The following is a 112,865-nucleotide window of genomic DNA, read 5'->3' as shown; positions in this document are numbered from 1 at the left end:
GGGCTCTTAGCTCAGTTGGTTCAGAGCATCTGGTTTACACCCAGAGGGTCGGGGGTTCGAATCCCTCAGGGCCCACAAAATCTCTCAATGTATTGGGAGATTTTTTTGTTTAAAAACATTCGGGATATTCTTACCTTTGTGATCTTACAGCCATAAATTCACTTTTTTGAAGGAACTCCATCTTATATCATTCAATTATCCATATCCTCCCTCCTACGGCGGTATTATTGATGTTTATTATAAGATTAAAGCATTGGCCGGATTAGGCATAAAGATACACCTCCACTGTTTTGTTGATGATATTCCGGAAATTATTGATCAAGAGATAGAAAGCATTACAGAAAATGTTTTCTTTTACAAAAAGAAGAAAAATCCCTTCCATTATCTTTCGGCGGCACCCTTTGCGGCGGCAATAAGAACTTCTGATGCTCTTTTTGAAAATCTTATGAGGATAGAGGCTCCAGTATTGTTTGAAGGGCTGCAAACCACTCAAATTATCCATAGATTAAAAAGTAAAGGTTACAAATTCTACCTGAGGTTCCACAATAATGAATCTGAGTATTACAAAGGACTCTCCTCTTCAGAAAAAAATATTTTTAAAAAGATCATTTACAGAATAGAATCTTTAAAATTTGTTGATTATCAGAAAAAGCTTTTAAAGGAATTTGAAAGTGTATTCTGCCTTTCCGGGAAAGAATTTAATGAAGTAAATTCATATTCAAAAAACGCCCGTCTTATTCATATTTTTCATGGCAACGAATCTGTAAAGCAATTGAACGGAAAGGGTGATTATTTTCTTTTTCATGGTGACTTGAGTATATCTGACAACAAAAAGGCATTGGAAGAAACCATCAGGATGTTTAAAGCCCTTCCTCAGCACAGGCTTGTAGTAGCATCCGACCGCGCCAGTGATGATGTGAGAAAGAAAATCAATACCATTGGAAATATAAGCATTGTCCCAATCGAAACAAGTGAGAATCTTCGTCACCTTTTTGAAAACGCCCATGCTAACGTTCTTCTCTCCTATCAGAATTCCGGTACGAAGGTGAAATTGTTTAATGCATTATACAACAGTAGATTCGTTATTATCAATCAGAATATTACAGATGATCCTGCCCTGATGAGCTTATGCCGTTTGGGTGCTACTTCGGATGAAATCCGCCAACGGATTATTGAAACAGCAGCTGAAGATTATAACGAAAATGAAATCAGAAGTAAGGTTCTGGAAAAGAACTATTCTGATGATGTTAAGGCCGCAGAAATGAGTAAAATAATTTTTAAGAATTGACTGCCTCTACTATTTTCTGGATGTTAAGCTCTTCAAGACAGGCCCAGTCGCCACGGTAACATTCTTTATCTCCAAACACAGAACAGGGTCTGCAGGTAAGATCTTTTACCTGGACCACATCATTTTCGCTCTGTCCGAAGCCTAAAAATCCCGCATACGGGTGTGTCGCACCCCAAACGGAAATACATCTCGTTCCCATAAGGCTGGCAAGATGCATATTGGCGGAATCCATGGAAATCATCAGCTCCAGTTCAGAAATTTTCTTAAGCTCTTCTGAAAGACTTAGTTTCCCTGAAAGACTTTTGGTATTCGGAATTTCACTTTCCCATTTTTCAAGGGTTTCCGTTTCTTTTTTGCCACCGCCAAAGAAATATATGGTCTGCTTTTTTGAAAGGATTTTTGCCAGTTCGTATGATTTTTCCAAAGGAAGCATTTTTCCCCTGTGCTGTGCAAAAGGAGCCAAACCAATTCCTGACTTTTGTACCGATGCCGGTCTAAGCTTATGGGAAAGCTCTACTTTAAATCCCATCGCGCGGAAAACATCTGCATAACGCTCGACGGTCTTTTTTAGCTGAACTTTATTTAAATTCCATACATCTGTAAGCTCTTCTTTTTCTTCTTTTCCTTTGTTTATTTTAAAAACTTTAAATCCTTTTCTTCTGTAGATCCTATCAAGAATTTTGGTTCTTATCACATCATGAAGATTGCCTATAAAGTCAGGATTGAATTCTTTAATGAGCTCATTGGCCAGCCTTCTTAATCCAAAGATGCCTTTATAGTCATCAAGGTTAATTCCTTTAAATGTAACATTCGGAATATCAGTAAATAAGCTTTCAAAATTTTTTCTGGAAACCATGATAATTTCTACGTCAGGATTCTGTTCCAGAAACTCCCGGAATACCGGCGCCGTCATCGCGACATCGCCAAAAGCAGAAAAACGATATGCTAGAATTCTGGTCACTGCTACGATTTTAGCTGATAAGCAACTGCGTAAAATTTGATCTGCTTGGTCATCGCCATTAGTCCATTTGCTCTGGACGGCGAGAGAAATTCCTGAAGCCCGATCTCTGAAATGAATTCAAAATCAGAATCTAAAATTTCCTGAGTGGTATGCCCGCTATAAATGCTTACCAAAAGAGAAACAATTCCTTTCGGAAGAATTCCGTCGGAGTCTGCATCGAAAAAAAGCTTACCATCTTTAAATTCAGCATCAATCCATACCTTACTCTGGCATCCTTTGATTAGATTATCATCCGTTTTGCGGTCTTCGGGAAGTCCTTTTAATTCTTTTCCGAGATCAATAATATACTCGTACTTTTGCTCCCAGTCATCAAGAAACGCAAACTCTTCAATGATTTCCTGCTGTTTTTCTTTAATGGTCATTTTATTTAACAAATTTTTAATGCAAAGATACCATTTTTTATAAAGATTATTTATTCTGACGCTTTTTCAAAAACTTTCAACAGTTTTATTTCTTCATTTTCCCAGCAGAATACCTTAGAAGCCTTTTCAAGTTCATCCTGATAGCTTTCCCTTCCGTTATCAAGGATTTTCTGTACTGCAGCAGCAATATTTTCAGGCTGGTGGTCTTTAATAATTTCTCCCACATCAAACTGATTTTTGATATTCTGCATTTCGGGAAGGTTAGATAATACCAATGGAACACGGGATTGAATACAGTCTAAAACTTTATTCGGAAGAGAGTAAAAGTAGCTTTCACCCCCATTTTCTTCGATACTCATGCCTACATCAGCTGTTACTGTTATTTTTCTCAGATCTTCCGGTTTTAATTTTCCTAAAAACTGAACTTTATGATCAAGCTTTTCTCTACTAACCAGAGCTTGGTATTCTTTTTTTCTCGGGCCGTCCCCTGCTATTTTAAAAACAACACCGTTAAGATGATGCATCGCCAGAATCGCTTTATCGATACCCCGAAAAGGATTAATGGATCCCTGGTATAAAAATATTTTAGGATTATTTTCAGGAATTTCCATTGTAAAATCCTGCCGTCTGGGTGCATTTTGAATGACCACAGGGTCGGCACCATACTTTTTTTGGAACCATTTTGCATAGCTTCCGCTGGCCGTAATCATAAATTTAAGCTTGGGAATGACTTTCTTTTCCAGATATCTCCAGATTTTTTGTGACATTTTGCCCTGAATTGCAGGCATTTCTGAAAAAATTTCATGGCTATCAAAAACCAATGGGATATTTAATTTTTTAGCAATAAGATAATTTGACAGCAGTGCGTCAACGTCGTTGGCATAAAGAATTGTATTATGATCTGATTTTTTCTTTAGCTGATGATACAGTTTCCAGTTAAATTCGAAATAAGCCGTTTTTAAACTTGTGGAAGATAAATGTATCCTTGAAAACGGATAAGGCCGCTCCATTTGTTCTGCCCCATTCCAGTCATTCCCAATCAGTTCCATCTGGTAACCGTTCTCATGTAAAGTCCTGCATACTTTTTCTATTCGCTGATCTGTATACAGACTACTGAAAGCAGAGATAATTATCTTTTTTTTCATTACTTTTTGTTTCCGGCCAGTAAATGATAAACCTGAATAAAGCAGATCAGTCCATTGGGGATAATAACCGGCCAGAGCATTCCATTGAAGATACCATAAATGACAAAGCAGATACAGCCTATCATGTTGACTATTCTGATTTTTCTTACATCTTTTAATATAAAACTCAATACTATAAAAATGGATGCAGAATAACCAATATATGTAGTAATTTCAGGATTCATGGGGAATTTTTAAAGGATAACAAACTTAATCATTTTCAATAAGATAATAAAATTTTTTCTGCCATAAAGTCATTAATTGATTTTTGGTAAAATATTTGTAATTTAGATAATGAATAAATGGCACCGCTGCCATTATTCTAATGAGATATATTATGGATTATAAGTTTTCACAAGGTTTGAGCCAAGTGTTCAAACAAAGCAAGAGCGAAGCGAAAAGGCTCAAAAGTGAATTTCTTAATACAGAACATCTACTTTTAGGTATTATAAAAACAGAAAACTCTGCAAAAGAAATCCTTCAAAACCTTAATGCGGATTTAACACAAATCAGAAGAAAAATTGAAACTCTAAATACAGCAAGTCTTAATCCTATTTCTGAGGAGGTTACTAATATTTCTTTCACTAAGATGGCAGATCATGCGATCAAACGTGCTGAGCTGGAATGCAGACAATATAAAAGCAATGAAATTAATACCGTTCATCTGCTTTTAGGCATTCTTTACAAATATGAGGACCCTACTTCGAATATCCTGGGAGCTTACGACATCGATTATGAAGGAGTTTCAAGAGAATACCAGACTATGCTTAAAAATTCCGGACAGGCACCACAAATGAGTGCTTATGACGATGATGATGACCGAGAGGAATTTGAGCAAATGAGAAAGCCTTCGGGAAATTTAGGCTCTGCAAAAAGTAAAACCCCTACATTGGATAACTTTGGTAGAGACTTAACTTCTTTGGCTAGAGATGGAAAATTAGACCCGGTAATCGGTCGTGAAAAAGAAATTGAGCGTGTTTCTCAGATCTTATCGCGTAGAAAGAAAAACAATCCGCTTCTTATCGGGGAGCCGGGTGTTGGTAAATCTGCGATTGCGGAAGGGTTAGCTTTAAGAATTCAACAGAAAAAGGTTTCCAGGGTTCTTTACGGAAAACGTGTCATCACTTTGGATCTGGCAAGTTTAGTGGCTGGAACAAAATACCGTGGCCAGTTTGAAGAAAGAATGAAGGCGATCATGACCGAATTAGAAAAAAACAGAGATGTCATCCTATTTATTGATGAGCTTCACACTATTGTTGGTGCAGGAAGCTCTACAGGAAGTTTAGATGCATCGAATATGTTTAAACCAGCTTTGGCAAGAGGTGAAATTCAATGCATCGGGGCTACAACTTTGGATGAGTACCGTCAGTATATTGAGAAAGACGGGGCCTTGGAAAGAAGATTCCAGAAGGTAATGGTAGAGCCTACTTCCATTGACGAAACCATTCAGATCCTGAATCAGATTAAAGATAAATATGAAGAGCACCATAATGTAGTATATACTCCGGAGGCTATTTTGGCGTGTGTCAATTTGACATCACGATATATTACAGACCGTTTCTTACCGGACAAGGCTATTGATGCCATGGATGAAGCAGGTTCACGTGTTTATATTAAAAACATGAAAGTTCCGACCGAAATCATTGATTTTGAAAAGAAAATCGAGGATATTAAAGAAATGAAGCAGAAAGCAGTTAAGGCTCAGGATTATCTTGAGGCCAGAAAGCTTAAAGATGAAGAGGAACGTCTTCAGATGGAACTGAATGCGGCTCAGGAGAAGTGGGATAAGGATGTAAAAGAGAAAAAAGAAACCGTAACGGAAGAAAATGTAGCCGAAGTGGTTTCTATGATGAGTGGTGTTCCGGTAACGAAAGTCGGCAAAAATGAGCTTGATAAATTAGCTCAGATGGATGAGAAACTGAACGGAAAAGTGATTGGTCAGGAAGACGCTGTGAAGAAAGTTGTGAAAGCAATTCAAAGAAACAGAGCCGGGCTTAAAGATCCGAACCGTCCTATCGGTACTTTTATTTTCCTTGGTACCACCGGGGTTGGTAAAACCGAGCTTGCCAAAGTAATGGCAAGAGAGCTTTTCGAGTCTGATGAATCTCTGATCCGAATTGACATGAGTGAGTACATGGAAAAATTTGCAGTTTCAAGATTGGTTGGTGCGCCTCCGGGATACGTTGGATATGAAGAAGGCGGACAATTAACGGAAGCAGTAAGAAGAAAACCTTATGCTGTGGTTCTTCTGGATGAGATTGAAAAAGCTCACCCGGATGTATTCAATATCCTGTTGCAGATTCTGGACGAAGGTCATGTTACAGATAGTTTGGGAAGAAAAATCGATTTTAGAAATACAATCATTATCCTTACTTCAAATATCGGAACAAGAGATCTTAAAGATTTCGGAGATGGTGTAGGATTCGGAACTTCAGCTAAAAAAACAAGTACAGATTCAAGAGCAAGAAGTACGATTGAAAATGCGCTTAAGAAAGCATTTGCTCCGGAATTCTTAAATAGAATTGATGATATTGTGATCTTCAACTCTCTTGTACAGGATGATATTAAACGAATTATCGATATCGAGCTTAATAAATTATATGGCAGACTTGAAAAATTAGGCTATAAAGTTGAGTTAACTGAAGAAGCGAAAGACTTTATCTCTGAAAAAGGATGGGATAAAGACTTTGGAGCAAGACCATTGAAACGTGCCATCCAGAAATATATTGAAGATTTATTGGCAGAAATGCTGGTAAACAAGCAATTATCTGAAGGTGAAACGGTGATCCTGGATCTTAATGATACAAAAGATGCATTAATCGGGAAAGCTCCTAAAGCAAAAAAGACAACTGAAAAGTCTTCTTAATCTTAATAGAAGTAATGTAGTTATATTGAAAAGCACCGGATTTTTCCGGTGCTTTTCGTTTTTATATCTTTTGGCTAAAGCCTTTTCATATATGTGTAAAAATTAAGCAGGCTAAAGTCCTTTTCTATTAATAATTTTGGTGATGCTCTCTTTTTTTAACCACAGATTTCACGGATTTTCACAGATATTTTCGAAAGTATTACTTTAATAATATCAACAAATAAAGTACTTAAAGAGCATACATTTTGATAGCCATTAGGCATGATCTGTGAAAATCCGTGAAATCTGTGGTTAGAAAATGTTATGAAAAACAATTCTTATAAAAACAAAGATTAGAGCCCTACTACAAACCCAATACTTGGGACAAGACCGCTAGAGAAAACACTCGAATTCTCTTTCCACAGTACATTATACATTACCCCGAGCTGCATAAAAGAATTCCCGCCTATTCTCTGCATATAACCACCACCCAGATACAGGGCAGTTTCCTGTTCGTTCACTTTATAATCATAAAACTTATCTTTATAGTTGATGAAGTACTGCTGAAGATTGGCTCCTACATAAAAGGACCTGGCAAAATAATAATTGGCAAAAGGACCTACCCCAAACATCGTAGATTTGTAATAATCGGAGGTTTGCCATGAAACACTTCCTACCACTCCAGCCTCAAGATCATCGGTAAGCCTGTATCCCACTCTGGGAGAAGCCTGAAGATAAAATGAGCTGTTGCTTCCAAAACCTAGCCCTATTCCTCCACCGAAAGTCCAGCGGTTGGTTTCTGCGACAGGTGCGCTGGTGGTAATCTGGGAAAATACCGATCCTGAAATCATCAGCATTATGGGAATAATAATTTTTTTCATATTAATATCGTTTTTATCAATGTTTAAAATTATGGTTTTTTTGCGAATTTTTTTAATTGTATTTTTGCCGGGTCAAACTAAGGACTCCCGTTAAGAGTTCCGTAAAATTGAAATAAAATGAAAGTAGTCGTAGGATTATCTGGAGGTGTAGACTCCAGTGTTACAGCATATTTGCTGCAGCAGCAAGGTCATGAAGTTGTGGCTTTGTTTATGAGAAACTGGAATGATGCTTCGGTAACGCTGGAGGATGAATGTCCGTGGATTGAAGACAGTAATGACGCCCTGATGGTCGCTCAGAAATTAGGAATTCCTTTCCAGGTCATCGATATGAGCGAGCTTTACAAAGAGCGAATCGTAGATTATATGTTCGATGAATACCAGAAAGGAAGAACTCCGAATCCGGATGTTCTGTGCAACAGAGAAGTAAAATTTGATGTTTTTATGAAGACGGCTATGTCTTTGGGTGCCGATAAGGTGGCAACAGGACATTATGCTCAGGTGAATTCCACTTTTGATGAAAATGGAAAGGAAATCTTCCATCTTTTAGCCGGAAAAGATAATAATAAAGACCAGTCTTATTTCCTGTGCCAGCTAAGCCAGGATCAGCTATCAAAAGCGTTGTTCCCTATCGGAGAGCTCACAAAGCCGGAAGTAAGGGAAATTGCCAAAGAAATCGGGCTTGTAACTGCCGACAAAAAGGACTCTCAGGGATTATGCTTTATCGGAAAGGTAAGCCTTCCCCAGTTTTTACAGCAGCAGCTGGTTCCCAAAGAAGGAGAAATTGTAGAAATTTTCAAAGATTCACCTTTATTTTCAGTGGAAAAACCTGAATTTTCTTCAAAAGAAGAAGAACTGGAATTTTTGTCCAGAAAAATCGATTATAAAAAATCCGACGGAAAAGTGATCGGAAAGCATCAAGGTGCTCAATTTTTCACGATTGGACAAAGCAAAGGGCTTGGTATCGGCGGACATAAAGAAAGCTGTTTTATCCTTTCCAGAGACATGGAAAACAATATTATTTTTGTGGGCGAAGGCCACAGTTCTCCGGGACTGCACAAAAAAGCATTAAAAATTGACAATTCGGAGATGCATTGGGTTCGTGAGGATATGAAGCTTGGAAATGGAGAATCTATGGAAGTAATGGCAAGATTCAGATACAGGCAATCGCTACAGAAAGCCATTTTGTATCAGTTTGAAAATGCAGCTTATATCGAATTTGAAGAACCTCAGTCAGCGATTGCAGAGGGACAGTTTGCAGCCTGGTATATTGGTGAGGAGCTGATTGGAAGCGGTGTGATTGCATAACGAAAAGTTTTTTGAAAATTTTCTGTAACGAATTTTGAGTTGTTAGACTTACTCAGTAAATAACAATAAAAAATATCATTATGAAAACGACTTCAAAAATCCAGTATGCTTTTGTGAATCAAATTTTAATCGCTGTTGTAGGTGCTGTTTTTGGTTTTAATCTTTATCAGGCTATTGTACATCAGGAAACTACCAGTATTGCGTTAACGCTTATTTTTGCTATAGTAACTTCGGTTATAGTCCGCAGATATAACAACGCAGCGGGAAAGGAGAAACAGAAAAATTAAATCATCTTAATTGATATCAATAAAACCCCGAAGCATTTTGTTTTGGGGTTATTTTTTGTCTTTCCCAAGCTTGATCAGCCAAATACACCTCGATCTAAAGCAAATAATCTTCAACAAAATAGTAAGTTATTTTACGTTCCACATCATTCATCGTAAAATTGATTTCTTTTTCAAAATTATCTCCGTAGAAATTCATAAAAAGGAGTTCTCTTGTTTTTAAACTGGAGATTACATTATATTTTGTCCTGAAAAAAACATCATAAGAATAGATCAGCTGGCTGGAATCCAGTTTCGTATCGGTAGAAAAATCACTTAATCTTAGATGTATCATTCCTGAAAAAGGTTTCGTTTCAAGAATACGAAGGACTTTCATAAACGGAATATTGATGTTTTCAGAATCTTTAGCTCTGTATTTTTCAATTGTTTTGAGAAAATTATCTTTTAAAGAGGATTCCACGTCTATTTTCAGGTCGATTTTTATTTCTGTTTTCCCGCCTGCGGTATTGAAAATCCGGATGATAAAATCTTCGGATCCTTTCCCCTGAATAATTTCAACGTCTGCCACATCAAATGATTTTTCTTCTGCATATTTTCCATACCTCGGATATAAAATCATGTTTTTTACGAGCATAAATAAAACGGCAACGCTTACGAAGGATACTCCACCAATAGGAATAAACGTCGCCATAAAATAGAGAAAAGAGCCCAAAGTCTCTTTTTCATCATCCAAAAACGGATTATAATCAAACAGGATTATTTTGATTCCCAATACAAAAAGGAGTACGGTCAGGATAATAAACAAAATCGGTTCCCATCCTACGGCATGCCCCTGCTTCTGCAAAGGAATATTTTTGTATAATATGTTTTTCTCAACTTCCGTGAATTTTCTGGTCATGATATTGTTTTTAAATCTGCTTATGTTTGTTATTGGATGATAAACCTGGCTGACACAGCAAGATAATTCCTTCGACAATCAATATCATAACAAGATATCCGACCGGTTTTCCTATGATTAATCCTTTTATCAGTTTTACAATGCCCAGCAAAAGAATTAGAATCATAAAGTAAAGTGTTGTCTTTGAGCTGTTTTCTTTAAAAGATTTCAGAATCATTACTGAAGCATAAAAACCCAGCACAAGCATTAAATAAAACTTCAGAAATTCAGGACCTTTTATTGAGATCGGATTACAGGTCTGCTGTGTAAGAATAACCCAGATCATGCTTATCATTACCGGGACTGAGTAGAACAGTATTCTTTTCATAGCTATTATTTTTTATCCGCCGCATCCGCCACAACCTCCTCCGCATCCGCCGCCACAACCGCCACCGCCTCCACAACTGGAGCCGCCGCTGCAGCCTGAACTTCCATCGGAATTGCTGCTGACATTTTTATCCTGCTCTTTATTGATATTTCCTCCGAAAATCCATGAAATAAACCCCATGAAAACGAAGAAGCCAATGATCCATGAAATAGTGACGATCACCCCTGCAAAAATACCTCCGGAGCAGGAATACACCGGAAATAAGAGGCAGCCCAACGTAAGGAGTTTAAGTCCCTTTTTCCAGAACGTCTTCTGATCATTTTTCTTTATCTGACCTGTCCAGATATCTTCCGGTGCTTCCTGCTGAAAGATTTCCTTATAATGATGCAAAGTGTCATGATGCCAGTTCTGGTGTTTTTTTTTCTCAGAAATTCCTCCTTTAGAAGGATGATGATGAAGTTTTTTCTTTAAAATATTCGGGCAGAAATCTTCCCAATAATTCTGGGTATAAATCAGGTGCATATGCCATACCTTATCTACCGTTTCGCTTGGAGAAGCTCCATTGGGAAGGATACAGCAGAGATAAACAAATTTTTTATACTCCTGAATGGCTTTTTGGGTAAAGTCTAAGGTCCATCGTTCTTCTTTGGCCAGTTTTTTCGAAAATGGGAAATCAGCATCCGAAGCATCTAATGAAAAACTCTGGATCCTGTTCCAAAGGGTTTCGTCTTTTAATAAGATTGTTGTTTCCATTGTGTTAACTTTTGTTTTTCTACTCAAATATCATTTGATTTTAGAATATAAAAGTCTTTCAAAAAACTTATTCTGACGTATAAAAATCTTATATTAGTCTTATAATTTGAAACTTATTTAAAACGGTATTATTTTAAAGAGTGAACTGATGAAAAAAGAAGATATTCTGCATCTTGAAAAATTAATGAATTTTTTAAGCCTTCATTTTTTAAAGAAGAATCATTGGGAAGATGTGACGAAAACCGAATGGTCGTACATCAGTTCGGAACTTAATGACCTCATCATCAGTGATCATTCTGAAAAAGAAATCAAAAAAGAACCTGATCTCCTAGGCTCCAACTACCTCTATGAACATTTGATTATCAACAAATTAAAGAAATACCAGCAAAACAACAATGCAGTTCTGAGCAGGCCAAACCTTAGTAAATTAAGTCAAATTGTTACCGTTTTAGGCTATTCCAATTATATTGATTTCATTAATTCCAACACGGAGGCATTCAATTTCAATGATCTCAGGATCGATATGAATAATGTAAATCAGAATACGGCTCTTTTAGATCGCCTGGTTGGCTGCTGGTATTCTTACAACAGAAACCTTCCTGAAAATCCTCTTCAGGCCCGGGAAGAGCGGATTTGGCGTTCTGCGATGGAGATCTACAAGTCTGAAACCACGGGCGAATATTTCATCGAAAGAAGCGGCGGAGATCACCATAAGTATTTCGGAAAAGTAACGGCCTACTCCGATTATGTATTCATCATCATGAACAGCAATACATTCATCCGCCAGCGACACTTTATATCAAGGATAAAAGATATCAAGGAAAAGCTCAAAAATCCAGAATATAAGCTCCATGAGGTTCATTTTATAAGTACATGTATCAGTTTTAATCAAGAGCCTATAGCCCTGTTTGAGATATTTCAGAAAGCAGACAGAAAGACTTTCATTTCCGATTCCATCAGCTTTCCAATTGACAGTGATGAGATCCCCGAATCTATTATAAAACAGCTTGAAGATACTGAATCTAACAGGATAGATTACAGGTAGTTGCAGTGCGTTTGAGAGTTTGAGGGTTTTAGTGTAAGGAGAGTTCAGGTTTTCAGTTCAAAGTTTAAGGGATTGGGGTTGGGTTTAAAGTTAAAATACCCAGTCCTAGCCTTAACCTTACTCTCAATCTGAAATCTAGTGTCTGAAATCTAACTTCTAATCAGTCTACCTCACCAGCCATTCCTTAAAATCCTTCACCCTGTCCCGGCTGACCGTGATTTCTTCCTGTGGCTGAAACTCCATGTCAACTTTGTAATACGGGGATGTATGAATATTTTTTATATAGTCTGAGTTGATGATAAACTGTCTATTAACACGGAAAAATTTCTTTTCATCCAGAATATCTTCCAGCTCATCCAATGTGAAATCTGAAGGATAAGCACGTTCTTCAGTCTGAAGGTAAACGATTTTATTTTCACTGAAAAAGCAGCTTATTTCCTGAGTCTGAACTATTTTCAGATTATATCCTATTTTCACCAATATCCTTGAAAGGGTAGATTTCTCTTTCCTGATCAACTGTTTGATATCCTCAGAACCGGTTGTATTGCTGGCCGGAATAAATGATTTAAACTTCTCTACAGCTCCTGAAAGATCTTCTTCCAGAATAGGCTTTAAAAGATAGTCAATGCTGTTCAGTTTAAATGCCTTCAAAGTATACTGATCAAAAGCCGTCGTATAAATGATAAATGCTTTTGTAGGCATTTTTTCAAAAATATCGAAAGACAAGCCGTCACCAAGAACAATATCTGAAAAAATAAGCTGCGGATGTTCATTTTCAGAAAACCAGGCAACTCCCTCTTCTACCGATTCTATTTTGCCAACGATCTCTATTTCAGGAAAATTACCCAGCATTCTTTCCAGTTTCCGCGAAGCCGGTTTTTCGTCTTCAATAATGACAGTCTTAATCATTGAGCTATAGTTTTTAGTTTAAATCGGGAATAAAATTAGAGAAAAAAATGCACAGCTTAAAAGTGTATGCTCTTTTTGTTTTTCTTCAGCTCTTTTTCCATGATATCTCTTTCCCATTCATCGTCTAAAAGGAAGAGCTTTACAGCTTTTACTGTTAAGATAATTCCCCAGATCAACAGAATAACAGATCCGTCGAATAAAGAAAAATCGAATTTTCCATTTTCAAAAACGTCATTAAAAAATATAATTCCAGCTACTATTCCAAACCAAAGAAGGCTTTTATAAAACTTTTTCAATTGAGTAACTCTTTCGTATGCGTTATCGTAATTCATGATCGTTAAAAATATGTGGTTAAATTATAATGTTTTTATGTTTTTCGCGTCCTGCTCCATCAATTCTCTGATCTTTTTTTCTTCCCATTCTTTCCCTATTCCAAAAACATTCACAGCATGAGCTGTAATTCCGATTCCCCATCCCAGCATTGGCCAATAGAACCATAAATGATCCGGAGATGTAAGCAAATTCAACGCAATAAGGAAAGGAATAACCAGACAGTATGAGGTAAGATTTCCGTAGAATCCTTTCAGTTCTTTTACTCTTTTTTCTGCTTTTTTGTAAGCCAGTGTTTCTTTTGTGTATCCTAATGTTTCCATAATTTTTATTTTAAAAGTAATTTGTTTTTTGTTGAATCAAAGGTAGCTCAGAAACAGAGCTCCAATCAATTTTATATGACTGAGTCGTAGGATTTGCTTTCTGAATCGTAAAAAGATTGGTTGGACTGTAAATTTTGTTTCTTTGGATGTAAACCTTTCTTCTTTTCTTCCACACATTCCACAGATATTGCAGATGATTATGTTTAAAATAAAAAGGGAAATCAGTAAATAAAAGGAATGAGCTTTTTGGTCTCCTTCCGGTATTCCAAATATTCTTCTCCGAACTGTTCTACAAGAGCTTCTTCTTCAATTTTTATACGGTAAGCAAAAGCAATAAATGGTGGCAGAAAAGCCAGGAGTAAAGAAACCCAATTGTTAAGATAAATACCTAACCCTAAAGAAGTTAACAAAGAGAATGCATACGACGGATACCTCAAGTATTTGTAAAAACCCTCTTTCTTTATCTTATGGTCTTGTTTTATTGTAACATCTACCGTAAAATATTTCCCTAAAGATCTGATGATTATAAACCTAAAAACAATTCCGATCAGAATACAAGCTTCACCCGCATATAAGATCCAGGCACCTCCCGTCATTGGGAATTTTGTCATATAAGATACTGCTACTGAAGCTGCAATGGAAAACGGAATAGCCATCCATAAAATATTCAGGGTGGACTTATCTTTGTCTTTCTTGTCTTCTTTGCCGGATTTCAGCATATTTTTATAGAGGATCTCTGTAAGAAACCAGGCAACCATTGAGATTGTGAACAAAACTTGGAGTAAATGCATATTTTTAAATTAAGATTAAAAAATAAGTTTAAAACTTCATTTACAGAACTCTTTCAGTTCTTCTTTTTCTCCATCAGCTTCCGGATTTTCTTTTCCTCCCAATTTTTAACGAAGCTTATATTGGGTAAAAAGGTGATAATAGCATGAGCCACCAGTCCAATTCCCCAAAAAGTCGCCGTAAAGAAGTTTTTGAACTGGAAATAACTCTCTCCGTGTTCTAAATGCTTAATATTATACACTACGATCATAGCATTTACTGCGATATACGAGAATAAATGTCCATAAAATCCCCTTAATCTTTCAACCTGCCTTTTAGCCTGCTGATACCGGATATCATTTTCATCGTACGTTTCCATTATTTCTATTTTTTTGCTTATCCATAATCTCCCGGATTTTCTTTTCTTTCCAGGATTCTCCGACTCCAAACACCCGAAATGCGTGAGAAACGATACCAATTCCCCACCCCAGCATGGGAAAATAAAACCAAAGGTTTTTCGGTGAAGTCATAAGGTTGATAATCACTAAGAACGGAATCACAGTACAATAGGAAATTAAATTGGCATAAAAGCTTTTGAGTTCTTTTACCCGTTTTCTGGCCTTCTCATAAGATCCGTTCTCATCTTCCGCTTTTACACTGATTGTATTTGGTTTATTGGACAGTATCGGAACTTTTACTTTAAAATAATCTTCTGACTTTTCAATGAAAACGTTCCTTTTGGTAAGCAGTGCATACCGCTGAACGATATTCGCTAACCCGATTCCGGCACTTTCTTTCATCTGCTCTCTTGCTTGGAGATTATTTTCTATGCATAAGGTATCATTATCCGAAAATATTTTAATGACCAAAGGTTTTGAAGAGGTCGCAAAATTGTGTTTGATGCAGTTTTCCAGCAAAAGCTGAAGTGAAAGCGGAACAACATATCTTCTGTAATCTTCTTTTTTAACATCAAAAATAAAATCTACGCTGTTTTCAAATCTTGTTTTTAAAAGATCGCAGTAGGTTTTTGCAAATTCGATCTCGTCTTCTACCGTTACCAGTTCTTTGTCTTTCTGTTCCAGCACATAGCGGTAAATCTTTGACATTGAGGCCGTAAACTTTTGTGCCTGAGCCGGATTTTCATCGATCAGGGAACTCAGAACATTTAAAGAATTAAAAAGAAAATGTGGGTCCAGCTGGTTTTTCAGGCTTTCAAACTGCGCATTGGCAGATTTTGCGATGAGCTTCTGTTCCACGACCTCTTTTTTGGATGTTTTCTTAAGCTCCTCCATGAAGCTTTTTGCATGCAGAAAGGCAGAAATAAGAAGCGCAATATTGATCATAAACCAATTTGTAGTGGAATATTCTTTTGAAAAAAAGGTTTCTGTTGTTGCCACTTTCTGGATCTCAACATAATTGATATAATTGCAGAAATAAACCAGAATAAAATTACCGGCAATGATAGAAACTACACTTAAGGCTGTTCTTATTCCGGTTGTTTCAGACCATGGAAACTTTTTATTGAGAAAGTCATTAATAAAAGCGTTTCCACATCCCAAAACAAAGGAGTACATGGTAGAGATCAACAGCGTAATCAAAAAATTGTGAAAACTCTTCTCTTTTGTAAAAAATAAGAAGAAAAATAGCGCTGTTCCCAACGATACCCAAAGTAAGATTATAAATCCTTTACGTTTCATGATCCGTTTTCTTGGCTCAAAATTAGTCTTTAATAAAGGTATCAAAAATTATTTTTTACTGAAAGGCAGATTTTCCTTTCCGAATGGAATAAAAAAACCTTCCGTATCAGGAAGGCTTTCTTTTTTTGTTATTTTGCCGGCATATTGATGAAATATTCGGCTTCTGCCCTGCCCCAATTCGGATCTAAGGCTGTTTTGGGTTTGTAAGCATTAAATTTCGCAATGGCTTCTTTAAACAGCTCCAGTCCTTTGGTTTTGCTTCCGCCATACTGTTCAGGTGTAAAATAGACATCCTCTGCTTTGATTAGAGCTATCCTTGGGTTGGAAGGATCAAGCTTCTCTGCAATCCCCATTTCTTCAGTAGCCTTGGCGCCGTCTGTCATATAACGCTGAGCCGGGTTGACCATCATTCTTAGAGAAGCTGCCATTTTTCTCAGCAAATGGATCTCTGCATTGTCTGCTCCGGCAAGATTCTGAGCACTTGCCAGATAATTATCAGCCTGAGCTGCTGTTTCATCCAGCTCCTGCATATTTCCGTTTCTCATCATCAGCCTTCCCTTTTGAATCTGGGAGAATGCTGCATAGTACGGTGGAAGCCATTTTGAGCTCTCCTTGCTCCCGATTCTCTGGAAATCATTAGCCAGAGTCTGGAACTCCTCGGGTGTTTTACATGTTTCTGTTTTCGCGATCTTTTCAGCCATTATTTTTTCATAATCTGCCTGTGCAAAAGCGGTTAAGCTCATAAAAGCTAAAGCAAAACTTAATAGGTATTTTTTCATTATATCAATTTTTTAAAAGTTAGTTAATTGTATTTTCGAAGTTATGTATTTTGTAATCATTATAATATCCGTTGCTGTTATTTTATAAATTATTATTAATCGCATCCTGCGTTCTGTCCACTCCAAAACTGATGAAAGCTCCCACAAACACAAAGGTATTGACCGGCGGGACTACTGATGAGCTCCTGGAACCATCCACTGAGAAATTGTACCCATAAACATTTTTAGATCCTAAAACATTGGAAACACTCAATACAAAAACGGTAAAAGCTTTAGCATCTTTTTTTCCGAGATTCGGAAGATAATTAAAGCTGATGTTCAGCGCATTATAATCTTTCAGCTTTCCTTCGTTTCTGATATAATTGATCATGTTTCCGTTTTCATCTTTCGCTGCAATATCATAATAAGGACGGCCTTTGGAATAGGTATAGGATAGATTGACACCCAGCTTCCATTCCGGGATAAATCTTTTAGCTACAGCAGAAAGGGTGTGTGCAGAAGCAAAATTCGGTTTCAGGCTCACAGGATAGTTGATAAAGTCTCTTTTTGAATCCAGGAAGGAGTAGCTGATCCAGTAATCGATATTTTCAAAGGTTTTTTTATCTCTCCAGAACAGCTCAAGACCTTTTGCATAGCCATAGCCGTCATTATTCAAAGCAGTCTGTACCTGCTGGTTCTGTTCTTTGTCCGGTGTGATATTGAATGTTTTAATCAGCTGATCATATTTCTTGTAAAAGGCCTCAAAACGAAGGCTTTTGCCGTCTGATGCTCTCTGAACCTGGAAAATATAATGCTGGGATTTCTGAAAATCAAGATCTGCAGGCCAGTTGATATATTTACTCTCGGGATTCTGGTAGAATAATCCATAGGCAAAGGAGGTCGTCCAGTCTTTTGCCAGGCGGTAAGCCAATGCGAAGCGTGGTGCAACATTGCTTTTCCCTAAATAAGAAGAGTTTTCAGCCCTCACTCCTATTTTTGCAGACAGTGCATTGCTGAATCCCAGATCTGTTTCTGCAAAAACAGCGGATATAAGATCTTTATAATTTTTCTGTACTTCCCCAAAATTCAGGTTCTCACTTGTATTATTCAATTCAAAACCGGCTCTTAGTGCACTGATTTTATTGATCTTTCTTTCAAGAACCGCTTTAAAGTTGATGTAGTTTCCGTCTGTTAAAAGCTCAGACCTTCCTGATTCTGAATTATTGGTTTCCGTGGAAAAATGAAGATCGGATCTGTTGTAGGAATAAGAGGTCCCGGCATTCAGAAGATATTTCCCGAATTTCTGTTTAAAAGACAGGTTATGGTAGGTATTTTTCCCTTTAAGTCTTACCAGTGCAAAATCGTATTCCGGTTCCAGGCTTTCAGTTCTCACGCCCATTTTATTGGAGTCATACATTCCGTAATATTTCAGGAATCCGCCTGATTTTGTTTTGATTCTAAAATTAAAATCACCGTTTAAGCCCTGTGGAGCATCAATGAAATCTGTATTAAAATTAAAAACTTTCTGCATAACACTTAAAAGCGAATAACCTAAAGTTGCCCCGAAAGAATGGTTTTTATCTTCTCCCAGTTTCTGAAATCCTGCACTCAGAAAGATGGGTGATACCCCAAAATCATAAGAGCTTTGATCCGGAAGATCCACACTTTCAAGCATCAGAGCACCTGAAAGTGCCTGACCATATAATGCAGAATACCCGCCGCTAGAAAAAACATTTCCTTTAAAAAGAGAGGTATTGAAACGATCCCTTCCTGCAATTCCCGGAACTGAGCTGGAGAAATAATTATTGATCAGACTTCCATCCATAAAGATCTTGGATTCTGTTCCTGTGCCTCCCCTGATGAAAAGTCCCTCTGTTTCCCCGACCTTCTGAACACCCGGGAGGTAATTTAAAGCCGAAGAAATCTGTCCGTCTGCTCCTGCCGTAGTATAAATATCAATAGATGTCAACAAGGCCGTGGCCCTCTTTTTATCGCTGGCTTCAATAGAACCTGCTGAAACCACTACAGCATCAATCTCACTGATCTGCTCTTTAAGCTCTGCATTGACTGAAATATCCTGGTTATCAATGACAACAGCTTTTTCTACTTCCTGATACTTCGGATGGGTAAACGTCAGGATATGATTTCCTTTTTCCGAAGTTTCAAAGGAAAAATTCCCTTGAGCATCTGTAGTGGCACCATCATAGGTGTCTTTTAATGTGACATTGATTTCGCTAATGCCTTTACTTTTGAAAGTAACTTTTCCTGAGATCCTGACCTGTGAATATCCTGCGATAAAGGATAGAAAAGCAATCAGCAGTAAAAGTTTGTTTTCTTGTGTTTTCATGGGGTTAATTTTCGGATCAAAAATAATACGGAATATGCCTTTCTTTAAAATAAATTTTACTGAAAGGCATACTTTGGCTTCTGAATGGGAAATTAATGGACCGGAATACAGAAATCCACGGCCATTTTGCCCTCCGGATGTTCTTTGAAATTGGAATGATAGATCTCAAAAGGAAAAGCTTTTCTCATGGTATAATGATGCTCATTCATCCATAAAAACAGGGATACCCAGCATTGTTCAAAGTCCTGAAGGCTAACTTCTCCACTTCCTACAATAAACTTTCCGGCATCTATGGTTTCTGAAAATACCAGCCCTTCCTGTTTCTCCAGCTTTTCATCCAAAAGCATACCCGCATGGATTCTTACTTTATCCGGCGGTGTTACTTTGAAACTGTCATGGTAAACGGAGATCATTTTGACATTCTCCCGGGGAAATAACTGTTTCTTTTTTGCCCACTCTATGAGTGTATTATAAGAAGGTTCCACATTGGCAATTCCTAAACTCATTACTGCAGCTAGATCCATTTCCGGCAATTGTTTTACTTCGATTTTTAAATTCATTTTTGTCCAGTTTAACAGGTTTTCTATAGTGCAAATGTATTGGCTGAAAACCGTATCAACTTGTCCGTTCTTGCTTTGTATCTGTAAAATCTTGTGAAAAGTTTCGGGTGCAGAATTTCTAAAAGAGGACGGAGCTATTCCGTAGTATTTTTTAAAGGTCTTGCTGAAAATAGAATGATTGGAGAATCCGAGATCAAGGTAGATATCTTTAAGTTGTATTTCTTTCTTTACAGCCAGATAAAGGGCACTTTTTTCTATTTTCTTCCTGATAATATAGTTCTGGAGGGTTTCACCTGTAGTAAGCTTAAATATCCTGTGGAAATGGAAGGAGGAATACGTAGCTATTTCTGCAATTTTTTCCAGAGAAAGATCAGCATCAAGGTTGCTGTCTATGTATTTTATTGCTTTAATGATTCTTTTTTTATGTTCTTCCATTTAACCAATACTGACAGGTAAAGGTATTAAGATGAACCGAATTTCACTTGTCATATATTGCTGTTTTTGAAAAAAGGACTGAAATCATAAAGTCTTTCGGAAAATGTTTTATAAATTTATCGTTAAAATCACTTTAAATCATTTAAAAATGAAAGGACAAACATTAGCATTACTGGCGGGGTGTGCATTTTTAGCGGCTTCATGCTGCACTACAAAAACGTATGCCGTTAACGCTAAGAGCGGAACACAGACGGGTGGAACGGCAAAGTTCACCCAGAAAGGAGAAGAAGTGACCATGAAACTTGAGGTTACAAATCTTACTCCAGGTATTCATGCAGTACACATTCACGAAAAAGGCGACTGTTCTGCAGCCGATGGAACTTCTACAGGCGGACACTGGAATCCTGCTAAAGACGACCATGGAAAATGGGGTGCCGAGCATTTCCACATGGGAGATATAGGAAACCTTACTGCTGATGCAAGCGGAAAAGCTGTCCTTACTTTCAAAACAAACAAATGGTGTCTGGGTTGTACGGATGAGTCTAAAAATATCATCGGAAAAGGGCTTATTGTACATGCTGCTGCAGACGATTTCCATACTCAGCCTACCGGAAATGCAGGAGGAAGAGTGGGATGCGTAGAAATTAAATAATCTTTTATTGCCATAAAAAAACCGCTGATCTTCATCAGCGGTTTTTTTGTTTTATGATTTAGCTCCCATATCGGAAACGATATTCATTGCTTCCTGTAAGTATGGGTCTTTTTTCAGATTTTTGATCCACATTTCAGATTTTTTCTTGAATGCTTCGTCTTTTTTCTCTCTTTCCACTTCACTTGGATACATCATGAACTTCAGACCATTCTCGAACTTGCTCAAAGCTTTGAATTTCTCGATCTGAGCTTTTCTTTGCTTCATCAGTTCATTGAATTTGTTGATATTAAGCGTGATGTTTTCTTCTTTATCCAGCTTCTCTCTCCATTGGGCAGATTCAAGCAACAACTGGTAGTTGCTGTTTTTAGCCATTCTGTCTGCGCTTGCTTTTTCAAGAGCCTGAATATTGAAATAATTCAGTTTCTGGAAATTAGTCCCTGGAATTTTATCCCAGGCCAAAGCATAATCATCATATCGCTCTCCTACCTCAGCATAAGTAAAGAAGTCTTTCATCTGGATATCGGAAACAATTCCTTTTCTCTGGGTAGATTCTCCTGTGATTCTGTAGAATTTCTGGATAGTCAGTTTCAAAGACCCGAAATCATCTTCTGTATTCAGGAATCTGTTCAGGTCTACAAAAGTCTGTACTGTTCCTTTTCCAAAAGACTGTGGAGAACCAATGATCATTGCTCTTCCGTAGTCCTGCATTACACCGGCCAAAATCTCGGAGGCCGAAGCCGAAAGTTCGTTCTGCATGATCACTAACGGACCCGTCCAGATTGGAGTTTCGTTTTTGTTCTTTAAGGTCTGGATTTTTCCGTTTCCGTCTTTCACCTGTACGTATGGTCCTGCATCCATGAAAAGTCCCATGATATCTCCTACTTCAGTTAATGATCCGCCGCCGTTGTTTCTAAGATCAAGAACGATTCCTTCAATGTTCTGCTGTTTAAGCTTGAGGATCTCATTTTTGATGTCGTCAGAAGCATTTCTTCCTTTAGCATCCTCAAAATCAGCATTAAAGCTTGGAAGGTTAATGAATCCATATTTCTTTCCGTTTGGAGAATTCACTACGATACTTCTTGCGAATGTATCTTCAATAGCTACTTCTTCACGGATCATCGTTACGTCCTTAATCGTTCCGTCTTTTTTCTGAACCGTCAGTGTTACCGGCGTTCCTTTTTCGCCTCTGATGAGTCTTACGGCTTCATCAGAAAGCATTCCCACTACATTTACCGCATCTTCTTTCGGTTTAGATTTTACTTTCAGGATCTTGTCACCTTCTGAAAGCTGCTTGGACTTCCAGGCCGGTGCACCAATCGTTAAAGCACCAAGGAAAAGATTCCCTTTTTTCTCCTGGATAAGAGCTCCGATACCGATCACTTTTCCGGTGAACTGGGTATCAAAATCTTCTTTATCTTTTGGAGAATAGTAATTGGTATGTGGATCGAATACTTCAGTATATGCATTCATATACACGGTAAACCAATCCATTTTCTTTCTCTTTTTGAATCTGGTGAAGGTATCTTTTACAAGATCTTTCACTTCATCGGTCGCTTTTTTGATTTTCTGATCCTGATTAAGCGGCTGATATTTGATGGTATCTTTCAGCTTGTACTTCTGAACAGAGTCTTTCTTCTCTTTCTGAGCTTCTTCTTTACTGTTCATAGACTCAATCTCCTGAAGGATATTGTATTTGATATACTTTCTCCACTCGTTATACTGTTCCTGTTTGTTGACAGGTACTTTCTTAAGCTTAGGTTCAAGAGTCAATGATTCATCTTCCTGAAGATTAATCGGCTTGCTGAAGATATCCTGAGTAATCTTATCTATTTCATCCACTCTCTGATAAAGTCTATCGATGGTAAGTTTGTAGAAGATCAGGTCGCCCTGGCTGATATAATCGTCCAGCTTTGCTTCATGCTTGCTGAATTCGTCCATATCAGACTGCAGAAAATATCTTTTAGCAGGGTCTACCAGTTCGAAATAGTGTTTATAAACGTCCTTGGAATAGGCATCATTGATGGGTTTCGGGCTGTAATGTAAATAAGAAAGGGTATTCTTTACGCTCACCATAATCGTCTGCATCTTTTCATCGTCATTCTTTGGCGAGTTGAAACAAAACATTAGACTTGTCAATGGAATTAGGAGTAAAAATTTATTCAGTTTGAAATTTTTCCACATAAACTGTCTTTATTTATTAATTTTTTTAAAATATGTACTACAATTAGTAGCAGCAATTAATTCGCTGTTACAAACTATCAAATTTAATACCTTATTTATAATTATCGGATAGTTTTGAGTATTTTTGTTAAAATTTAATTTTTTTATGGAAAGACCACTTATTCTGGTAACTAATGATGACGGAATCACAGCGCCTGGTATCAGAAACCTTATACAATTCATGAACGAAATTGGAGAAGTTATTGTTGTTGCCCCTAACTCTCCCCAAAGTGGAAAAGGCCACGCTATTACAATTAATTCTACCTTAAGCTACGAAGAAGTAACACTTGAAGGGCCACAAACAGATTATTCTTGTAGTGGAACTCCTGTAGACTGTGTAAAAATGGCTCTTGATAAAATTCTTACAAGAAGACCGGATATTGTTGTTTCTGGCATCAATCACGGGGCTAATTCTTCGATCAATGTGATCTATTCCGGAACGATGTCCGCCGCTGTAGAAGCAGGAGTGGAAGGAATTCCCGCTATTGGATTCTCGCTTCTAGATTTCAGCTGGGAAGCTGATTTTACCCAGGCTAAAGAATATATTCAGAATATTGTAAGAAGAACTCTTGAAAACCCAATGCCAAGAGGAATTGTATTGAATGTCAACATCCCGAAATTAACTGCAGGAGAAATAAAAGGCATAAAGGTCTGCAAACAGGCCAACGCCAAATGGGAAGAAAGCTTTGACGAAAGAGTGAATCCACACGGAAAGAAATATTACTGGCTAACGGGTTATTTCAACAATATGGATGATTCTGAAGATGCTGATGAAACGGCATTGGCCAACGGATATATTTCAATTGTTCCTGTAAAGTTCGACCTTACGGCTTATGAATACATGAAAACCCTTGAAGAAGTAATGAATTTCAACTGATGTACGGAAAGCTAGACAATCCTGTTTATCATTCACTTAATGAATATCACGAAAAGTTCTGCTTTAATTTTGGGGACACGAAATTTTACAACCCTGAAGTAGCCTCTTTTGGTGGCGCAGCAGAGATTTCAACAGCAGAAGACATTACAGAATATGCAAAGATCTGTGATGATTTTCTTATTTTCGGGACCCGCCCTGATCTGGGAAACTTAAAAACGGATCTGTCGCAACTTGTCTGTGATCAGTATGTTCTGGAAAATCCCATTCAGAGTGATCTGACCGAGGAAATTATTGAACTGAAAGAAGATCATTATGGCGAGCTTCTGGCATTTGTAATGAAATTCTATCCTTATTACTTTAAAGCAAGAACTCCTGAATTAGGGCGCTATTTTGGAATTTTTAAAGATGATCAATTGGTTGCTGTAACGGGCGAAAGGATGCAGATGAATGATATGACGGAGGTAAGCGCTGTGATTACAGATACGGATCATCTGGGAAAAGGTTTGGCCAAACAGCTGGTCACTTTTGTTTCCGGAAAGATCTTTGAAGATGGAAAAACACCTTTCCTGCATGTTGCAGAAAGCAATACCGGAGCCAAAATGCTTTATGAAAAGCTAGGCTTCAAGCATAGAGGAAAAATAAACTTATGGGGCGTGAAAAGATAATTTTCCCGCCCTTTTATTATTATCCACAGACTTTTCAAATTTAACAGATGATTAAGATAAAAATTTGAGCGATCTGAGAGGATCTGCGGTAAATCATTTTAAAACAAAACCTTATCCTCTTTTCTCAACTCTTCAAGGTATTTGATTTTATCATCCCTGTAAAACAAATTCATTGTCTCGAAAGGAATCATCTTTAAATCTTTATTGACAATGTGAACACAAGATTTTTTGATGGCACGTACGTCAAAATCGTGCGCATCCATAAAATTCATGATGATAATTCTGAAGAGATTATCATAGTCTAAATTCGGAGCCGAAACTTCCGGAAGACAGCATAATAGCTGATTTACTTTAGGCTGAACTTTATCTACAGAAATCCCGGTGCTGAAAATATCCAAAAGCTGCATTTGCAATCCCTTATCCTGTTCATAAACGATCGTATTTTTCGTTTCATTATTCAGCAAGTCGGCAGGGTTGATATACCGTGTAAGAGGAATGGTTTCCCCTTCGAGCTTCAGAATATAGCCCATCGCCAAAGCATCAGGATTACATGGAACGGGAATAATATCATCGCCATTCAGAAGCGGAAACTGATTTAAAATTTCCTGTCTTACTTCTGTTAAGGTAATTTTTTCGTGTGCAGAATCTTCCCTGTTTCTTCCTGCCACTTCAACGGGCTGAAAAGTAATCCCACGGACACATTTCTGTTTTAAGGCAAAATCAATCAATTTCCCGATCTCGTCAATATTTTTTCCTTTCTGAAGAACGATAACCAAAGTCGTGGAAAGATTTAATTCATTTAATTTTTCCAAGGCTTTCATGCGTACATCTGTCAAATCTTTTCCTCTGAAATCTTCCAAAACTTCAGGTTTAAAAGAATCAAACTGAAGATAAATTTCAAATTCCGGAGCGTAGGTCGCCAGTTTTTCCGCAAAACCGGGATCATTGGCAATACGGATTCCGTTGGTATTGAGCATCAGATGTTTAATCGGTTTGGATTTGGCGATATCCATAATCTTAAAAAACTCGGGATGAATGGTCGGCTCGCCACCACTGATCTGTACTACATCCGGTTCGCCCTCGTTTTTAACGATAGTATCAAACATGGCTTCAATCTGCTCCAAAGTTCTGTGACTTCCATAATGCGGTGAAGACATTGCATAACAGGTAGGACAAGTCAAATTACAGCGGTCAGTAACTTCCACAATAGAAAGACAGCTGTGCTGCTCATGATCTACACATAAACCGCAATCGTAAGGACAGCCATATTCCACATCGGTTCCGAAATGAACGGGCATTTCAGAGGCTTTATTGTAGTTCCTGATATTTTTATAATACTGAACATCTGAAGCAATCATGGTCTTAAAAAAGCCATGGTCCGGACATCTTTTGGTCATAAAGACCGCCTCATCCTCAATAATGATCTTCGCGCCTACCCTTTTCAGGCATTCTGGACAAAGACTGATGGTATAATCGTAGTACGTATAATTTCTTACCGGCATAATTTCAATTTTTTACATTCCTCCACACACAAAGCCGCTGATCAGGCCACAAATCAACAACGAAATCAGCATCGTCTGCCAAAACTGCTTTTTTGTAAATTTCCTGTCATTATTCCACTCATAAATAACTTTTGCGATCAAGGTTATAACTAATGAAACTACCAGGCCAATTACTATGATTATTCCTATAATCATGACGACCAGGCCGCCAAGGTTACCAACTTCCAGAAGTGTCAGCATTTTCATAATTTAAGTTTTATGGTGTTTTTAATTTTATAAATGTAGTAAATAATCACCGAAAGAGATACCAGTTGAATGGTTCCTAAATTTCCAATGATATCAATTTTAGGTTTAATAAAATCTAAAAAGAACCTGAATGTAAAATAACTGAGCATAAATGCCTGAAAAATAAAGCCTGAAGGATATTTTCTTTTTTTCTCAATTATTTTTAAACAGGCCCATAAAACAATCAGAAAAGCAATTTCATAAAGCGCTACCGGATGTCTTAAATATTCATCACCAAGATGCATTCCGAACATTGAATCAGTGGGTAACCCGTAAGTCTCTTCGTGAACTCCTGTGAGAAAACAGCCGATTCTGCCGATGATTATAGCTAATATTAAAGGGTAAACAATCAAATCACCGGTACTTTCTTTGTGACCGACTACCTTTTTTGCCCATTCAACTCCAATCAGTCCAAAAGCTAAACCACCAACAATGGTGTTATTGGTCCAAAATCTTTTAAAGCTAAAATTTTCGAATAAAACATAAGGATTTTCAAGGTTACCAATAAGCTTTGAACCGATTAAGGCCCCAGCCGTTGCCCCGATAAGTACTGCTGCGGAAGTATTGAAAGACAGTTTTTCGGCTGATTTTCTTTTTAAATAAAAATAAAAACGCATCCCGAGAAAAATACCCAGGGTTTCAAATACAGGATGTGCAAGAACTGTTTTACCGAAAATCTGAAAAGTAACAGGGAAATCCATCCTGTCAAAAGTAGTATATTTAAGGTAAATTACTAATTTTAATTTTTAAACAACAAATAAATTCATCAAAATGCGAATAGAAAATGATATAAAACTGGGTTTTAAAGATGTGATGTTCAGACCAAAGCGTTCTACTTTAAAATCCCGTTCGGAAGTGAGCCTCGAAAGGGAATTCACTTTCAGACATACCAAAAAGAAATGGAGTGGTGTTCCCCTGATTGCAGCTAATATGGATACGGTAGGAACTTTTGAAATGGCCGTAGAGCTGGCCAAAGACAAAATCATTACTGCCGTTCACAAACATTATACTCCCGAGGAATGGAGCCAGTTTCTGGACAGCCAGCCCGAAAGTATTTACCAGTATATCGCATTGAGTACCGGTACCGGCCAGGCTGATGAAGAAAAACTTAAAACGATCCTCGAAAAGCACCCAAAAATTGAGTTTCTGTGCATCGATGTAGCGAATGGGTATTCCGAGCATTTCGTTGGATTTGTGAAGAAGGCAAGGGCCAATTTTCCTGATAAAATTATTATGGCGGGAAATGTAGTGACGGGAGAAATGGTGGAAGAGCTTCTTCTTGTGGGCGCTGATATTATTAAGGTCGGCATCGGACCAGGTTCAGTATGTACAACAAGGGTGAAAACAGGAGTAGGCTATCCTCAGCTTTCTGCGATTATTGAGTGTTCTGATGCTGCTCACGGTCTTGGAGGGCATATTATCGCCGACGGAGGCTGTAAAGTTCCCGGGGATGTAGCCAAAGCTTTCGGAGGAGGTGCAGATTTTGTAATGCTTGGCGGAATGTTTGCCGGTCATGATGAAAGCGGCGGCGAAATCATTGAAGAAAACGGAAAAAAATACCGTTTGTTCTATGGCATGAGTTCCAAAACAGCGATGGATAAGCATTCCGGAGGCGTGGCAGAATACCGTGCTTCGGAAGGAAAAACGGTGAAGGCGGCTTACAAAGGTCCTGTTTCGGAAACGGTGAAAGATATTTTAGGCGGCGTACGCTCTACGTGTACTTATGTAGGAGCTTCCAAACTGAAAGAATTGTCTAAGAGGACTACTTTTATCAGGGTTCAGGAACAGGAGAACCAGATATTTAAAGACTGATATCTGAAAAGAAATAAGCTCTCGCTGATTTTGCAGATGGAGCAGATTTTTTATTTTTGATCACAGTAGAAATAAAAACCGGCTGTACAAGTGATGTACAGCCGGTTTTGTTTGTTTTAATATTAAGTCAGCATTCCGCCGTCTACGTTTAAAGTTTGTCCTGTGATATAAGAAGACATTTCGCTTCCTAAGAATACACATGCATTGGCAACATCTTTGGTCTGTCCTGCTCTCTTCATCGGAATTCTGTCTCTCCATGCCTGAAGGGTTTTCTCATCCAGATCTGCTGTCATTTCAGTTTCAGTAAATCCTGGTGCAACCGCGTTACATCTTATATTTCTTGATCCCAGCTCCAGTGCAATAGATTTTGTAAATCCTATTACTCCGGCTTTAGAAGCTGCATAATTGGACTGTCCCGGATTTCCGCTGATTCCAACTACTGAAGTCATATTGATAATAGATCCTGATTTAGCTTTCATCATCGGCTTAATCACCGCTTTCGTAAGGTTAAATACAGAATCCAGATTGATTCTCATTACCTGGTCCCAGTCTTCTTTAGACATTCTCAACAGCAGGTTATCTCTGGTGATTCCGGCATTGTTGATCAGAATATCGATCTTTCCGAACTCTTCCATTACATCGTCGATTAATTTTTGAGCTGCATCGTAATCTGATGCGTCAGACTGATATCCTTTGATCTGGGTTACAGAACTTAAAGCCGCCTCTAATGCTTGAGCTTTGTCTACAGAACCGGCATAGGTAAATGCTACTTTTGCACCCTGTTCAGCGTACATTTCAGCAATTTTTTTTCCGATTCCTCTTGTAGCTCCGGTAATTAGTGCTACCTTTCCTTCTAATAGTTTCATCATATCTCTTGATAATTATATTCTTGGTAAATACTACCGTCTTTTAAAAAACGGCAATTTAGCATATTTAATTTTATACTAATTAAGCAGTCCGCAAAGATATTATAAATTGTTATTCAATGCATTTCAAATCATCAAATTAGTGAAATTTTTTCGCTGTTTTTTATCATATTCTACAGACGGCTGCCGCTGTTTTTAAATCTTGTAAAATAAAGAATATCTGTTTTTTTATCTTTCTCCAGTTTCAAAACTTCCTTTTGCCAGTAATACTTATCATAAATAACATCTTTCAAAGGCTCGTTCTGAAAATTCACAACACCATATTTATCCTGCTTTTTTACGACAATTTCATTCTCAGAATTTTCAAATACAATGATATCATCGTAGATAAAAGGAACAATCTCTTTTCCTTTTTCATTAATTATTCCGTACAAATTATTGCTGTTTCTGCAGACTACCGGTTTTGAATACAGATTAAAAATATTGAAAAAATCAGGCTCCTGCTCTTTGATAAAATCAATGTCTTTCAAAACAGAAACTGAATTATCAAGCACAGAAAACCTATAATAACTGTTCTGTTTTTTAATGATGAGCTGATCCGGATAGAAAGCTATGATCCGGGTATTTTCTTCTAAGATGTTCTTCAAGTCTTTATCCAGAAATTTGTCTTCATTTCCTTTTTTAAGATAAATGAAATCTTTCCCTGAAATACTGAAGTTCTGTATAAAATCATATTCCTGAGGAGCAATAATATCTCCTTTAAGGTTCACAATTCCCGATTTCTTTGATTGATCACCGTAAACACTAAAGAGATCATTGAACAATGGCGTTAAAAACTTAAAGTTGCTAGGATAAAGCTTTTTGTCTTTCTTATCAAAAACAGTTGTTTTTCCTTTTTTTCTGAGATAAACATATTCTTTTGTTCCAAAATATTCCGGCGAAGCATCACCAAAGATCTCATCAGCGAGGATATTTCCTTCGATATCAATTAAGCCGTATTTTCCTGTAGCCCGGTTTTTAGTGATCAGAAAAGGGTATGAAGTAAAACTGTAGATCTGGGCCGAAAATTTGTGCAGCGTCTGCCCGTCTTTTCCAATGATTTCACTCTGATTATCTTCATTAATAATCAACGCTTTATCATTTTCAAACTGATAATCTTCTTTAAACTCCCTGCTGCTGACCTGTTTCCCTTCCAGATCGTATAAATACCAAGTTTTATCTTTCAATACGAAAAGTCGGTCTTCTGCTACGAACCTGATCCTGTCAGAATAAGGAATAATCTGTTTTCCGTTGTAATCATACACGGTTTCTTTCTCCTGTTTTGAAGAAATGATGCATTTTTCGCTGAGCCAGGGAGTATTAAAGCTCTGGTCATCCAGAGAGAGCAACTGATTCCCCTTTTCGTCAATAATGGCAGATTTTGTCTTATAACTGGATTCTTCAGTAGTAAGAATGAACCTGTTTTTGAATATATGTGAAATGCTGTATTTTGATTCAAAGGTTATATTTCCTAATGAATCTACGATGCTTCTGGTCTTTGTTTTTGAATCATAAACGGTTCCGTATCCACCGGAATAGGAATTGACTTCTTTTCCGATCTTTTTTGATAAAAGAATTTTGGTATACTGATTGGTCTGGGCCATACACACTGACGAACACAGTGCGAAAACTAAATTTCTCAATGAATTTAAATAGAATTATTGACAATAAGAACGATCTCTCCTTTTAAAGTTTTGCTTTTAGAAAATTCAATTAATTCATTGATTGTCCCGCGTTTGGTTTCTTCAAATTTTTTCGAAATTTCTCTGCTCAGACTGGCTTTTGTTTCTTCTCCGAAAAATTCTTTGATCTGCTCCAGAGTGGTATTGATCTTATGTGGGCTTTCGTATAGAACGATTGTTTTTTTCTCTTCTGCAAGCTGTTTCAGCTTCGTCTGCCTTCCTTTTTTCTGAGGCAGAAATCCTGCAAACAGAAATTCATTATTCGGAAGTCCGGACACGACAAGGGCCGGAATTAGAGCTGTGGCTCCGGGCAGACATATCATTTCGATATCATTGTCTGAGCCTGCTTTTGCCAGCAGATAGCCGGGATCTGAAATTCCCGGAGTTCCCGCATCGGTAATGATGGCAATATTCTGTCCGCTTTTAAGATCAGCAATTACTTTTTCAGTAGCCTGATGCTCGTTATGAAGGTGATAAGATTTTAAAGGCTTGGAAATCTCATAATGCTTTAAAAGTATTCCTGATGTCCTTGTATCTTCACATAAAATATAATCAACTTCCTTAAGGACTTTTACAGCCCTGAAGGTCATGTCTTCTAAGTTCCCGACCGGTGTGGGAACAAAATATAAGATTCCACTCAAAATTATAAGAATTTATTTTCTACCAATATCCAGAGTCTCTGGGCATATTCATCTACTTTACTCCACTTTCTTTCGTAATAAAGATCGCTGAGATATTCTTTTGCTTCTTCCAGGTTTCTGAAACTGTTCAGTTGGGCTACTGTATCATTCAGATCCGTCTGGCTTCCGCCAAAAAGCATTTTTGAAAAGGCAATTCTGTCATTCAGATCGAGCCTGAATTCAGGCTTCACCTTATCAGCCTCCATAAAGTTAGTCGGAATATTTGTTTTAAGAATGCTTCCCTGATCTTCTTTTGTTTCAGAAGGTTTTTCTTTCGGCACTTCTCTTTCCAGAGGATCATCATCAAAAAGCGTCTGCACAGCCTTCAATCCTTTGATATTAGCCAGTTTTATCTTTTTCTCCTGCTGATAGGCATCCAAATCTTCGAAGCTCTCATCAGAAGCCGGTTTTGTTTTTTCTGTCCCGGGAACAGGCTTTTCTATTTCAACAATTTTCCTTCTGTCGTACACCTCTGCAAGAATAGTTTCTTCTTTTTCTTCTGAAGGAAAATCATTTTTTATTTCACTCAGAATACTTTCGACATTAGAAGTTTCTGTCAGCATTTCACCCTGTTCAACAGTTACATTGGATACACTGAACTGTTCTTCGTTTTCTTCAATCAGGATTTCGTCTTCCAGCATTTCCGTATCAAAGATGCTTGGAATTATTTCTGTCTGTTTTTTGTCTTTAGCTTCGGTATTATTATCTGCTTCTTCGTTTTCAAGGTCATTTGAAGCATCCGTTTCATGTGAAACATTGTCTTCATCTTCGTCAATTTCGTTCAATTGATTATTGAAAACAGCCTCCTCTTCTGTAATTTCATTGATGAATAAATCCTCATTGAGACCTTCATCATTATCCGGTTCAGCATCAGCAAGGATTCTTTCCTCATCCACAAAACTAAAGACTTTTTCGTTAACGTTGAACGCTTCATTTTCATCGATTTCGTTCAGCTGATTATTAAAAACAGCCTCCTCTTCTGTAAGATCACCTTGAGAAAGTTTTTCATTAGCATTTTTAGCCGGATCCTGATTATAATTTTCTTCTACAAAACTTACAATATTTTCATGGAACTCATTTTCTACGATCTCATCAAGCTGATGGTTAAATTTTTCCTCCTCATCTCCTGAGGCAACTGCATATTCCTCTCCTTCATTTTCATCAATTTCATTAAACTCATTATTGAAGATCGCTTCTTCTTCCGTTACCTCATGATGAGATTCATGTATATCATCAGTCTTTAATGAAGCGTATTGGTTTTCTGAATTTTGCTGAGAATTATCAGTAATAAAATATTCGATATTCTTTTCCAGAAGTCTTAAAAAAGATATCCTGTTTGCAAGCTCATCTACAAGATCCTGCTTGGAAAGTAATTCATCTACGTTGTTTATTTTCTCCAGAATATCAATGATATTCTTGGATTCAAAAAAAATTTTTTCCTTTAAATCTTGGATGTTCTGCATAATAAGAATCTTATTAAAATTGCTTACTTTTGATCTTAAAAATATACGGCTAATTTAACAAATGTTTTTAGAAAATACAATTAATCATTCCAAACAAAGTGGTTGGATGGAAGTTATTTGTGGCTCTATGTTTTCGGGGAAAACCGAAGAGCTGATCCGAAGATTGCGAAGAGCAGAAATGGCGGGCCAGAACGTGGAAATTTTTAAACCGAGACTGGATACACGATATTCTGACGAGGACGTTGTTTCTCATAATCAGAATAAAATACGCAGCACAGCAGTAGATAATCCCAATGAAATTCTTCTGCTGGCCTCTAACTGTGATGTAGTGGGAATAGATGAAGCTCAGTTTTTTGATGAAAGCATTGTTGATATTGCCAACCAGCTTGCCAACAGCGGCGTACGAGTGGTTGTGGCAGGTCTCGATATGGATTTCCTTGGACGTCCGTTCGGACCGATGCCCAATTTAATGGCTACTGCAGAATACGTTACTAAAGTGCATGCTATTTGCAAGAGAACGGGTAATCTGGCCAACTATTCTATGAGAACTTCCCAGGGAAATGATCTTGTGGAGCTTGGCGAAACGGAAAGTTACGAAGCAGTAAGCCGGCGTGTTTTTATTGATGAAGTACTTTTAAAAAAGAAAAAATAAATTAACTTGTAAAGGTAAAAGAGCAAAACTTTGAAATAAAAGCCTGGTTTGAACTATATATTTCAAATTCCCTCCATTTACCATTATTAGCTCAAAATATAGCAGAAGGGGTACCAATGAATTATACAGTAAAACAAATTGCAGACATCACCAATGCACAGATCATTGGAGATCAGGATTTAGTGATCAGAAATATAGCGTTCGACAGCAGAATTATTTATTCAACGAAGAATACGGCATTTGTAGCAATCAATACGCATAAGAATTCCGGTGAAAAATTCATTGAAGCTGCCATAGATCGTGGTATTGGTGTGATCATTTCTGAGCATCAGCTTCCGCAGTTTGATACTATAACATGGGTCATTGTTGAAAATTCGGTGGAATTCCTTCAGAAACTGGCAAAATATCATTTCGAAAATTCTCACCTTAAGTCTATCGGAATTACAGGAAGTAATGGAAAAACCATTTTGAAGGAATGGCTGTATCAATGTCTGTGGAATGAATTCCCGACTGTAAAAAGTCCGAAGAGTTTTAATTCCCAGATCGGTCTTCCGCTTTCCTTACTTCAGATCAACAATTCCCATCAGCTTGGAATTTTTGAAGTAGGAATTTCAAAGCCACACGAGATGGAAAAACTGGAAAATATATTCCATCCCCAGATCGGGCTGCTTACCCATATCGGAACTGCTCATGCAGCCAATTTTGAATCCGAAGAAGAGCTGATCAATGAAAAGATCATACTTTTTAAAGGTTCTGAAACCATTATCTATAATGGCGATAATACATTGGTTGACAAAAAGATAAAGGAATTATATTCTAGTAAAAAATTAATTTCCTACGGCCTTAAGAAAGGCAACCAGGTTTTCATAAAAGAAAATATTTCCAAGGATGAAAAAATTACGGTTGTTTATTTCGATGAAGAAATCTCCTTCCCTGTCCATCAAAGAGACGAAGCTACCTTAACGAACGCTCTGGCTTTGATCACCGTTTTAAAAGAATTGAATATCGATAATCAGAAAATTGTCGAAAAAATCAACGCTTTAAAGGCAGTGGAAATGCGTCTGGAAGCTATTGAAGGTATAAAAAATAATATCGTTATTAACGATTCTTTTAATCTGGATTTAGATTCCCTTAAAACTGCCCTTCAGTTCCTGAATGAATATAAAAAAACTAAAAAATCTTTGGTTTTAACGGATATTGTAGGGGTTAATTCTAATTCCAAAGAACTTTATGAAGAAGTTTCTGAACTGGTGAATGACCAGAATTTCGATTCTGTATTTCTTATCGGTGACGAAATATCAAAATTTAGTGAATTATTTAAATCTAAAACTTCTACTTTCGTTAATACTCAGGAATTAATTGACAGCAAGCATCTTACCGAAATTGAAAACCAGATTATCCTGCTTAAGGGAGCAAGAAAATTTGAGATCGAAAAGCTTAAGGATATTCTTGAACTCAGAAAGCATGATACCGTTCTAGAGATCAATCTGAATGCTATTCTTCACAATATCAACTATCACAAATCCCTCCTAAAACCGGGAACGAAAATGATGGCGATGGTAAAAGCGAATGCTTATGGGCTGGGCAGCTATGAAATTTCCGAATTTTTACAGCATCATCATATTGATTATCTGGGTGTTGCTTATGCCGATGAAGGAGTAGAGCTTCGAAAAAAAGGAATAACCACTCCTATTGTGGTCATGAATCCGGAACAGCACAGCTACGAAACCATCATTGAATATAACCTTGAGCCTGAGATTTATAGTTTCAGAGTATTGGAATTGTTTTACGATGCCGTACAGAAATCCGGTTACGACAAAAAATATCCTATTCATATCAAACTGGAGACGGGAATGCACCGCCTTGGTTTTAAAGATTTTGAGCTGGATCAGCTAAGCGAAACTTTAAGTCATAAAAATGTAAAGGTCCAGAGCTTATTCAGCCATTTATCATCTTCTGATATGCCTGAAGAAAAACAATTTACATTCAGGCAGCTTGAAGTTTTTGAAAAGAATTCCAGTTATCTGATCGAGAAACTGGGTTACGCTCCTCTCAGACACATCCTGAATTCTTCCGGGATAACAAGTTATACGGAACATCAGTATGAAATGGTAAGAATTGGCATTGGAATGATTGGAGAATCACCTTGTAGTGAAATACAGAAACAGCTTCAGTCTGTGGTAAGTTTTAAAACCGTAATTTCACAGATATCAACGGTTGATACCGGTGAATCTGTTGGCTACAGCAGAAAATATAAGGCTGATCATGCAGTAAAGATCGCTACTATTCCTGTCGGCTATGCCGATGGAATCCCAAGACTGATTGGAAACCAGGTTGGAAATGTAGGCGTTAACAAAATATTGGCTCCGATTGTCGGAAACATCTGCATGGACATGATGATGATTAATGTAGATCAGATTCCCAATGTAAAAGAAGGTGATACAGTCACCGTTTTTAATGCAAAACCAAGTTTAAAAGAATTCGCAGGCTACTGCAAAACAATAACCTATGAAGTGTTAACCTCCATTTCGCCCCGGGTGAAAAGGATTTATATAAAAGACTAGTTATGAGAAAACTCCTGATCCTTCTCTTCGCATTCCAACTCCTGATGATCCATTCTCAAGTGAAAAAGGATCTGGTCATACCAAAAAATCCAAGAATCGGCCTTTCTCTTGCCGGTGGTGGTGCCAAAGGTTTTTCACACGTCGGAGTACTGAAAGTACTGGATTCACTAGGAGTAAAGGTCGATTATATTTCCGGAACCAGTATGGGAGCCATTGTTGGAGGCCTATATGCCTCGGGATATTCCGGGAAAGAAATAGAAAAGATTGTAATGGACACCGATTTCTATTCTCTTATAATGGATCCTAAATCCAGACAGGAAACTTCTTTCTTTAATAAATCCGTCGATAAATACCTTTTATCCATTCCTTTAAAAAACGGGAAAATATCCCTTCCCTCCTCCATAAGCTCAGGACAGAGAAATGTTTACCTACTTAAGGAACTTTTTAAAAATGTTTCCAATATTGATGATTTCTCCAAACTGCCAATTCCTTTTATGTGTGTTGCTACCAATCTGGAAAGCGGCAATATGGAAATTTTCGAAAAAGGCGATCTTGTACAGTCAATAATGGCCAGTTCTGCCTTTCCTTCTCTGATGGATCCTGTAAAAATTGGTGACAGCATTTATATAGACGGAGCGATGACGGTAAATTATCCTTCAAAGCCATTAAAGGACAAAGGAATCGATATCGTGGTCGGTGTGGACCTAAACCAGGATTTATCGAAAAGAGAAGATTTAAACAATATTATATCAATCCTTAATCAGGTTATTGATTTCGGAATTAAAAGAGATACCAGAAAACAATATAAATACACAGATATTAATATCAAGCCCAATCTGAAAGGAATGACTGCCACCAGTTATGATGAGAAGAAAAAAATTCTCGATAGTGGCTATGCGGAAGGTATGAAATACACCGCTGTGTTGGATCAGCTTCCCAAACGAGAGTTTGATCGCCTTAGAGAGCGTGTAAACCCAATATATTCCAATGTGTATAAGATTGACAGTATTTCGCTGGATGGAGGCCGTATTTATGGTAAAAACTACGTCTTAGGTAAAATGGGCCTACGTCTGCCATCCATGCAAACCTATGGCTCTATCAACAAAAAAATCGATAAACTGGTTGCTACCAATAACTACCGTTTCATCAATTATGATATTATTCCAGAAAATGATGCCAATTATCTTAAGCTTTACGTTACAGAGGATGAAGCCCGCCATTTTTTAAAAGTTGGACTGCATTATGATGAAGTCTTCAAAACCGGTCTTCTTCTGAATTATTCAGGAAAACGTCTTTTATTTAAAAATTCAAACTTATCCCTTGATGTTATCGTAGGCGATAAACCAAGATATTATCTAAACTATTTTATTGATAACGGATATATCCCTGGCTTCGGTATCTACTCTTCCGGAATGAGCTTTGATCTAAAAAATATTGACAATAATGTAGTGGATAAATGGGAATGGTTCAGGAATGAAGCCTTTATACAGTCTGTATGGAAGGATAAATTTGCAATCGGAGGCGGAATCAGTCATGATTATTTCGGAGCTGAAATAAATGGCGAGCATGAGAGGTATATGCGTTTTTTAAATCCTTATGTTTTCCTGAAAAGTGATACCCAGAACGACAAAGACTTCCCTTCTAGAGGCATTTACATCAACGCAGAAGGTAAAGTAATCGATCTTTTGAAATCCGAGGTTGAAAAGAGAATTATACAGGTTAAAGCAGATATCAGGATTAATGTTCCAATTTCAAAGCAATTTTCCTACCGTCTTAATTTGTATGGCGGAATTACCATCGGCGATAATCTTCCGGAATTTTACCAATATAGACTTGGCGGAATTTTTGAACAGAATATGATCAATTTCAGAAGCTTCGGAGGATTTTATTTTGCTCAGCTCAATACCAATAATGTCATTCTTGTTTCCAATGATCTTCAGTTCAAATTCAATAAAAACTATTTCTTAAGTGGGAATTTTAGCTTTGCCAATCTTTCGGATGATATCAATTTTGAAGATGCAGTTAAAGTAAATTATAGTTCAGTAGGACTTACTGCCGGATATAAATCTCCGTTTGGACAAATTAAGGTCAATTTTAGCCACTCACTTAAAAACAATCAAAAAGGCATATTCAGTGTTATTTTAGGACACTGGTTTTAATACAATGATACAATTCTTTTACGAAAATTTAGAGGAATCTGTAAATACAGATTATCAAAAATGGCTGGAAGATATTATTCTTTCAGAAGGAAAAAAACTAGGCGAAATCAATTATATTTTCTGCGATGATGAATATCTGCTTAAGATTAATCAGGATTATCTGCAGCATGATTATTATACCGACATCATCACTTTTGATTATGTAAAAGGGAAAACAATAAGCGGAGAGATTTTCGTATCTTTGCAGCGAATTTCAGACAATGCTTATGCCCTATCCAGAGATTACGAAGAAGAATTAAAAAGGGTTTTGGCCCATGGCATCCTTCATCTTGCAGGATACAAGGATAAGACGGAAGAAGAAGAGAAAGAAATGCGGAGAATGGAAGATTTATACCTGGCTAAGTTTAAGGAATTAAATCCTTAATAAATTGAAGAATCGCTTAAAGAATAATCTGTAAAGTGTTCAATTATAGCCACAATAAAAGCTCACCTAGAGCACATTCTCTAAAAATGTTTCACGTGAAACATTCATAGAAAACAGTAAAATTAAAGGCTTTAAATAAGCAATATAAAAATGATTTCAGATACATATGACGTAATCGTAGTAGGCGCCGGACATGCAGGTTGTGAAGCTGCAGCCGCTGCAGCGAACCTAGGTTCAAAAACCCTGCTTGTTACAATGAATATGCAGACAATCGGACAGATGAGCTGCAACCCGGCAATGGGAGGAATCGCAAAAGGACAGATCGTAAGAGAGATTGATGCTATGGGAGGATACTCCGGAATCGTAGCAGATAAGTCAGCAATCCAGTTCAAAATGCTGAACCTTTCAAAAGGCCCTGCGATGTGGTCTCCAAGAACGCAAAATGACAGAATGCTTTTTGCAGAAGAATGGAGATTAGCATTAGAAAACACACCCAATCTTGATTTCTTTCAGGATATGGTAAAACAGCTTATTGTAGAAAACAATAAGGTAACCGGAGTTATTACTTCTTTAGGAATTGAGATAAAAAGTAAATCTGTAGTTCTTACCAACGGAACATTCCTTAACGGATTGATTCACGTTGGAGACAAACAATTAGGCGGTGGAAGAATGGGCGAACCTAGAGCATTCGGAATTACCGAACAATTGGTAAGCTTAGGTTTCGAAGCAGGTAGAATGAAAACAGGTACTCCTCCACGGGTAGACGGAAGAAGCCTTGATTATTCTAAAATGGAAGAGCAGAAAGGCGATGAAAATCCTCAAAAGTTCAGCTACACAGATACTCCGAAATTAACAAAACAATTAAGCTGTCATATCGTTTACACCAACGAGACAGTACATGATATTTTACGTGAAGGTTTCGACAGAAGCCCAATGTTTAATGGTACGATTCAAAGTTTAGGCCCAAGATATTGTCCAAGTATTGAGGATAAGATCAACCGTTTTGCGGAAAGAACCAGACATCAGCTTTTCGTAGAACCGGAAGGATGGAAGACGGTTGAAATCTATGTAAACGGATTCAGCTCTTCCCTTCCTGAAGATGTACAGATCAAAGCGATGAAGCATATTCCCGGCTTTGAAAATGTAAAAGTATTCCGTCCCGGCTATGCTATTGAGTATGACTACTTCCCTCCTACCCAATTAAAGCATACATTAGAAACAAAACTAATCGATAATTTATATTTTGCGGGCCAGATCAACGGAACCACAGGATATGAAGAAGCTGCAGGACAAGGATTAATCGCTGGTATTAATGCCCACAATAAAGTACACGGAAAAGAAGATTTTATTCTGAACAGAGATGAAGCTTACATCGGAGTATTAATTGATGATTTGATCACAAAAGGAACGGAAGAACCATACAGAATGTTCACTTCCCGTGCAGAATACAGACTTTTATTAAGACAGGATAATGCTGATATCAGATTGACTGAAAAAGCTTACCATCTAGGTCTTGCTAAAGAAGACCGGTTAAGAAAAGTTGAAACAAAAGTAGCTAAGAGTCAGGAACTTGAAGAGTTCTTAAGAGAAACTTCTTTAAAGCCAGGTATTATTAATCCAATACTAGAAACTATTGAAAGTAATCCCGTAGATCAGGCTTACAGAGCATCGCAGTTTCTTACCAGACCTAATATTACACTGGAAAAGCTTGATACTATTGATGTTATCAAAGAATTTTCATCAAAATATGATGATGAAGTAAGAGAACAGGCTGAGATCAATATCAAATACAAAGGTTATATTGAAAAGGAAAAAGAAAATGTAGCGAAACTTAACCGTCTGGAAAATATAAAAATTCCGGAAGATTTTGATTATAAAAGCCTTTCCAGCCTTTCTTCAGAAGCAAAGCAGAAAATGTCTAATGTAAGACCGAAAACAATTGCACAGGCAGGCAGAATCAGTGGTGTTTCTCCAGCCGATATAAACGTTTTACTGGTCTATTTAGGACGTTAAAGCAAAAATGTTTCACGTGAAACATTTATAAATTAAAAGCAAAAATTAAGGTATTTATAGCCTTTAAGTTTTCAAGCAGTAAATACCTTATTTTTAAATATCAAGTAATTAATTCAATGAGAATAAAGGATCATTTTCTTTCACAGGAAATATTTGAAATAAAAGAAACAGAAACAAAAGGGGTTTTCAAGACCTCTCCTATTCCATCCAATATTTCCAAATATTACGAAAGCGAAGATTATATTTCCCATCATCAGGATTCAGGAAGTTTTAAAGAAAAGCTTTATAAATTCTTACAGTCTTTTAATCTACAATACAAAAAAAATATCCTCGCAGACAGGATAAAAAAGGGATCTAAAGTCCTTGATTACGGTTGCGGTGCCGGAGAATTTGTAAAATATATAGAAAACGATTTTGAAACTTTCGGTTTTGAACCTGATGCCGATGCCAGAAAAGCTGCACTTAATAAAATATCCAAAGCAACGGTAATTGATAATATCAATATTATTCAGGACTACAGTTTAGATGCTATTACATTATGGCACGTTTTTGAACATGTAGAGAACCAGGATGAGATGCTTGAAATTTTTCACAGAAAACTAAAAGATAAAGGACTCCTCATTATAGCTGTTCCCAACCCTACTTCTTATGATGCAAAACATTACAAAGAATATTGGGCAGCTTATGATGTACCGAGACATATTTATCATTTCTCCAAAAATGGTATGGAAAATTTAATTTCCAAGAAACCAAACTGGAAAATGAGAAAAATCAAACCTTTGGTCCTTGACTCTTTTTACATCTCCATGCTGAGCGAAAAATACAAAAAATCACCTCTTTTTTGGCTAAAAGCAGTTATTTACGGAACGATTTCTAACGTAAAGGCTCTTTTTTCGAACGAATTTTCAAGTTTGATATACATTATCGAAAAAAGATAGAAAATCGATTTTTGAGCCATTTCTGAAGGTCAATTTTCACCAATTTCAACAAAAAAACAAAACCTGGAGAATATTCCGGGTTTATTTTTTGATCAATATATAAGTCAAATTAAAAAGTAAATTTAAAAACTCCCCTACTCGATTCCTTTAACAATTTAGAAAATGTAAAAAAGGAGTATATCAATTTATAGCAAGCTGTAAATTTCTAAAGATTATTGATTGACCAATTTCAGGTTAGAAAAATTATCCAAATAAAAAAGCTGTTGAAAATAAAATTGAGCTAACAAATTATTTTACAAAATTTTGAATGAAGGTTAAAAATTTGATCATGTGAAAAAAAATAACCTTAAAAAATATTCGCCAATAGCATATTTTCATCAGAAAATAAATTTTATAAAAAGATGTAGATATCCACATCTTTTTAACAAAATTGGAAATTTACCACTCATTTTCGAAAACTAGCCTCAACTCACTCTTAATTTAAAAGCAAAACAAAAAAAGACCGCCATATCTGACGGTCTCCTATATATAAAAATAAAATATTATTTATTGATAGCAGCAACTCCAGGAAGTTCCAAACCTTCCAGACTTTCAAGCATCGCTCCTCCACCTGTAGAAACATAGCTCACTTTATCATCATAACCGAACTGCTTTACAAAAGCAACACTGTCACCTCCTCCCACTAAAGAGAAAGCTCCTAATTTTGTTGCTTCAGCAATGCTGTCTCCCAAAGCAACTGTCCCGCCCGCAAAATTTGACATTTCAAAAACTCCGATTGGCCCGTTCCAAAGGATTGTTCTTGAATTCAGCAATACATCATTGAACTGGTCTCTTGATTTATGACCTGCGTCAAGTCCCATCCACCCTTCAGGAATTGCATAAATATCTGCTTCTTTTCTTTCCGCATCATTATTAAAAGCTTCCGCAATAATAACATCAGAAGGAAGATATACTTTAACTTTATTTTCCTTCGCTTTTCCTAAAATCTCAAGAGCTAAAGGAAGTTTATCCTCTTCTACTAATGAGTTTCCTATTTTTCCGCCTAAAGCTTTAATAAAAGTAAATGCCATACCTCCTCCAATAATCAGATTATCAATTGCCGGAAGTATATTTTCTATAATGGTAATTTTAGTTGAAACCTTAGAACCTCCAAGTATAGCAGTTACAGGCTTCTCTCCTTTTCTCAAGACTTTATCAATAGCCTGAAGTTCTTTAGCCATTAACAAACCGAAAAACTTAGTTGATTCAAAATATTGAGCAATAACTGCTGTAGAAGCATGTGCTCTGTGAGCTGTCCCGAATGCATCATTTACAAATGCATCTCCAAGTTTTGAAAGCTTTTCAGCGAATCCTGCATCCCCCTTTTCCTCTTCACTATGAAAACGAAGATTTTCCAACAATAAGATCTCACCAGGCTGAAGCTCAGAAGCTGCCTTTTCAGCCTTTTCCCCGATACATTCATCCACAAACTTAACTTCCTTTCCAAGAACAGCAGAAACTTCATCTACGATATGCTTAAGAGAGAATTCATCTTTTACTTCGCCTTTAGGTCTCCCAAGATGGGTCATTAAGATTACAGAGCCCCCGTCATTAATAATTTTTTCTACTGTAGGTTTTACAGCTACGATTCTTGTATTATCTGTTACTTTTAACTGATCATCCTGCGGAACATTGAAGTCCACTCTTACCAGAGCTTTCTTGTCTTTAAAATTGAAATCATTGATTGTTTTCATAAGTATCTTTGAATTTTCGTTTCACAAATGTAAGCTTTTAAACATTTTCAAGAGAACCAATAAAACAAAACTTTTTGAAAACTTTCCCCCAACCCAATCACCCACTAATCAACAATTTTTTCTCTTTAAAAGAAAAGAATAATGTAGTTGTTGTTGAGTATTGTTAGTTTCGGGGATAAGTTTTATCAAAATAATTGGTAACAAATAATTTTTATTCAATTCATATTTAATTCACATTGTAATATCTTGTAAATCTGTCTTTTCACAGACTTATTAACAGATGTGAGTAAGTTTGCCACAAATCCATTATTAGTTATTTGATTATGGAAAAACTTTGGATTAAGTGGAGAAAACATTTTGAAAGTTGTGGTTAAAATTTTCAAATACATTTCCCATTACGAAATAAATCCATCTTTAAAAACAGAAAGTTGGAAAAAGTTTTCCACAGTTATTCACATACCTTTTCACAAATTACCATGGATTAACTAACAGACTTTGTTATTATTCTTACCTTTGTCATGAAATAAAATCTAAAAAGACTTAATACAGGTATTATGAAAAGAAAAATAGCTATTGCTGCAGACCATGCAGGCTATGAATACAAGGAGATTGTTAAGAACTATCTTTCAGAACAATTTGATGTTCAGGATTTTGGCACGTTTTCCACAGACAGTGTGGATTATCCGGACTTTGTTCACCCTGCCGCAACATCTGTGGAAAATGGTGAGAACGAATTGGGAATATTGATCTGCGGAAGCGGAAACGGAGTTCAGATCACAGCGAACAAACACCAGAAGATCAGATGCGCACTTTGCTGGATGCCGGAGATTGCAGTGCTGGCAAGACAGCATAATGATGCCAATATGATCTCAATACCGGCAAGGTTTATCTCTAAAGAATTAGCCATAGAAATTGCTGAAAAATTTCTTTCTACAGAATTTGAAGGAGGAAGACACCAGAACAGAGTAGATAAAATTGCTGTTTGCTAAAATATATAAAGGCCTGTAAATCAAATTGCAGGCCTTATTTATTTTTTATTTTGTATCTTTGCAGCAGTTAATAGAAATTACCAGTCTATTATTTCCATCCCAAACCTGAATACCTAAAAGATATTTATTCACAGGTTTTTCTCCCCTCTTCTCCATATTTGTAGTAATTTTAACAGACTAAGTTCCATTGTAAATAAATTGGAAAGAAAATTGATGCTGTTGAATTAATAAGAAAATATAAAAACAGTATCCATAAAGAGGTAATAATTCCTGAAAGTGATTTTATTGAAATGTCTCTTAATATGGAGGAAAAAATAATAAATAGAAAGTTTTAATTCGTGATCTTATTTATTTTGAATTTAAAAACTCTGCAGTTCAGAGATTTCAAAAACGGATTATTACAATAATAACAATTAAATAACATTAAAAATGCCAAGAAAAGGTAAATATATAAGCCATAAAAACGAACAGAAACTCATAGAGATCGGAAGACTGATCCTGCGTTTCATGAATACCAATTCATCGAAGATCTATAATTATAAGCAGATTGCAGACGGAATAGAGTATAAAAATCCCCGCCAGAGAGAGCTGGTGATCCAGGCCCTTCACAAACTTCAGGGCTCTGAAAAGATCAAAGAAGTAGAAAAAGGAAAATATATCGTTAATCTGAAGATTGCAGGAACTTTGACAGGAGTTATTGATTTTAACCAATCCGGAAATGCCTATGTTAATGTAGAAGGTGTGGAAGATGATATCTTTATCCATTCCAAAAATGTGAAAGATGCATTACAGGGCGATAAAGTCCTGATCGTGACGTATCATTTCAAAGGAAAAAAACTGGAAGGTTCCGTACTGGAAGTTCTGGAAAGAGCAAGAACTGAATTTGTAGGAACATTCCAGGTAGTTGCCCATAAAGATTTTGGATTTGTGGTTTGTGATAAAAAATCCATCCACACAGATATCTTTATTCCAAGAACCAAATTTGGAGGTGCTGAAAATGGCGATAAAGTCGTGGTAAAAATGATAGAATGGAAGCCTGGTGATAAGAACCCTGAAGGAGAAATCATCCAGGTATTGGGAGCTCCGGGTGAGCATGAAACTGAGATCCACTCTATTCTTGCGGAATATGGCCTTCCTTACGATTTTCCACAGGAAGTTGAGCTCGATGCGGATAAAATTGACAGAAGGATTACCGATGAAGAAGCTGCAAAGCGTTGGGATATGCGTGATATCTGTACCTTCACCATTGACCCTAAGGACGCAAAAGACTTTGATGATGCGCTTTCAATAAGAAAATTGGAAAACGGAAACTGGGAGATCGGTGTGCATATTGCAGACGTTTCACATTATGTAGTTCCGGGAACTATCCTGGATGATGAGGCTTACAAAAGGGCAACTTCGGTATACCTTGTAGACCGTGTGGTTCCAATGCTTCCCGAAGTTTTGAGTAACGATGTATGTTCACTTCGTCCTAATGAAGATAAATATACATTCTCTGCAGTTTTCGAGTTGAATGATAAAGCTGAGATCAAGAAACAATGGTTTGGAAGAACAGTGATTCATTCAGACAGAAGATTTACTTACGAAGAAGCTCAGGAACGTATAGAAACAGGCCAGGGAGACCTTGCAGAGGAAATCAATACCCTTGACAGGTTAGCCAAAATCATGCGTGACGAACGTGTAAGAAACGGAGCTATTACATTTGACAGAAGTGAAGTAAGATTCAATCTGGATGAAAACAACTCGCCTATCGGGGTATACTTTAAAATAAGTAAAGATTCCAATCACCTGATCGAAGAATTCATGCTTTTAGCCAATAAAAAAGTATCTGAATTTGTATCATTGAATAGTAAAGGTGGAGTAACAAACAATACCTTTATTTACAGGGTCCACGATGATCCGAATCCTGCAAAACTGGAAGCATTGAGAGATTTTGTTTCTACTTTCGGGTACAAAATGAATCTTGACAATACCAAGAAAGTTGCAGAATCTTTAAACAAGCTTCTTTCCGATGTCAAAGGAAAAGGAGAAGAAAATATGATCGAAACGTTGGCCATGAGAAGTATGAGCAAAGCGGTATACTCTACAGAGCCTATCGGCCATTACGGTCTAGGTTTCGAATACTACAGCCACTTTACCTCTCCTATCCGACGTTATCCTGACCTTCTTGCCCACCGCCTTTTACAGCACTATCTTGACGGAGGAAAATCTCCAAGCAAGCAGGAGCTGGAAGACAAAGCAAAACACTGCAGTTCTATGGAAAGACTGGCTGCCGACGCAGAAAGAGATTCCATCAAGTTCATGCAGGTGAAGTTTATGGAAAAACATCTTGGAGAAACATTTACAGGAGTTATTTCAGGTGTTGCAGAATTCGGTTTCTGGGTTGAAATTCCTGAAAACGGAGCTGAAGGATTAATCAAATTAAGGGATCTGGTAGATGATTCATATTCTTATGACGCAAAGACCCATGCTGTGTATGGCAACAGGACCGGTAAAAAATATCAGTTAGGAGATCAGGTTCAGATCAAAGTGGTAAAAGCCAACCTTATTCAAAAACAGTTAGACTTTAAGATTGTTGATTAATTAAATCATAAAGTCTAACTTTGTATTAATGGGATGAAATTTTTTTTCATTTAAAATACTATTGAATGTTTGAACTTGTACTATCTGCTATTGTCTTAGGATTTATGCTGAGCCTGGTTTTTATAGGACCTATTTTTTTCCTTTTAATTGAGACCAGCTTCACCAGAGGGCCAAGACATGCTCTGGCACTGGATCTCGGAGTCATTACGGCAGATTTATTATGCATTGTTGCTGCATATTATGCAAGTGCGGATATTGTCACATTAATAGATAAGCATCCCGGATTTTACAGGATCACTTCCATACTTATTTTTGTATATGGGATTGTCATGATGGTCACCAGGACCAAAATGCATATGCCCGGTGAAGAAAAAATCATTGGCCAGAACTATTTTAAAACGTTTTTCAATGGTTTTTTCTTCAATCTTTTAAATGTGGGGGTTATTCTTTTCTGGCTGGTTACAGTAATCTCTGTAAGAAACCAGTACCCTGATACCAGCAGTTTTATACTGTATGTGAGTATCGTTATTGGTACCTATTTGTGTATCGACCTGGCCAAAATATTCTTAGCAAAACAATTTCACGATAAACTTACCCAGAAGCTTGCCAACCAGATCAGAAGAATCGTTGGTGGGATTCTTATTGTTTTCAGTTTCTTCATCTTTCTGCAGAGCTTTAAGAAATTTAATCAGTTCGACAGGCGTTTAGAAGAAGCTGAGAAAAAAGAAATCAAGTATCAAAAAACAGAATGAAAAAAATAATATTTCCCAAGGCCCTTAAAAAGGGTTCTAAAATAGCTGTTATTTCCCCTGCCGGAGCTGTAGATGTTTCTCAGCTCGAAAAGGGAATAGAAATGATTAAAAACAAAGGTTTTGAACCCGTTCTGGGCGAACACCTTTATACTAAATATTCAAACGGCTATAATTACGCCGGTACAGAACAGGAAAGAATTAAAGACATCAACTGGGCTTTAAATGATCAGGATATTTCAGCAATCTGGGCCTCTCGAGGAGGTTATGGCTGCCAGCATCTGGTTCAGCACTTAAAGCTGAAAAACTTTACAAATAATCCGAAATGGTATATCGGTTATTCCGATAATACTGTTATTCAAAGCTATTTATTGAAAAAAGGTTTTGCATCTATTCATGGACAAACCATTAAAACTTCCAGCTTTGGAGTTACAGATGAAAGCTATGATCTGGTTTTTAATATTTTGAAAGGAAAAAGGCCTGAATATACTTTAAAATCACATAAGTTTAATAAGGCAGGGAATATTGAAGGAGAGCTGGTCGGAGGTAATTTAGCTTTGATCTATGCGCTTTTAGGAACCAAGTATTCTTTTGACTTCAGGGATAAGATTTTATTCATTGAAGATATAGGGGAAAATTTTTACGCTTTGGATAGAATGATCATGACCCTGGAATTAGCCGGAGTTTTCAATAAAATAAAAGGATTGATCGTTGGCGGAATGACCAATATGGGCGATGAAAAAGAAAATAAAAGCTACGAAGAAAGCTTCGATGAATTTGCCTACAAGCTAATTTCTGACAGAATTTCAAAATATAAATTCCCAACGGTTTTTGGATTTCCGAATGGACATATTAAAGATAACAGACCTTTAATCATTGGAGGGAAGGTTAATATGAAGGTCGGAGATAAGGTTAAGATTGAGTTTTAGAAAAAAGATGATTCCGGATGAAGCTTACTGAAAATTTTGAGCCCATAAAAATCACTCCGGATCTGGTGAAAAGTATGCTTTATATTCTGTTTTTAGTTAGTGTAGTCTCTTATTTTCTATTCTTTTACAAAGGACTAAAGTTTGAATATAAAGAGAAATGTCCCTGTAATACTGAGTACACCCTTTCTCAGTATGATCAGAGAGGAAAGATTTGGGAAAGAAGGAACTATGCTTCTAAACCCGATTTTAAAACATTTAAACTCAAGAACAGAATGGGTTTTACACTTGATAAGCTTGAAAATATTGATTTTTATAAATTGAATGATACCCTGTTCAAACCCTCAGAAAAAAGTGAGTTTGATTTGTTTTCAAAACGATTTTACTGGGACTGCAAAAACAGAGAAGTGTGGATATCAACACACCATAAATTATCTTTTAAATAATGGCAACACATAATGATTTTGGTAAAATAGCGGAAGACCTTGCAGCAGAATATCTTCAGAAGAACGGCTATAAGATTGTTACCAGAAATTTCCGGTTTCAGAAAGCTGAAATCGATATTATTGCTGAAAAAGAGGGTTTAATTATCATCGTAGAAGTAAAAGCACGTTCTACAGATGCTTTTATGTTGCCACAGGAGGCGGTAACCAAAACAAAAATTAAGTCTATCGTTACGGCCGCTAACCATTATCTTGAAGAATTTAACAAAAGCAGTGAAGTAAGATTTGATATTATTTCTGTTCTTGCCGACGGAAAAGGAAATTTAGATATAGAACATATTGAAAGTGCTTTTGAAGCATTAGATGCAAATTAAAGTCACTAAATACTTTGCACACTATACAACTATACATTTTACAATACAATGAAAACAATACTCATCACCGGAGCTACTTCCGGAATAGGAAAATCTACTGCAGAGCTTTTGGCCAGACAGGGAAACAGAATTATTATCTGTGGAAGAAGAAATGAAGTTTTGGAATCTTTAAAGACTGAGCTTTCTCAATTTACCGAAATATTTAGTTTAAGTTTTGATGTAAGGAATCTTGAAGAAGTTGAAAAAGCAATAAGTTCACTGCCGGAAGAATGGAAAGCTATTGATGTTCTTATTAATAATGCAGGAAATGCACACGGTTTAGATCCTCTTTCTGCCGGAAAGACAGATGATTGGGATTCTATGATCGATGGGAATGTAAAAGGGCTTTTATATGTTTCCAAAATGATCATCCCTTCCATGAAAGACCGTAATTCAGGGCATATTGTAAACATTAGTTCAGTGGCGGCAAGACAGACTTATGCCAACGGAACCGTTTACTGTGCAACTAAAAAAGCAGTTGATGTGATTTCTGAAGGAATGCGTCTGGAACTTACTGAATTCGGGATCAAAGTGACCAATATCCAGCCGGGTGCTGTAGAGACAGACTTCTCTCTCATAAGGTTTAAAGGAGACAGTGAAAGAGCTTCTACTGTATATGCAGGATATGAAGCTTTAAAGGCAGAAGATATTGCTGATGCTATTGCTTACTGCATTAATGCTCCAAAACATGTGATGGTTTCGGATATGACCATTTATCCTAGTGCACAGAGCGAGCCGAGAACGATTTACAGAAAATAAGGTGAAAAAATATCACTTTTTATCCTCCTTTTCTCATTTACTTTTTTGGAATGGGCAAAAACTATGGAGCTGGCATAGATAGAAATAAAGCCATAAATTTGCATAAATTAAAGCAATTTCGCTTTCTGCAATTTTTAAATTAAGAAAATGAAAGTATTATACCTCGAAACCTCTTCCAAAAACTGTTCGGTAGCTATTTCAGACGATGAAAAGCTCCTGTGCCTGTGCGAAGAAGTTTCTGAAAACTATAAACAATCTGAAAGCCTACATACCTTTGTGGAGTGGGCGCTGGAAGGAGCAGGGCTTACCATGAAAGATATAGAGGCCATTTCATTAGGTAAAGGGCCTGGTTCCTACACCGGATTAAGGATTGGGGCTGCCTCTGCAAAAGGTTTTTGCTATGGACTGAAGGTTCCCTTAATCGCAGTAAATTCTCTAGAAAGTATGATAGAGCCTTTTTTAGGCAAAAACTACGATTATATAGTGCCATTAGTCGATGCGAGGAGAATGGAGGTTTATACGGCTGCTTATGACGGCAAAACAGGAAAAGAACTTTCACCGACCGAAGCCAAAATTTTAGATGAAACCTCTTTCGGGGAATTTAAAGATAAAAAGGTGATTTTTGTAGGCGACGGTGCTAAAAAGGCCGAAGAAATTCTGAATCTTCCGGATGCAGAATTTAGGAATGATATCTACCCTTCTGCACAATACCTGATCAGAAAGACCATAGAAATGATAGATAAAAAAGAGTTTGAAGATATTGCCTACTTTGAACCGTTCTATCTCAAAGATTTCCATGGGGTGAAGAAAAAGAAATCTTCAGATTCTGTATGACTATAAAAAAATAAGCAGTTACATAAAAAAAGCGAAGAGTAAATCTTCGCTTTTTATTTATTTGGGCATTTCCGGAATACCATCAGGATTTTTTTCTTTATCCTTATCTCTATCCTTTTTCAGTTTCTGTTTAGGCTTTTTGGGCTCTGTATCTGCGTCCTGTACAACCTGCTGAAGCTGGCTGTTTTTATCATTTCCGGCTGGATTCTGAGGAATACCATTATTCATATTCTGTACAGGTTGTGCCGGCATTTGTGGCTGCTGTGGAAGAGAATTTCCTTTATTATCCGTTGCCTGGAAAGAAAGCTCACTTTTCAGATAATTTAGCATTTCTTTCGCTTTTATGCCTTCCGGAGTTTTAGAATAGTTCAGTGCGATCTGTTCAAGCTGCAGAATCATTACCTCTTTTCCGCTCATTTTCCCGGTGTTGAATGCATTCAATAGGTGGAATTTCGGAACAAGGGCATCTTTGGGATACTTCTGTATCGTCTGATCTATGATGTCACGGCTTTCCCCGAACTTTTCAGCTTCATAAAGAGCGTAAGCCTTTTTGTATTCATTTTCAACATCTGCTGATGATTTCACGAATGAATTATTCTTAGGGTTTCTTGCAAATTCAGCATAAGAAGTATAAGGATAATCGGTCAAAAGAATCTGTTTTGCTCTTTCAGAGACCTGAGGATTCTTTTGGTAATTCATTGCAAAGATTTCATAAAGAGCCTGAAGCATTACTTTTTCCTCAGGTTTTACATCTACGAGATCATATAATGTCTTTGTTGCCAAAGGGGTATTCGTAAAATAATTCTGATACATGACGCCCAAACCTAATGAAGCGGTGTCTCTGTCTTTCTTTAACTGGCTCAGTTTTTCCTGATCAGTAGGAATCTGCTCAATATAGTAAGTCGGCTCAAAACGTCTTGGATTAGGTGCCGAAGTCACGCCAAGAGCTTCATTTTTCATATCTTCAATAGTCGCCATCTTTTTAGAATAACGCCAGTTATCAGCTAATGCCCTGTCTCCCCAGATCTGCTTAAAGGAAGATGATCCTTTGCTTATTGTTCCTGTATTGCTGAAATAAAAACCTTTGGTGGTAACCCCAAAATCTTCAAAAGAATTGGTGTTATTGGCAAAAATTGAATTAGCGCTATAATCCCCCGAATCAAAACCTTTGCTTCTTTCTGCACGTCTTCTCTCCTGTTCTTCTTTTTCTTCCTTAACTTTCAGTTTGGCGATATACTTCGAGAAAAAATCTGTTTTCTGAGCATCATTCATCTTCGCTAAAGAAAGAATACTGTCGTTTTTCTTGATCAGATAATAGTTTTTAGAGATCTTCTTAATATATTCAGACTGGTCTTTTAAAAGGACCTTAGAAGGCTCGTAAGTCATTACCGTAAGGGCAGAATCATAATAAGTTCCGGCGCCGATATAATCATTTTTTTCCAGGTAGCTCTTCCCTATTTCATAATACGTAAGACCTCTTACCTGTGGATCTGAGACCTTTTCAAAAAGAGATTTTTTAAAGAATTCCTGAGCTTCGTCTTTCTTTCCGGCTTTGTTGGCCATTAAACCTAAAGCATAGTAAAATTCATTCTTTCTGGAGCCGTAAGTTCCTTTCTTACTGATCCCTTCCAGATAATTTTTGGCTCCGTTATAATCCCCTTTTCCATTGAAAGTTTTAGCAATGGCAATTTGGGATTTTACTTCAAATTCAAAATCATTGGCATATTTATAAGCCTGGGTAAAGCTTTCACGGGCTTTATCATTTTGTCCCAGGTTTTCAGAAACCTGTCCTCTCAGATAGGCTATCCTGCTTTTCAGTTTTCTGTCAGAATTCAGCTCAAATGCCCTGTCCAGTTCAGCTCCGGCTTCCTCCAGCTTTCCTGCGTCCAAAAGAGCCTCAGAATGATAAATGCTCAGCAGTTTAGCATAGTTTTTATTAATATCCTCACCCTGTAGTTTGGCAAAAGTTTCGTTGGCTTTATGATAATCTTTGATCTGCGCATAGGCTACACCCTGGTAGATTCTCGCCAGAGGAAGCCTTTTATCATCCTTCATATGGGTGAAAACATAGTTCAGGGCATCCAGGGCCTGTACGGCCTTGTTCTGGTAGATTCTGGATTGTACAAGAATCATGTAAGCGTCAAAAATCTTTTTATTCTTTTCTTCACCGTTTCTGATAACTGAATATTTGTTGATGGCTTTCTGAGCCTTTGCTTCAGCAATTTCTAACGTAGTTGCTCCCTTGTTCTGGAGCTCATCAGGCATTCCGGGAGTTGTATTTCCCTGTGCATCGGGCATTCCGGGTGGCATTCCCGGAGCTCCTCTTTCAGAAGAAGGTCTGTTTACTTCAGCCATTTTCATGGAATTTTCAGCGAAGGCGGCAGATTGGCCCAGATCACTTCCCAAAGGTTGATCTTCAATAGTAAGAATAGGAATATAAGGCGCATAAAAATTGTCCTTGTGTCCCTTGTCTCTGCTCGTGAATTCGCTGTTTAATGCATCTTTTGCATTAAAAAGGGTATTGTAATATGTGTTGAATCCTTTCATGAATTTTGATCGCTGTTCCGGCTTTTTGGTCTTGGTAGCACAGGAAGCAACGATGCACATGATTAAAAGGAATAATATATTCTTTTTCATTATTCAATATAACTCTCTTATCTGCTTTTTATTATGAGCAGCTGATGATTTTGTAAAAATAACAAAATTTTGTAATGAATAATATTTATATTTCTTTCAAAATTTTATAAACCAAATGAGTAGGAAGTCCCATGATCGTATAAAAGCTTCCATTCATCCTGCTGATCTTTGCCATGCCCAGCCATTCCTGGATGCCATAGCTGCCAGCTTTGTCGAAAGGTTTGAAATTTTGAACGTAATATTCTATTTCATCATCGGTAATTTCATCAAATTCCACATCTGCAACATCAGTTTCGGTCCATGTTTTATTAACGGATTTTATAGTAATTCCCGTATAAACCTGATGAGTTTTTCCAGAAAGCAACCGCAACATATGCTTTGCTTCATTCCCGTCTTTCGGTTTTCCAAGGACCTTATTATCTATTGCAACTACAGTATCGGCAGTTAACAGTACTTCATCATCAGACAGTTCTCTGAATGCTGCTGCCTTTAATTCAGACAGATAAGCTGCTGCCTCTCCTATTTTGATATCCTTGGGAAGAATTTCTTCACAATCTATTTTTACAACCTCGAAATCGAAGCCTAAGCTTGAAAGCAGTTCTTTTCTTCTTGGTGACTGGGATGCTAAAAGTAATTTCATACGTTTTTATACAGATTGCGTATTATCATCATGCCAGTTCCCCTGAACCTTCATGACCTGCTCTATTACATCACGTACTGCCCCGCTTCCTCCTTTTTTGGCAGAAATATAATCAGATATTCCCTTTACTTCAGGAACGGCATTTTCAGGACAGGCTGAAATAGCAGAATTTTCCATAATGTGAATATCAGGAAGATCATCTCCCATTGTCAGGATCTCCTCATTTTTAAGATTGTATTTCTTTTTAAAATCTTCAAAGTCAACCATTTTATCGTGTGACTTTGGATAATAGTCCTTTATACCAAGATAATTGATCCTGTGCTTTACCATTTCATCATTTCCGCCAGTGATTACTCCGATTAAATAATTGTTTTTTAGTGCTTTTACTACTGCATAGCCATCCAGAACATTCATTACCCTGCACATATTTCCACCGGGCATCAGATAAACGCTTCCATCTGTAAAAACTCCGTCTACATCAAATACAAATGCCTTAATATCTTTTAATTTCTCTTTATAGCTCATACATTTTTTGAATAGAATGATTCATTGTTTTATAAATTTCAAGACTTTCGTCTTTTAATAACCGTTCATGTAATTCCAGTATCCTCACATCATTTCTTACGGCTGGGCCGGTTTGGGCGGCTTTAGGCTCGATCTCATGAATTTTCTGTATTGTTTCATCAATCAAAGGCAGAAAATAATTAAATGGAATTTCCTGCGAATCTGAAATCTCCTTTGCCTTTGCGAAAAGATGATTGACAAAATTGCAGGCAAAAACCGCGGTAAGGTGGATATATTTTCTTTTCTCGTGGCTGCTTTCCATTACATTTTCTGAGATTTTGGAAGCAATTTCAAAAAGAAGCTGCTTATCCTGTTCATTTTCAGCTTCAATAAATAACGGAATCTTCTCATAATCCAGTTCTTTTGATTTTGAAAATGTCTGCAAAGGATAAAAACTCGCTTTTCGGTACGCGCCTTTCAGAATTTCTTTGGGAAGAGATCCCGAAGTATGGGCAACCAGACAGTCTTTTTTGGTGATAAGCTGAGAAACATTTTCAACGGAGTTATCGCTTACACAGATGATATACAGGTCTGCATCTTGAAGTTGCTCCGTAGAATAAGGAACATTCAATTCCCCGGAAATCTTCTTTAATTCTTCGCCGTTCCTTCCAAAAACTTGCATTAATGGAATATTTTTCAGGCTAAACGCCTTTGCCATGTGATAAGCCACATTTCCGGAACCTATAATTACAGTTTGCATCTAACAAAGATAAGATTTTAAAGGAAGACGGAGGCAGAGCTCCCTGAAGTTTATGGTGGAATATCTCTGTTCCTATTGTGTAAGGCACATGACGTAATGATCTGATATTATTTTAAATATTTGGACCGAAAATTGAATAAGTAATTTAACTTTCGGCTATTTTTGTAATCCAAAACAGTGAAAGCATCTTATGAAGATTAAGGACGCGGAAATTATTTCGTTGATGCAGAATCCACGGACCCAGGAAAAAGGAGTCCGTGCCTTGATGGATGCTTATCAAAGCAGATTGTACTGGCATATCAGAAGAATTATTGTGGATGGAGATCTTGCTCAGGATACGCTACAGGAGACTTTTATTAAAGCTTACCAGAATTTTCACCAGTTCAAAAATGACAGTCAGCTGTATACCTGGCTTTACAGGATTGCTACCAACGAAGCATTACAGCAGGTCAACAAGTTGAAAAAAATGCAGAAAACGGATGAAGATCCTGAGTATTATATGCAGAACCTGGTGGCCGACAATACGGAAGGAGATGCGGAAGAAATACAGCTGCTGCTCCAGAATGCCATACAAAGCCTGCCCGAAAAGCAGAAACTGGTATTTATGATGCGGTATTATGATGATTTACCCTATGAAGAGATTTCTAAAATTGTAGATATGTCTGTAGGGACTTTAAAGACGAATTATCATTATGCCAAACAGAAAATAGAAGAGTATATTAAAGAAAATTACGAGAGATAATTTTTTGAACAAACAAAGATGAAAGAGTTCGACATAGAAAAACTAGAACGTAAGAATATTTACAAAATTCCGGATCATTTATTTGAAAATATCCAGGATAATGTAATGAACGAAGTGAAAGCGAATAAAAAAGCACCGGTTTTCAAATTAAACTGGATGTATGCCGCTGCGGCATCGCTTGCTTTAATATTCGGGGCAACGTATGTTTTTAATTCTGACAATGATCCGGCGGCAGATGTGGCGAATTCAAAAACATTAGCAGTCAACATTCAGGAACCAAAAACAGAAAGCGAACGTGCTTATGAAACTTTGGAAGCAGATTTAACTTCTGTTGAAAATAATAATCAAACAGTTAGTAGTCAGGGAACTAAAGCTATTTCATATACTCCTAAAAAGGATGTTGAAAGCGCAACAGCTTCGCAGCCTGTAAAAGCTGCCACTAAAAAAGAAGAAATTAAAATGAATGAATATCTGGATTCTTTTTCCAATTCCGAAATATCAGAACTGGCAAGCAATTCGACTCAGGACGTTTATTTAGATTTATATAATTAAGAAAGATGAAAAAGATATTATTTACACTTTTTATTATTTATGGTTTTGGCCTGAATGCACAAAATGCACAGACTACAGATTATGACTGGAAAAAAATGGACCCTAAACAACGAAAAGAGGTAATAAACAATCTTTCTCCTGAAGAGAGAAAAGAACTTCTTAAAAAGTTTAGGAATAATATGGTGGTAGAAAATCTCGAAATTGATGCCAGCGATAAAACAGAATTTACTCAGCTTTATAATGAGTATTTAGATAACCAGAAGCAGATAAAAAGCCAGTTTAACCCTGATTTCAACCCTGAAACATTATCTGACGATGAAGCCAAAGCAAAGCTTCAGCAGAGTTTCGAAGTAGGACAGAAACTGCTTGATAACAGAAAGAAATATGCTGACAAGATGCAGCAGGTGATTCCTTGCCAGAAAGTATTGAAGCTGTTCCAGTCTGAAGGAATGATGAGAGATAAAATGAATGAGAGAAAACCTCACAGCGGACGCAATAATAGTATGGTAAAGCCCAAACAAAACCCATAATAGTTTATTTTTTTAATGTTGGACGGCTCTTACAGACAATTGTTTGTGAGAGCCGTTTAGTTTTTAAACTAATTCATATTTTTGATGAAATCTTTATGTTATATGAAAAAAATACTACAGATCGCTTTATTTTTTGTTTCACTAATTTCTTTTGCACAATCTCAGGAGGTCATTAAAGAAAGAGGAAATCTTTCAAATCCAAAAGGGAATATTTATAAGTCTCTTGAAGTAATTGATCAAAGAGAAAATCAAAAAATAGGAGAGCTGCCTTTCGGAGACGGCAAAGAAATGAAAGAAATTGTTTTTCCCACTTCCATAAATAATTTCTTAAGTCAATGATATACAGAAAGTAACCATAAAGGCGGGAAAAATGAAATGGTTTTTAGTTCTTAAAAAGCTTAAAACCTATCTGGGAGAAACAGTAGGAAAGGAAACAGAAGGAGATATAGAGTTTTCTGCCCAGACTTTTCTGAAAGATGGAGATAATTATAAATTTTTATATAAAAAAGATACGGTTTATAGGTTTATAGTTTCAGAAGTAAAAATATTTCGGATATAATGGTGAAAAATATTCCGGTTATTTTTGCGATGTTTATGAAAAAAACATATACGCTGAAACCCAAAGAAAATTCTGTAACAATCGATGATCTTACGGATTATGAATCTTTTGTAAAAGCCAACTCCGAAGCATATAAAAATGAACAGCTGAAAGATGGAATTTACTTAAATCATACTTCATTTATGAACCAGATTCCTGAACCGGGAAATTATGTTTTTGAAAAAAATGAAAAAGGAGCAGTTTTAAGAGCGATAAAAGAAGAAAACGGTAAGAAAGATAAAATCTCTGCCAATGAAATGTTCATATATGTACAAAATGGAAAGGCTTATAAAAAAACATACTCGGGGTTTTTAGAGCTTAATAAAAATGACAGAGGATTTTATCTGGTAAGCAACAGAAGTTATATTCTTTCGGTTCAAAATTCTGCTGTTTTTTTAGCGTTGGTGCAGGACAAGGAGGGATGTATGGAGGTCTTGCTGTTGGTCTTGTAGGAATTTTTGAGCGAGGACTTAGACAAAATAAGGCGAGAAAAAGTGAAACGTTTGCAATTTATATCGATCCACAGACAGGAGAATATGATTTTTCGGAAGAATAACATAACCACTCTTACAATTTTTTGTGGGAGTCGTTTAGTTTTTAAACTAATTCATATTTTTACGGACGAACTTTAAAAAAAACAAATGAAAAAAAAATTATTATTTCTATTATTTTCTAGTTTTGTTTCTGCTCAAAAAGATCAATTTATAGAGCTCAGAAATAGTATAAAAGATAAAAGTCATTTTGCCAAATCTCTTACTTTGCTAGACAAGAGAGAAGATAAAAACATAGGAATAGTTTCTCACAGAAAAGATCCTTTTGCGGTAAAATTTGAAAAAGATAATTTGGAAAAATTATTTTCTGATTGGTTTTTAGAAGATAATAAGGTACAGGGAAATATTCAATATTTTCTTGTGCTGGAAAATTTAAAGGTTAGTGATATACCGTCCGAAAGATCAGTTACGGGACATCTGGAAATGAAAATGTCTACCTTTTTAAAAAGAAATGATAAATATTATTTTTTGAAAAAACGTACAATTTCAAAAGATTACCCACAGAAAGATCATGCATATATTACGAGAGCCATAGCGGCTAAAATATCATCGGAATTAGCTAATATTATCAAAGATTCCTACACTGAAACTGGGCTCAATATTCCTATTTTTGAAACTGATCTTGGAAATTATGAAAAAATAATACCCGAAAAGTTACCGGTTTACAGTTCTGAAACTTTTACGGACGGTGTTTATAAAGATTATAAATCATTTGCCGAACAAAAGCCAGATAAAGAATTTGCAGTAAAAAAGAATAAAGATGGTGTAATTAAAGGGGTGAAAAGGGTTGATGGTTATGATAATCTTGGTAAAGATGTTTTTGCGATTATAGATAACGGAATTGCCTATAAGAAAACACCTGTAAGTATTATCGAAATTGAAAAAGATAATGACGGCATTTTTATAATGGCATCTCAGGAAGAAATTTTTCCACAATATAACAGTACTCCGGTTATTGTAGGAGCTGGTACTGCTGGTGCTATTGGAGGTTTGATTGCTGCTGTAGTAATAGATATTGCAGCTGCAAAAATCCGCAAACAAAATGCAGCGTATTACAGAATAGGAATTGATAAACTTACGGGAGAATATATTTTACCCGAAAATTTCGTTAAGCCTAAATAAGACAAAATAAAAGAGAGACAATTTGTTTCTCTTTTATTTTTTTATCTGTAGTGATAGGGCTTTGAAATAGCAAGTGCAGAGAGTGGGAAAAGCTCCTAAAAACTAAATCATTTTAATGATGGTTTAAATTAATTTCACCCCATAAAATAAGAATGAGGAATTGTCTTGCTTTTTTTTATCTTTGCAAATTACAAGGTTCTTAAATGAAAAACATACGAAATTTTTGCATAATCGCTCATATCGACCACGGTAAAAGTACTTTGGCGGATAGACTATTGGAATATACCAATACTGTTACCCAAAGAGAATTACAGTCTCAGACGCTGGATGATATGGATTTGGAGAAAGAACGCGGGATTACGATTAAGTCTCACGCGATCCAGATGGATTATGAGTATAAAGGAGAAAAATATATCTTAAATCTTATTGATACCCCGGGACACGTAGACTTTTCTTATGAAGTTTCCCGTTCTATTGCTGCCTGCGAAGGTGCCCTTCTTATAGTAGATGCGGCACAGAGTATTCAGGCTCAGACCATCAGTAATCTTTATTTGGCATTAGAAAATGATTTGGAAATTATTCCAATTCTTAATAAAATAGATCTTCCGTCAGCAAACCCTGAAGAAGTAACCGATGAAATTATGGGACTTTTGGGCTGTAAATATGAAGATGTCCTTAGAGTTTCCGGAAAGACAGGTGAGGGAGTTCATGATTTGCTTGAGCAGATTGTCAACAGAATTCCTGCGCCGGTTGGGGACCCGAATGCTCCGCTACAGGCACTGATCTTTGACTCTGTTTACAACCCGTTCAGAGGGATTGAGGCTTATTTCAAAGTAGTAAACGGAAGTATTTCTAAAAACGAGAAAATCAAATTTTTCGCTACGGGAAAAGAATATGGTGCTGATGAAGTAGGAACATTAAAACTAAAGCAGGTTCCGAAAAAGACTATTGAATGCGGTGATGTAGGCTACATTATTTCCGGAATTAAAGATGCAAGAGAAGTAAAAGTAGGTGATACCATTACCTCTTTCGTAAACCCAGCCGCTGCTGCGATTGACGGTTTTGAAGAAGTAAAGCCAATGGTATTTGCAGGGATTTATCCTATTGAATCGGAAGATTTTGAAGAGTTAAGATTTTCATTAGAAAAATTAAGACTGAATGATGCTTCTTTGGTTTTCGAACCTGAAAGTTCTGCAGCACTTGGTTTTGGTTTCCGTTGCGGATTCTTAGGAATGCTTCATATGGAAATCGTACAGGAACGTCTTGAGAGAGAGTTTGATATGAACGTAATTACTACGGTTCCCAACGTTTCATATCACGGGTTTTCTAAAAAAGATCCTGAAACTGCAATTTTAATCAACAACCCATCAGAAATGATTGATCCCAATCTTTTAGATAGAGTTGAAGAACCTTATATAAAAGCTTCTATCATTACTAAATCCGATTTTGTGGGTGCTGTAATGACGCTTTGTATTGAAAAGAGAGGGGAGATTGTCAACCAAAGTTATTTAACGGCAGACAGGGTAGAATTAACATTTAATATGCCTTTGGCAGAGGTTGTTTTCGACTTTTACGACAGACTGAAATCTATTTCCAAAGGATATGCGTCATTCGATTATTCACCAATAGGAATGCGTTCCTCTAAATTGGTTAAAATGGATATTTTGATCAATGGGGATATGGTAGACGCCCTTTCTTCACTGATTCACGATAGCAACGCTTATTATATCGGTAAAAAGATGTGTGAAAAGCTTCGTGAGCTGATTCCTAGACAGCAGTTCGATATTGCAGTTCAGGCAGCGCTGGGAGCAAAGGTTATTGCAAGAGAGACGATTAAAGCGTTAAGAAAAGATGTTACCGCAAAATGTTATGGAGGAGATATTTCCAGAAAACGTAAGCTTCTTGAAAAACAGAAGGAAGGTAAGAAGAAAATGAAGCAGATTGGTAGAGTAGAAGTACCGCAATCAGCTTTCATGGCTGTATTAAAACTAAACGATTAATATAAAAAGACCGGTAATTTTACCGGTCTTTTATTTTTTTAGAAATTTCGCTGTTTTTCGATAAGATTGGCCTGTATTACCAAAGCACCGAGACCGAGGATGACTTCAGCAATTCCCAAAGTTCTTACAAGATTGATCCCGCATACGAGACATTCAGGTTCCGGGAAAGGTTTTTTCCCTACAACAATGATCAAAACTCCTCCTATGATAATAATGACCACGATAAAGGCTCTTAATAATGTTTTCATGATGGTATAATTTTTTATTTTCTATACCAAAGTTGAGCATATCTGTCATAAAATTTATAAGGAAAATCACTGTTTCGCTGCGGTGATTTCACTTGTTTTTATTTCTTTCTGGTGAATTTTATTTCCATGGTTTTATATTCTTTCCCTGTCTTAGAATCAGGACCATACATTTCCATGGTGTGATTGTTGGCATCCGTAAATGTGTAAACCTCTCTGAAATCACAATCTTGTCCAGGTCTTGCCGGATCAGTCATCTTACCTTTAAGTTCAATAGATTTCTTGGAAGGGTTCCAGTCTCCTTCCGCATGCATGATTCCCGTTCCCATGTTATCGACCCAGGTACTTACAAACTTTTTCTTAGCGTTGTCGTAGCCCATTATGCTCATTCCTTCAAACGGCATTCCCATAAAGTTTCCTTTGTAAGTACTGTGCTGATATCTTCCTTCAAAGATCATTTTATTAGTACATTCAGATTGGCTGGTTACAGGTTTTGAATCTTTCTCCATCCAGGAAGTAGTTGCTCCGGTCCAGTTTCCGTCATATAATGCCAGCGTTTTGTGCATCTCACCGGGTGTGGCGTAGTCCATCCAGGCTTTTGTCGCAGCAGCAGAATCTACGGGTTTCCATTCTGCAGAATCTGTTTTAGCTAAGCCTTTTTCAATTACGGGCTTTCCTTTTTCACAAGCGGTCAAAAGAAAGACTATTGAAAATAATAACAATAGATTTTTCATAATCAGTTAATTTTAAGTGGGTTATTATAAAATAAAGTTAGTTAATTTTATTATTCTGTCAATTCTTTTTTGATTTCGTTTATTAATCTTACCTTTGTGTATTGGTAACGCAAATTAGAATTATGGGATCTTCAAAAAAAATTCAGGATATTAAAGTGGCTGTTGATGCCGTTATTTTCGGATACTTTGATAAGCAGGATCTTCAGCTTCTTTTGATCAAAAGAAAAATTGACCCTTTCAAAGGAGGCTGGGCGCTTCCGGGCGGTCTTGTTCTGGATGATGAAAATCTGGATGATGCAGTGAAAAGAGAACTTCACGAAGAAGCAGGCATAAAGCCCGATTTTTTGGAACAACTCTATACTTTTGGTAACGTTGGCCGCGATCCACGGAATAGAGTAGTTTCTGTGGCTTATTTAGGCCTTGTCAACCCATCCTATCATGAACTGTTTGCAGATTCTGATGCAGAAGATGCCCAGTGGTTCAGCGTAAATAAACTTCCATCACTTGCCTTCGACCATAAATCCATTATTGATATTGCGTTAAACAGACTCCGTACCAAGCTTCAGTATCAGCCTATCGGCTTTAACCTCTTGAATGAAGAATTTCCTTTTTCTGACCTTGAAAATCTTTACAGAACTATTGTTGGGCGTGAGATAGACCGCAGAAATTTTCGCAAAAAGATCATGAGCTATGGTCTGCTTAACGAAACCAATAATGTTAAAAAAGAAGGCAGTGGCAGGCCTGGAAAACTTTTTACTTTCAATAAGGAGAAGTATGAAGAACTTGAAAAAGAAGGCTTCTATTTCGAGCTCAAATAATCTTTACTTCAGACGAATCAAGTACGAATTTACATAAAAAACTTATCATTTACCATTTTAAAACCATTAAACTTAAATTTTAGTTTGATGTGTTTTATTATATTTCGTGGAAACATTAGTGTCATTGGTGTTTAAAATACTTAATTTTTAATATTGATAATCAGTATGTTAAACATTTAGCGTTAAAATAACACAAATAAATTTTGTTCATAGAATTATATTGTTTTACATTTGTGTAATGATAACGCAATCATGAAATACACCTTACAAAATAATATTGAAAGATTTCAGAGAAAAGAAAGACTTGAATTTCTGTTCTTCTGGGGACATACGGTAAAAGATGAGATCACAAAGTCTTGTTTCAGTCAATGGTTTCCTATTAAATTTGAAGAAAATGGAATACTCTATAAAACCGCGGAGCATTATATGATGGCCGGAAAGGCAAGATTATTTGATGATCAAGAGATTTTAGAAAAGATTTTAAGATCTGAAACACCTAACCAGGTCAAAAGCCTAGGAAGAAAAGTCAAGAATTTTGATCCGAAACTTTGGGACGGGCATAAATATGAAATAGTAAAAAGAGCTAATCTTTTGAAATTTTCCCAAAATTCAAAATTTAAAGATTTCTTATTATCAACTGATGATAAGATTCTGGTAGAGGCCAGTCCTTATGACAGGATCTGGGGAATAGGAATGCTGGAAACTGATCCCAGAGCCAAGAATCCGCTTCTTTGGGATGGAGAAAACCTGCTGGGCTTTGCTTTGATGGAAGTAAGAGACGAGTTAAGAAAATAAATACAATCACTAAACACAAAATTATATCATGGAAAAAACAGAACTTCACCCGCAGATATTTCTAATTGAAGATTTCCTGACCTCCGATGAGTGTGATGAATATATTGCTATGGCACAGGGAAAAGTATTTGAAGAAGCGAAGATCAATATGAATGGGCGCCAGATGATGAGTAAAGGCATCAGGAATAACGACCGACTGATGATTTTTGATAACGATTTGGCAGAAGATCTTTTCAGAAAAGCAGCAGAATTTCTTCCTCAGGAACATGAAAATTATAAGCTTAAGAATTTTAATGAAATGTTCAGAGTTTATAAATATTCTCCGGGGCAGCGATTCAAAATGCATCGGGACGGAAGCTACATCCGGAATGAAAATGAAAAAAGTTTCTATACTTTTCTAATCTATCTGAATGATGATTTTGAAGGAGGAGAAACAGAATTTGAAAGTTTGTTCACAGTAGCCCCAAAGAAAGGATCTGCTCTGGTTTTTTACCATCCGCTGAGACACGAAGGGAAAACTCTGATCAGCGGGCAGAAATATGTTTTAAGAACTGATGTAATGTATTCCAATAACTGACAATCTGTAATAGGATATGCATTACTATGCCTATTCCTTTTAGCGTAAAAATAACACAAAATAAATAAAAAATGGAAAGCGGACTAAAACCAAGATTCATAGAGTCGTTACAGAGAAATAATGACCAGATAAGAGAAGACCGTGCACGCACCATCGGGGCAGATTCCGAATTGATCTACAGGCGCAGGGTTGAGGATATAGAACTGAAAATAAAGAGACTGGAGAGAGAACAGGAAGGCCTCATTGATATCAGTCCTTTAGACAGGAACAGCCTCACATTTGCAGACTTTCAGCCCGAGGCATTTGTTCAGAAAGATATAGAATATTCATTAACAATCAGAAATTTAAATATTCAGTTAGAAGTTGCAGTAAAGAGGTTCGAATATTTATTTGGTAAAAAATTTTAGTCATGGGAAGTACAAGATATGATATGGATGCTCGTTTCGACAGAGCAAGAAAAGAAGGTTACGGATCTAAATCCGCAGGTGAAATTTTCACTCAGAATGCCAAAAGAATGGCTCATGAATCTATGAATCCCAAAGGGGTTTCTTTCAGAGAATCCAGAGATTCTGAAGTGCACCCGAACTCTGTTCCCATTATTTTGGGACTGGATGTAACGGGCAGTATGGGACATATTCCGCACGAGCTCATTAAAGAAGGACTTCCAAAATTAATGGGCGGAATTATCCAGGGCGGCGTTCCGGATCCGGCATTATTATTTCTGGGAATAGGTGATCATGAATGTGACGCGTACCCTTTACAGATTGGCCAGTTTGAATCCGGAGATGAGGAGCTGGATATGTGGCTGACACGTACTTATATTGAATCCGGTGGTGGCGGAAATGCTGGAGAAAGTTATCTGTTGGCGTGGTACTTTGCCGCTTTCCATACGAGAACCGATGCGTTTGAAAAGAGAAATCAGAAAGGGATTTTGTTTACAGTAGGTGACGAACCTTGCTTAAAAACGCTTCCGGCATCAGCAATCAGGGAAATTATGGGGACAGGGCAGCAGACTTATACGCATCACGAATTACTGGAAGAAGCGAAAAAGAGATATGAAGTGTATCACATTAATGTTCTGCATTCTGATCAGGCTATGAGAGCAGATAGAGGCTGGAAGGAATTATTAGGACAAAACTGTTTATCAATAGCCGATCACAGAGAAATTCCGAATGTAATTAAAGAAGTTATCTGTAGCACATTTAAAAATAAAACGTTCAGATCTGCAGATAAACACGGTTTTGATGATATTCAAATGTTTTAAGTCATGAAAAAGGTACAAATAGTAATAGGTCTGGGTTTTGGTGATGAAGGAAAGGGGATCACTACTGATTTTCTGGCGCAGCAAAACCCGGAGTCTGTGGTCATCAGATTTTCCGGAGGCCAGCAGGCCGCACATACCGTAATGATTGATGGTAAAAAGCATATCCATTCCAGTTTTGCAAGTGGAGCACTTCGGGGTCTGCCCTCTTATTTTACAGAACATTGTACGATTCATCCGGTATTTTTACTGAATGAAAGAAAGGAATTATTGGAGAAAAACGGAAATATTGAACTGCATATTCACCCATTGGCAAAAGTAACCACTCCGTTTGATGTCTGGCAAAACAGAACCAATGTAAAAAACCTGGAACACGGAACCTGCGGAAAAGGTATTGGAGCAACGATGAAAAGACAGGAAAGTCCTTACAAACTATTTGCCGCCGATTTAATAGCTCCAAGATCGATGTTGATTGAAAAGTTAAAAGGGATAGCCTATTATTATGGTTTTATGGAAGAGGATCAGCTGGAAAAAGCGCTTCAGGATTTTCTGGGTGCCGTAGACCGGATCGATTGGAAAATAGATGATTATACTTATCTGAATTCATTTGAAAACTTAATTTTTGAGGGAAGCCAGGGAATTTTATTGGATATGGATCACGGAGTATTTCCCAATGTAACCTATGCCCATACCACTTCAAAAAATGCTTCCGAGATCTGCAGGCTGTTGAACATTGAGGATATTGAAATGTATTACGTGACAAGGATTTATTCCACACGTCACGGAAATGGCTGGATGAGTAATGAAAAAGAATTGGTGCTGAAAAATAATGAAGAGGAAACATGTGTCTTTAATGATTATCAGAAGGAACTCCGTTTTGGAGAACTGGATTATGACCTGTTGAATTATGCCCTTCTTTTGGATGGAGCTTATGTTTCAGCAAGCAAAAAAAACTTGATTGTGACGTGTCTTGATCAAACAGATGAACAAATTAAAACAGAGAATTTAAAAGTGAAATTTGATGAGGTCTACGGATCATATTCCCCATATTCAAAAGACTTTAAACAAATTTTATAAACCAAATAATGGCTTTATATTTAGTGACAAAAACAGAGCCGAATACAATACAATGATGAAAGAATTTGAAATAAGAGCAGATTACGGCAGAGATACGATTGTGATATACCAGTCATACAATGAGCAGATTGCAAAATCTGCTGTGATGAATCAGAAGTTTTCTGCTCCTTTTTCATTCAACAGGATGACATGGATCAAACCTTCTTTCCTCTGGATGATGGAAAGGAGTAATTACGGACAAAAATCCGGACAGGAATGTACTTTAGCCATCCATATTAAGAGAGAGGCATGGGAAAAGGCATTGAGTAAAGCGGTTTTAACTTCTCCCGAAAAAAGGGTATATCCTAATCCGGGAACCTGGGAAAAAGAATTTAAAAAAGCAGAAGTCCATGTGCAGTGGGATCCGGAAAGGAATATTAAAGGAAACAAACTGGCGTACCGTTCTATTCAGGTTGGAATCAGCCGGTACCTGATTGAAGAATTTAATAATGAATGGATCGTTAAAATAGAAGATTATACGCCTTTGGTAAAAAAGATCTTAAACCTTACAAAGTTGGGAGAATATGATAAGGCAAAAAAACTGTTACCCATTGAAAAATTGTATCCGTTGCCGGCTGAGCTTGCTCTTACAATAGGGGCAAGTATTTAAAAAAAACAAAAGAAATGAAAACAATAAGTCTTTACAGACCGGTAGGAGAAAAAGAAATGATCCTGATTGTAGAAAGTGGATATAAAAAATTTCCACCAAGACTGGAATGGCAGCCTATATTTTACCCTGTACTAGATGAAAGCTATGCTTCAGAAATTGCTGAAAAATGGAATACAAGGGATGAAGCTGGAAATTATCTCGGATTTGTTACAAAATTCGAGGTTCCGGAAGAAATCATGAATCAATATCCAGCTCAAAATGTGGGTGCGAGAAACCATAATGAATTGTGGGTTCCGGCGGAAGAGCTGGAAAACTTTAATGATGCGATTGTTGGGAATATTGAGGTGATTAAAGTATTCATAGGAGACGAGTTTACAAAAGAGACAAGTCCTGAATTGGAAAGCCTGATATTAAATATTAAAAAATTACCATGACAAATAAAGGGATGGCAAAAGATACCTTAGAGATCTTAGCCAAGACATATTATATAAACGAAGAAAACGAAAAAATAACGATAGAAAAAGAACTTGAAATCTGTAAAAAAGAAACCGCTTTATTTTCACCCGAAGAACTTGCTGAAATGGCAAAAAATGAACTTCCGGAACTCGATTTTGAAACAAAGATTGAAATTTGGAATTGCAATTCCTTGAAAGCAATATTAAAATTAGCAGATGAAGAAAATCAGAAAAAATTAATGTGTCTGAATTTTGCGTCAGCCAAAAATCCGGGCGGTGGATTTATCAACGGTGCTGAAGCGCAGGAAGAAAGTCTGGCCAGAACATCAGCATTGTATGAAACTCAGCTTCAGGCGGAAGATTATTATAAGATTCACAGAGCAATGGAGTCTTGTTTTTATACCGACATGATGATTTACAGTCCTAAAGTTCCTGTTTTCAGAAAAGATAAAGGAGAATTATTACCGAAACCTGTTTTGTGTAATTTTATTACTTCTCCTGCGGTCAATGCCGGAGTGGTAAAGCGGCAGGAACCGGAAAGAGCAGATGAGATATGTGATGCCATGGATATTAGAATGGATAAAATGCTTGCTTTGGCCCTGAATCAGGCAAATGAAACCCTAATTTTAGGTGCCTGGGGATGTGGAGTCTTCAGAAATGATCCAAAAGAGATTGCAGGTTTATTTAAAAAGCATCTTCATGGGAAATATAAAAATAAATTTAAAAGAGTGGTTTTTGCAGTCTTGACTAAAAATGAAGAGATGCTGAAATTGTTCGAAACAATATCATGAAACTTAAATTAAAAAAATATAAAGAACAACTACAGGATTGGCCTCAAAAAGGATATCACATCATGGCTCAATATGATGAAGATAAAATCATAGTCTATCAATCTTACCGAAAGGAAATTGGAGATTTTGCGTTTGAAAATCAATATTTTGGAGGAGGATTCAGTTTGGAAAGAATGACATGGATAAAACCTAATTTCCTTTGGATGATGTACCGAAACGGATGGGGCACTAAAGAGGGACAAGAATATGTTTTAGCGATTCATCTAAAAATGTCTGCCTTTAAAAGATATCTGGAAAACGCAGTCTTTTCTACTTATAATGATAAATTAGGAATTTCCCGCGAAGAATGGAAAGGTCAGGTGAAAGAATCTTCTGTGCGCTTACAATGGGATCCGGATCATGATCCTTTTGGAAACAAGCTGGAAAGAAGAGCAATCCAGATTGGTTTAAGAAATGAATTTACCCGTTCTTTTGCTCAGGAAGATATTTTGTTAATTGAAAATATTTCAGATTTTGTAAAAGAACAGTATCAGTTAATTTTGAAGGATGATTTGGATAATCTGATTATTCCGGAAGAAAAGCCTCTGTTATTCGATCAGAAAAGTTTAAATGAAAAGCTAAGATTAAATCATAACTAATTGCCATGACAATGAAATGATTTACAAAAAATTATTAGATTAAAACAATGAAAAAACTAACCATATTAAGCGGTGCAGGAATCAGCGCCGAAAGTGGAATAAAGACATTCAGAGAGGGGGATGGTCTCTGGGAAAATCATAATATAACCGATGTAGCAAGTCCGGAAGGATGGAGAAAAGACAGGGAGTTGGTTCTGGAATTTTACAACCAGAGAAGAAGACAGCTTCATGAAGTACAGCCCAACGAAGCACATCAGTTGCTGGCAGAACTGGAAAAACATTTTGACGTTCAGATCATTACCCAAAATATAGATGATCTGCATGAAAGAGCCGGATCAACCAATATTCTTCATATTCACGGAGAATTGTTCAAATCTTGCTCTTGTAATAATAAAAACCTGATCTACGAACAGAAAGGAGATATACGAATTGGCGACAAAGCTGAAGATGGAGCTCAGTTAAGACCTTTTATCGTGTGGTTTGGGGAGGATGTTCCTTTGTACAAGACTGCGCAGGAAAAGGTAAAAGAGGCCGATATTTTGGTCGTTATAGGAACCTCTCTGCAGGTATATCCGGCAGCCGGACTGATCCATGACATCAAAGACGACTGTCTGCTGGTAGTTATCAATCCTAACGAAACAGGATTCGGATATGGACAAAGAGCCGTAGTGATGAAAGAATCCGCAACAAGAGGTATGCAGCTGCTATTTGATAAACTCAAAAACTTAGCTCATTAAATAAACTAATCATGAACAAAAACACAATAGAATATTTAGCATATTTACTAGATAAAGCCCATAAAGAAAAAGGAAGAGAAAAAGCAATTGTTTTTTTAGGTGCAGGGACTTCCGTTTCAGCAGGAATTCCTTTAACAAATACAATTGTAAGGCATATCAGAATAAAGTTTTATAATAATCCTATTATTAAAGAATGTATTAAAATAAAGAAAGATGATTATTATAGTTTAATGGGTGCTTTAACTGCAGATGAAAGAAGAGATTTATTTCATTTTTATGTAACTAGAAAAAGTGTAAAGCTTAACATTACTAATATATACTTGGCTCAACTTTTAAAGTTAGGTTATGTAGATTATATTGTAACAGTAAATTTTGATGATTTGATATTGAGAGCCTGTACCTTATATAATTTCTTACCAGCAGTATATGATATTTCTAATATTAAAACCATTACAACAACTGATATTCGGAAAAAATCTGTAATCTATCTACATGGGCAATACTTTGGTCAATGGTTACTTAATAACCCTGACGAATTACAAAAAGTTGAAGATGAGGTATTGAGATTATTTAATGCAATAAAAACAAGAAGAACTTGGATTATTGTTGGATATAGTGGGAATGATGGGATTTTTAATAAGATAAAATCTTTAGGAAGCTTTTCCAACGAATTATTCTGGGTAAAAAACAAATTTTATAACACGGATAAAAAGGTAGTTGAGTTTATTGAAACATCTAATATTAATGCTCATAGAATTGAAGGATATTACTCAGATGATTTCTTTTTAAAATTACATTCCGAACTTTCAAAATTGGATAATAAGTTGTGTGCTCCCGAAATAATTAGCCAACCATTTACATTTATCAAATCAGTTTTACAAAGTATAAACGAAATCAGTGAAGGTAATGAATTGAATAATAATGTTAAACATATGCTAACGCTTTGTAATGAAAGAATAGATAAAGCAATAAATAAATATGAGAAAGAGGGAACCGTAGAGAACTTAAAACAGAGAATAGTTGAGGCGATTTTAAAAGGTAATTTTAATGATGAGCTAGCCCAATCATTCGAAAATGAAATAAATGAGAAAAATTATGAAGAAGCATTTGAACAATTAGGATGGTATTACATTGATTGGGGAACAGAATTATTAGAGGTGGGGAATTATGAGAAGAATAAACAATTAATTAAAAAAAGCATTGAAAAGTTTGAAAAATCATCTCAACTGATGCCTAGCAATGAAATTTGTTTTTATAATTGGGGCAATGCGTTGTATTATTTGGCAAGAATGGACAAAGACGGAAAGATTTTTGAAGAATGTTTCAAAATCTACGAAAAAGCTTCCTTAATAAATCCAAATGACGCTTCTATTTATAATAATTGGGGTAATTCTTTGTGTCAACTAGGAACGCAATTAAAGAAAGAAAACTTATTTATAGATGCTATAAAAAAACATGAAATTGCGTTAAGCTTAGAACCTAAAAATGGTTCATTTTTATTTAATTGGGGGAATACATTATACAAATTAGGTTCATTAACGAGTGAGAAAGGGTACTTTGAAAAAAGCATAAGTAAATTTAAGGAGGCGGCAATAGCTTCTCCAAATGAGAGTAATATTTTCTATAGCTTGGGTATAGCACTTGCTTCATTAGCTGGAATCGAAGGAGATGAGTCAATTTATAATGAAGGTCTTGAAAAGATCAAAATAGCTATAGAATTAAAGCCGAATCACTATGATTATTACATCGGATTAGGTCAGGTTTTATCAAATTTAGCTTTATTAAAAGAAGATATTAATTTATTTGATAATAGTGTTCTCGCATATGAGAAAGCCTTAGAATTAGCACCAGAAAACATACAGGTTTTAGATAAGTTAAGTAATGTATTAATTAATTTAAGTTATTTTGATAATAAAAGGAGAGAATTTATATTAAGCAGAGCCAAAGAAGTAAGTGAAAAAAGATATTATTTAGATGGCGATGTATATAATCTTGTGCGCTCATCTACATTGTTAGGACAAAAGGAAACAGCTCTAAAATATATTCAAGAAACGCTTGATGAAAAAACTATAGTGTTACCAGATATAGAAGAATAAATATTGGATAATTTAAAAAAAGGAGACACTTATTAGTTTATTGGATCAATATTAATAGACATGATCATGAACGAAATACAAAACAAAAGAATAAGCAAATTTCTAAGCCTTATTCTGAGGCATCAGCCCGAGACCATTCAGCTGACACTGGATGAAAACGGATGGGCAGATGTTGATGAACTCATTACAAAATCTGCAAAAGGCAGAATGCATTTCAGTTTTGAAGAGCTGGAAGAAGTGGTGGAAACCAATAATAAAAAACGCTTTGCGTTTAATGAAGATAAAACCAGGATCAGAGCCAGCCAGGGACATTCCATTGATATAGATCTGGCCCTGAAACCGGCACAGCCACCCGATTTTCTGTATCACGGAACAGCAGAAACCAATATTCCTTCTATTCTGGCAAAAGGAATTGATAAAAGGAGCCGCCAACATGTTCATTTAAGCTCAGACAAGGAAACAGCTGCAAAAGTGGGAATGCGCCATGGAAAACCTGTGATTCTGACTATAAGAACGAATACCATGCATGAAGACGGAATACCGTTTTATCTTTCGGCAAACGGAGTGTGGCTGACAGATTTTGTGGATGCCAAATATATTTCAAAGTAAAGATGGACAGAACATTAGTTATTGGTGATATCCACGGAGGATTTAAAGCATTAAGGCAGGTTTTTGAAAGAGCGGAAGTAACAAAGGAAGATATACTTATTTTCCTGGGAGATTATGTTGACGGCTGGAGCGAATCTTCTCAGGTTATCCGCTTCCTCATGGAATTTTCTGAAAAGCAGGAATGCATCTTCATTAAAGGAAATCACGATGCCTGGTGTGAGGAATGGATGTCGACTGGAGAAAGACAGGATGTATGGTTATTCAACGGAGGAAAAAGCACTGTAGAAAGTTATAATGACTACTCATTGGAAGATCTGGCTTTACACCTGGAATTCTTTCAAAGGATGAAAAACTATCATGTAGATGATCAAAACCGGCTGTTTATTCATGCAGGCTATTCCTCTATGCACGGACCTGAAAAAGAAGTCTATTCCAGCAATTACCGTTGGGACAGAACCTTGTGGGAAACGGCAGTCGCAATGGATAAGAAATTAGCGAAAAATTCAGAACTCTATCCGAAGAGACTGCTTTTATACAGTGAGATATTTATAGGGCATACACCGACACTAGATATAGGAATCAGTCATCCTGTCAATAAGGCCAATGTCTGGAATATGGATACCGGAGCAGCTTTCACGGGTTCACTGTCAATAATGGATGTTAATACCAAGGAATTCTGGCAGAGCGATCTGCTTCCTACTTTATATCCGGATGAAAAAGGCAGAAATAACGATAGTGCAGGAAAGTAAACCTTATGAAAAAGCATCCCAAATTTTCAACATCCACCAACCTTATAGGTTTTTAAAACCTATAAGGTTTCTATTAATAACAGCGCCCCGGCTATTAATTTTTTTTCTCCCGCAGATCACAGATCTTTTTCTGAAATAACGAATAACCAAACGAAAATCCTTGGTTTTCTGGCGCCTTAAAACAGCACTAAGATCAAAAACCCTAGCGTCCTTGCGATAATCCAACATCACAAAACAGACATCAATAAATCCACAATTTCCCTTTCCCACCCAAATCATATTAAGTAATTTTGAAGCTCAAAAACTGCTTCAATGAAACTGAGATACCTCCTGATTTTCCTGACTACATCTTTGCTTTTCGCTCAAAATTTATTTCAGACCCCTTTTGAAAAAGGAAATAAAAACCAAACGGTTACTTATGATGAAATGAATAGCTATTATCAGAACCTGGCTAAAAGCTTCAATACCGTCCAATACCTTAAAAAAGGAGAGGACGATAATGGAAGGCCCATTTATGTGGTGATTTACAATCCCTTTTCCGAAAAAGATGTTGAAAAACTCAGAAAAGACAAAGCCATTATCTTTGTGAACAACGGAATTCACCCGGGCGAACCGGACGGAATAGATGCCACAATGATGCTTATAAAGGATCTCGCAACCGGGAAAGTAAAAGCACCACAGAATTTTATTATAGCAGCTATTTCCGCCTATAACGTCAGTGGAATGCTGAACAGAGGCTCCCACTCCAGAGCTAATCAGAACGGTCCCGAGCAGTATGGTTTCAGAGGAAATGCAAGGAACTATGACCTGAACAGGGATTTCATTAAAGCAGATTCAAAAAATGCAAGAAGCTTCCAGGAAATTTACCAGTGGCTGCAGCCAGATGTTTTTATTGATAACCATGTAAGTAATGGAGCTGATTATCAGTATACTTTTACTTATATTTCTACCTTCAAGGAACGCCTTGGAGACACATTGGGAAATTACTTTTACAATGATTATCAGGCTAAAAACCTTGAGGATATGAAGAAACTGGGCTATGAAAGCACTCCTTATGTTAATATTCACGGAGATATTCCGGATGAGGGATTTGCTGCTTTTGAAGACTCTCCAAGATATTCTACAGGCTACACATCGCTCTTTAATTCGCTGGGAACAGTTCCTGAAACGCATATGCTGAAGCCTTATGATAAAAGAGTGGATGCGACATACAAATATATGCTCGTGAATCTTCAGAATTTAGACAAGAATTACAGGAAAATAAAACAGCTCCGTCTTGATAATTTGAAGCAGTATAAACCCGGAATGCAGTACGGAATCCGTTGGAAAATAGATTCAACCAGGTTTTCTACAATGGATTTCAAAGGCTACGAGGGGAGGTACAAACCAAGTGATATTTCCGGAAAGCCAAGACTCTATTACGATAGGAATAAACCTTTTACCAAGAAGATTAAGCTCTTCATGACAGCCGTTCCTACGGGATATATCATCATTCCTAAATACTATGTAGTTCCACAATCCCAATACCGTGTGATCGAAGAGCTGAAAAGAAATAAAATCCGCATGACTGCTCTTAAAAAAGACAGCACGGCAATGGTTGAGGCTTATAAAATCAAAGACTTTAAAACGGTTAAAAATCCATACGAAGGACATTATCTTCATTATGATACCAGTGTGGAAACTGCAAAAAGGAATTTGGTTTTTTCAGCTGGGGATTATTTAATTCCAACAGATCAGCCTGGTGTAAAATATATCATTGAAACCCTTGAGCCTGAGGCTTTAGACTCTTTTTTTAACTGGAATTTATTTGATGGAATCCTGGCGCAGAAAGAATATTATTCCGCCTATATTTTTGAAGACACCGCTTCAGAATTACTAAAGTCAGATAAAAAGCTGAAAGATGCTTTTGAGGCCAAAAAAATATCAGATAAAAAGTTTGCGGAAGATGGAACGGCCCAACTCGACTGGATTTACAGAAATTCTCCTTACTTCGAAGAAAAGACATTCAGACAATATCCGATTTATAGAATCTTATAGAATTTTATATTTGACTTAAATAACTGATAATCAGAATTTAATTTACAGGTTTTTCACGCCTGAATAAAGGGTGTTTTTCCTGATAACTTTGGTACATATTCGGACGAAATTTGCTTTATAAAACCAATAAAAACTATAGTTATGGCAACTAAAAAGCATTTTTTCGTTTCACTGGAAGGAGTAGATCTTTCGGATGAGCAGTTGAAAAACATTGACAGAGGAATTCAGAACGTAGTTCTTTCTGAACTTTCAAAGATTGATAATACCCAGGCTTTCGGGGCTCACAGAGACTTCAAAGGATTGGTAAGACCATTGAAAATTAAAGACTGGTTTCCGTGGGGAATCATTATTTTCAAACCCGGAATTGATATTCAGAGCCAGTTGAAAGACATACAGTCTCAAATCAAAAGCTATGGAGGCTAATTCCAATACTTCAAAAAAGATGTGTCCCAGTTATCTAGGAAAAGTTGGGGCACAGCTTTTCGGGGTGGTCAGCAAAGAGGGGAAGGTACAGTTTATCACACCGCTCGCCGTCACAGAAGATTTTCTGCAGCAGAATAAAGATAAAAACAATCTTGAGCAGAGATTCCGTTTTACCGGAAAATGTGTAGAAAAAGGCTGCGCACAATGGAATAAAGAAGAGTCTAAATGTTCCCTATCCCGGAAAGTTCAGAATTTGGATTTTCATAAAGAAACAGAGCTTGTCTTTTGCCCGATCCGGTCTCAGTGCAGATGGTTCTCTCAGGATGGAAAAGAGGCCTGCTTTTCTTGCAATGAAGTGACACGAAATATGGAAGAACTGCTTGTAAATACGCAAGAATAAAAAAGACGCTTCAAATTGAAACGTCTTTTTTGTTTTATTTTGGTAAGCCCCTTTTTAAAGCAATTTCTGCTCTTTTCACGGCTACTTTTTCTTTCCAGTCCATATATTTCTTTTTGAAATTGGACTTCATAATATCGTCAAATTTACGCTGTACGGTAAGATTCCATAAAGAATGAGCCTTTACTGCCCAGGATTTGTCCCAGGCTCTTAAAGAGATAGAGAAACTTCCGTCCAGGTATTTCATCCAGTGCCACCATCCGGTAGGCATAAAAAGAGTGTCGCCATGCTCAAGGAAGCACTCAATCCCTTCTACACCATCCAGTGCAGGATATTTTTCAAAATCAGGATTGTCGATATCATAATCTTCCAGTGCATAGGTTGCATAAGGAAGCCGGTACAGTCTTTCTTTCCACTTGTATTCAAACAGCTTTACATGTTTTCTTCCGTTGAAATGAGTATGGAAAATGTGCGCCATATCAATGTCAAAATGAAGAAATGTAACAGAACCTTTCCCTCCAAAAAACATGGACGGATATTTATCAAGGAATCCACCCATCAGTTCTTTTGGAGAAATATAATCTTCCAATAATTTTTTAGCGTGTTTTATAGGGTCAAAAAAGAAAATTCTCAGATCGGTAGGCTCTTTTTGGATGAGGTCTATATAATCTGCGAACTTCATTTTTGTAGTGGGCGTATTGATGGGAGCGGCAGGATCGGCCTTTTTAGAATCATAAAGAGGAACCTCTACATCACCTACTGCTTCCTTTACATAATCCATAGTCCACTTTTGGTAAGCAGGCCAGTTTCTTGCCATGTTTTTAATGACAACGGGCCTTCTGGGCTTTAGATATTTTTCCGTAAACTCTTCCTGAGTAATATCATCAACAACATCTATAGGCTTTAAAATAATTCCCATTCTATAAATTTTATGTTACAAAATTATTAAATAAATATATATGAATCAGTGTTTAAGTTTTTTTTAATCTATGATTCAAATCATTTTTAACTATTTAGACTAAATAAAAAATTAAAAAAATCATTTTTTTCTTAAGAACTCTTAGCTATTTCTCAATATTAGCCATTATTATTCAAAAAACGTACAGGCGATCAACAATAAGATTCTAAATAAATTAAAATTTTGGAATCAGATTTTTAAAGAATTAATAAGCCAAACAAACTATCGAAATGAAATTTGCATCATGTTATTTCAAATATATACTAAATGGTTGGAATTTAAATATCACTAAGTTTATAGTGCTAAAGCATTTAACCTTTATCATTAAAATACATCTTTATAAAAGTGTAACAAAAAACACAAGCGACAAACTAATTAAGCAAATAATAAATTATGAAAGGAAAGATTTCTTTATTTCTGATGCTTTTTTTCACCGTGCTCACCTTTGCGCAGAAAACAGTGTCAGGGAAAATTACCGATGAAGATGGATCTGCTATTTCCAGTGCCAGTGTTACGGTAGAAGAACCAGGCAAAGATGCTATTTTGGCATATGGAATCACCAATTCCAAAGGAGAATATAAAGTGACGTTTACATCTGCAGAACCTAATGTGGATCTGAAAGTAAAAGCATTCAACCAAAAAACCCTGACCAAACAGATCAGTAACAGCGACCAGACTCTGACTTTCAAAATGCAGTCTGAAGCTACAGAAATAAAAGAAGTCCAGCTGAAAACAAAGATGATCACGGCAAGAGGCGATACCATTGCTTATGACCTTAAAGCTTTTGACAGTAAAAGCGACAGAACACTTGCCGATGTAATGAGAAAAATTCCCGGTATTGAAGTCAATAAAGACGGAACGATTCTTTACCAGGGAAATGCCATCAATAAATTTTATGTGAACGGAAAAGATCTGATGGAAGGCGGGTATGGGACGATCAACAATTCTCTTCCCAAAGATGCAGTGCAGAAAGTAGAAGTTCTTGAAAACCACCAGCCGGTAAAAATTCTTCAGGATAAAGTGCCTTCCGATCAGGCAGCGATCAATATCAAGTTAAAAAACTCTGTTACCATGACCGGAAGAGGAGAGGTCGGGACAGGATTCGGAGACCCGTGGTTGTGGAATGTTAAACTTACCCCGATGTTTTTTGGACAGAAAAGCCAGTGGGTGGTGAATTACAAAACGAACAACATGGGTGAGCAGGTGGAAAATGAAGGGAATATCTTAGCTTTTGGAAGCAGGTTCGAAGGAAGAAGGATTAATGCTTCTCAAAATGACTGGCTGAATGTAGAAAACGCAAGTACACCCAACCTGCCGGTAAAAAGATATTTGATGAACAATGTGCATTATCTGTCAGCCAACTATCTTACCAATATCGACAAAAAGAAAGAGTGGGAGCTTAAAGCCAATGCCAACTATACCAATAATGCGGTTGAAAGAGAATCTTACAGCCAGACAGATTATTTTGGGGGAAGCTCCAATATTGTAAACATTCTTAATAATTTTTACACAGATAAAGCGAAAGGAGAATTAATATTTACAAAAAATGCTAAAAAAGGATTCTTTAAAAACACCACAAGTTTTTCTCAATATTGGAATGCAGACAGAGGAATTGTTGATAGAACGGATGCCGCAAACGGAGTAAAAAGACACGCCGATGAAGCAATAGAATCGCCAACAACATCTTTTCAGAACTCCCTGAGTACCATTATTCCGTGGAAAGAAAAAATGGTGAATCTTTTATCTTTTATAAGTTATCAGACCGATAAACAGACACTGAAAGTTTTTCCGGCTTCTTATCTGGATATTCCGGGATTCACTCCCGAACCTAAGAATTTTGCAAAACAAAACCTGAGACTTAAAACAATTGAAGCCAATCATTCTGCCAATATCGGATTCTCTAAAAAGGGATGGACCTTCACTCCGGAAATTGGATTTAACTTTAAAACAACAGATTTAGTTTCAGATTTATCAAATATTATAACAGCAGGAGCACTTCCGGCAGCCTATAGTAATGATCTTAGATATACTACGGCAACACCTTACGGAAGTTTGGGAGTAAATTATAAAAATGATTCATGGATGTTGTATGCCAATTTTCCTGTAAACTCTAATAACATTAAGGCGGAAGATCCATTAAGAAATGTTGCTAAAGATGTAAATAAGGTGACTTTTGAACCTAGTGTTTTTGCACAGTATACTTTTGCCTCCTTTTGGAAAGCTTCGGTAAATGCTAATATTAATAACAATTTTGGAGAAATAAATACGGCTTATTCAGGATTCTTAATGACCTCTCCTGGCGGAATCAGTGCCATGGATATCAATAATCCGATACCTCAGAATAATAATAAATCTGCAGGAACAAGGCTGGAGTATAGAAACCCTTTGAATAATTTATTCTTCAACATCAATTACAGATTTTCAGACGCTAAAAGAAACCTGATTTCAAATCCTTTGATCAATGGGGCAGGTTATACCGTAATGCAGTATATAGAACAGGATAACCATGTATTAAATAATGGCTACAGTGTAGAAGTGGGAAAATACTTTCCAAAGTTCAAAACAAATGCCTCCCTCAGCTACAGCAACAATACAGCAAAATCGGATGCATTCCTGAATAATAATTCTTTTACAAACAACAACAACAGCCAGTCATATGGGATTAAATTCAATAATACCTATTTCAGCTGGATGAGCATAGATTATAATGCAAGTATCTCCAGAACAAAGCAAACCAGTACAGGAAATATAAACTCCAATGCCACCAGAACCGGGTTCACGCATAATCTTGGAGCGTTCTTCTATCCGGTAGAAGACCATACTATCGGATTCAACTGGGATCAGGTAAATACAAATGCAGCCGATCAAAAATACCACAACGGATTCTATGACGTTTCATATCAATTTACCTGGGCCAAAAAGAAAATTGATTTTGAACTTAAATGGATGAATATAGCCAACAAAAAAGTATTCGAAACATATGATATCAATACCACGAATATTACTTTTACAAGATATCAACTTCGCCCAAGCCAGGTTATGTTTACCGTGAAATTCAACTTTAAGTAAAAAAACAAAAACCAATCTCACTGAGATTGGTTTTTTATTTGAGATATATCCATACATATTGCTAAAAGCTCTGATGATCTGCTGACGGACCATAGCTTCCCGGAAGCGGAATATCATTCAGTCTGTAATACACTCCCAGTTGAGCCCTGTGATGCGTGATTTGGTTTAAAGAATGACGGATAGAGCCATATTTCGTCCATTTTGCTATTTCCTGACCATTGTTTTTTAAAGCCCATGTTTCATTAAGGTCTTCTTCTTTAGCTTTGTCAAGCGCCTTCTCCGCAGATTTGAAATTTTCGTCCAGAGTCTGCAGAAGATCTTCTTTTGTAGAAAGATGCTTAGGCTGAAAATCTCCCTTCGCAAAATCCAGATCCGAAGTTTTCAGCATCACATCCGGCCATCCGAAAATTTCAGAAATATGAGTGGCAAGAGGCATCATTTTCATACTTTTCTCATGAGGAGCAAAATCATTTTTTCCTTCAGGATAAACTTCGAAAAATTTCCTGGTCGTCTGGTACTCTGCTTCAAGTTCATCTTTAAATTGTGATAAAGTGTCCATAATATTTGTTTTTAAGTACTTAAAGATAAGAGTTTTAAGAGAGAAAATGTTTTAAGGAAATCATAATTTTCTCTCATGGCTGATCAGATTTACCAGTTATACCTTTAAAAAGTCTGATAAATTATAATATATATAGTTGTTTTGTATTCTGTTGATAATCAGTGTAATATATCAATTGAAGTAAAATTCTTTAAAAAAGCTGTAACATATTTCAGGAACTGATAACTAATTAGTAAATCTTTATTACAATGAAAAAGCTATTTTCTGTATTCTTTATTGCTCTTTTTGCCATAGCGTCGGCGCAGGATGCCAAAGAATCAAAAGAGGCAGCAAACCGTTTCTTCTATGAGCTGACTTTTAAACCGAAAAAGGATTCTGCCAAGATGGATAAAGTAATTACGATCCTGGATATTACAGACAAAAACAGATCCATTTATCAGGATTATACAGTGATTTCGCAGGATTCTATCATGAAAATTGAAATTGAAGCTATGCAGAAGGCGGGAACAATGAAAGATTTGTCGAAAACCATTAAAACCCCTAAAATATCAGCCAGAATATACAAATCATATCCAGGTATGAAAGTGCAGTATGTGGATAAGATAGCAAACGGGTTTACACCAAGCAATATAGGATATAGCGAAGACCTAAAATTTAACTGGAATATCCTTAACGATAAGCAGAAAATTGGAGAATATAACACTCAAAAAGCGACTACTGAATTCGGAGGAAGAAAATGGACAGCATGGTTCAGTACAGAATTGCCTTTTCAGGATGGACCTTACAAATTCTTTGGACTTCCAGGTTTGATTGTTAAAATCGAAGATGATCAGAAAAACTATTCATGGGTTTTACAGGGAAATAAAAAAGTCAAGGATTATACAGAATACTCTTACATCGAAAACCTGATGCAGGCGAAAGGAGGAAAAGTAAATGAATTACCAAGAGAAAAATTTGAAAAAACATTCAATGATTTCAAAAAAGACCCTTTTGCATCCATAAGACCAATGATGACACAGGAAATGCTTTCTAAAACAGTTCCGGGAATGGATGGTACAGTAGGTGATATGGTGAAAAAACAGGAGAAGCAGTACAAAGACTTTTACAACGCCAATGATAATCCGATAGAAATATCATCAGCACAGCAGGATAAAAAGAAAAAATAAGACTTCATATCAACTAAATTATATTTTTAAAATCAACCCAGATACAGCAATGTGTTTGGGTTGATTTCTTTCATACTTTTCGTTATTTAGATTAAATTTAAATAGCGTATATTTGCCCTTACAAAAAATCCGGCTTTGAAACAGATTGACTTACATAAATTAAGCGGTTTCCCTAAAAACAAAATGGGAAAAATTTTAGGGTATGATAACGATTACCTGAAAATGCCAAACAAGATCATAGAAATGGGACTTTTACCGGAGACTATTTTCAGAATTTTGTACCAGGCGCCCTTCAAGGGTCCTATGTATGTAGAATTTGGAGAAGAAAAAAGCCGCATCGCTCTTCGTGAAGAAGAGGGAGAGTATATCATTGTTGAAGAATTGAATTAATGCAGGAAAATAAGAAAAAAAAGGTCCTTTTAGTCGGGAATCCTAATGTAGGAAAGTCTACGGTTTTCAATGCACTGTGCAATAAAAAACAGAAGACCGGAAACTATGCAGGAGTTACCGTTGCGAGCCATTCCGGAAATTACATCTATAAAAATGAAGAGGTTGAGGTGATCGACCTGCCAGGCTCGTACAGCGTTTATCCAAGTTCGGAAGACGAGGCTATTTTTTCTAAATTTCTTATTGATGAGCAGGAAAATTATGAAGGTGTAATCTATATTCTTGAAGCATTAAGCTTAAAAAGAGGATTACTTCTTTTCCAGCAGATACAGGATCTTGGTATTCCTATGATCCTGGTGGTCAACCAGATTGATCAGGCAGAAAGAAGAGGCATTAGCATTGATATCCAGAAATTTTCTGATGCTCTGGGGATTAAAATTATTCAAACCAATGCCAAAGAACAGATTGGAATAGATAAGATTAAAGAGTCTGTTTTGCAAAATGGATTTAAAAAAGCAGAGACCATCACCTTCGAAACGCCAAACGAACATAAAGATTTTATTCAGAAAATTGCGGCCCATAAAGGACTTGACAACGAATATAAAGCCTGGATGAGTATTTCATTGGGCTCCGATCTCGGAAGAATAGAATCTATAAAAGATCTTCTTAACCAGCCTGATTCTAAAAGCTTGGTTCCAAAACGATTACAGGTTCAGGAGACCGTAAGAAGATATCAGAGCGTAGATAAAATATTAGCAGATGTAATCTCTAAAAAAGCCCAGTTCAAAGAGCTTTTAACGGAGAAATTAGATAAAGTGCTGGTCCACAAATTCTGGGGCTATGTTGTTTTTCTTTTTATCCTGCTGATTATTTTCCAAAGTGTTTTCTTCCTTGCAGAATATCCGATGAACTGGATCGATGATTCCTTCTCATGGCTGGCTGCTTTTGCTGCAGAACACTTGCCGGAAGGGCCTGTCAATTCACTGGTTTCAAGTGGAATTATTCCCGGAATCGGAGGAATTGTAGTATTTGCCCCACAGATTGGTATTTTATTATATTTCCTATATCTACTGGAAGATTCAGGATATATGGCGAGAGTGGTATTTCTGATGGACAGGCTGCTGAGACCTTTCGGACTGAATGGGAAAAGTATCGTTCCTTTGGTATCAGGAACGGCCTGTGCCATTCCTGCTGTGATTTCTACAAGAAATATCGAAAATGTAAAAGAAAGACTATTAACCATACTGGTTACTCCTTTTATGACCTGTTCTGCAAGACTCCCGGTATACAGCATCATTATCGGACTGATCATTTCTGACGGATCTTTCCTTGGAATTAAATATAAAGCGCTGGTATTGATGGGAATGTACCTTTTGGGCTTCCTTGTAGCACTGTTTTCAGCAGCAGTTTTGAAAAGATTTATCAAAAATAAAGAAAAGACTTATCTTGTAATGGATTTGCCAACTTATAAAAAGCCCCTTTTCGGATACGATCTTAAAATGGTACTGGGTAAGGTTTGGGACTTCGTTACAGGAGCAGGAAAGATTATTTTTATTGTAAGCATCATTGTCTGGTTTTTAAGTTATTTTGGACCCAAACAGAAACCCAATCAGTTTGTGGCTACCAATGTAGAACTCGACCATTCTTATCTGGCCAAAATGGGTAAAGGGATTGAGCCTCTTATCGAACCGCTTGGCTACGACTGGAAAATGGGCGTGGGAATTCTGACAAGCTTTGTGGCCAGAGAAGTTTTCGTGGGAACAATGTCTACACTCTACAGTTTGGATGATGATGCCCCCGAAGTGAAAGTAATAGATAAAATGAGAAGAGACGTAAAACCTGACGGCGAAAAAGTGTTCAGCTTCGCAACAGGAATTTCCGTGCTTTTATTTTATGCATTCGCAATGCAGTGTGTTTCTACGCTTGCAGTAGTCTACAGAGAAACCAAAAGCTGGAAATGGACCGGCTTTCAGGTTGTAATGATGACCGGTTTGGCATATTTTGTGTCGTTGATAGCATATCAGATTTTAAAATAATGGATACTTCACTAATTTTTCAGTACGTAATCATCATACTGATCGTTGCATTCGCCTGTTATTCTTTATTTAAAGTACTCAGAAAGAATTTCGCACCGAAAAAATTCAGTTCCAAAAGAACCAACTGTGATAAAGACTGCGGTTGCTCCTGATACTGTTTTTAAGCTTATAATTGAAAAAATTGTAGTAATTTCATTCTCTGAAACTAAAACCTTTTCGATTTGAGCCCAAAATCAGCAGCAGTCTTGTTATTCTCTCTTCTAACCATTTGGGCAAACGCCCAGACCGATACTGCTAAAATCAAGTCCTATGCAGATCAGGTAATGGTCCGTGTAAATCTCGACACCAATATTGAAAAATATGTTTTTACAGAAGGCCCTGAGGGCAAACCTTTAGAAACCATCTTTTCAATCAACAATAAAACAAGAGCTTCCTTTTCTATTGATTATAGGATTATAAGTGCAACTATTTCATTTACACCAAGTTTTCTTCCCGGGAATAATGATGATGCGCTCAAAGGAAGTAGCTCCTATGCAGACTTTAGATTCAGGCTTTTCCCCAAAAAATTTATCCAGACCGTTTATTACAAAAACGTAAAAGGATTTTATATGGAAAATATGAGCGATTTTTTTCCGGACTGGAAAGAAGGAAAAGACCCATACCTTCAGTTTCCCGATCTTAGGGTTCAGAGTTTTGGAGGGTCTACAGCCTATGTACTAAAGGATAATTTCTCTCTGAAAAGTATTTACACACAAGGCGAATGGCAGAAAGAAAGCCGTGGAAGCTGGGCGCCTATTGTAGATTATGACCTTTCCATATTCAGAGATATTTTAAACGGACAGAAAAGTAAAGAAACCCAGTACAGTTTCGGGGGCAGCATGGGTTACTTTTATAATTGGGTGCTTGGCGCGAAAAAAAGAGTGAATATTGCTCCTCATATCTCGCTGGGATTAGGCGGAATGTTTTCCAACAGCTGGGATATTCAGGCGGACGGGACAAAATTTAACAAACAAAATACACAGTATCTAACCCTGAAGTTTGCTAGCGGACTTCATATAGGATATAATACAGACCGGTTTCTGTTCGGAGGAAAATTTAATGTCAATGCTTATGCCTACAATGAAAAAGATAACCAGAATGTAGAAAATAACAATCTATATGGATTGCTGTATATAGGTTACCGTTTTCCGCCACCGAAGGTTATCAAAAGGAATTATGACAAGATTCAGAAAAAGATTCCCATCTTATAACTTATTAGGTCTTTTAAGTATCTTTGCTAATGAAACCAATTAAAAAAATAAAAACAGAATGTCGTTAATAAAATCTATTTCCGGGATCAGAGGGACGATCGGCGGAAAAGTAAATGATAACTTAACCCCTCTGGATGTCGTGAAATTTGCATCAGCATTTGGAACCTGGCTTCAGAATACACAGAATAAAAAGAATTTAACCCTGGTCATAGGAAGAGATGCCAGAATTTCCGGGGAAATGGTTTCCTCGCTGGTAACAGCTACTCTGCAGGGATTGGGAATAAATGTAGTGGATCTTGGACTTTCTACAACACCAACGGTGGAAATAATGGTTCCTGAACTGAATGCAGATGGAGGAATTATCCTGACTGCTTCCCACAATCCAAAGCAATGGAATGCTCTTAAACTGTTGAATGGTAAAGGAGAGTTCATCAGTGGAGATGATGGCGCAAAAGTACTCGCTCTTGCTGAAAGTGAAGATTTCAATTACGCAGAAGTAGATGATCTTGGAAAATATGAAACAAGAAACGATGCGTTTGATATTCATATTCAGCAGATTTTAGATCTTCCGATGGTAGACATTGAAGCCATTAAAGCTAAAAAATTCAAAATCGTTCTCGATGCGGTAAATTCTACAGGAGGAATTGCAATTCCAATGCTTCTGGATAAGCTTGGCTGCGAAACAATTAAATTATATTGCGAACCAAATGGGCAGTTTCCACACAATCCTGAACCTTTGAAAGAGCACTTGGGAGACATCTGTGAGCTTGTAAAAAAAGAAAATGCAGATTTAGGAATCGTTGTAGATCCGGATGTAGACCGATTAGCCTTAATTGACGAGAAAGGGGAAATGTTCGGGGAAGAATATACCTTGGTTGCCGTTGCAGATTATTTATTGAAACATAAGAAAGGCGTTGCTATCTCAAACCTTTCCTCAAGCCGTGCTTTGAGGGATGTTGCCAGAAGCCACGATTCAGAATACTTTGCAAGTGCTGTAGGAGAAGTAAACGTAGTGAATCTGATGAAAGAAAAGAATGCAGTAATCGGAGGCGAAGGAAACGGAGGAATTATCTACCCTGACCTTCATTACGGAAGAGACTCTTTGGTAGGAGCAGCATTGTTTTTAACCCATCTGGCAAAAGAAAACAAATCCGTTTCCGAATTAAGAGCAGGATACCCAAGCTACTTTATGGGCAAAAAGAAAATAGAGCTGACTCCGGAGATTAATGTAGATGATATCTTAGCCAAAATGGAAAAAGAATATCAGAACGAAGAAGTTTCTACGGTAGATGGTGTTAAAATCGACTTTGAAAACAATTGGGTTCACCTTAGAAAATCCAATACAGAACCGATTATCAGGATTTATACTGAAGCTTATACTCAGGAAGAAGCCGATAAGCTTGGAGATGATATCATCGCTAAAATTAAAAGTTTAATCTAAATAAATCAGGAACGGAACAGAAATGCTCCGTTCTTTTTTCTTATCGAAATGTTTGAGCATATACAGAACAGGTTTCTCTTCCCGAAAGAAAAATGGCGGAAATTTCTAAGCTGCTTCGAGCGCATGGATGTTCCTGCTAAAACTTTGCTTTTAAAGGAAAATGAAGTTTCAGACTGTGCCTATTATATTGAAAAAGGGGTCGTAAGAGCATGGTACAACAATGACGGGAAAGACGTGACTTTTCAGTTCTTTATGGAAAATACGATGTTTTCTTCCCTCGAAAGCTTCAGGAAAGGGCTGCCCAGTATGGTATCCTTCGAAACCATAGAATCCTGTATTTTATGGAAGATCCGTAAAGCTGATGCAGATGCTGTTTTAGCTGAGGTATACGAAGATCCGGAACTGAGGAACCAATTCATGGATTCTCTTTTTGAAAGAATCTTCGACTATATGAAACATTTTTTCTCATTTATAAAAGATACCCCGAAACAACGCTATCTCAGCCTCACCAAAGAACGGCCTGAAATCATCAGAAGAATCCCACAGCATTATATTGCTTCCTACCTGGGAATTACTACAGTACATCTTAGCAGGATCAAAGGCGCAATTTTAAAAGAGGATGCTTTAAAAAAATAATCAGCAGGATAACTGATAACAAATGTTATTGCACTGCAGACCGCTCTCATCCTAATTTTGTATAAAAATTTAAATAATGAAAGCAGCAGTCGTATTTGAAAAAGGAAGCATTCCTCAATATGCAGATTTTCAGGATCCGGAAACCCCTAAGGAAAATGAAACGCAGGTATCAGTCAAAGCAGCATCCATCAAAAATCTTGATAGAGCTATAGCGGGTGGAAGTCATTATTCCGTCAGCGGCGAGGTACATCAGCCAAGAATTATCGGGACAGATGGTGCCGGATATCTTGAAAATGGTCAGAAAGTATATTTTTTCAGTAAAAAAGGAACCACAGCCGAAAAAGTCAATGCTGAAAAAGGATTTGTCATTCCCGTACCGGAAGAACTGGACTTCGCTACCGCTGCCGCATTGCCCAACGCCGTTATGGGATCTGCGATGGGATTGAAATTCAAAGCAGGGATGAAACCCGGCGATACCGTTCTGATCAATGGAGCAACCGGAGTGACGGGAAAAATTGCAGTTCAGGTGGCCAGATTATACGGAGCCAAAAATATCATTGCTACAGGTAGAAACGAGGCGTCTTTACAGTCACTTCTTACATTGGGAGCAGATGAAGTAGTTTCTTTAAAGCAGCCGGACGAAGATTTTGTAGCAAAAATTAAAGAAATTCACAACGAAACACCTATTGATATTATCTTAGATTATCTCTGGGGCCATTCTATAGAGATGTTGCTGTATGCTCTTAAAGGAAACGGAACATTTTCTCACAAGACCAGACTGGTTTCTGTAGGAGGAATGAGCGGAGATACCATTCAGCTGTCTTCGCAGATTCTGAGAGGAACAGATATTCAGATCTCCGGATCCGGATTGGGAAGCTGGACAAAAGAAGAGACCCGTATGCTGTTTACGGAAATTATTCCTGAAATGTTCCAGGCGGCAGTAGAAGGTAAAATTAAAATAGATACGGAAACGGCAGAAATAAAGGATGTAGAATCAGTCTGGAATACCGAAATTCCGGCCGGAAAAAGACTTGTTCTGACTATTTAACCACAATTTCCGTTTTTTATCCACAATCCTTTTATCTGTTTTCTTTTTTTACTATCTTTAATATAGAAATTTATGAAAAAATAATTCAAAAAAAAGTTGCAACTTTGCATAAACATTTGAATTTCAGTTTCAGAGGTTATTATTAATTAAAAGTTTGCCGAGGTTTGTAAGCATATTCAGACATCGGGCCGACAAAGACAACACTATTGGAAGAGTATTTTGGAAATGAACTTGTAAAAAAGTTCGAGGAAATGATGGAAAATAATGATGAATTCTACTTCGATACCGAAGAGCTAGAAGACATTATTGTTTATTATTTGGAGCTGGGAGATTTTAACTACGCAGACAATGCTGTTAATTATGGCCTTAAGCTTCATCCCAATTCATTGGATATCAAGATCAAAAGACTTGAGATTCTTTTGGAGTGGGAAGATTATAATACCGCAAAAGAACTCATTGACGAACTGAAAGGTTCATCCATGGAAAACACAGACTTTATGGTCTGCTATGCGAAGTATTATTCGAACCTGGGAAACCCCAGAAAAGCCATTGACATCTGCAAAAAAGCCTTAGAACTGCAGGAAGAAGAAAACTTCCTTCATAACTTTATTGCGGACGAATATGTAAACTTGGGAGACCCTTTTAACGCTCTTAAACACTACAGAAAAGCTCTGAAAGAAGATCCTATGGATGAGTATTCTCTCGAAAACTGTATGATCTGCTTCAGCGACCTGAATAAGAGCGAGGAGGCTATTGCCTTTCTTAATGAATATTTAGATGAATTTGCCTATTCCGAAACCGCTTGGTTCGAATACGGGCAGTTTTACTTCAACAGAAAGAATTACGAAGAAGCCATAAAAGGATATGATTACCTTTTGGCCATCAACTCAAGTTCTGTAGGAGTATATGCAAACAAAGCAGCCTGTTACGAAGCCCTGGGACAATACCAGAAGGCCATAGAGGTATACGAGGAAATGCTTGAGCTTGAATATACCAAAGCATTTACATTTTATAAGATAGGATTGTGCTATAAGGCGCAGAAACAGTCCATAATGGCCTTAAATGCATTCCAGAAATCATTGAGAGAAGACCCACAGTTTTATCTTGCGATGATGGAACAATCTTATCTCTATGAAGAAATGGGAGGCATGAAAGAAGCCCTGCATTTTGCAAGAGAAGCTACCCAGCTGAATGACAGTAACCTTGACTATCAGAAAAGACTTGCATTTCTATTTATTGATTCCGGAAAATTTGAAGAAAGCCTTGCCTGTCTGAAAAAGCTGGTAGATGCGGAACCTTCAAGGTTTTATAACTGGTATGCCTATTCAGAGGTTTTGATGCTTCTTGGAGAATATGAAGAGGCGGTAACTATTCTGGATAATGCCTTAAGGGTACATGACAGGGCAGAGCTTTACTATCAGCTCAGCAACTGCTATTTCAACCTGCGAAACCCGGAAAAAGGAGCAGAATCTCTTCAGAAAGCTTTAAATATTGACGCATCGCTTGCCCAGGATATGCAGAAAAAATATCCTTTCATCAAAGATGAGGTAAAGAAAGTCAAAGCCAAAGTGAAAAAGAAGAATTCTTAGAAGTTGGAAGAAGGAAGTTTAGACTGAAGATCGAAGGATCTGCCTTAATTCTCCTTAATAGCTTAAAGATTCTTAATGACTTAAATTAACAATCATAAATACTTAAATCCTGCAGCGATGCAGGATTTTTAATTTATGAATACCTGTTTATTTTTTTATAACCGCTGTTTTAGACCTTAAAAAAATCAGTCCGCCGATAATAACTCCCGCTCCAACAAACTGTAAAAAGCTCAGTTTTTCACCATCCAGAAATCCCCAGATAATAGCAACGATAGGCATCAAAAGAGTTACAGTAGAAGCAAATAGCGGGGTAGATACCTTCAGTAGCCGGTAATTTAAAGTCATGGCCAGCCCGGTTCCAAAGATAGACAGCAAGCTTACAAACATCAGTCCCAGCATATTGTCCTCATTAAAACTGAATGTTGAAAAGAATCCCGTGAATGTTAAAGCAATAAGAGAAGGGAAAAATAAAACAAATGAAAAAACAAATGCCGATAAAATCGTGGAAGAGACATCCATTAGTTTAGATTTCACCGTTGTTGTGCTTAAAGCATAGCACAGCGTGGCCAGTAACAGCAATAATATAGGAATAAGCTTGAATTTTCCACCTTCTCCATCTCCTCCAAAAGCCAATAAGCAGACTCCGGCAAAGCTGATCATTGTTCCCACGATCTGCCTTTTAGTGGTGTCAAACTTCCAGACCAGCGCTCCCACAATAATCACGAAGATGGGCATCATAGAATTGATAATTCCGGCGATACTGCTGCTTACTTCCGTTTCCGCAATCGGAAATAGAAACATAGGAATGAAATTTCCTGTAAATGCAGCCAGGATAAGCCACTTCAAATGCTTTTTGGGAAATAGTTTATATTTTGAAATCGCGACCGGCATTAAAATAATTCCTGCGATCAGAACCCTGAGCGCCCCTACCTGATAGGGACTGAAATGCTCAAGAGACTTTTTGATCAAAATAAAAGACGAGCCCCAGATAACAGTTAATACAATCAGAAGGATCCATTTTTCTTTATCTGCGTTCATTATTTTTGTGTAAGATGTTTAAAAATTCTTTTTTAGGAATCATTTTTGCGCCTAAGCTTTCCAGGTGCTCTGTATGAGACTGACAGTCAATGAGATCAATATTATCTTTGTTATTTTCCACAAAATGAATAAAGCCGGCTTTAGAAGCATTGCTTACTTTCGCAAACATACTTTCGCCGCAGAAAACATTTCCGATCTGAAGGCCGTAAAAACCTCCAACCAGTTCTCCATCCTGCCATACCTCAATACTTTTGGCAAGACCATATTCATTAAGCTGAATAAAAGATTCCATCAGTTCATCCGAAAGCCATGTTCCAGTCTGTCCCTTTCTGCTCGTTTGCTGGCAGTTTTGGATCACTTCCCTAAAGCATTTGTTTTCAGAAAATGTAAAAATACCCCTGTTTAGTATTTTCCGCATCGATTTTGAAACTTTTAGTTCTTCAGGAAACAGGACAAATCTGGGATCCGGGCACCACCACAATATTTCCTCTCCGGGATTGTACCACGGAAAGATCCCCAGCTGGTAGGCGAACCAAACCCTTTCTGTAGACAGGTCTCCTCCAAAGGCAACCAGCCCGTCGTGACCGTCATAAAGTTCAGGATCGGGGAATGAAATCTCGTTTTCGTCTAATCGGACCATTTTTTTGGAAAAAAAATCCCACTTGATAAAGCAGGATTTATATTTGATCTTATTTTTTAATTAAAAAGGTAAATCATCATCATCGTCACCAGCGAAAGGATTTTCATTGGAAACCGGGGATGCAGATTGAGAAGGAGAGGCCTGAGTAGGCTCAGATCCGTTGTCCATTACTTTTTCAATTTTCCATCCTGTAATAGAATTGAAATACTTAGTTTCACCCTGAGGAGAAACCCATTCTCTTCCTCTGATGTTGATTCCCACTTTTACATTTTCACCCTCCTTAAGGTTATCTAATAAACTGATCTTATCAGACAAAAATTCTATGTTTATCGGCTGTGGATACTGTTCCTGGGTTAAAATAACCATTTCTCTCTTTTGAAAGCCGCTTGCAAATGTCTGAGCATCAAAAAGTTTCTTTACCGTTCCTTGTAATTCCATATTGTAATTATTAACGTTGTAAAAGTAAGAAAATGAAATGTAATAATTGGAGGACCTGAAAAAAAATATGAGAATTTTAATTTTTTTTTCTGAAAAGTTTGGAGACAATGGAAAAAGTCCTATATTTGCACTCACAAAAACGAAGCAAGCTCTTTAAAATAAGCAAAAACAAACCAGCGGATGTGGTGTAATTGGTAGCCACGCCAGACTTAGGATCTGGTGCCGTGAGGCGTGGGGGTTCGAGTCCCTTCATCCGCACTATGCGAAAAAACTCTCTGTATTGTTTACAGGGAGTTTTTGTTTTTATAGCCCTCATAAACGGGTGTTTGGCGTGCATTAGTCATGATGCTTTTTGATAAACTATTGATCCGCGTCAGTTTAATTAGCCTTTATCTGTATTTTCCACAAACATTCAATCTGTATCCAAGATAATAGTAACTTCTGTATCTGTGTCCATAATGGAATACTCCATAATTTTGTTATACTAAACAGAGCATTATGGAAACTATTATTCGAAACCAACAGCAGCTTCAATATGCTGACGTCTATATTTCAGATATGCAGTCGCTGAGAAATATCTTTCTGCAGTCCCAAAATTTATCCAGATTAAGCCAGGATTTCGGTGTACCCTTTCTTTTGGCTAAAAAAAGAAATGAGATTCTTGGTTTTGCAAGTCTGATCATTAACGGAAAAGGGGAGATCACATTTAAGATCTATGGGAAAAGTGATCTTGCAGACTCTGAAAAAAAGAATTTTAATCTTCAGGCAGAGCGTTATTTCAATAAAAACAATTCAGCAAATTTCCGGAATGCAGAACAGCTGAAAAGCAGTATCAATAGAATGATCAGCTGGTTGAATGTTGGATAAAACGTCAATAAATTTGTACATTTACTTAAAACCGGGGCTTTATGTCAAAAGACGTTCTCTATCTTAAAATAGCAAAATCTGTCACTGAGCAGATCAAAAGCGATACGCTGCAGCAAGGAGACAGACTGCCTTCACTAAGAAGTGCTCAAAAACTCTATAATGTCAGTCTGAATACTGTAAAACAGGCTTATATGGAACTGGAAAGCCGCTCTCTGGTTGAATCCCGTCCCAAATATGGCTATTTTGTGAGCCAGACTTCCCAAAGAAAGCTGGCATTGCCTTCGGTGGCTCCAATGAAAGAAGCTGAGAAGAAAAATACACCGGAAGATCTTATTGATAAAGTATTCGGAACCATTGATGGGACAGATGTTACCCAGTTTGCTTTGGGAATTCCTGGGAAAAGTTTCCTTCCTTTGGCAAAGCTCAAGAAATGTATGATCAATGTGATCAAAAGAAAGAATGATAGCGGTACAGATTATGAGCCGGTACAGGGAAGCGAATACCTCCGTCGGGAAGCTGCCAAATGGGCTCTGGTGTTGGAAGGAAAAATATCAGAAGACGATCTGGTCATCACCTCCGGGGCCATGAATGCAGTATATACCTGCCTGATGGCGGTGACGAAACCCGGAGATTCCGTAGCGGTGGAAAGCCCGGTCTATTTTGGAGTGCTTCAGGCGATCCAGCAGCTGGGACTGAAGGTGGTGGAAATTCCTACCCATCCTATTTACGGAGTAGATCTGGATGCCTTGAAAAAAGTGCTTCCTACACTTTCTGCCTGTTGTTTTGTGACGAATTTCAATAATCCGTTAGGCTTTCAGATGCCGGATGACAATAAAAAAGAACTGGTAAGGATGATTACGGAATATAATGTTCCTCTGATCGAAGATGATATATACGGAAACCTGTATTTTGGAGCAGAAAGACCCAAACCGTGTAAATTTTATGATGAAGCCGGGCTTGTGATGTGGATAGGATCAGTTTCCAAAACCCTTGCTCCCGGTTATCGTGTCGGTTGGGTTGCTCCCGGAAAATTTAAAGAAAAGGTAATCCGGCAGAAGCTGGTGCAGACTGTGTGCAGCCCATCCCTGTATCCGGATGTAATTGCGGATTTTCTTGAACACGGCCGCTATGACCACCATCTGAGAATGTTCAGAAATAAGCTGTATGCAAACTATCTTCAGATTCAGAAATCAGTGGGAGAGTATTTCCCGGACAATACAAAGGTTTCGGAACCTAAAGGAGGCTTTATGCTATGGCTGGAGCTGGATAAAAGGATATGCACGGAAGACCTTTATGATGAAGCCATGAGCCAGAAAATAACCTTTGCCCCGGGAAGAATGTTTTCCCAATATAATCAATATCAAAACTGTATGCGCCTTAACTATGCCCTGGAATGGACGGACAGGGTAGAAAGTGACCTTGAAAAGCTTGCAAAAATGGTTAAAAAAAGAATTTAATTAAACCTTATAAACGATGAATGATACAAATAATGAAGTAAAAATTATAGCCTATGATCCCCAATATAAAGAAGCCTTCAAGGCTTTAAACGAAGAATGGATCAAAAAATTTTTCACCATGGAGGCCGGCGATTATAAACTGCTGGACAATCCCGAAGAGCACATTATAAACAAAGGAGGATACATTGTTTTTGCTCTGCTGGATAATGAGCCAGTGGGAACATGTGCTTTAGTGAAATTGTCCGATAAGCCACTTAAATTTGAACTCTCAAAGATGGCTGTAAGCCCCAAAGCACAAGGAAAGCAAATAGGATATCTGGTAGGACAGACCTTGGTAGATAAAGCCAGGGAATTAAATGCAGAAAGTATTTCCCTTGAAACCAACTCTGTGCTCGTTCCTGCAATAAAATTATATGAAAAGCTTGGTTTTAAGCATATGCCAGCCTCTGATTCAGCTTATTGCCGCTGTGATACACAGATGCTGCTGGAGCTTTAAATAAGAAATATTGCTGTTCTTAGCTAAGATTCTTTCTGTTCATGAGGTTTTGCTTTCCCTCATGCCTATTCACTCTTTTTCCTTATTTTTGTGAAATTCCTTATTTCAATGAAAAAGATTATCCTCATCGAAGACGAAACCAGTGTTGTATCTTTTATAAAGAAAGGGCTTCAGGAAAACGGGTACGAAGTTTCCGTAGCCTTTGACGGACGCACTGGTGTACAGTTGGTGCAGGCCAACGATTTTGATCTGGTAATTCTGGACATTATGCTGCCGGAAATGAATGGGCTGGATGTCTGCAAAGAAATCAGGAAAACCAATCAGCATGTTCCTATCCTCTTTTTAACAGCTTTGGGAACTTCTGAAAATATAGTGTTGGGTCTGGAAAGCGGAGGTGATGATTATCTTGTAAAGCCATTCAAGTTCATTGAGCTGGTAGCCCGCGTGAAATCATTATTAAGAAGAAGCAATGGAGTAAGTCCTCAGGAAATTGCTGAACCGGAGCCTGATAATGAACATGTCTTCAAGTTTTCAGATCTGATTGTTAATGATTATACCAAGAAAGTTACCCGTGCCGGAGATGAAATTTCTTTAACTTCTACAGAATATAAACTGCTGCTCTACTTCCTGAATAATCCTGAAAAAGTAATTTCCAGAGCTGAAATTCTGGACGCAGTCTGGGGTGTCAATTATGAGCTGGGAACCAATGTTGTAGATGTTTATGTAAACTATCTGAGAAAAAAACTGGATAATCAGGATGATCATAAGCTGATTCATACTGTGATAGGGATGGGGTATGTACTGAAAAAACCTTAATGGATGTTTAATAAAGTTGTCACAAATCAAACCAAAACAATGGTGCTCTTAATGTTGGTATTTACTGCCATCATTCTGCTGTTCAGTGGGTTGGTTTATTTTTCTATTGTCAACTTTTCACACCAGAGATTTTATGAGCTGCTGAAGATCCGTACAACAACTATTGTTCAGATCGAAAAAAGCAAAGACCACCTTGACCTTCCCGAAAACTATATCCTCAACGGCCTCAATGATGAGGAGCTTCCCATGGAAAGAGATTATGTTTTTGCGGTTCCGGCGGATTCCAATTTCAGGAAGATCTCACAGGAGGTTCATATTCCGGACTATTTTTTCAAAAGTATCGTCAGAAAAGGTGAGGCCAATTATAATGACAAAGAATTTTATTATATCGGGCAGACCTTCAGGTATGATGATAAAGACTATATTGCCATTGCTTCTGCCAAGAACCATTACGTAATTTACTACCTGGGATTTTTAAAGAGAACGCTGATTACCTGTATTGTACTGTCCTTGTTCTTCAGTATGATTTTTTCTTTTTATCTGTCTAAAACCTTATTTAGGCCCATCTTAAAAATTACAGGTAAGGTAAAAGAGATCAGCTCCGAAAATCTTCACCTGAGACTGGAGCCGCAACCCGACAATAAGGAACTTAATGAGCTGGTAGATACTTTCAACGGAATGCTGAACCGGATAGAAACCTCATTTGAGACCCAAAACCATCTGATCGGGAATGTTTCCCATGAGCTGAGAACACCACTTACCTCGATCATGGGAGAAGCGGATGTCGCTCTTTCTATCGGCAGAACAGCTGATGAATACAAAGAAACCCTTGAGATTATCCTTGACGAAGCCGAAAAGCTGGATAAAAAGATCAAAGCCTTACTCATGATTGCTCAGACCGGTTTCGATGGAAAGATCCAGAAAATGGATAAAGTAAGAATCGATCAGCTGCTTTGGGACGTCATTGAAACCTTGAGAAAAATTGATTCAAGAAATAATATTTATCTGGATATCAGTATGCTTCCGGATAATCCTAAAAAATTAAAAGTACAGGGCAACGAACAGCTGCTTCATCTTGCGGTAGCCAATATCATCAATAACGGTTGTAAATATTCTAATTTCCAGCAGGTAAAAGTCTCGCTGGGCGCTACAGATACAGATGTTTATATCATTGTAAAGGACTTTGGAATAGGTATTCCGGAGGTGGAAATGAATAAAATCTACGACCCATTCTTCAGGGCTTCCAATACCAAAAACTACGAAGGCTACGGAATAGGACTTCCGCTGGCCAGAAACATCGTAAGAATGCACCACGGCGAACTGATCGTAAGTTCTCACGAAAACCAGGGAACCACAGTACAGATGCGTTTTCCTAATTTCTACAGTACGAGACCGGAAGGAGCTTAATAGCAAAGAACAATCCTACAAATACAAAAAGCAAAGAATCTGCTCAATTTCTTAATCAGCGAGAGAAATCTACGTACTTTATTTTCATTCCTCCGAAAAATTAAAGTATCCATCTCAAATATCTCATATTAACGCATGTTAACAATATTCTAATCTCATTTTAATCTCTTTAATCACATTTTAATTCCGTTCCAAAGCGCTTCTAATCTTACCGCTTTAGTTTTGTATCATCAAAATATGACGACAAACCTAAATCTAAAAAGATATGACCAAAACAATCTTAATCGCCACGGATTACTCTCTTGAGTCACTGAATATATTAAAAAAAGTGCTGAAAGAGAAAGAAACATCGGAAGACCAGAATCAGTATACTATTCTTTTGGTTTCAGGGTATGATGGTGGAGATTCCATCAGGGACCTTCTGTTCAACACAAAAAGTACCATTTTTAATAAGATCAGGCCGCAGGAATTCTGTGATGCCTATGGAATTATCAAAAATAAATACCCCTATTTAGTAAATAAGATTGTCTGCGATATTTTTACAGGAAGCTTTCAAAGGACGTTCAATAATTATATGAAAGCGGAAAATATTGAGGAAGCTTATTACTCTCCATCTATTAAGAGTAAAGGAAAGGGAAAATTTGATATTGCTCCTTACATCAGAAAATGCAAAGATATCAAGGTTCAGGAAATTAAAATTGAAATCCCTGAAAGACTTCCTGAAAGAGGAAAACTGGCAGAGATATTTGTTGAGGCCTAAAAAAATGATAAACACAATATAAAAGAAATAAAAAAATGTTAAGAAATTATAGTAACAGCCGAACGTTGGGAGACAATATCAGATTGGGGACGCTGACTGCATTCACTGCAGGAACTATAAATATTGCCTCCCTTTTAATATTTCTCTCTTTTACATCGAACGTAACGGGACATTACGCCATCCTTGCTGCGGAAATCAGTAAGGGAAACTGGACGCAGGTGGTCGTAGTTGGGGCATGGATTTTTTTGTTCTTCTTCGGAAGCTTTTTGTCCAACTTCATCGTCATCAACTTTAATAAGAAAAGTAAATATTTTGCTCATGCAATGCCGATTGTGCTGGAAATCATATGTTTGCTTTTTGTGGGAATTTATGGGCAGTTTTATTATCAGAAAACATTGGAAGAAACAGAATATCTGGTTGCACTGATGCTTTTTGCAACAGGACTTCAGAACGGGCTTACGGCAAGCATCTCCAATTTCTCGGTGAAAACGACCCACCTTACGGGTACCACAACCGATCTTGGAATTCTGCTTTCCATGTTTACCCAGAAAAAATACAGAAAGAATGGTGAGCTGATAGGAAGGGCAAAACTGCTCATGAGTATAATGGCAGCCTATGTTTTAGGAGCTGTTTTCTCTGGACTTACGTATTACTATCTTGAATTCAGGGTATTTTATGTGATCAGTCTGTGTCTTTTGATTGTGATCGGTTATGATGCCTATAAGATTCATATAAGGCATTTTAATACCAAATACCGATACAGCAGAATTTATAAAAAGCCCACTGTACTGGCTTATCTATACGACAAAGTCCACGGTATTCCAAAAAGAAAAGAAAAAAGAAAACTTGTCTTTGATGATTGAGCAATAAAGAAATAAAATAAATATCAAATTATTTTTTGTGTAAACTAGCTGTGAAACACCCCTTTTTTGATAATGAAAAAGGGGTGTTCTTTATCAGAAATCTTGGTCGCGTAAATGAACTACCTGTTTTAGACAAGAATAAACAGATAGATAGAACGTATGCTTAGTCAGTGGCGTAGCTGCATCTCTTTGCTCAACTAAAAACTAAAGCAGCTCATCTTTAAACTTTGCGTTAAAAAATACCAGCCTTTCAGAATTCTTTTCCTCTGGCAGAGATTAAAAAATGGACAGGATACAAAATGTGATTAAAATGTTGATAATTAAATTTTAATTCACGGTTTTAATGTTTTAATTCCCGTTTCCATTGCCTATTTTTGTAAGTTGATTATACGTTTTATGTCAGATATTATTCAGCTTTTACCGGATCATGTAGCCAACCAAATTGCGGCAGGAGAAGTGGTGCAGAGACCTGCGTCCATTGTGAAGGAACTTTTGGAAAATGCTATTGATGCGGGTGCATCCAAGATAGAATTGATTATCAGGGATGCAGGAAAAAACCTGATCCAGGTGGTAGATGATGGCAAAGGAATGTCTGAAACAGATGCCCGGATGGCGTTTGAAAGACATGCTACGTCAAAAATCAAAGCAACAGAAGATATTTTCAGAATTGCTACAAAAGGATTTCGTGGTGAAGCATTGGCTTCTATTGCTGCCGTTTCCCAGGTTGAACTGAGGACGAAGCAGAATGATGCCAAAATTGGAACCAATATCTACATCGAAGGCGGTGTATTTCAGTTTCAGGACCCGATACAGACTGCCGACGGATCCAATTTCCTGGTGAAAAACCTATTCTACAACGTTCCGGCCCGAAGAAAATTTCTTAAAAATAATAATGTTGAATTCAGACATGTCATTGATGAATTTCAGCGCGTTGCATTAGCTCATGAAAATCTGGAATTTTCTCTGTTTCATGATGATGAAGCTGTTTTCAGATTGAGAAAAGGCAGCCAGATGCAGCGTATTATAGATGTTTTCGGACGTAAACTGCAGCCGCAGCTGATTCCTATAAAAGAAGATATTATCTGGTGTAAACTTCACGGATTTGTTGCGAAGCCTGAAGGCGCCAAAAAATCAAGAGGAGAACAGTTTTTTTTCGTTAACGGAAGGTATTTCAAAAGTCCGTATTTCAATAAAGCAGTTCAGGAAGCTTTCGAAGGATTGCTTTTACCGGGCTATGTTCCTACATTTTTCCTTTATCTTGAATTAGATCCTGAAAAAATAGATGTGAATATCCATCCCCAGAAAACGGAAGTGAAGTTTGAAGATGAACACCTGATTTTTGCCCTTCTCCGTTCCACCATTAAAAGGTCCCTGGGAATTTATAACGTTTCTCCTAGCCTTGATTTTGATAAAGACCCGGAAATGGACGCCATGATGAATAAGCCTTTCCCAAGCAAAGGAAACGGCAGCGGAGGAGTCATCAAAATGCCGGAAATTATAGTAGACAAAGACTACAACCCTTTTATTGAAGAAAGAAATGTACGTCCCGAAGAAATTCAGAATCTTACGGAAATGTACCATCAGAATATTACAGCAGAGCCCTCAAAGATCAATTTATTTGAAGACGAAGATTTTGATGAGGACCTGATGAGGTTACCCAATGGCTATTGGCTGTTCAATAAAGGAGATGTAACCCTGATGCTGGACCTTGGAAGAATGCACAGGTTGGTTGTTTCAGAGAATAATAAAACCTCCAGGAAGCCAAATATCAATCCAAACAGCCATACGCTTCTGTTTTCTCTGGAGTATCATATGAACGAAATAGAAAAGAATAAATATAATTCTTTCAAAAAATTTCTGCCTGAACTTGGGTTTGACATGAAAATTGCACATGAAAGCGTGCTGAGAATAGACGCGCTTCCCGAGGGATTGAAAGAAACCCAGGCCATGAAGTTCCTGGAGAACCTTTTTGAGATCCTGGAATATAAGACTGAAGAAGAATTTATGCAGTTTTATCTCAACCAGTGGAACAAAATGCAGTCCAAATCAAGGTTTGATTTCATCTATAAAAAAGATGCGGAACAGATGATCAAAGACTTTACAGCATTAGGCTTCCCGGAATTTTTACCGGATGGCAAAAGATGCTTTTATGAAGTTCCGTTTAATGATTTTAAAAACAAATTTTAAAAAATGTTTAACAATATACCGCCCATCACCAGGAATATTATCATTATCAATGTTATCGTGTTCATTGGGACTTATTTTATTGGAAATCAGGTAATCGGCTACCTTGCCGGCTTTTATCCTTTTTCTCCGTTTTTCCATTCATGGCAAATCATTACCCACATGTTTATGCATGGAAGCATTATGCACATTCTGTTTAATATGCTGACTCTGTACAGTTTCGGGCCTATCCTGGAGCAAACGTTGGGGGATAAAAAATATTTGATTCTCTATTTTTTAAGTGGATTAGGAGCTTTTTTCCTTTTTAATTTATGGAATTTCGTTGAGGCACAACAGCTTACAAATGAACTGCAGCAGCTCGGATTTAATGTTAATGCTTATTTATCCGGAGCAAGTGTAGGATTTAGTGGCGATGCTGCATCAGTTCTTAAGCAGAAAGAATTGTTGGAGAGTTTGAAGGGAATTGTAGCAACGCCTATGGTTGGTGCTTCCGGAGCTATTTTCGGAGTAGTGGCGGCTTTTGCTACCCTTTATCCCGATTCAAAAATCATGATGATGTTCATTCCTATTCCTATAAAGGTAAAATATCTGATGCCTATCGTTATTGTAGTTTCCATATACCTTGGAGTATCCGGGAACGGAGGTGGTATTGCCCATCTCGCTCACGTTGGAGGAGCATTAGTTGGCTGGATTCTTGCAAGAATCTGGAAGAAACATCTGTATAGATTCAATTAGAAACATCTGTGAAAGTCTTCCGTCTTATTATATTAATCCTGCATGTAGGCATTTTGTTCCTGCTGCTTTGTACCTTTCTGAATGCCTATGTTCCGCCTAAAATATTTCCGTGGTTCAATCTGCTTTCTTTAGGTTTTCCGATCCTTATTGTCATATATGCAGTATTTACGCTTTTCTGGCTTTTCAGCTGGAAAAAGAGAAGTTTTGTATTTATGCTGGCCGGGCTTATCTTTTTTAGCCCTATACAAAGATGGGTGAATTTTTCTTCTGATAAAAAAGAGATAGCAAATCTGAAGGTCATTACCTTTAATGTGAAAGCTGGCTTAATGGGAGCCTCTGAAATTGAAAAGTACCTGGACAATGCCAATGCAGATGTCGTTATGCTGCAGGAGGCCGGTAAAAAAGTTTCTGTTAAAGATAAGGAAGTGATTAATAAGAATGGGATTCTTAAAATCTTTTCAAAACATAAAATAATAGACTCCAGAGAACTCATCAAGAGTGATTATGAAAGTAATAATGCCTATGCTTCCCAGGCAGATATTGAAATCAGAGGTAAAATATACCGTTTTATCAATATCTATCTGGAACCCTTTAAATTTGAAAAAGGGATGATCAAAATGGATGGGGTAAAAGAAGAAGATGAAAGGAAGCTGAAAAATATTGTTAAAAGGCTTATTCCTGTTTTTAAAAAACATCAGGATCAGGTGGATGAAATTAAAGAAGCGATTAGAAGTTCGCCTTATCCCGTTATGGTTATGGGAGATCTTAATTCCGTTCCCAATTCTTATGAATATTATCATTTATCTGATGGATTGCAGGATGCTTTTGTAGAGGCAGGAAAAGGGAGTGCCACAAGCTTTCATGATTATAAATTTCCGATAAGAATAGATTATATTTTTACCTCGAAAAGTATACAGCCCATTACCTATAAAGTGGACCGGACTATAAAGCTTTCAGATCACTATCCGGTAGTAGCCACATTTTCAATAAGCCACTAATAATCATAAAATTAGTTAAAGTAACAGGCTTGGTAAGGTTTTTGATGAAAAAAATATACCCTAGACCGTTACTTCATGAAGCTGAGTCAATTACTGCTGTTTATACATATTGCTGTTGCCGTGCTGCTCCTGTGCACATTAGGTAACGCGTGGATTCCGCCTAATTTTTTAGGCAGTCTTAACCTGCTTTCCCTAGGGTTTCCCTATCTGATTTTAATCTATGTTTTACTGACGCTTGTCTGGATTTTTAAAAGAAAGAAAATCGCTATTGCTTTTGCTTTAGGTGCTCTTCTTTTTTATAACCCGGTAAGAAGGTGGGTAAACTTCTCACCAAAAACGGAGAATTTAAAGTCGATCAGAGATATTAAAGTTCTTACATTTAATGTAAAATACGGAGATTTCGGCTGGGACAAAGTAAAAAAGTACATTACAGATCAGAATGCAGATATTATTCTTGTTCAGGAAAAAGATACCAACAGAGCAATAAAACGGGATATGATAAAATATCCGTCGGTTATTCTGAAAACAAAACATAAAATCTTAAGACAGGAACAGCTGATTGAGGATAAGGCAAGAGGAAACTCTTTCTATGCAGATGTAGACATCAACGGAAAGATCATAAGGGTGGTTACTGTTTATCTGGAACCTTTCAGGCTTCACAAATCAATGCTTAAATTTGATGGTCTTGCAAACATAGGAGGGAAAATTACCAATCTTCTTTCTCATATGACTCCGACCTTTAAGGCTCATGAAGATCAGATCAGAAAAATCAGAAAAGTAATTGATTTCTCACCTTATCCGGTTATCCTGGCAGGTGATTTTAATTCGGTGCCTAATTCCTATGAATATTATAACCTGGGAAAAGACCTTCAGGATGCCTTTGTTACGGTAGGAAATGGTGCTTCTACCAGCTTTCACGATTATAAAGTTCCGCTTAGGATCGACTATATATTCACATCAAAATCCATTATTCCTTTAAGCTATAAAGTGGATCATGCTGTAAAATTATCGGATCACTATCCTGTAATTGCAGAATTTCTGCTAAATTAGTTCCATGAAAAATTTACTGTCTGCAGTTTTTATGGTATCATTGTTTTTAATGGCCTGCTCAAAGAAAGAAACTCCGGGTTTCGCCGCCGATCAGGACGTAAAAATTCATTATGATACGGCAGCGGTGGATTCATTTTCGGCAGGAGCAACATCAATAGATATTGTCCGCCAGATCCGGATGTCTTCACAGAAATACCAGGACTCTATAAAACAGGCAGAAAAACTTCAGAAAGAAGAACAGAAGCTGAAAGAAGAGCTTGATAAAGAAAATAAAAAAAAGCAGGAAGAGGATAAGAAAAAGACTGAAGCAGAGAAGAAAAAGAAAACGGCTGACAGCCCGCCCGCCAACGGAACAAAAACAGAATAAATACATTTAAAAAAATATACAATATGAAAAAACAAATTTTAGCAGCAGCTGCAGTGGCAGTACTTGCTGTATCATGCACAAAATCAACAACTAAAACAGAACAGGTTGAAAGCGCAGACGGATCGGTAACAACGACAACGACTACAGTTTCAGAAACGCCTACTGCTGTTATAGATACCGCTAAAATAGACAAGGCTAAAGAAAATGTAAAAACTAAAGTGGATGCAGCCGGAAATAAAATAGACGATGCTGCCCAAAAAGCTAAGGAAGACCTTAATAAGGCCGGAAAAGATATCAAAGCCGGAGCTAAGGAAGTTGGCCAGGATGTAAAAGATGCTGCGGCAAAAGGAGCTGCCAAAGTAGAAGAGGGAGCGAAACAGCTGAAGGAAGATCTGAAGAAATAGTGAAATACTAAATAAAGAAAACGCAGTCAAAAATTTGACTGCGTTTTTTGTTACATATCTTTTGAGGAATGTTATTACTTGTTAAGCTCCAGCAAAGGATCTATATACTCCCTGTCGTTGCTTAGCCTCGGAACTTTATTCTGGCCGCCAAGTTTTCCCTTGGATTCCAGCCAGTGGTAAAAAAGATTAGGTTTTGCACTGTGGACAATTGGCCTTTTCAGAGTCAGGTTATTGTATCTTTTGGCCTCATAATCTGAATTGATCGTTTTTAAATGATGATCAAAAGCATCGGTAAAACGCTCCAGATCATCCGGATGCTGGCTGAACTCGAAAATCCATTCATGGGCACCACTTTCATTTTCTTTCATAAAAACAGGAGCCCCCGTAAAATCGGTTATGCTTGCCCCGGTAACTTCACAGGCTTTGGTAAGGGCAGACTCTACATTGGTAATCATCAGTTCTTCTCCGAACGCGTTGATATAATGTTTGGTTCTTCCCGTAATTTTTATTCTGAAAGGATTGGTCGAAGTAAACACAACGGTATCGCCAATCAGGTATCTCCACAGTCCTCCGTTGGTAGTGATCACCATGGCATAGTTTTTCCCGACTTCAACATCTTCCAGGCTTACAACTTTCGGATTGGAAAAATGAAACTGGTCCATCGGAATGAACTCGTAAAAAATACCATAATCCAGCATCAGCAACATTTCATCACTGTTTGATCTGTCCTGTATCCCGAAGAAGCCTTCAGAAGCATTGTAAATTTCGTAGTAATTGATCTTTTTTCCGATGATCTGCCTGTACTGGTCCTTGTATGGCTTAAAACTGATTCCGCCGTGAAAAAAGACCTCTAAATTAGGCCACAGCTCAGAAATACTTCCGCTGTCCGTCTCTTTTAAAACTCTTTGGAGCAGAACCATCATCCAACTGGGTACCCCAAGGATACTTCCCACATCTTCATTTTTTACTTCTGAGGTGATCGCTTTAAGTTTGCTTTCCCATTCAGACATCAGGGAAACCTTTTTACTTGGCGTTGTAGTAATCTCCACCCAAAAAGGAAGATTGTCAATTAAAATAGCTGAAAGATCCCCGAATTTGGTGTTGAAATCTGCATGAAGCTCAGAGCTTCCTCCCAAACGCAGGTTTTTATTAGTGAATAGCTGGTTTTCAGGATGGTTGTTGGCGTAGATGGAAACCATGTCCTTTCCTGCCTTCATATGACAGTATTCAAGGCTTTCTGCAGAAATAGGAATAAATTTGCTCTTTGCATTTGTGGTTCCCGATGATTTTGCAAAATGTTTGATGTAGCCCGGCCAGCTTATATCTTTTTGCCCCTGCCTTGCTTTCTCAATATAAGGTTCAAAATCTTCATAAGTAACGATCGGAACCTTGTTTTTGAAGTCCTGGTAGCTCGAAATCGAATTAAAGCCGTAGGTTTTGCCATATTCAGTGTCTTCTGCATGAAACAGCTGGGAAAAGAGTATACCTTTCTGAGTTTCAATGGGATGATCCATGAAATTCTGAATCTGATCTATCCTTTGGCGGATAAACCAGTTGACCACAGTATTGAAAAGTGCCTTTGTTGCCATTCCAACAAATATAATAATATTTGGATTTTTAGAGAATTTTTATGGTGTTAAATAAAAAAACCGCTACAAATTATGTAACGGCTCTGTATTTAGATTTATTATTTCTTAGCAATACTCATCAAAAGCTGCCTGAAGATTAGCTGCAATAGCGCCTGCAGGATTACCTTCAATGTGATGTCTTTCCAGCATGTGAACTAATTCACCATCCTTGAAAAGAGCTACACATGGTGAGCTTGGAGGGAATGGTGCAAGATGTTTTCTTGCTTCTGCTACAGCTTCCGTATCAAATCCTGCAAAAACAGTTGTTAAATGATCGGGCTTTTTGTCACCTGTCAAAGAATAGACAACTCCGGGTCTTGCTGCACCTGCTGCACATCCGCATACTGAATTAATAACCAATAGAGTAGTTCCCGGCTGCTTTAAAGCCTCTTCTACCTGTGCTGGAGATGTTAAATCTTCGAAACCTTTATCTGTAAGTTCTGCCTTCATAGGCATTACTAAATCTGTTGGATACATATATTTTGTTTTTATCGATACAAAGTTAAACAATTCTTTGCGTTTGTTCAATATATAAAAACTATCAAAGCTTTAGTCATAAAAAATTAATACAATATTAATATTTCAATAATATTCCAAAAAACATGAAATAAAGTTATGAATAATGATAATTAAGTATTAAATTTGAAATGATTCTGAAAACGACTGACCATGAAAAAAACATTTATGCTTTCCCTCGAGCATTCAAATTATTTAACATGATGTAATTTACAGCAGTTAAGTAAAGCTTATTCAGTTTTGAATGATGACAGACTGAATTAAATTTGAATATCAAAAAAATGAATCCCGGAACGCCAGCGCTCCGGGATTCTTTAATCAAATCGATATGCAAAGGTTGGATATCCTGTTTTGGGGATCGTGTTTCATGTTTGAGATGATATATACCCGAACCTCGTTTCACGTACCCTGTTTACGAAAGCAGCTTCTTAGCCATTTCGGAAATGCTTTTTCCGTCAGACTTACCTGCCAACGCTTTTGAAGCGGCTCCCATCACCTTCCCTAAGTCTTTGGCAGACTCGGCTCCGGTTTGGGCAATAATATTCTTAATTTCTGCTTCAAGCTCTTCCGGACTAAGCTGTTCAGGAAGAAACTTCTCAATCACTTTCATCTGTGCTTCTTCCACTTCCGCAAGGTCATTTCTTCCCTGTGCTGCGAACTGTTCGAAAGAATCTTTACGCTGCTTGATCATTCTCTGAAGGATCGCAATTTCCTGTTCTGCAGAAACTTCAGCACCTCTTGCTTCCGTCTGTAGAAGTAAAATCTGAGCTTTTACAGCTCTCAGAGAGTCCAGAGCAACCCTGTCTTTTTCTCTCATCGCTGTTTTAATCGCTTCACTTATAGTATTTTCTAAACTCATGGTTTTAAATTTAACAATGTATCAATGTAACAGTTTACCAATGAGATGCTTCACAAACTCAGCATGACGGTTGTATTGTTACATTGGTACATTTTACATTGTTATATTAATTTAATCAACATCTTTATTTAAAAATCTGTTTTCTCTCACCTGCATGGATCCGTTGTTATCGGACAGATACGTGTTGATATTCTGGTCAGATGCATTGGTTCCGTCAATGGCAATATTTTTTCTTTTGAAAGCAGGAACAGATTCGAATTCGCTTGTGCTGTCAAAGCTTTGATAGCGTGAATTGAATTCTTTTAATTTATTTCTTCTCTCCGAAATTCTTTCCTGATCAACAGCTTTATTTACAAACGTGAATTCTGACTCAGTGGGTTTTGGCGTTTCAATTTCTGTTTTTTCCTCAAAAGCTGGTTTTGTTTCAGCTTTCGGCTCTTCCTGTCTTGTGTGGAAGATAGCTTCAACTGCCTGAACCGGAATTTCTGTTACTGTACTGGCTGGAGCTGTAAACTCTGCTTTTGGCTGTCCGAAATCTGTTTTAGGCTCATTAGACGAAGGCTGATTATTGACAAAGAAACTGAACTCAACAGGCTTTTCATCTGAGAAAGCACGGGTTGCCGGTGTAGACGGAGCTTCATCTTTTCTGGCATCAAAATCAAATTTAAAAGATTCAATTTCCAGATCATTGGGATCTTCTCCTTCTTCGTCATCATGAGAGAATAGGCTGTAGGATTGTTCCTCTGCTTCTTGTTCATTTCTCCAGCTATTCTGTGTATCTTCCTCTTTATCAAAGAATTTTATTTCGGTTTTAATTTCTTCTTCTTTAATAATCATTTTTTTTTCAGAAGAAGTCATACCGAATTGTGGAGCATCACTGTCTTCATCATCCAGCCTGAACGTGTGTTTTCCTCCGAAATCGCGAGTTGTTTCAGAAGTAGCATCTCTTTCTTCCCTTGTTTTAAAAGGAGAGGCTTTCGGAGTCTCTAAACTGTCGTTAAGGCTAATTCTGATTTTTTCAGTAGGCCCGGCGAATCTTTTGCTGTCATTTGAAAAACCTGTGGCGATAACAAGAACGCTTACAGAATCTCCTAATTCCTCATCTGCACCCACCCCGAAGATAATATCAGCGGTATTTCCAGCTTCTTTCTGGATATGGTCCATAATTACCCCGATCTCATCCATGGTTACTTCTTCTGCACCACTTCTGATCAGTAGAAGAACGTTTTTAGCCCCTGTGATCTTGTTGTCATTCAACAACGGAGAATCCAGTGCTTTTTTAACCGCTTCTTCTGCTTTGTTTTCTCCTGAAGCAATTCCTGTAGACATCAAAGCCGTACCGGAGTTCTGAAGGACAGATTTAGCATCTCTAAAGTCAATGTTTACATCAAAGTAACCGGTAATAACTTCTGCCATTCCTTTTGCGGCATTGGTTAAAACTTCATCGGCTTTTGAGAATCCCTGCTTGAAGCCAAGGTTTCCGAATTGCTGTCTTAGTTTATCATTATTGATCACAATCAGTGAGTCAACATTATTTCTTAATTTTTCCAGACCTATTTCGGCCTGTTCAAGTCTTCTTTTGCCTTCAAAGCTGAAAGGAACAGTAACGATACCTACCGTTAGAATTCCCATATCTTTGGCTACTTTGGCAATAACCGGAGCGGCTCCGGTACCTGTACCGCCACCCATTCCGGCTGTAATGAACACCATTTTGGTATTCTGTCCCATGGATGCTTTGATCTCTTCAATGCTTTCAATAGCGGATTTTTCCCCAACTTCAGGATCTGCTCCGGCACCAAGACCTTCGGTGATGGTAGTCCCCAGCTGTACTTTGTTGGCAACAGGGTTATTGTCTAAAGTCTGGGCATCGGTATTACAGACCACGAAATCTACTCCGTAAATACCTTTCTCGTACATGTGCTTCAGGGCGTTGTTTCCGCCGCCTCCTACACCGATTACTTTTATAATGGATGAATTTCCTTTTGGCAAATCAAATGAAAATCCTTGTGTACCTATATTTTCCATAACTATGCTTTTTATAATTGATGATTGACGAATGATAACTGATGAGTGATAAATGGCGCCGGCAATAAATTGTGCATTTTATTTATCAATTATCAATGATCTTCTATCATTTATATTTTACTCTACTTCTTCAAAGAATTTTTTAACTTTTTCCATAAGCGACTGCCCGAAAGTCAGTTTCGCTCTTCTGTTTTCCTGCTGCTCACTAACAACGGACTGTTCCTGAGCTATTGCTGTCGGCTGAGCCTGCTGCACTGTCTCTGTTTGTGAAGGAACAGTTTCAGCTTTGGCCAATTCCTCTTCAACAAGCTCTTCTGTTTCTGATCCCTGTTTTTTGTCGCGGATCTTTAAGCTTTCCATCAGCAAGCCGATTGATGTAGCAAATTCCGGGCCTTTCAGGTACTGGTTTTTATCGTTGGCAATATATTCGTTGGCAAAACCGATTCTGCTGTCAAAACCTGTTGTATAATTGGCAAGCTGACGAAGATGCTTTAAGTTGGATCCACCTCCTGTAAGGACAATCCCTGCAATCAGCTTTTTCTTTTGTTCAAATGCCCCGTAAGCTTTTAATTCTGTATTCACCATTTCCAGGATCTCTTCTACTCTGGCATTGATGATCTGTGCCAGGGTTTTAAGAGAGATTTCCTTATCCGGTCTTCCGTGAAGCCCGGGAATAGTGACAAATGTACTGTCTTTTTCTAATTCCGGAACAGCAGAACCGAATTTTACTTTCAATTGTTCTGCATGTTTTTCTATAATAGAGCAGCCTTCTTTGATATCTTCCGTAATAATTCCGCCTCCGTAAGGAATTACGCAGGTATGACGGATGATATTGTCTTTGAAGATGGCAATATCTGTGGTACCACCTCCGATGTCTACAATGGCAACACCGGCTTCTTTTTCTTCTTTGGTTAAAACGGCTTCTGAAGACGCTAAAGGTTCCAGGGTAAGGGCTTCCATTTCCAGGCCGGCCTCTCTTACACATCTTGCGATGTTTCTGATGCTGCCCATTTGTCCTACCACTACATGGAAATTAGCTTCTAAACGTTTTCCGTGCATTCCTACCGGCTCCTGAATTTCGCCTTCGGAATCCACTTTATATTCCTGTGGAAGAACATGGATAATTTCTTCTCCGGGAAGCATCACAAGCTTTTTTACCTGGTCTTTCAGTGCTTCGATGTCGTCATCTGTAATAAATTTATCCGGATGCTCGCGCATGATATAGTCGGAATGCTGCAGAGAACGGATGTGTTTTCCTGCAATACCTACTGTCACTTTACGGATGGGAACTCCTGCGCTGGACTGTGCTTCAGAAACGGCGGCCTTGATTGAATTAATGGTCTGTGAGATATTATTCACAATTCCTTTATGAACTCCAAGACTTTTGGCCTTTCCAACCCCGAGAACTTCTATCTTCCCGTGCGCATTCCTCCTTCCGACAATCGCGACAATCTTCGTTGTCCCGATGTCCAGACCTACTGAATACTCTTGATTTTCCATTTTATGTCGATTTGATTTTTTTTCTACTTTTCCTTGTTTTCAATCCGGGGTTTATTCCGGTTTTATGCTAATTGTCCATCAGGACTTTTTTATTCTATTTTTACTTTTGCCTTAGGCTTTGTAGCCGCTGGCTTTTTCTCTGTTTTTTTAGTTTCCTTTGGTTTGACTGTAGTCTTTGGCTTTGCTTTTTCTTTCGGTTTAGCTGAAGACGTTTTTGTTTTCTTTGTTTCTGCAGATTTAGGAAGAATATCAGGCTTTTTAACCGCTGCCAGAGCCGGGGCCTTCGCCAGTTCCATATTCCCTGCTTTCAGAATACTGTCGTTTTCTTTAAAATAAGGATTTAAAGTGGTTACAATCTGGTTCTGATATTTTACAGAGACCATGCTGTACTTTTGAGGATCCTGAAATACAAGATATTTTTCTACAAATGTTTTCAGACCTTTTACTTTAAATTCAATATTGTCCAGATCTCCTATTTCCACTTTATAATTTCCGTCACTGGTCAGGAGGTTATAATCGTCTTTGCTTTTTGAAATTCCGATAAAGAATTTTTTGCTGAAATCGTCTTTATCAATTTTCTCAACCAGCTCGGCCAGTTTCTGATATTCATCCGGTTTCACATTTCCGGTTACCAGCATGCATGGATGCGAGTAGGTTTTGGAAATAGGGAAT

The 112,865-nt window shown here is 37.2% G+C and carries 113 protein-coding genes and 2 tRNA genes (1 of these 115 running past the window's edge); 72 read left to right on the top strand and 43 right to left on the bottom strand.

The features are described 5' to 3' along the window. Together ACTJIV_RS01135 and ACTJIV_RS01130 are read left to right on the top strand one after the other, a co-directional pair. Positions 1 to 75 (top strand) — tRNA-Val (locus ACTJIV_RS01135). Between the two features lie 91 nt (positions 76 to 166). Next, entirely contained in the window at positions 167 to 1,288 is a 1,122-nt protein-coding gene (locus ACTJIV_RS01130; protein WP_440625095.1) for a hypothetical protein, read from the top strand. Here ACTJIV_RS01130 and ACTJIV_RS01125 read toward each other — a convergent pair. The 4 genes from ACTJIV_RS01125 to ACTJIV_RS01110 are packed head-to-tail and all read right to left on the bottom strand — an operon-like array spanning position 1,278 to position 4,040. Then, positions 1,278 to 2,249: a glycosyltransferase family 9 protein gene (locus tag ACTJIV_RS01125; RefSeq protein ID WP_440625094.1), complete on the bottom strand. Its 972-nt coding sequence runs from the start codon at positions 2,247 to 2,249 to the stop codon at positions 1,278 to 1,280. The genes ACTJIV_RS01130 and ACTJIV_RS01125 overlap by 11 nt on opposite strands. A gap of 2 nt (positions 2,250 to 2,251) precedes the next feature. Continuing rightward, positions 2,252 to 2,671 carry a SufE family protein gene (locus ACTJIV_RS01120; protein WP_111954023.1) on the bottom strand — a complete coding sequence of 140 codons (420 nt, stop codon included), beginning with the start codon at positions 2,669 to 2,671 and terminating at the stop codon, positions 2,252 to 2,254. A gap of 50 nt (positions 2,672 to 2,721) precedes the next feature. Further along, the gene (locus ACTJIV_RS01115; protein WP_440625092.1) at positions 2,722 to 3,816 is read right to left on the bottom strand and encodes a glycosyltransferase; all 1,095 of its coding nucleotides are present in this window, start codon (positions 3,814 to 3,816) and stop codon (positions 2,722 to 2,724) included. After that, the gene (locus tag ACTJIV_RS01110) at positions 3,816 to 4,040 is read right to left on the bottom strand and encodes a uroporphyrinogen decarboxylase (protein ID WP_111954019.1); all 225 of its coding nucleotides are present in this window, start codon (positions 4,038 to 4,040) and stop codon (positions 3,816 to 3,818) included. The genes ACTJIV_RS01115 and ACTJIV_RS01110 overlap by 1 nt, the downstream gene beginning before the upstream one ends. A gap of 152 nt (positions 4,041 to 4,192) precedes the next feature. Here ACTJIV_RS01110 and ACTJIV_RS01105 point away from each other — a divergent pair, with 152 nt between their 5' ends. Next, positions 4,193 to 6,721 carry an ATP-dependent Clp protease ATP-binding subunit gene (locus tag ACTJIV_RS01105; RefSeq protein WP_111954396.1) on the top strand — a complete coding sequence of 843 codons (2,529 nt, stop codon included), beginning with the start codon at positions 4,193 to 4,195 and terminating at the stop codon, positions 6,719 to 6,721. 332 nt (positions 6,722 to 7,053) lie between these two features. Here ACTJIV_RS01105 and ACTJIV_RS01100 read toward each other — a convergent pair whose 3' ends face one another. After that, positions 7,054 to 7,581 carry a hypothetical protein gene (locus ACTJIV_RS01100; protein ID WP_111954017.1) on the bottom strand — a complete coding sequence of 176 codons (528 nt, stop codon included), beginning with the start codon at positions 7,579 to 7,581 and terminating at the stop codon, positions 7,054 to 7,056. 117 nt (positions 7,582 to 7,698) lie between these two features. Here ACTJIV_RS01100 and mnmA point away from each other — a divergent pair, with 117 nt between their 5' ends. Together mnmA and ACTJIV_RS01090 are read left to right on the top strand one after the other, a co-directional pair. After that, positions 7,699 to 8,886 carry a tRNA 2-thiouridine(34) synthase MnmA gene (gene mnmA, locus ACTJIV_RS01095; protein WP_440625089.1) on the top strand — a complete coding sequence of 396 codons (1,188 nt, stop codon included), beginning with the start codon at positions 7,699 to 7,701 and terminating at the stop codon, positions 8,884 to 8,886. 80 nt (positions 8,887 to 8,966) lie between these two features. After that, positions 8,967 to 9,173 (top strand): hypothetical protein, encoded by a 207-nt coding sequence (locus ACTJIV_RS01090; RefSeq protein WP_440625087.1) that lies wholly within the window; start codon positions 8,967 to 8,969, stop codon positions 9,171 to 9,173. Positions 9,174 to 9,267: 94 nt separating this feature from the next. Here the strand turns inward: ACTJIV_RS01090 and ACTJIV_RS01085 are convergent, their stop codons facing one another. Genes ACTJIV_RS01085 through ACTJIV_RS01075 form a run of 3 tightly spaced genes read right to left on the bottom strand, consistent with a single transcriptional unit; the run spans position 9,268 to position 11,188 of the window. Further along, entirely contained in the window at positions 9,268 to 10,068 is an 801-nt protein-coding gene (locus tag ACTJIV_RS01085) for a hypothetical protein (RefSeq protein ID WP_440625085.1), read from the bottom strand. A 10-nt stretch (positions 10,069 to 10,078) separates the two neighbouring features. After that, positions 10,079 to 10,435 (bottom strand): hypothetical protein, encoded by a 357-nt coding sequence (locus ACTJIV_RS01080; protein WP_440625083.1) that lies wholly within the window; start codon positions 10,433 to 10,435, stop codon positions 10,079 to 10,081. Between the two features lie 12 nt (positions 10,436 to 10,447). Then, positions 10,448 to 11,188 carry a glycine-rich domain-containing protein gene (locus ACTJIV_RS01075; protein ID WP_440625081.1) on the bottom strand — a complete coding sequence of 247 codons (741 nt, stop codon included), beginning with the start codon at positions 11,186 to 11,188 and terminating at the stop codon, positions 10,448 to 10,450. 148 nt (positions 11,189 to 11,336) lie between these two features. Here ACTJIV_RS01075 and ACTJIV_RS01070 point away from each other — a divergent pair, with 148 nt between their 5' ends. Beyond that, positions 11,337 to 12,233, top strand: a complete 897-nt coding sequence (locus ACTJIV_RS01070) for a hypothetical protein (protein ID WP_440625080.1) — start codon at positions 11,337 to 11,339, stop codon at positions 12,231 to 12,233. Between the two features lie 165 nt (positions 12,234 to 12,398). On the opposite strand, the gene ACTJIV_RS01065 is transcribed toward ACTJIV_RS01070, so the two are convergent. From ACTJIV_RS01065 to ACTJIV_RS01025, 9 genes are all read right to left on the bottom strand, one after another. Beyond that, entirely contained in the window at positions 12,399 to 13,142 is a 744-nt protein-coding gene (locus ACTJIV_RS01065; RefSeq protein ID WP_111954003.1) for a LytR/AlgR family response regulator transcription factor, read from the bottom strand. Between the two features lie 56 nt (positions 13,143 to 13,198). After that, on the bottom strand, positions 13,199 to 13,474 hold the full coding sequence (locus ACTJIV_RS01060; protein WP_223557904.1) for a 2TM domain-containing protein: 276 nt from the start codon (positions 13,472 to 13,474) through the stop codon (positions 13,199 to 13,201). 24 nt (positions 13,475 to 13,498) lie between these two features. Next, the gene (locus ACTJIV_RS01055) at positions 13,499 to 13,795 is read right to left on the bottom strand and encodes a 2TM domain-containing protein (RefSeq protein ID WP_440625077.1); all 297 of its coding nucleotides are present in this window, start codon (positions 13,793 to 13,795) and stop codon (positions 13,499 to 13,501) included. A gap of 221 nt (positions 13,796 to 14,016) precedes the next feature. Beyond that, positions 14,017 to 14,586, bottom strand: coding sequence for a methyltransferase family protein (locus ACTJIV_RS01050; RefSeq protein WP_440625075.1), 570 nt, complete (start codon positions 14,584 to 14,586; stop codon positions 14,017 to 14,019). 53 nt (positions 14,587 to 14,639) lie between these two features. Next, positions 14,640 to 14,942, bottom strand: coding sequence for a 2TM domain-containing protein (locus ACTJIV_RS01045; protein ID WP_111953995.1), 303 nt, complete (start codon positions 14,940 to 14,942; stop codon positions 14,640 to 14,642). Next, positions 14,926 to 16,260: a 2TM domain-containing protein gene (locus ACTJIV_RS01040; protein WP_440625073.1), complete on the bottom strand. Its 1,335-nt coding sequence runs from the start codon at positions 16,258 to 16,260 to the stop codon at positions 14,926 to 14,928. Before ACTJIV_RS01040 ends, ACTJIV_RS01045 begins: the two co-directional genes overlap by 17 nt. A 128-nt stretch (positions 16,261 to 16,388) precedes the next feature. Further along, on the bottom strand, positions 16,389 to 17,039 hold the full coding sequence (locus tag ACTJIV_RS01035) for a hypothetical protein (protein ID WP_223557901.1): 651 nt from the start codon (positions 17,037 to 17,039) through the stop codon (positions 16,389 to 16,391). A gap of 82 nt (positions 17,040 to 17,121) precedes the next feature. Next, a complete protein-coding gene (locus ACTJIV_RS01030) occupies positions 17,122 to 19,365 on the bottom strand; it encodes a TonB-dependent receptor (protein WP_440625071.1) in 2,244 nt (747 codons plus the stop codon). A gap of 92 nt (positions 19,366 to 19,457) precedes the next feature. Then, complete coding sequence (locus ACTJIV_RS01025) at positions 19,458 to 20,360, bottom strand: AraC family transcriptional regulator (RefSeq protein WP_440625069.1); 903 nt, start codon at positions 20,358 to 20,360, stop codon at positions 19,458 to 19,460. A 148-nt stretch (positions 20,361 to 20,508) separates the two neighbouring features. Between ACTJIV_RS01025 and ACTJIV_RS01020 the strand changes: the two genes are divergently transcribed. Next, positions 20,509 to 21,012, top strand: coding sequence for a superoxide dismutase family protein (locus ACTJIV_RS01020; RefSeq protein ID WP_111954394.1), 504 nt, complete (start codon positions 20,509 to 20,511; stop codon positions 21,010 to 21,012). 51 nt (positions 21,013 to 21,063) lie between these two features. Here ACTJIV_RS01020 and ACTJIV_RS01015 read toward each other — a convergent pair whose 3' ends face one another. Then, positions 21,064 to 23,193, bottom strand: a complete 2,130-nt coding sequence (locus tag ACTJIV_RS01015) for a carboxy terminal-processing peptidase (protein ID WP_223557897.1) — start codon at positions 23,191 to 23,193, stop codon at positions 21,064 to 21,066. Between the two features lie 145 nt (positions 23,194 to 23,338). On the opposite strand from ACTJIV_RS01015, the gene surE reads away from it, so the two are divergent. Then, a complete protein-coding gene (gene surE / locus ACTJIV_RS01010; RefSeq protein WP_111953983.1) occupies positions 23,339 to 24,109 on the top strand; it encodes a 5'/3'-nucleotidase SurE in 771 nt (256 codons plus the stop codon). Continuing rightward, positions 24,109 to 24,774: a GNAT family N-acetyltransferase gene (locus ACTJIV_RS01005; protein WP_440625064.1), complete on the top strand. Its 666-nt coding sequence runs from the start codon at positions 24,109 to 24,111 to the stop codon at positions 24,772 to 24,774. Before surE ends, ACTJIV_RS01005 begins: the two co-directional genes overlap by 1 nt. Positions 24,775 to 24,872: 98 nt before the next feature. Here ACTJIV_RS01005 and ACTJIV_RS01000 read toward each other — a convergent pair whose 3' ends face one another. From ACTJIV_RS01000 to ACTJIV_RS00990, 3 genes are read right to left on the bottom strand one after another with little or no spacing between them, the layout of a single operon-like run. Beyond that, the gene (locus ACTJIV_RS01000; protein WP_111953979.1) at positions 24,873 to 26,276 is read right to left on the bottom strand and encodes a radical SAM protein; all 1,404 of its coding nucleotides are present in this window, start codon (positions 26,274 to 26,276) and stop codon (positions 24,873 to 24,875) included. 12 nt (positions 26,277 to 26,288) lie between these two features. Then, positions 26,289 to 26,522, bottom strand: coding sequence for a hypothetical protein (locus tag ACTJIV_RS00995; protein ID WP_174772311.1), 234 nt, complete (start codon positions 26,520 to 26,522; stop codon positions 26,289 to 26,291). Continuing rightward, positions 26,519 to 27,262 carry a prolipoprotein diacylglyceryl transferase gene (locus ACTJIV_RS00990; RefSeq protein ID WP_440625062.1) on the bottom strand — a complete coding sequence of 248 codons (744 nt, stop codon included), beginning with the start codon at positions 27,260 to 27,262 and terminating at the stop codon, positions 26,519 to 26,521. Before ACTJIV_RS00990 ends, ACTJIV_RS00995 begins: the two co-directional genes overlap by 4 nt. Positions 27,263 to 27,332: 70 nt before the next feature. Here ACTJIV_RS00990 and ACTJIV_RS00985 point away from each other — a divergent pair, with 70 nt between their 5' ends. After that, positions 27,333 to 28,373, top strand: coding sequence for a GMP reductase (locus ACTJIV_RS00985; RefSeq protein ID WP_223557893.1), 1,041 nt, complete (start codon positions 27,333 to 27,335; stop codon positions 28,371 to 28,373). Between the two features lie 122 nt (positions 28,374 to 28,495). On the opposite strand, the gene fabG is transcribed toward ACTJIV_RS00985, so the two are convergent. The 4 genes from fabG to ACTJIV_RS00965 form a co-directional block, all read right to left on the bottom strand. After that, positions 28,496 to 29,239, bottom strand: a complete 744-nt coding sequence (fabG, locus tag ACTJIV_RS00980; protein ID WP_111953971.1) for a 3-oxoacyl-[acyl-carrier-protein] reductase — start codon at positions 29,237 to 29,239, stop codon at positions 28,496 to 28,498. Between the two features lie 173 nt (positions 29,240 to 29,412). Continuing rightward, positions 29,413 to 30,921 carry a WG repeat-containing protein gene (locus ACTJIV_RS00975; RefSeq protein WP_440625059.1) on the bottom strand — a complete coding sequence of 503 codons (1,509 nt, stop codon included), beginning with the start codon at positions 30,919 to 30,921 and terminating at the stop codon, positions 29,413 to 29,415. A 5-nt stretch (positions 30,922 to 30,926) separates the two neighbouring features. Continuing rightward, complete coding sequence (rsmI, locus tag ACTJIV_RS00970; protein WP_336377988.1) at positions 30,927 to 31,601, bottom strand: 16S rRNA (cytidine(1402)-2'-O)-methyltransferase; 675 nt, start codon at positions 31,599 to 31,601, stop codon at positions 30,927 to 30,929. A gap of 2 nt (positions 31,602 to 31,603) precedes the next feature. Then, the gene (locus ACTJIV_RS00965) at positions 31,604 to 33,103 is read right to left on the bottom strand and encodes a hypothetical protein (RefSeq protein ID WP_440625057.1); all 1,500 of its coding nucleotides are present in this window, start codon (positions 33,101 to 33,103) and stop codon (positions 31,604 to 31,606) included. Between the two features lie 61 nt (positions 33,104 to 33,164). On the opposite strand from ACTJIV_RS00965, the gene ACTJIV_RS00960 reads away from it, so the two are divergent. From ACTJIV_RS00960 to ACTJIV_RS00935, 6 genes are all read left to right on the top strand, one after another. Next, positions 33,165 to 33,755, top strand: a complete 591-nt coding sequence (locus tag ACTJIV_RS00960; RefSeq protein WP_223557889.1) for a thymidine kinase — start codon at positions 33,165 to 33,167, stop codon at positions 33,753 to 33,755. Positions 33,756 to 33,871: 116 nt separating this feature from the next. Further along, positions 33,872 to 36,319, top strand: coding sequence for a bifunctional UDP-N-acetylmuramoyl-tripeptide:D-alanyl-D-alanine ligase/alanine racemase (locus ACTJIV_RS00955; RefSeq protein WP_440625055.1), 2,448 nt, complete (start codon positions 33,872 to 33,874; stop codon positions 36,317 to 36,319). A 2-nt stretch (positions 36,320 to 36,321) separates the two neighbouring features. After that, on the top strand, positions 36,322 to 38,478 hold the full coding sequence (locus tag ACTJIV_RS00950; protein ID WP_440625053.1) for a patatin-like phospholipase family protein: 2,157 nt from the start codon (positions 36,322 to 36,324) through the stop codon (positions 38,476 to 38,478). 4 nt (positions 38,479 to 38,482) lie between these two features. Then, positions 38,483 to 38,902, top strand: coding sequence for an rRNA maturation RNase YbeY (ybeY, locus tag ACTJIV_RS00945; protein WP_440625051.1), 420 nt, complete (start codon positions 38,483 to 38,485; stop codon positions 38,900 to 38,902). Positions 38,903 to 39,052: 150 nt separating this feature from the next. Beyond that, positions 39,053 to 40,915 carry a tRNA uridine-5-carboxymethylaminomethyl(34) synthesis enzyme MnmG gene (mnmG, locus tag ACTJIV_RS00940; RefSeq protein WP_223557886.1) on the top strand — a complete coding sequence of 621 codons (1,863 nt, stop codon included), beginning with the start codon at positions 39,053 to 39,055 and terminating at the stop codon, positions 40,913 to 40,915. A 116-nt stretch (positions 40,916 to 41,031) separates the two neighbouring features. Further along, positions 41,032 to 41,853 (top strand): class I SAM-dependent methyltransferase, encoded by an 822-nt coding sequence (locus tag ACTJIV_RS00935; RefSeq protein ID WP_440625048.1) that lies wholly within the window; start codon positions 41,032 to 41,034, stop codon positions 41,851 to 41,853. Positions 41,854 to 42,395: 542 nt separating this feature from the next. Here the strand turns inward: ACTJIV_RS00935 and ACTJIV_RS00930 are convergent. Beyond that, on the bottom strand, positions 42,396 to 43,586 hold the full coding sequence (locus ACTJIV_RS00930; protein WP_111953951.1) for a phosphoglycerate kinase: 1,191 nt from the start codon (positions 43,584 to 43,586) through the stop codon (positions 42,396 to 42,398). A 554-nt stretch (positions 43,587 to 44,140) separates the two neighbouring features. Here ACTJIV_RS00930 and rpiB point away from each other — a divergent pair. From rpiB to tsaB, 8 genes are all read left to right on the top strand, one after another. Continuing rightward, positions 44,141 to 44,575, top strand: coding sequence for a ribose 5-phosphate isomerase B (gene rpiB / locus ACTJIV_RS00925; RefSeq protein WP_111953949.1), 435 nt, complete (start codon positions 44,141 to 44,143; stop codon positions 44,573 to 44,575). Positions 44,576 to 45,004: 429 nt separating this feature from the next. After that, positions 45,005 to 47,158: a ribonuclease R gene (gene rnr, locus ACTJIV_RS00920; RefSeq protein ID WP_440625046.1), complete on the top strand. Its 2,154-nt coding sequence runs from the start codon at positions 45,005 to 45,007 to the stop codon at positions 47,156 to 47,158. Positions 47,159 to 47,223: 65 nt separating this feature from the next. Beyond that, complete coding sequence (locus ACTJIV_RS00915) at positions 47,224 to 47,910, top strand: LysE family translocator (protein WP_111953945.1); 687 nt, start codon at positions 47,224 to 47,226, stop codon at positions 47,908 to 47,910. Beyond that, on the top strand, positions 47,907 to 48,836 hold the full coding sequence (locus ACTJIV_RS00910; RefSeq protein WP_440625043.1) for a S66 peptidase family protein: 930 nt from the start codon (positions 47,907 to 47,909) through the stop codon (positions 48,834 to 48,836). The genes ACTJIV_RS00915 and ACTJIV_RS00910 overlap by 4 nt, the downstream gene beginning before the upstream one ends. Positions 48,837 to 48,853: 17 nt before the next feature. After that, positions 48,854 to 49,279: a hypothetical protein gene (locus tag ACTJIV_RS00905; RefSeq protein ID WP_440625042.1), complete on the top strand. Its 426-nt coding sequence runs from the start codon at positions 48,854 to 48,856 to the stop codon at positions 49,277 to 49,279. Further along, positions 49,279 to 49,650 (top strand): YraN family protein, encoded by a 372-nt coding sequence (locus ACTJIV_RS00900; RefSeq protein WP_440625040.1) that lies wholly within the window; start codon positions 49,279 to 49,281, stop codon positions 49,648 to 49,650. The genes ACTJIV_RS00905 and ACTJIV_RS00900 overlap by 1 nt, the downstream gene beginning before the upstream one ends. A 48-nt stretch (positions 49,651 to 49,698) precedes the next feature. Beyond that, positions 49,699 to 50,448, top strand: coding sequence for an SDR family NAD(P)-dependent oxidoreductase (locus ACTJIV_RS00895; protein ID WP_440625038.1), 750 nt, complete (start codon positions 49,699 to 49,701; stop codon positions 50,446 to 50,448). A 147-nt stretch (positions 50,449 to 50,595) separates the two neighbouring features. Beyond that, a complete protein-coding gene (gene tsaB / locus ACTJIV_RS00890; RefSeq protein ID WP_440625036.1) occupies positions 50,596 to 51,282 on the top strand; it encodes a tRNA (adenosine(37)-N6)-threonylcarbamoyltransferase complex dimerization subunit type 1 TsaB in 687 nt (228 codons plus the stop codon). A gap of 57 nt (positions 51,283 to 51,339) precedes the next feature. On the opposite strand, the gene ACTJIV_RS00885 is transcribed toward tsaB, so the two are convergent. From ACTJIV_RS00885 to ACTJIV_RS00870, 4 genes are all read right to left on the bottom strand, one after another. Continuing rightward, on the bottom strand, positions 51,340 to 53,919 hold the full coding sequence (locus ACTJIV_RS00885) for a tetratricopeptide repeat protein (protein WP_440625034.1): 2,580 nt from the start codon (positions 53,917 to 53,919) through the stop codon (positions 51,340 to 51,342). 85 nt (positions 53,920 to 54,004) lie between these two features. Beyond that, the gene (locus ACTJIV_RS00880; RefSeq protein WP_440625032.1) at positions 54,005 to 54,559 is read right to left on the bottom strand and encodes a Maf family protein; all 555 of its coding nucleotides are present in this window, start codon (positions 54,557 to 54,559) and stop codon (positions 54,005 to 54,007) included. 6 nt (positions 54,560 to 54,565) lie between these two features. Further along, positions 54,566 to 55,084, bottom strand: coding sequence for a KdsC family phosphatase (locus ACTJIV_RS00875; RefSeq protein WP_440625030.1), 519 nt, complete (start codon positions 55,082 to 55,084; stop codon positions 54,566 to 54,568). Then, positions 55,074 to 55,823, bottom strand: coding sequence for a Rossmann-like and DUF2520 domain-containing protein (locus tag ACTJIV_RS00870; protein WP_440625028.1), 750 nt, complete (start codon positions 55,821 to 55,823; stop codon positions 55,074 to 55,076). The genes ACTJIV_RS00875 and ACTJIV_RS00870 overlap by 11 nt, the downstream gene beginning before the upstream one ends. Positions 55,824 to 56,013: 190 nt before the next feature. On the opposite strand from ACTJIV_RS00870, the gene ACTJIV_RS00865 reads away from it, so the two are divergent. From ACTJIV_RS00865 to lepA, 8 genes are all read left to right on the top strand, one after another. After that, a complete protein-coding gene (locus tag ACTJIV_RS00865) occupies positions 56,014 to 56,565 on the top strand; it encodes an RNA polymerase sigma factor (RefSeq protein WP_034701130.1) in 552 nt (183 codons plus the stop codon). An 18-nt stretch (positions 56,566 to 56,583) separates the two neighbouring features. After that, the gene (locus ACTJIV_RS00860) at positions 56,584 to 57,117 is read left to right on the top strand and encodes a hypothetical protein (RefSeq protein WP_440625026.1); all 534 of its coding nucleotides are present in this window, start codon (positions 56,584 to 56,586) and stop codon (positions 57,115 to 57,117) included. 5 nt (positions 57,118 to 57,122) lie between these two features. Further along, the gene (locus tag ACTJIV_RS00855) at positions 57,123 to 57,647 is read left to right on the top strand and encodes a hypothetical protein (RefSeq protein ID WP_440625024.1); all 525 of its coding nucleotides are present in this window, start codon (positions 57,123 to 57,125) and stop codon (positions 57,645 to 57,647) included. 102 nt (positions 57,648 to 57,749) lie between these two features. After that, positions 57,750 to 57,986 carry a hypothetical protein gene (locus tag ACTJIV_RS00850; protein ID WP_440625022.1) on the top strand — a complete coding sequence of 79 codons (237 nt, stop codon included), beginning with the start codon at positions 57,750 to 57,752 and terminating at the stop codon, positions 57,984 to 57,986. A gap of 31 nt (positions 57,987 to 58,017) precedes the next feature. Continuing rightward, on the top strand, positions 58,018 to 58,206 hold the full coding sequence (locus ACTJIV_RS00845) for a hypothetical protein (RefSeq protein WP_440625021.1): 189 nt from the start codon (positions 58,018 to 58,020) through the stop codon (positions 58,204 to 58,206). Continuing rightward, positions 58,206 to 58,697 (top strand): hypothetical protein, encoded by a 492-nt coding sequence (locus ACTJIV_RS00840; RefSeq protein WP_440625019.1) that lies wholly within the window; start codon positions 58,206 to 58,208, stop codon positions 58,695 to 58,697. The genes ACTJIV_RS00845 and ACTJIV_RS00840 overlap by 1 nt, the downstream gene beginning before the upstream one ends. 189 nt (positions 58,698 to 58,886) lie before the next feature. After that, positions 58,887 to 59,918 carry a hypothetical protein gene (locus ACTJIV_RS00835; protein ID WP_440625017.1) on the top strand — a complete coding sequence of 344 codons (1,032 nt, stop codon included), beginning with the start codon at positions 58,887 to 58,889 and terminating at the stop codon, positions 59,916 to 59,918. 203 nt (positions 59,919 to 60,121) lie between these two features. Beyond that, the gene (gene lepA, locus ACTJIV_RS00830) at positions 60,122 to 61,918 is read left to right on the top strand and encodes a translation elongation factor 4 (protein ID WP_111953921.1); all 1,797 of its coding nucleotides are present in this window, start codon (positions 60,122 to 60,124) and stop codon (positions 61,916 to 61,918) included. 38 nt (positions 61,919 to 61,956) lie between these two features. On the opposite strand, the gene ACTJIV_RS00825 is transcribed toward lepA, so the two are convergent. After that, positions 61,957 to 62,166, bottom strand: coding sequence for a hypothetical protein (locus tag ACTJIV_RS00825; protein ID WP_111953919.1), 210 nt, complete (start codon positions 62,164 to 62,166; stop codon positions 61,957 to 61,959). Positions 62,167 to 62,264: 98 nt separating this feature from the next. After that, positions 62,265 to 62,897, bottom strand: a complete 633-nt coding sequence (locus ACTJIV_RS00820) for a DUF1579 domain-containing protein (protein WP_440625015.1) — start codon at positions 62,895 to 62,897, stop codon at positions 62,265 to 62,267. A 140-nt stretch (positions 62,898 to 63,037) separates the two neighbouring features. Here ACTJIV_RS00820 and ACTJIV_RS00815 point away from each other — a divergent pair, with 140 nt between their 5' ends. The 17 genes from ACTJIV_RS00815 to ACTJIV_RS00735 all read left to right on the top strand — a co-directional run bounded on the left by ACTJIV_RS00815 (position 63,038) and on the right by ACTJIV_RS00735 (position 77,009). Further along, positions 63,038 to 63,715: an NUDIX hydrolase gene (locus ACTJIV_RS00815; RefSeq protein WP_111954392.1), complete on the top strand. Its 678-nt coding sequence runs from the start codon at positions 63,038 to 63,040 to the stop codon at positions 63,713 to 63,715. Between the two features lie 252 nt (positions 63,716 to 63,967). Then, a complete protein-coding gene (locus ACTJIV_RS00810; protein WP_440625014.1) occupies positions 63,968 to 64,510 on the top strand; it encodes an NADAR family protein in 543 nt (180 codons plus the stop codon). A 28-nt stretch (positions 64,511 to 64,538) separates the two neighbouring features. After that, the gene (locus ACTJIV_RS00805; protein ID WP_440625012.1) at positions 64,539 to 65,087 is read left to right on the top strand and encodes a prolyl hydroxylase family protein; all 549 of its coding nucleotides are present in this window, start codon (positions 64,539 to 64,541) and stop codon (positions 65,085 to 65,087) included. Between the two features lie 71 nt (positions 65,088 to 65,158). After that, the gene (locus ACTJIV_RS00800) at positions 65,159 to 65,494 is read left to right on the top strand and encodes a hypothetical protein (RefSeq protein ID WP_440625010.1); all 336 of its coding nucleotides are present in this window, start codon (positions 65,159 to 65,161) and stop codon (positions 65,492 to 65,494) included. Positions 65,495 to 65,496: 2 nt separating this feature from the next. Beyond that, complete coding sequence (locus tag ACTJIV_RS00795; protein WP_440625008.1) at positions 65,497 to 66,351, top strand: hypothetical protein; 855 nt, start codon at positions 65,497 to 65,499, stop codon at positions 66,349 to 66,351. A 3-nt stretch (positions 66,352 to 66,354) separates the two neighbouring features. Then, the gene (locus tag ACTJIV_RS00790; RefSeq protein WP_440625007.1) at positions 66,355 to 67,425 is read left to right on the top strand and encodes an adenylosuccinate synthetase; all 1,071 of its coding nucleotides are present in this window, start codon (positions 66,355 to 66,357) and stop codon (positions 67,423 to 67,425) included. Between the two features lie 52 nt (positions 67,426 to 67,477). Next, positions 67,478 to 68,074 (top strand): DUF4291 domain-containing protein, encoded by a 597-nt coding sequence (locus tag ACTJIV_RS00785; protein ID WP_336378010.1) that lies wholly within the window; start codon positions 67,478 to 67,480, stop codon positions 68,072 to 68,074. A gap of 14 nt (positions 68,075 to 68,088) precedes the next feature. Next, entirely contained in the window at positions 68,089 to 68,508 is a 420-nt protein-coding gene (locus ACTJIV_RS00780; RefSeq protein ID WP_440625005.1) for an ADP-ribosylation/crystallin J1, read from the top strand. Then, the gene (locus tag ACTJIV_RS00775; protein ID WP_440625003.1) at positions 68,505 to 69,320 is read left to right on the top strand and encodes a TIGR02452 family protein; all 816 of its coding nucleotides are present in this window, start codon (positions 68,505 to 68,507) and stop codon (positions 69,318 to 69,320) included. Before ACTJIV_RS00780 ends, ACTJIV_RS00775 begins: the two co-directional genes overlap by 4 nt. Further along, positions 69,317 to 69,958 carry a DUF4291 domain-containing protein gene (locus ACTJIV_RS00770; RefSeq protein WP_440625001.1) on the top strand — a complete coding sequence of 214 codons (642 nt, stop codon included), beginning with the start codon at positions 69,317 to 69,319 and terminating at the stop codon, positions 69,956 to 69,958. Before ACTJIV_RS00775 ends, ACTJIV_RS00770 begins: the two co-directional genes overlap by 4 nt. 47 nt (positions 69,959 to 70,005) lie before the next feature. Next, complete coding sequence (locus tag ACTJIV_RS00765; RefSeq protein WP_440624999.1) at positions 70,006 to 70,695, top strand: SIR2 family NAD-dependent protein deacylase; 690 nt, start codon at positions 70,006 to 70,008, stop codon at positions 70,693 to 70,695. Between the two features lie 11 nt (positions 70,696 to 70,706). After that, positions 70,707 to 72,791, top strand: coding sequence for a hypothetical protein (locus tag ACTJIV_RS00760; protein WP_440624997.1), 2,085 nt, complete (start codon positions 70,707 to 70,709; stop codon positions 72,789 to 72,791). A gap of 66 nt (positions 72,792 to 72,857) precedes the next feature. Beyond that, the gene (locus ACTJIV_RS00755) at positions 72,858 to 73,400 is read left to right on the top strand and encodes an RNA 2'-phosphotransferase (RefSeq protein WP_440624995.1); all 543 of its coding nucleotides are present in this window, start codon (positions 72,858 to 72,860) and stop codon (positions 73,398 to 73,400) included. 2 nt (positions 73,401 to 73,402) lie between these two features. Continuing rightward, the gene (locus ACTJIV_RS00750; RefSeq protein WP_440624993.1) at positions 73,403 to 74,149 is read left to right on the top strand and encodes a metallophosphoesterase; all 747 of its coding nucleotides are present in this window, start codon (positions 73,403 to 73,405) and stop codon (positions 74,147 to 74,149) included. 312 nt (positions 74,150 to 74,461) lie between these two features. After that, complete coding sequence (locus ACTJIV_RS00745; RefSeq protein ID WP_440624992.1) at positions 74,462 to 76,186, top strand: hypothetical protein; 1,725 nt, start codon at positions 74,462 to 74,464, stop codon at positions 76,184 to 76,186. Positions 76,187 to 76,327: 141 nt separating this feature from the next. Further along, the gene (locus ACTJIV_RS00740) at positions 76,328 to 76,609 is read left to right on the top strand and encodes a hypothetical protein (protein WP_111953889.1); all 282 of its coding nucleotides are present in this window, start codon (positions 76,328 to 76,330) and stop codon (positions 76,607 to 76,609) included. Continuing rightward, on the top strand, positions 76,599 to 77,009 hold the full coding sequence (locus ACTJIV_RS00735; RefSeq protein WP_440624990.1) for a hypothetical protein: 411 nt from the start codon (positions 76,599 to 76,601) through the stop codon (positions 77,007 to 77,009). Before ACTJIV_RS00740 ends, ACTJIV_RS00735 begins: the two co-directional genes overlap by 11 nt. 34 nt (positions 77,010 to 77,043) lie before the next feature. Here the strand turns inward: ACTJIV_RS00735 and ACTJIV_RS00730 are convergent, their stop codons facing one another. Then, positions 77,044 to 77,925, bottom strand: coding sequence for a cupin-like domain-containing protein (locus tag ACTJIV_RS00730; RefSeq protein ID WP_111953885.1), 882 nt, complete (start codon positions 77,923 to 77,925; stop codon positions 77,044 to 77,046). A gap of 432 nt (positions 77,926 to 78,357) precedes the next feature. Between ACTJIV_RS00730 and ACTJIV_RS00725 the strand changes: the two genes are divergently transcribed. After that, complete coding sequence (locus tag ACTJIV_RS00725) at positions 78,358 to 81,033, top strand: carboxypeptidase-like regulatory domain-containing protein (RefSeq protein WP_336378019.1); 2,676 nt, start codon at positions 78,358 to 78,360, stop codon at positions 81,031 to 81,033. Between the two features lie 61 nt (positions 81,034 to 81,094). Here the strand turns inward: ACTJIV_RS00725 and ACTJIV_RS00720 are convergent, their stop codons facing one another. After that, positions 81,095 to 81,592, bottom strand: coding sequence for a DinB family protein (locus tag ACTJIV_RS00720; RefSeq protein ID WP_440624987.1), 498 nt, complete (start codon positions 81,590 to 81,592; stop codon positions 81,095 to 81,097). A 248-nt stretch (positions 81,593 to 81,840) separates the two neighbouring features. Between ACTJIV_RS00720 and ACTJIV_RS00715 the strand changes: the two genes are divergently transcribed. The 8 genes from ACTJIV_RS00715 to ACTJIV_RS00680 all read left to right on the top strand — a co-directional run bounded on the left by ACTJIV_RS00715 (position 81,841) and on the right by ACTJIV_RS00680 (position 91,145). After that, positions 81,841 to 82,758, top strand: coding sequence for a GLPGLI family protein (locus ACTJIV_RS00715; RefSeq protein WP_111953879.1), 918 nt, complete (start codon positions 81,841 to 81,843; stop codon positions 82,756 to 82,758). Positions 82,759 to 82,893: 135 nt separating this feature from the next. Then, entirely contained in the window at positions 82,894 to 83,148 is a 255-nt protein-coding gene (locus tag ACTJIV_RS00710; protein ID WP_111953877.1) for a FeoA family protein, read from the top strand. Beyond that, complete coding sequence (gene feoB, locus ACTJIV_RS00705) at positions 83,148 to 85,181, top strand: ferrous iron transport protein B (RefSeq protein ID WP_440624984.1); 2,034 nt, start codon at positions 83,148 to 83,150, stop codon at positions 85,179 to 85,181. Before ACTJIV_RS00710 ends, feoB begins: the two co-directional genes overlap by 1 nt. Before the next feature lie 221 nt (positions 85,182 to 85,402). After that, positions 85,403 to 86,431 (top strand): DUF4421 family protein, encoded by a 1,029-nt coding sequence (locus tag ACTJIV_RS00700; RefSeq protein ID WP_440624982.1) that lies wholly within the window; start codon positions 85,403 to 85,405, stop codon positions 86,429 to 86,431. 58 nt (positions 86,432 to 86,489) lie between these two features. Then, the gene (gene glmM, locus ACTJIV_RS00695; protein WP_336378024.1) at positions 86,490 to 87,872 is read left to right on the top strand and encodes a phosphoglucosamine mutase; all 1,383 of its coding nucleotides are present in this window, start codon (positions 86,490 to 86,492) and stop codon (positions 87,870 to 87,872) included. A gap of 48 nt (positions 87,873 to 87,920) precedes the next feature. After that, positions 87,921 to 88,508 (top strand): Crp/Fnr family transcriptional regulator, encoded by a 588-nt coding sequence (locus ACTJIV_RS00690; RefSeq protein ID WP_111953869.1) that lies wholly within the window; start codon positions 87,921 to 87,923, stop codon positions 88,506 to 88,508. Positions 88,509 to 88,584: 76 nt separating this feature from the next. Beyond that, positions 88,585 to 89,556 (top strand): quinone oxidoreductase family protein, encoded by a 972-nt coding sequence (locus tag ACTJIV_RS00685; RefSeq protein WP_440624980.1) that lies wholly within the window; start codon positions 88,585 to 88,587, stop codon positions 89,554 to 89,556. A gap of 206 nt (positions 89,557 to 89,762) precedes the next feature. Beyond that, the gene (locus ACTJIV_RS00680; protein WP_440624978.1) at positions 89,763 to 91,145 is read left to right on the top strand and encodes a tetratricopeptide repeat protein; all 1,383 of its coding nucleotides are present in this window, start codon (positions 89,763 to 89,765) and stop codon (positions 91,143 to 91,145) included. A 147-nt stretch (positions 91,146 to 91,292) separates the two neighbouring features. On the opposite strand, the gene ACTJIV_RS00675 is transcribed toward ACTJIV_RS00680, so the two are convergent. From ACTJIV_RS00675 to ACTJIV_RS00665, 3 genes are read right to left on the bottom strand one after another with little or no spacing between them, the layout of a single operon-like run. Continuing rightward, positions 91,293 to 92,183: a DMT family transporter gene (locus tag ACTJIV_RS00675; RefSeq protein WP_111953863.1), complete on the bottom strand. Its 891-nt coding sequence runs from the start codon at positions 92,181 to 92,183 to the stop codon at positions 91,293 to 91,295. Beyond that, positions 92,170 to 92,823 (bottom strand): leucyl/phenylalanyl-tRNA--protein transferase, encoded by a 654-nt coding sequence (gene aat, locus ACTJIV_RS00670; protein WP_111953861.1) that lies wholly within the window; start codon positions 92,821 to 92,823, stop codon positions 92,170 to 92,172. The genes ACTJIV_RS00675 and aat overlap by 14 nt, the downstream gene beginning before the upstream one ends. Before the next feature lie 60 nt (positions 92,824 to 92,883). After that, positions 92,884 to 93,261 (bottom strand): DUF3127 domain-containing protein, encoded by a 378-nt coding sequence (locus ACTJIV_RS00665; RefSeq protein WP_034739828.1) that lies wholly within the window; start codon positions 93,259 to 93,261, stop codon positions 92,884 to 92,886. Between the two features lie 176 nt (positions 93,262 to 93,437). Between ACTJIV_RS00665 and ACTJIV_RS00660 the strand changes: the two genes are divergently transcribed. The 14 genes from ACTJIV_RS00660 (at position 93,438) to ACTJIV_RS00595 (ending at position 105,665) form a co-directional block, all read left to right on the top strand. Next, positions 93,438 to 93,519 (top strand) — tRNA-Leu (locus tag ACTJIV_RS00660). 240 nt (positions 93,520 to 93,759) lie between these two features. Beyond that, entirely contained in the window at positions 93,760 to 94,128 is a 369-nt protein-coding gene (locus ACTJIV_RS00655; RefSeq protein WP_223557854.1) for a hypothetical protein, read from the top strand. Positions 94,129 to 94,169: 41 nt separating this feature from the next. Next, positions 94,170 to 95,585: an aminotransferase-like domain-containing protein gene (locus ACTJIV_RS00650; protein ID WP_336378025.1), complete on the top strand. Its 1,416-nt coding sequence runs from the start codon at positions 94,170 to 94,172 to the stop codon at positions 95,583 to 95,585. Positions 95,586 to 95,601: 16 nt separating this feature from the next. Then, positions 95,602 to 96,081, top strand: a complete 480-nt coding sequence (locus ACTJIV_RS00645; protein ID WP_336378026.1) for a GNAT family N-acetyltransferase — start codon at positions 95,602 to 95,604, stop codon at positions 96,079 to 96,081. Between the two features lie 108 nt (positions 96,082 to 96,189). After that, the gene (locus ACTJIV_RS00640; protein ID WP_223557851.1) at positions 96,190 to 96,897 is read left to right on the top strand and encodes a response regulator transcription factor; all 708 of its coding nucleotides are present in this window, start codon (positions 96,190 to 96,192) and stop codon (positions 96,895 to 96,897) included. Positions 96,898 to 96,948: 51 nt separating this feature from the next. After that, a complete protein-coding gene (locus ACTJIV_RS00635; RefSeq protein ID WP_223557850.1) occupies positions 96,949 to 98,304 on the top strand; it encodes a HAMP domain-containing sensor histidine kinase in 1,356 nt (451 codons plus the stop codon). Positions 98,305 to 98,569: 265 nt separating this feature from the next. Next, complete coding sequence (locus ACTJIV_RS00630) at positions 98,570 to 99,064, top strand: hypothetical protein (protein WP_440624972.1); 495 nt, start codon at positions 98,570 to 98,572, stop codon at positions 99,062 to 99,064. A gap of 35 nt (positions 99,065 to 99,099) precedes the next feature. Next, entirely contained in the window at positions 99,100 to 99,927 is an 828-nt protein-coding gene (locus ACTJIV_RS00625) for a YoaK family protein (RefSeq protein ID WP_440624970.1), read from the top strand. A gap of 396 nt (positions 99,928 to 100,323) precedes the next feature. Further along, positions 100,324 to 102,114: a DNA mismatch repair endonuclease MutL gene (gene mutL / locus ACTJIV_RS00620; protein ID WP_440624968.1), complete on the top strand. Its 1,791-nt coding sequence runs from the start codon at positions 100,324 to 100,326 to the stop codon at positions 102,112 to 102,114. Between the two features lie 3 nt (positions 102,115 to 102,117). After that, complete coding sequence (locus tag ACTJIV_RS00615) at positions 102,118 to 102,846, top strand: rhomboid family intramembrane serine protease (RefSeq protein ID WP_440624966.1); 729 nt, start codon at positions 102,118 to 102,120, stop codon at positions 102,844 to 102,846. Between the two features lie 8 nt (positions 102,847 to 102,854). Further along, positions 102,855 to 103,844, top strand: coding sequence for an endonuclease/exonuclease/phosphatase family protein (locus tag ACTJIV_RS00610; RefSeq protein WP_440624964.1), 990 nt, complete (start codon positions 102,855 to 102,857; stop codon positions 103,842 to 103,844). A 75-nt stretch (positions 103,845 to 103,919) separates the two neighbouring features. Then, positions 103,920 to 104,894 carry an endonuclease/exonuclease/phosphatase family protein gene (locus tag ACTJIV_RS00605; protein ID WP_440624962.1) on the top strand — a complete coding sequence of 325 codons (975 nt, stop codon included), beginning with the start codon at positions 103,920 to 103,922 and terminating at the stop codon, positions 104,892 to 104,894. A 4-nt stretch (positions 104,895 to 104,898) separates the two neighbouring features. After that, positions 104,899 to 105,261 carry a hypothetical protein gene (locus ACTJIV_RS00600; protein WP_111953837.1) on the top strand — a complete coding sequence of 121 codons (363 nt, stop codon included), beginning with the start codon at positions 104,899 to 104,901 and terminating at the stop codon, positions 105,259 to 105,261. Between the two features lie 23 nt (positions 105,262 to 105,284). Next, the gene (locus tag ACTJIV_RS00595; RefSeq protein WP_111953835.1) at positions 105,285 to 105,665 is read left to right on the top strand and encodes a hypothetical protein; all 381 of its coding nucleotides are present in this window, start codon (positions 105,285 to 105,287) and stop codon (positions 105,663 to 105,665) included. Between the two features lie 74 nt (positions 105,666 to 105,739). On the opposite strand, the gene ACTJIV_RS00590 is transcribed toward ACTJIV_RS00595, so the two are convergent. The 6 genes from ACTJIV_RS00590 to ACTJIV_RS00565 all read right to left on the bottom strand — a co-directional run. Beyond that, on the bottom strand, positions 105,740 to 107,254 hold the full coding sequence (locus ACTJIV_RS00590) for a GH3 auxin-responsive promoter family protein (RefSeq protein WP_440624960.1): 1,515 nt from the start codon (positions 107,252 to 107,254) through the stop codon (positions 105,740 to 105,742). A gap of 105 nt (positions 107,255 to 107,359) precedes the next feature. Further along, positions 107,360 to 107,770, bottom strand: coding sequence for a BrxA/BrxB family bacilliredoxin (locus ACTJIV_RS00585; protein ID WP_034701172.1), 411 nt, complete (start codon positions 107,768 to 107,770; stop codon positions 107,360 to 107,362). Between the two features lie 451 nt (positions 107,771 to 108,221). After that, positions 108,222 to 108,668, bottom strand: coding sequence for a GatB/YqeY domain-containing protein (locus ACTJIV_RS00580; RefSeq protein ID WP_223557844.1), 447 nt, complete (start codon positions 108,666 to 108,668; stop codon positions 108,222 to 108,224). A 111-nt stretch (positions 108,669 to 108,779) separates the two neighbouring features. Next, entirely contained in the window at positions 108,780 to 110,693 is a 1,914-nt protein-coding gene (gene ftsZ, locus ACTJIV_RS00575) for a cell division protein FtsZ (RefSeq protein WP_111953829.1), read from the bottom strand. 117 nt (positions 110,694 to 110,810) lie between these two features. After that, positions 110,811 to 112,193 carry a cell division protein FtsA gene (gene ftsA, locus ACTJIV_RS00570; RefSeq protein ID WP_111953827.1) on the bottom strand — a complete coding sequence of 461 codons (1,383 nt, stop codon included), beginning with the start codon at positions 112,191 to 112,193 and terminating at the stop codon, positions 110,811 to 110,813. An 89-nt stretch (positions 112,194 to 112,282) separates the two neighbouring features. Next, positions 112,283 to 112,865, bottom strand: partial view of a cell division protein FtsQ/DivIB gene (locus ACTJIV_RS00565; RefSeq protein WP_223557841.1) — the 3' portion only. Its footprint extends 383 nt past the window's final position; only the last 583 of its 966 coding nucleotides appear in the window; the start codon falls outside the window, past its right edge; it ends in the stop codon at positions 112,283 to 112,285.

It is taken from the genome of Chryseobacterium sp. 22532 (genome assembly GCF_052044665.1).
In the GTDB taxonomy this organism is placed as follows: domain Bacteria; phylum Bacteroidota; class Bacteroidia; order Flavobacteriales; family Weeksellaceae; genus Chryseobacterium; species Chryseobacterium lathyri.
The sequence above is the reverse complement of the archived record's forward strand: the minus strand, read 5'-3'. Positions and strand labels throughout refer to the sequence as shown.

Excerpts from the sequence above, each read along its gene's own strand:
- ACTJIV_RS00740 (WP_111953889.1), top strand. The coding sequence starts at position 76,328 with ATGGCAACTAAAAAGCATTTTTTCGTTTCACTGGAAGGAGTAGATCTT.
- ACTJIV_RS01030 (WP_440625071.1), bottom strand. The coding sequence starts at position 19,365 with ATGAAAACACAAGAAAACAAACTTTTACTGCTGATTGCTTTTCTATCC.
- ACTJIV_RS00845 (WP_440625021.1), top strand. The coding sequence starts at position 58,018 with ATGAAATGGTTTTTAGTTCTTAAAAAGCTTAAAACCTATCTGGGAGAA.
- ACTJIV_RS01105 (WP_111954396.1), top strand. The coding sequence starts at position 4,193 with ATGGATTATAAGTTTTCACAAGGTTTGAGCCAAGTGTTCAAACAAAGC.
- ACTJIV_RS01020 (WP_111954394.1), top strand. The coding sequence starts at position 20,509 with ATGAAAGGACAAACATTAGCATTACTGGCGGGGTGTGCATTTTTAGCG.
- ACTJIV_RS00900 (WP_440625040.1), top strand. The coding sequence starts at position 49,279 with ATGGCAACACATAATGATTTTGGTAAAATAGCGGAAGACCTTGCAGCA.
- ACTJIV_RS00825 (WP_111953919.1), bottom strand. The coding sequence starts at position 62,166 with ATGAAAACATTATTAAGAGCCTTTATCGTGGTCATTATTATCATAGGA.
- ACTJIV_RS00905 (WP_440625042.1), top strand. The coding sequence starts at position 48,854 with ATGAAGCTTACTGAAAATTTTGAGCCCATAAAAATCACTCCGGATCTG.
- ACTJIV_RS01065 (WP_111954003.1), bottom strand. The coding sequence starts at position 13,142 with ATGATTAAGACTGTCATTATTGAAGACGAAAAACCGGCTTCGCGGAAA.
- lepA (WP_111953921.1), top strand. The coding sequence starts at position 60,122 with ATGAAAAACATACGAAATTTTTGCATAATCGCTCATATCGACCACGGT.
- ACTJIV_RS00665 (WP_034739828.1), bottom strand. The coding sequence starts at position 93,261 with ATGGAATTACAAGGAACGGTAAAGAAACTTTTTGATGCTCAGACATTT.
- ACTJIV_RS00960 (WP_223557889.1), top strand. The coding sequence starts at position 33,165 with ATGTTTTTAGAAAATACAATTAATCATTCCAAACAAAGTGGTTGGATG.
- ACTJIV_RS00625 (WP_440624970.1), top strand. The coding sequence starts at position 99,100 with ATGTTAAGAAATTATAGTAACAGCCGAACGTTGGGAGACAATATCAGA.
- ACTJIV_RS00955 (WP_440625055.1), top strand. The coding sequence starts at position 33,872 with ATGAATTATACAGTAAAACAAATTGCAGACATCACCAATGCACAGATC.
- ACTJIV_RS00725 (WP_336378019.1), top strand. The coding sequence starts at position 78,358 with ATGAAAGGAAAGATTTCTTTATTTCTGATGCTTTTTTTCACCGTGCTC.
- ACTJIV_RS00930 (WP_111953951.1), bottom strand. The coding sequence starts at position 43,586 with ATGAAAACAATCAATGATTTCAATTTTAAAGACAAGAAAGCTCTGGTA.
- ACTJIV_RS00885 (WP_440625034.1), bottom strand. The coding sequence starts at position 53,919 with ATGAAAAAGAATATATTATTCCTTTTAATCATGTGCATCGTTGCTTCC.
- ACTJIV_RS01080 (WP_440625083.1), bottom strand. The coding sequence starts at position 10,435 with ATGAAAAGAATACTGTTCTACTCAGTCCCGGTAATGATAAGCATGATC.
- ACTJIV_RS01075 (WP_440625081.1), bottom strand. The coding sequence starts at position 11,188 with ATGGAAACAACAATCTTATTAAAAGACGAAACCCTTTGGAACAGGATC.
- ACTJIV_RS00690 (WP_111953869.1), top strand. The coding sequence starts at position 87,921 with ATGTTTGAGCATATACAGAACAGGTTTCTCTTCCCGAAAGAAAAATGG.
- ftsA (WP_111953827.1), bottom strand. The coding sequence starts at position 112,193 with ATGGAAAATCAAGAGTATTCAGTAGGTCTGGACATCGGGACAACGAAG.
- ACTJIV_RS00645 (WP_336378026.1), top strand. The coding sequence starts at position 95,602 with ATGAATGATACAAATAATGAAGTAAAAATTATAGCCTATGATCCCCAA.
- ACTJIV_RS00580 (WP_223557844.1), bottom strand. The coding sequence starts at position 108,668 with ATGAGTTTAGAAAATACTATAAGTGAAGCGATTAAAACAGCGATGAGA.
- ACTJIV_RS00855 (WP_440625024.1), top strand. The coding sequence starts at position 57,123 with ATGAAAAAGATATTATTTACACTTTTTATTATTTATGGTTTTGGCCTG.
- ACTJIV_RS00585 (WP_034701172.1), bottom strand. The coding sequence starts at position 107,770 with ATGTATCCAACAGATTTAGTAATGCCTATGAAGGCAGAACTTACAGAT.
- ACTJIV_RS00745 (WP_440624992.1), top strand. The coding sequence starts at position 74,462 with ATGAAACTGAGATACCTCCTGATTTTCCTGACTACATCTTTGCTTTTC.
- rnr (WP_440625046.1), top strand. The coding sequence starts at position 45,005 with ATGCCAAGAAAAGGTAAATATATAAGCCATAAAAACGAACAGAAACTC.
- ACTJIV_RS01015 (WP_223557897.1), bottom strand. The coding sequence starts at position 23,193 with ATGTGGAAAAATTTCAAACTGAATAAATTTTTACTCCTAATTCCATTG.
- ACTJIV_RS00990 (WP_440625062.1), bottom strand. The coding sequence starts at position 27,262 with ATGGATTTCCCTGTTACTTTTCAGATTTTCGGTAAAACAGTTCTTGCA.
- ACTJIV_RS00820 (WP_440625015.1), bottom strand. The coding sequence starts at position 62,897 with ATGAAAAATCTATTGTTATTATTTTCAATAGTCTTTCTTTTGACCGCT.
- ACTJIV_RS01110 (WP_111954019.1), bottom strand. The coding sequence starts at position 4,040 with ATGAATCCTGAAATTACTACATATATTGGTTATTCTGCATCCATTTTT.
- ACTJIV_RS00800 (WP_440625010.1), top strand. The coding sequence starts at position 65,159 with ATGGAAAGCGGACTAAAACCAAGATTCATAGAGTCGTTACAGAGAAAT.
- mnmG (WP_223557886.1), top strand. The coding sequence starts at position 39,053 with ATGATTTCAGATACATATGACGTAATCGTAGTAGGCGCCGGACATGCA.
- mutL (WP_440624968.1), top strand. The coding sequence starts at position 100,324 with ATGTCAGATATTATTCAGCTTTTACCGGATCATGTAGCCAACCAAATT.
- ACTJIV_RS00720 (WP_440624987.1), bottom strand. The coding sequence starts at position 81,592 with ATGGACACTTTATCACAATTTAAAGATGAACTTGAAGCAGAGTACCAG.
- feoB (WP_440624984.1), top strand. The coding sequence starts at position 83,148 with ATGCAGGAAAATAAGAAAAAAAAGGTCCTTTTAGTCGGGAATCCTAAT.
- rpiB (WP_111953949.1), top strand. The coding sequence starts at position 44,141 with ATGAAAAGAAAAATAGCTATTGCTGCAGACCATGCAGGCTATGAATAC.
- ACTJIV_RS00840 (WP_440625019.1), top strand. The coding sequence starts at position 58,206 with ATGGTGAAAAATATTCCGGTTATTTTTGCGATGTTTATGAAAAAAACA.
- ACTJIV_RS01045 (WP_111953995.1), bottom strand. The coding sequence starts at position 14,942 with ATGGAAACGTACGATGAAAATGATATCCGGTATCAGCAGGCTAAAAGG.
- ACTJIV_RS00875 (WP_440625030.1), bottom strand. The coding sequence starts at position 55,084 with ATGAGCTATAAAGAGAAATTAAAAGATATTAAGGCATTTGTATTTGAT.
- ACTJIV_RS00790 (WP_440625007.1), top strand. The coding sequence starts at position 66,355 with ATGAAAAAGGTACAAATAGTAATAGGTCTGGGTTTTGGTGATGAAGGA.
- ACTJIV_RS00600 (WP_111953837.1), top strand. The coding sequence starts at position 104,899 with ATGAAAAATTTACTGTCTGCAGTTTTTATGGTATCATTGTTTTTAATG.
- ACTJIV_RS00985 (WP_223557893.1), top strand. The coding sequence starts at position 27,333 with ATGCGAATAGAAAATGATATAAAACTGGGTTTTAAAGATGTGATGTTC.
- ACTJIV_RS00755 (WP_440624995.1), top strand. The coding sequence starts at position 72,858 with ATGAACGAAATACAAAACAAAAGAATAAGCAAATTTCTAAGCCTTATT.
- ACTJIV_RS01035 (WP_223557901.1), bottom strand. The coding sequence starts at position 17,039 with ATGAAAAAATACCTATTAAGTTTTGCTTTAGCTTTTATGAGCTTAACC.
- aat (WP_111953861.1), bottom strand. The coding sequence starts at position 92,823 with ATGGTCCGATTAGACGAAAACGAGATTTCATTCCCCGATCCTGAACTT.
- ACTJIV_RS00605 (WP_440624962.1), top strand. The coding sequence starts at position 103,920 with ATGAAGCTGAGTCAATTACTGCTGTTTATACATATTGCTGTTGCCGTG.
- ACTJIV_RS00765 (WP_440624999.1), top strand. The coding sequence starts at position 70,006 with ATGAAAAAACTAACCATATTAAGCGGTGCAGGAATCAGCGCCGAAAGT.
- ACTJIV_RS01050 (WP_440625075.1), bottom strand. The coding sequence starts at position 14,586 with ATGCATTTACTCCAAGTTTTGTTCACAATCTCAATGGTTGCCTGGTTT.
- ACTJIV_RS00675 (WP_111953863.1), bottom strand. The coding sequence starts at position 92,183 with ATGAACGCAGATAAAGAAAAATGGATCCTTCTGATTGTATTAACTGTT.
- ACTJIV_RS01090 (WP_440625087.1), top strand. The coding sequence starts at position 8,967 with ATGAAAACGACTTCAAAAATCCAGTATGCTTTTGTGAATCAAATTTTA.
- ACTJIV_RS00715 (WP_111953879.1), top strand. The coding sequence starts at position 81,841 with ATGAAAAAGCTATTTTCTGTATTCTTTATTGCTCTTTTTGCCATAGCG.
- ACTJIV_RS01120 (WP_111954023.1), bottom strand. The coding sequence starts at position 2,671 with ATGACCATTAAAGAAAAACAGCAGGAAATCATTGAAGAGTTTGCGTTT.
- ACTJIV_RS01000 (WP_111953979.1), bottom strand. The coding sequence starts at position 26,276 with ATGCCGGTAAGAAATTATACGTACTACGATTATACCATCAGTCTTTGT.
- ACTJIV_RS01100 (WP_111954017.1), bottom strand. The coding sequence starts at position 7,581 with ATGAAAAAAATTATTATTCCCATAATGCTGATGATTTCAGGATCGGTA.
- ACTJIV_RS01025 (WP_440625069.1), bottom strand. The coding sequence starts at position 20,360 with ATGGAAGAACATAAAAAAAGAATCATTAAAGCAATAAAATACATAGAC.
- ACTJIV_RS01005 (WP_440625064.1), top strand. The coding sequence starts at position 24,109 with ATGTACGGAAAGCTAGACAATCCTGTTTATCATTCACTTAATGAATAT.
- ACTJIV_RS00760 (WP_440624997.1), top strand. The coding sequence starts at position 70,707 with ATGAACAAAAACACAATAGAATATTTAGCATATTTACTAGATAAAGCC.
- ACTJIV_RS00910 (WP_440625043.1), top strand. The coding sequence starts at position 47,907 with ATGAAAAAAATAATATTTCCCAAGGCCCTTAAAAAGGGTTCTAAAATA.
- ACTJIV_RS00780 (WP_440625005.1), top strand. The coding sequence starts at position 68,089 with ATGAAAACAATAAGTCTTTACAGACCGGTAGGAGAAAAAGAAATGATC.
- ACTJIV_RS00850 (WP_440625022.1), top strand. The coding sequence starts at position 57,750 with ATGAAAAAAATACTACAGATCGCTTTATTTTTTGTTTCACTAATTTCT.
- ACTJIV_RS00750 (WP_440624993.1), top strand. The coding sequence starts at position 73,403 with ATGGACAGAACATTAGTTATTGGTGATATCCACGGAGGATTTAAAGCA.
- ACTJIV_RS00810 (WP_440625014.1), top strand. The coding sequence starts at position 63,968 with ATGAAATACACCTTACAAAATAATATTGAAAGATTTCAGAGAAAAGAA.
- ACTJIV_RS00950 (WP_440625053.1), top strand. The coding sequence starts at position 36,322 with ATGAGAAAACTCCTGATCCTTCTCTTCGCATTCCAACTCCTGATGATC.
- ACTJIV_RS00595 (WP_111953835.1), top strand. The coding sequence starts at position 105,285 with ATGAAAAAACAAATTTTAGCAGCAGCTGCAGTGGCAGTACTTGCTGTA.
- mnmA (WP_440625089.1), top strand. The coding sequence starts at position 7,699 with ATGAAAGTAGTCGTAGGATTATCTGGAGGTGTAGACTCCAGTGTTACA.
- surE (WP_111953983.1), top strand. The coding sequence starts at position 23,339 with ATGGAAAGACCACTTATTCTGGTAACTAATGATGACGGAATCACAGCG.
- ACTJIV_RS00915 (WP_111953945.1), top strand. The coding sequence starts at position 47,224 with ATGTTTGAACTTGTACTATCTGCTATTGTCTTAGGATTTATGCTGAGC.
- ACTJIV_RS00785 (WP_336378010.1), top strand. The coding sequence starts at position 67,478 with ATGATGAAAGAATTTGAAATAAGAGCAGATTACGGCAGAGATACGATT.
- ACTJIV_RS00880 (WP_440625032.1), bottom strand. The coding sequence starts at position 54,559 with ATGAAATTACTTTTAGCATCCCAGTCACCAAGAAGAAAAGAACTGCTT.
- ACTJIV_RS00685 (WP_440624980.1), top strand. The coding sequence starts at position 88,585 with ATGAAAGCAGCAGTCGTATTTGAAAAAGGAAGCATTCCTCAATATGCA.
- ACTJIV_RS00835 (WP_440625017.1), top strand. The coding sequence starts at position 58,887 with ATGAAAAAAAAATTATTATTTCTATTATTTTCTAGTTTTGTTTCTGCT.
- ACTJIV_RS00870 (WP_440625028.1), bottom strand. The coding sequence starts at position 55,823 with ATGCAAACTGTAATTATAGGTTCCGGAAATGTGGCTTATCACATGGCA.
- ACTJIV_RS00895 (WP_440625038.1), top strand. The coding sequence starts at position 49,699 with ATGAAAACAATACTCATCACCGGAGCTACTTCCGGAATAGGAAAATCT.
- ACTJIV_RS01085 (WP_440625085.1), bottom strand. The coding sequence starts at position 10,068 with ATGACCAGAAAATTCACGGAAGTTGAGAAAAACATATTATACAAAAAT.
- ACTJIV_RS00860 (WP_440625026.1), top strand. The coding sequence starts at position 56,584 with ATGAAAGAGTTCGACATAGAAAAACTAGAACGTAAGAATATTTACAAA.
- ACTJIV_RS00795 (WP_440625008.1), top strand. The coding sequence starts at position 65,497 with ATGGGAAGTACAAGATATGATATGGATGCTCGTTTCGACAGAGCAAGA.
- glmM (WP_336378024.1), top strand. The coding sequence starts at position 86,490 with ATGTCGTTAATAAAATCTATTTCCGGGATCAGAGGGACGATCGGCGGA.
- ACTJIV_RS00635 (WP_223557850.1), top strand. The coding sequence starts at position 96,949 with ATGTTGGTATTTACTGCCATCATTCTGCTGTTCAGTGGGTTGGTTTAT.
- ACTJIV_RS00640 (WP_223557851.1), top strand. The coding sequence starts at position 96,190 with ATGAAAAAGATTATCCTCATCGAAGACGAAACCAGTGTTGTATCTTTT.
- ACTJIV_RS00995 (WP_174772311.1), bottom strand. The coding sequence starts at position 26,522 with ATGAAAATGCTGACACTTCTGGAAGTTGGTAACCTTGGCGGCCTGGTC.
- tsaB (WP_440625036.1), top strand. The coding sequence starts at position 50,596 with ATGAAAGTATTATACCTCGAAACCTCTTCCAAAAACTGTTCGGTAGCT.
- ACTJIV_RS01070 (WP_440625080.1), top strand. The coding sequence starts at position 11,337 with ATGAAAAAAGAAGATATTCTGCATCTTGAAAAATTAATGAATTTTTTA.
- ACTJIV_RS00865 (WP_034701130.1), top strand. The coding sequence starts at position 56,014 with ATGAAGATTAAGGACGCGGAAATTATTTCGTTGATGCAGAATCCACGG.
- ACTJIV_RS00615 (WP_440624966.1), top strand. The coding sequence starts at position 102,118 with ATGTTTAACAATATACCGCCCATCACCAGGAATATTATCATTATCAAT.
- ACTJIV_RS00805 (WP_440625012.1), top strand. The coding sequence starts at position 64,539 with ATGGAAAAAACAGAACTTCACCCGCAGATATTTCTAATTGAAGATTTC.
- ACTJIV_RS01040 (WP_440625073.1), bottom strand. The coding sequence starts at position 16,260 with ATGAAACGTAAAGGATTTATAATCTTACTTTGGGTATCGTTGGGAACA.
- ACTJIV_RS00935 (WP_440625048.1), top strand. The coding sequence starts at position 41,032 with ATGAGAATAAAGGATCATTTTCTTTCACAGGAAATATTTGAAATAAAA.
- ACTJIV_RS00735 (WP_440624990.1), top strand. The coding sequence starts at position 76,599 with ATGGAGGCTAATTCCAATACTTCAAAAAAGATGTGTCCCAGTTATCTA.
- ybeY (WP_440625051.1), top strand. The coding sequence starts at position 38,483 with ATGATACAATTCTTTTACGAAAATTTAGAGGAATCTGTAAATACAGAT.
- fabG (WP_111953971.1), bottom strand. The coding sequence starts at position 29,239 with ATGAAACTATTAGAAGGAAAGGTAGCACTAATTACCGGAGCTACAAGA.
- ACTJIV_RS00655 (WP_223557854.1), top strand. The coding sequence starts at position 93,760 with ATGGAAACTATTATTCGAAACCAACAGCAGCTTCAATATGCTGACGTC.
- ACTJIV_RS00630 (WP_440624972.1), top strand. The coding sequence starts at position 98,570 with ATGACCAAAACAATCTTAATCGCCACGGATTACTCTCTTGAGTCACTG.
- ACTJIV_RS01115 (WP_440625092.1), bottom strand. The coding sequence starts at position 3,816 with ATGAAAAAAAAGATAATTATCTCTGCTTTCAGTAGTCTGTATACAGAT.
- ACTJIV_RS00590 (WP_440624960.1), bottom strand. The coding sequence starts at position 107,254 with ATGGCAACAAAGGCACTTTTCAATACTGTGGTCAACTGGTTTATCCGC.
- ftsZ (WP_111953829.1), bottom strand. The coding sequence starts at position 110,693 with ATGGAAAATATAGGTACACAAGGATTTTCATTTGATTTGCCAAAAGGA.
- ACTJIV_RS01060 (WP_223557904.1), bottom strand. The coding sequence starts at position 13,474 with ATGAATTACGATAACGCATACGAAAGAGTTACTCAATTGAAAAAGTTT.
- ACTJIV_RS00775 (WP_440625003.1), top strand. The coding sequence starts at position 68,505 with ATGACAAATAAAGGGATGGCAAAAGATACCTTAGAGATCTTAGCCAAG.
- ACTJIV_RS00965 (WP_440625057.1), bottom strand. The coding sequence starts at position 33,103 with ATGCAGAACATCCAAGATTTAAAGGAAAAAATTTTTTTTGAATCCAAG.
- ACTJIV_RS01055 (WP_440625077.1), bottom strand. The coding sequence starts at position 13,795 with ATGGAAACATTAGGATACACAAAAGAAACACTGGCTTACAAAAAAGCA.
- ACTJIV_RS00770 (WP_440625001.1), top strand. The coding sequence starts at position 69,317 with ATGAAACTTAAATTAAAAAAATATAAAGAACAACTACAGGATTGGCCT.
- ACTJIV_RS00730 (WP_111953885.1), bottom strand. The coding sequence starts at position 77,925 with ATGGGAATTATTTTAAAGCCTATAGATGTTGTTGATGATATTACTCAG.
- ACTJIV_RS00650 (WP_336378025.1), top strand. The coding sequence starts at position 94,170 with ATGTCAAAAGACGTTCTCTATCTTAAAATAGCAAAATCTGTCACTGAG.